The organism is Streptomyces endophytica (assembly GCF_026153355.1).
GTDB classification, from domain to species: Bacteria; Actinomycetota; Actinomycetes; order Streptomycetales; family Streptomycetaceae; genus Streptomyces; species Streptomyces endophytica.
In genome coordinates this window covers 2,359,149-2,472,888 of sequence record NZ_CP110636.1, presented here as the reverse complement: position 1 = coordinate 2,472,888, position 113,740 = coordinate 2,359,149, and the positions used below count along the sequence as shown (strand labels likewise).

The window sequence follows — 113,740 nt, the reverse complement described above, 5'->3', positions numbered from 1 at the left end:
CGGCTTCGGTGCCGGTGAGCCCGACTTCCCGACGCCCGACTACATCGTCGAGGCGGCCGTGGAGGCCTGTCGCAACCCGAAGTTCCACCGCTACACCCCGGCCGGCGGCCTCCCCGAGCTGAAGTCCGCGATCGTGGCGAAGACGCTGCGCGACTCGGGCTACGAGATCGAGGCGGCGAACGTCCTGGTGACCAACGGCGGCAAGCAGGCGATCTACGAGGCGTTCGCGGCGATCCTCGACCCGGGTGACGAGGTCATCGTGCCCGCTCCGTACTGGACCACCTACCCGGAGTCGATCCGGCTGGCGGGCGGTGTGCCGGTCGACGTGGTCGCGGACGAGACCACCGGCTACCGCGTGACCGTCGAGCAGCTGGAGGCGGCCCTGACGGAGCGCACCAAGGTGCTGCTGTTCGTCTCGCCGTCGAACCCGACCGGTGCGGTCTACTCCCGCGAGCAGATCGAGGCGGTCGGCCGGTGGGCCGCCGAGCACGGCCTGTGGGTCCTCACCGACGAGATCTACGAGCACCTGGTCTACGGCGACGCGCAGTTCGCGTCGCTGCCGGTGGTCGTGCCCGAGCTGCGCGACAAGTGCATCATCGTCAACGGCGTGGCCAAGACGTACGCGATGACCGGCTGGCGGGTGGGCTGGGCGATCGGCCCCAAGGACGTCATCAAGGCCGCGACGAACCTCCAGTCGCACGCCACCTCCAACGTCTCCAACGTCGCGCAGGCGGCGGCCATCGCGGCCGTCTCCGGCGATCTGACGGCCGTCGAGGAGATGAAGGTCGCCTTCGACCGGCGCCGCAAGACGATCGTGCGGATGCTCAACGAGATCGACGGCGTGCTGTGCCCGGAGCCCGAGGGCGCGTTCTACGCGTACCCGTCGGTGAAGGAGCTGCTCGGCAAGGAGATCCGCGGCAAGCGCCCGCAGAGCAGCGTGGAACTGGCCGAGCTGATCCTGGAGGAGGCGGAGGTCGCCGTCGTCCCGGGTGAGGCCTTCGGCACCCCCGGCTACCTGCGGCTTTCCTACGCGCTGGGCGACGAGGACCTGGTCGAGGGCGTGTCCCGGATCCAGAAGCTGCTGGCGGAGGCGAAGTAGGCGCACACCGGTTTCGGTGGGTGAAGCGGGCGGTCGGATGCATTCCGGCCGCCCGTTCGCGCGTTCTTCCGGACACCCCTTCGGGAAAGGGCCTACCGGCGTGCCGCCCCGATACGGCAAGATCCTCAGATGGAGCAGTTTTCAGCGGCACACACCCCGGACCCCCGTGCACTCCTGCCCGCGACGGTGTCGCCGCCCGGGACCTGCGCCGGCTGCCGAAGGCCCATCTGCACCTGCACTTCACCGGTTCGATGCGGTCCGCGACCCTGCTGGACCTCGCCGACAAGTACGGCGTCCATCTGCCCGAGGTCCTGCGCAGCGGTGAGCCGCCCCGGCTGCGGGCCACGGACGAGCGGGGCTGGTTCCGCTTCCAGCGGCTGTACGACATCGCGCGCTCGTGCCTGCGCGCGCCCGAGGACATCCAGCGGCTGGTGCACGAGGCCGCCGAGGAGGACGTCCGGGACGGCTCGCGCTGGCTGGAGATCCAGGTCGACCCGACCTCGTACGCGCCCCGGCTGGGCGGGCTGATCCCGGCCCTGGAGATCATCCTGGACGCGGTGCGCACCGCCTCCCGGGACACCGGCCTCGGGATCCGCGTGCTGATCGCGGCGAACCGCATGAAGCACCCGCTGGACGCCCGCACGCTGGCGCGGCTGGCGGTGCGCTACGCGGACCGGGGCGTGATCGGTTTCGGGCTCTCCAACGACGAACGCCGGGGATTCGCCCGGGACTTCGACCGGGCCTTCGCGATCGCCCGGGAGGGCGGTCTGCTGGCGGCGCCGCACGGCGGTGAGCTGTCCGGGCCGGCCAGTGTCCGGGACTGCCTGGACGATCTGCACGCCGGCCGGGTGGGGCACGGCGTACGGGCCGCGGAGGATCCCGCGCTGCTTGCCCGGCTGGCCGAGCGCCAGGTGACCTGCGAGGTGTGCCCGGCCTCCAACGTGGCGCTGGGCGTCTACGAGAAGCCCGAGGACGTACCGCTGCGGACGCTCTTCGACGCCGGGGTGCCGATGGCGCTGGGCGCGGACGACCCGCTGCTGTTCGGCTCGCGGCTGGCCGCGCAGTACGAGCTCGCCCGCACCGCGCACGGCTTCAGCGATGCGGAGCTGGCCGAGCTGGCCCGGCAGTCCGTCCGCGGCTCGTGCGCCCCCGAGGGCGAGCAGCGGCGGCTGCTGGCGGAGATCGACGCCTGGCTGGCCGCGTAGGGCGCCGGCGGGCGTCGTAGGCGCTCAGCGGGCCGCCGCAGGCCTCAGCGCGCCGCCGCAGGGCCGCAGCGGCCCGTCGCGGCGCCTGGCGGCCCGTCTAGAGGCTGACGCCGACCGTCACGGGTTCGTTGACGAGGGTGATGCCGAAGGCCGCGTGGACGCCGTCCCGGACCTCGCGGGCCAGGGCGAGGAGGTCCTCGGTGGTGGCCTCGCCGCGGTTGGTGAGCGCGAGGGTGTGCTTGGTCGAGATGCGGGCCGGGCCGCTGCCGTAGCCCTTGGTGAAGCCGGCGCGGTCGATGAGCCAGGCCGCAGAGGTCTTCACCAGGCCGTCGCCGGCCGGGAAGGCGGGCGGGGCGGTGTCGGGGCCGAGGCGGTCCCGGACGCGTTCCAGGAAGGCGGCGTGCTCGGCCTCGGTGAGGATCGGGTTGGTGAAGAACGACCCGGCCGACCAGGTGTCGTGGTCGTCGGGGTCCAGCACCATGCCCTTGCCGGCGCGCAGCGCCAGGACGGTCTTGCGGGCGATGTCCAGCGGGACCCGGTCGCCGACCTCGACGCCGAGGGCGCGGGCGGTCTCGGCGTACTTCAGGGGCGCGGAGCGGCCGCCGGCGTCCTCCAGGGCGAAGCGGACCCGCAGGACCACGAAGCGGTCGGGGTGCTGCTTGAAGCGGCTGTCGCGGTAGGCGAAGCCGCACTCCTCGTTGCTGAGGGTGACGGTCTCGCCGGAGCGGCGGTCGTAGGCGACGACCTCGGTGATCGTGGTGGCGACCTCCTGGCCGTACGCGCCGACGTTCTGCACGGGGGTGGCGCCGGCCGAGCCGGGGATGCCGGCCAGGCACTCGACGCCGGCCAGTCCGGCCTCGACGGTGCGGGCGACCGCGTCGGACCAGTTCTCGCCCGCGGCGAGGGTGAGGGCGGTGCCGTCCAGCTCGAAGCCGGTGGTGGCGATGCGCAGGGCCGTGCCGTCGAAGCCCTTGTCGCTGATGACGAGGTTGCTGCCGCCGCCGATGATCAGCAGTGGCGTGCCGGCGTCGTCGGCCGCGCGGACGGCGGCGACCACCTCGTCGTCGGTGGTGGCCGTGACGAGGCGGTTCGCCGGTCCGCCGAGCCGGAAGGTGGTCAGCGGGGCGAGCGGGGCGTTTGCTTCTCCGTGGCGTTCCTGCACGCGCACAAGGGTACGGGGGCGGTCGGACGATCCCGTCCGGCCGCCCCCGGCTCCGCTCTCCGGCCGGCTCAGGCCAGGCGGACGACCGCGCGGGACATGCCCAGCACCTTCTGGCCCGCGCTCATCGCGGTGAGGTCGACCCGGACCGTGCGGGCGTCGTCGTCGAGCTTGGCCGCGACCTTGGCGCTGACCTCGATCAGCGCGCCCTGGTCGTCGTTGGGGACGATGACGGGCTTGGTGAAGCGCACGCCGTATTCGGCGACCGCGCCGGGGTCGCCGGCCCAGTCGGTGACCACCCGGATCGCCTCGGCCATGGTGAACATGCCGTGGGCGATGACGTCGGGCAGGCCGACCTCCTTGGCGAACTTCTCGTTCCAGTGGATCGGGTTGAAGTCGCCGGAGGCGCCCGCGTAGCGGACGAGTGTGGCGCGGTTCACGGGGAAGGTCTGCGCCGGGAGTTCGGTGCCGACCTCGACGTCGTCGTAAGAGATCTTCGCGGTCATCTCAGTCCTCCTCGGTGCGCCGGGCCACCAGCTTGGTGAAGGCGGTCACGACGTGTGCGCCGGTCTCGTCGTGCACCTCGCCGCGGATGTCGATGATGTCGTTGCCCGCCATGGTCTTGATCGCCTCGATGGTGGAGGTGACGGCCAGCCGGTCGCCGCTGCGCACCGGCCGGGTGTAGGCGAACTTCTGGTCGCCGTGCACCACCCGGCTGTAATCCAGGCCGAGTTGCGGGTCCTCGATGACCAACCCCGCGGCCTTGAAAGTGATCGCGAACACAAAAGTCGGCGGTGCGATCACATCGGGATACCCGAGCGCCTTGGCGGCATCCGCGTCGGTGTAGGCGGGGTTGGGGTCCCCGATCGCCTCGGCGAATTCGCGGATCTTTTCCCGGCCGACCTCGTAGGGCTCGGTGGGCGGGTACGTGCGTCCGACAAAAGACTGGTCGAGCGCCATGGGCTCGCAACCTCCGTGTACTGATGGTGATAACGCCGTGAGGCCGCCCCCAGGAATGGGGACGGCCTCACGGACGAGCCTGTGTTATCGCGTCTCGCGGTGCGCGGTGTGCGAGTTGCAGCGCGGGCAGTGCTTCTTCATCTCAAGACGGTCCGGGTCGTTGCGCCGGTTCTTCTTGGTGATGTAATTCCGCTCCTTGCACTCCACGCAGGCCAGCGTGATCTTCGGGCGGACGTCGGTGGCAGCCACGTGAGTGCTCCTTGACGGACGGATGGACGGATGAACGCAGAAAAGAGTAGCCGATCGAAGGACCGACCCCACAATCGGCTACTGTCAGTAGCGGTGACCGGACTTGAACCGGTGACACAGCGATTATGAGCCGCTTGCTCTACCGACTGAGCTACACCGCTGCGATGCGAGGGGCGCCCGCCCGAAGGCGGGAACCTCACACATCAGAGCCCCAATACGGAATCGAACCGTAGACCTTCTCCTTACCATGGAGACGCTCTGCCGACTGAGCTATTGGGGCGAGCGATGAAGACATTACACGGCCCGCCGCCAAACGTGAAATCCGTATCCGCGCCGCGTCCCAACGGCCCCGCGCACCACACCGGTACGACTATTTCGCGCCTGCGCGAAGCTCTCCCGGCGGCGCCCTACGCTCAGGTCAACGCTGCGTGATCTTGCACGCCCGTGGCTTCGAGGAGCGCGATGTCCGACAGCAGTTCGCCGCAGCCGCAGCCGCACCCCCAGCCGGGAAAGCCCGGCGGACCCGGCCGGTACACCACATCGGACGGCGGCGCGCTGGTGCTGTGCGGCGCCCGGCTCGCCGACGGCCGCACCGTGGACGTACGGCTCGGCGGCGGACGCATCGAGGCCGTGGGCACGGCCGGCAGCCTCGCCCCCCAGGGGGCCCGCGTCGACCTCGCCGGCTATCTGCTGCTGCCCGCCCCCGCCGAGCCGCACGCGCACTGCGACACCGCCCTGACGGCGGACTCCGACGGCCCGGCCTCCGGCTCCCCGGAGGACGTCCAGCGGCGCACCACGGAGGCCGCGCTGCTCCAGCTGGGGCACGGGGCCACCGCGTCCCGGAGCCACGTCAGGATCGGCGACGTGCCGGGCCTGCGCTCGCTGGAGGCGGTGCTGCAGGCCCGGCGGTCGCTGCGCGGGCTGGCGGACCTGGCGGCGGTGGCGGTGCCGCGGGTGCTGACGGGGCTCGCCGGGGCCGACGGGCTGGCGATGCTGCGGGACGCGGTCAAGATGGGCGCCTCGGTCATCGGCGGCTGCCCGGACCTGGACCCCGATCCGGCCGGGTACGTCGAGACGGTCCTGGAGCTGGCCGGGGAGCACGGGTGCCCGGTGGACCTGCACACGGACGGTGACGACCCGGCGCGGCTGGCCCGGTTCGCGGCGATGTCCGGCGGGCTGCGGTCCGGCGTCGCGCTGGGCCCGTGCGCCGGGATGGCCCGGATGCCGCGCAGCGTGGCCTCGCGGGTCGCCGAGCAACTGGCCGCCGCCGACGTCACCGTGGTCTGTCTGCCGCAGGGCGACTGCACCGGCCTGGAGCGGTACGGCTCGCGGGTGTCGCGGCCGGCTCCGGTGCGGCTGCTGAGGGCGGCCGGGGTGCGGGTGGCGGCGGGCAGCGGGGCGCTGCGGGACGTGGCGAACCCGGTGGGGCGCGGCGACCCGTTGGAGGCCGCGTACCTGCTGGCGTCCCTCGGGGAGGCCACGCCGGAGGCGGCGTACGAGACGGTGAGTTCGGCGGCGCGGACCACGCTGGGGCTGCCCGAGGTACGGGTCGAGGCGGGCTTCCCGGCGGAGCTGCTGGCGGTGCGCGGCGAGCGGATCGCGGGGGTGCTGTCGCTGGCGTACAGCCGGATCGTGATCCACCGGGGGCGGGTGGTGGCCCGTACCAGCGCGGTGCGCGAGTACTGCGACTCGGCGGCCGAGGTGGCGCTGGAACTCCCCCGGCAGTCGCAGCGCTGACGCCGGGGGCCGGTCGCGCCCCTGGTGAGAACGCGGTGAGAAGCACCGCTCACCCGGCCGGGTCCCCCGCGCCACGGCGGCCCTTCGGCGTACGGTCGGCACCATGCGCATTGTCATCGCAGGTGGACATGGTCAGATCGCGCTGCGGCTGGAGCGGCTGCTCGCCAAGCGCGGGGACGAGGTCGCGGGCATCGTCCGCCGGCCGGAGCAGGCCGGCGATCTGCTGGCCGCGGGGGCCGAACCGGTGGTCTGCGACCTGGAGTCGGCGTCGGTCGAGGATGTCGCCCGGCACCTGGAAGGCGCCGACGCGGCGGTCTTCGCGGCCGGTGCCGGACCGGGCAGCGGCACCGAACGCAAGGACACCGTGGACCGCGCCGCGGCGGCGCTCTTCGCGGACGCGGCCGAGGCGGCGGGTGTGCGCCGGTTCCTGGTCATCTCGTCGATGGGCGCCGACCGCGAGCCCCCGGAGGGCACCGACCCGGTCTTCGCCGCGTACCTGCGGGCCAAGGGCGCCGCGGACGCCGACGTACGGTCCCGGGCCGGCCTGGACTGGACGATCCTGCGCCCGGGCCGCCTGACGGACGGGCCCGGCACCGGCCTGGTCACCCTGGCCGACGCCACCGGCCGCGGCGACATCCCCCGCGACGACGTGGCGGCCACCCTGGTGGAGCTCCTCGACGAGCCCCGCACCATCGGCCGCACCCTGGAACTGATCGGCGGCGATGTGCCGGTGGCGGACGCGGTGGGGACGGTGGCGGCGCACTGAGGGGCGGCGGGGGCGCGCGCCCGCTGAAGCTCCCCACGCACGAGAAAAACCCCCTCCACTGCTGATCGCAGTGGAGGGGGTTCCTCACTGTGGCGGCGCCAGGATTCGAACCTGGGAAGGCTGAGCCGGCAGATTTACAGTCTGCTCCCTTTGGCCGCTCGGGCACACCGCCGGGGTTTGCTGCCGGGAGAGCCGCTTTTCGGCGGTGCTCCGTGGCAACGACGTAAACCATACCCGATGGCTGGGGGTGGTTCGCCACTCGATTCGCGAGCGCTGGATCTTGGTGGGGTGGCTAGGCTTGGCAAGCGGTCCGGGGACGGTCCGCACCCCTGATGGATCTACGCACGAGGAGCCAACTCAACATGGCCGACTCCAGTTTCGACATCGTCTCGAAGGTAGAGCGGCAGGAGGTCGACAACGCCCTCAACCAGGCCGCCAAGGAGATCTCGACGCGCTACGACTTCAAGGGCGTCGACGCCTCGATCGCATGGTCGGGCGAGAAGATCGAGATGCGGGCCAACGCCGAGGAGCGGGTCAAGGCCGTGCTCGACATCTTCCAGTCCAAGCTGGTCAAGCGCGGGATCTCGCTGAAGGCGCTGGACGCCGGTGAGCCGCAGGCCTCGGGCAAGGAGTACAAGATCTTCGCCTCCCTCCAGGAGGGCATCTCGCAGGAGAACGCGAAGAAGGTCGCCAAGATCATCCGTGACGAGGGCCCGAAGGGCGTCAAGGCGCAGGTGCAGGGCGACGAGCTGCGGGTCAGCTCCAAGAGCCGGGACGACCTGCAGGCGGTGCAGCAGCTGCTGAAGGGCAAGGACCTGGACTTCGCCCTCCAGTTCGTGAACTACCGGTGAGCCGGTAGGGCAGGGCTTCGGCCTTCGGGATGGGGCGGCGCGCCACGGGCGTGCCGCCCCACCGGCTTTTCGGGCCCTTCGCCGCACGGCTTCCGGGGCCCTTACGAGTTCACTCTTGACCTCAAGTTGGGTTGAGATTGCAGGCTCCTGGCATGACTTCTCAGGAGAACGAGAACGTGCAGAGCGGCGAGAGTCCGGCCACCGGTCCCCGTGCGGGCTTCCGTACCGATGTGTTTCCGCAGGTCAGGCGGGCGGGTGCAGGGGCCGTGCTGATCAGTGAGTGGGACGCCGGGAGCCCGGAGGGGCAGCGGGCCGTCCTGGACGGCGTGGCCCGGGCGTGGGAGGGAACGCCGCTGCCGGCGGGCTTCCTGTCGCGGGTGCTGTTCGCCGGGACGGACGGGCGCAGCGTGCTCGACTACGCGCAGTGGACGAGCGAGGCGGCGCACGAGGAGTTCGTGCGCGGTGCGGACACCGGGCCGCGGGAGCGGATCGCGGGCGCGCCGGCCGCCACGGGTGAGGCCGGCGGGAGCGACACCCGTTACCGGCTCTACCGCAGCCTGCTGCCCCAGGGCGAGCCGGCGGCCCCGGGCTGCGTCGTGCGGGTCGCCTTCCGTACGACGGGGCACGACGCGGCCCGGGAGCTCGTCGACGGGCTGCTGGACCTGATCGGTGGCGTGCAGCCGGGCGAGGGCGGGATCGCCTCGCACTTCCACATCAGCGAGGACGGCACCCGGGTCGTCAACTACAGCGAGTGGACGACCGCCGAGGCCCACGAGCGGGAGCTCGCCGGGGGCCTCAGGCGCGGCGGGCCGGTGATGGCCTTCATCGCGGGCCTGGACGGTGTGGAACCGCTCGGCTTCCGGCGGTACGTCGGGCCGCGGGGGCTGGTGCGGGAGTGACCGCCGGCCCGTGGGCGGGCCCGTACGTCAGCGGGTGGCGAACGGCTGGTCCGTGGGGACGATCTCGCGGCCGAGCGGCAGCAGGGAGATCGGGATCATCTTGAAGTTGGCGATGCCGAACGGGATGCCGATGATCGTCACGCACAGGGCGAGGCCCGTGACGATGTGGCCCAGGGCCAGCCACCAGCCCGCGAAGACGATCCAGATGACGTTGCCGATGGCGGAGCCGGCGCCGGCGTCGTGCCGGACGACGGTCGTCCGGCCGAACGGCCACAGGGCGTAGCCGGCGATGCGGAAGGACGCGATGCCGAACGGGATGGTGATGATCAGGATGCAGCAGATGATGCCCGCGAGGACGTAGCCGAGGGCCAGCCAGAACCCGCTGAGGATCAGCCAGAGGACGTTGAGGATGAGCTTCATGATCGGCAGCCTTCCACGGGCACGGCGAACGGGGTAACTGCCGTGCTAGACGCACCGGGGCCGGTGGAGCGTTGCGTTCATGATGCGCCGGTCGCCGGGGGCGGCCAGCGGCGGCGTCGGGCCTCAGGGGAGGTCAGGGGCGGTGGTGGCCGGCCATCTGCTCCAGGCGGGCGATGCGTTCGTGCATCGGGGGGTGGGTGGAGAACAGCTTGGACATGCCCTCGCCGGCCCGGAACGGGTTGGCGATCATCATGTGGCCGGCGGTCTCCAGTCGCGGTTCGGGCGGCAGCGGCAGCTGCTGGGTGCCGATCTCCAGCTTGCGCAGGGCCGAGGCCAGGGCGAGCGGGTCGCCGGTGAGCTGGGCGCCCGAGGCGTCCGCCTGGTACTCGCGGGAGCGGCTGACGGCCAGCTGGATGAGCGAGGCGGCGATCGGGCCCAGGATCGCGATCAGGAGCATGCCCAGCAGCCCGGGGCCCTCGTCGTCCTCGGAGCGGCCTATGGGGATCAGCCAGGCGAAGTTGACCAGGAACATCACGACGGAGGCCAGCGCGCCGGCGACGGACGAGATAAGGATGTCGCGGTTGTAGACGTGGCTGAGCTCATGGCCGATGACGCCGCGCAGCTCGCGCTCGTCGAGGATCCGGAGGATGCCGTCGGTGCAGCAGACCGCGGCGTTGCGCGGGTTGCGGCCGGTGGCGAAGGCGTTGGGCGCCTGGGTCGGGGAGATGTACAGCCGCGGCATGGGCTGGCGGGCGGCCGTCGACAGCTCGCGGACCATGCGGTAGAGCTCCGGCGCCTCGAACTCGCTCACCGGGCGGGCCCGCATGGCGCGCAGGGCGAGTTTGTCGCTGTTCCAGTACGCGTAGGCGTTGGTCGCCAGGGCGACGAGAACGGCGACGATCAGGCCCGTACGCCCGAAGAAACTGCCGATGAGGATGATGAGTGCGGACAGTCCCCCGAGGAGTACGGCGGTTCTGAGCCCGTTGTGCCGGCGGTGCACGGTACGCCCTCCAAGCGGTGCGGCAGGGGAACCCTGTGCTGCGTTGCTCCACTCTCCAGTGGACCCTTACTCACTGGTCAACGCGAGATGAACGGGCCGGGTTCCCGCCGCCCGGGCGACCGGGTCCGGGACGCGCGCCGAGGACCCGTCCGTGGGCTGTACGGCGCCGTGCCGCCGTACGGGTGGGCCCCGGGGCCGCCGGGTCGGTCAGAGGAGCGCGCCGGAGGCGAAGCGCAGGACGAGCTGGGGCGCGCCGGAGAGGGCGAGGCCCAGGACGGTGGCCAGGGCGATGGCGGTGGCCAGCGGGGCCGGGATCCGGGGGGCGGGCGGCCGCGGCCCGGCGGGTGCGGCCGTGGGCTCTTCGGCGCCCCGGAAGAGCACCGCCGTCCACTGCAGGTAGTAGTAGAGCGCGATCACGACGTTGACGGCCATGACCACGGCGAGCCAGGCCAGCCCGGCGTCGACGGCCGCGGAGAAGACCGTGACCTTGGCGAACAGGCCGATGATGCCCGGCGGCAGACCGGCCAGGCAGAGCAGGAAGAAGCCCATGGCGAGCGCCACGAGGGGCCGGCGGGCGTACAGGCCCCGGTAGTCGGTGATGCGGTTGGCGGGGCGCGTACGGGCCACCAGGGCGGCGACGGCGAACGCGCCGAGGTTCACGGCCGCGTACATCAGGGCGTAGGCCACGGTGGCGCCGATGGCGTGCGCCGGCCGGTGGGTGTAGCCGGCGGCGGCCAGCGGCACCAGGAGGTAGCCGGCCTGGCCGACCGACGACCAGGCGAGCAGGCGGACCGCGCTGTGCTCCCGGCGCGGGTCCTGGCGGAGCGCGGCGACGTTGCCGACGGTCATGGTGAGCGCGGCGAGGACGGCCAGCGCGGGGCCCCAGACGTCGGCGTACGCGGGGAAGCCCTGGACGGTGACGAGGATCAGGCCGGAGAAGCCGACGGCCTTGCCGACCACGGAGAGGTAGCCGGCGATCGGCAGCGGCGCGCCGACGTAGGTGTCGGGCACCCAGAAGTGGAACGGGGCGGCCGCCGTCTTGAAGGCGAAGCCGACCAGGGTGAGCGCGACGCCGGCGCTCGCCAGGGTGGCGAGGCGGGCGTCGGGGAGGTCGGTGAGGGCGTGCGCCACCCGGGAGAGGTAGAGGCTGCGGGTCGCCGCGTAGACGAAGCTCACGCCGAGGAGCATCACGGCGGTGGCGGCCACCGAGGAGAGGAAGAACTTCAGCGCCGCCTCGGAGGAGAGCCGGTCGCCGCGGCGCAGGCCCACGAGGGCGAAGGCCGGCAGCGAGGCGACCTCCAGGGCGACGACGAGGGTGGCCAGGTCCCGGGAGGCGGGCAGCAGGGCGGCGCCGGCGGCCGAGGACAGCAGCAGGAACCAGTACTCGCCGGCGGGCAGGTCGTGGTCCTTGATGGTGTCGAGGGACAGCAGGGCGGTCAGCAGCGCGCCGCCGAGCACCAGGAACTGGATGACCAGCGTGAACGGGTCGGCGACGTAGCTGCACGCGTCCGGGTGCCCGGGGAGGCAGAACGTGCGGCGGTCGCCGCCCAGGAGGGGCAGCAGGGACAGCCCGGCGAGGACCAGGCCCCCGGTGGCGGCCCAGCCCAGCAGCGGCTTGCGGGCCGCCGGCACGAACAGGTCGGCGACCAGCACCACCAGGGCGACGACCGCGGTGATCGTGGGCGGGGCGACGGCGACCCAGTCGACGGACTGGATCAGAGAGGTGACCGGGCTCATCACTTACCGCCTCCGAGGAGCTGCTGGACGGCCGGGTCGGTGAGGCCGAGGAGGGCCGCCGGCCACAGTCCGGCGAGGACGGTGAGGGCGGCCAGGGGGGACCAGGCCGCGTACTCGTAGCGCGCGAGGTCGGGGACGGCCGGGGCGGGGGCGGGCGCCTCCGCGGCGGGCCGTTCCGGGTCGCCGTCGGCGCCGAGCGGGGCGGTGGGGGCGAGGTGCGGGGTGCCGCCCATGCAGACCCGGCGGACGACGAGGAGCAGGTACGCGGCGGTCAGCAGGGTGCCGAGGCCGGCCAGCACCATGAAGGTCAGGAAGGCCGGGCGGCTCAGGCCGGCGGCGGGCCGGAAGGCGCCGAACATGGCGAGCATCTCGCCCCAGAAGCCGGCGAGTCCGGGCAGGCCGAGCGAGGCGACGGCCCCGAAGGCGAGCAGGCCGCCGAAGCGGGGGGCCTTGCCGTAGAGGGCGGCGCCGGTGGTGCCGGCCAGGGCGTCGAGGTCGGTGGTGCCGTAGCGGTCCTTGAGGGCGCCGACGAGGAAGAACAGCAGGCCGGTGATCAGGCCGTGCGCGATGTTGGCGAACAGGGCGCCGTTGACGCCGGTGGGGGTCATGCTGGCGATGCCGAGCAGGACGAACCCCATGTGGCCGACGGAGCTGTAGGCGATCAGGCGCTTGAGGTCGCCCTTGGCGCCCTTGCGGACGAGGGCGAGGCAGGCGAGCGAGCCGTAGATGATGCCGACGGCGGCGAACGCGGCGAGGTAGGGCGCGTAGGTGTGCATGCCCTCGGGGGTGATGGGCAACGCGATCCGTACGAACCCGTAGGTGCCCATCTTCAGCAGGACGCCGGCCAGCAGCACCGAGCCGACGGTGGGGGCGGCGGTGTGCGCGTCGGGCAGCCAGCTGTGCAGCGGCCACATCGGGGACTTGACGACCAGTCCGATGCCGATCGCGAGCACCGCGAGGAGCTGGACGGTGTGGCTGAGCTGGGCTTTCGGGCCGTTGTCAGTGGCGAGTGCGACCATGTCGAACGTGCCGGATTTCACGCCGATGAGGAGGAGGCCGAGCAGCATCACGACGGAGCCGAGCAGCGTGTAGAGGATGAACTTCCAGGCCGCCGCCTGCTTCCCCGCACCGCCCCAGCGGGCGATGAGGAAGTACATCGGGATGAGGACCATCTCGAAGGCGAGGAAGAAGAGCATCAGGTCCAGGACGGCGAAGGTGGCGAGGGTGCCGGCCTCCAGGACGAGCAGCAGGGCCACAAATGCCTTGGGAGACGGGCCCGTTGGCATGTGGAAGTAGGAGTAGAGCGCGCAGAGGAAGGTCAGCAGCGCGGTCATGACGACGAGGGGGAGCGAGATGCCGTCGACGCCGAGGTGGATACGGATGCCGAGCGCCGGGATCCAGCTGATGTCGGTGGTGGCCTGCATACGCGCCGGCTGAGCGTGGTCGAAGCCGGCGGCCAGTGCGACGGTGGCGGCGAGCACGACGCCGGTGACGGTCACGCCGTGGCGCAGGACGGCCTGGTCGGGGTTCTTGCCCTTCAGGCCGGGCGGCGCGGGCAGCAGCGCGGCGAGCGCGCCGAGGAGGGGGAGGACGACGACGCCCACGAGGAGGAACTGCATGGCGGTGTGATTCACGGTTCAGGCCCTCCTGCGGGTTTCGGCTCCGGCGAGGCAGGCCACGTGGTCTCTCGGCTGGGGTACGGGGGTCGGCCCCCGGGGGATGTCAGCACGGTCAGGCTCCCGTGCCCGTGGCGACGAGGACAGCGGCGATGGCCAGGACGAGGGATCCGGCCAGCAGCGCGCCGAGGTAGGTCTGCACGTTCCCGGTCTGGGCGCGGCGGACGGCGGCGCCCAGCCAACGCGGGGCGGTGCCCGCACCGCGGACGTAGGTGTCGACGACCTCGCGGTCCAGGAAGCGGACGAGCGTGGCGGCGGCGCGTACGGGCCGGACGAAGAGCGCGGAGTAGAGGGCGTCCAGGTGGAAGCCGACGGCCGCGTGGCGGTGCAGCGGGCCGAGGAGGAGGCGGCCGGGTCGGCCGGGTCCGCGGCGCCGGCGTTGTCACCGTAGACCGGGGCGTGGGTGGCGATGGCCGTCTCCTCGGCGAGGCCGGGGGCCGCGTCCGCGTCGACGACGACCGCGCCGATGGGGGTGCGGGCGGCGAGCGCGGTGGTGTGGCGCCAGGTGGCGTAGGTGACCAGGCCGCCGACGACGGCGATGCCGGTGCCGAGGACGGCGGTGGTCAGGGTCGGAGCCAGCGAGCGCCCGTCGAACCACTTGGGCAGGAGGGGAGCGGTAAGGCCCAGTGCGACGGTCGGGATGAAGAGCACCCACAGGACGGCGTTCATGACGACCGGCTGCGGGCCGTGGTCGGGGACCTCGACGCCCCGGCCCTTGAAGGCGAGCAGCCACAGGCGGGCGGCGTAGGCCGCGGTGAGGAGGGCGGTGAGCAGTCCGGAGACCAGGACGGTCCAGCCGGCCGCGCCGGGGATGCCGTGGGCGGCGCCGGTCGCGGCGTGCTCGGCGGCGCCGAGGACGGCTTCCTTGGAGAAGAAGCCGGCGAACGGCGGGATCGCGGCGAGCGCGAGCAGCGCGACGGTCACGGTCCAGTAGGCGTCCGGGATGCGCCGGGAGAGGCCGCTCATCCGGGACATGGCGGCGAGCGAGTTGGTGCCCGCGGCGTGGATGATCACGCCCGCGCCGAGGAAGAGGAGGGCCTTGAACGCACCGTGCGCAAGGAGGTGGAAGACGGCGGCGCCGCGGTCGCCGACGGCGAGCGCGCCCAGCATGTAGCCGAGCTGGCCGACCGTCGAATAGGCCAGCACCCGCTTGATGTCGTCCTGGGCCAGCGCGGCGAGGCCGGAGCCGACCATGGTGATCGCGGCGATGACGGCCATCACGACCAGCGCGGCCGCGGAGGCCGCGAAGACCGGGAGGAGGCGGGCGACGACGTAGATACCGGCGGCCACCATCGTCGCGGCGTGGATCAGCGCGGAGACCGGGGTCGGGCCGGCCATCGCGTCCGGGAGCCAGGTGTGCAGCGGGAACTGCGCGGACTTGCCCGCGACGCCGGCCAGCAGCAGCAGCGCGATCAGCGTCGGGTGGTCCAGGCCGCGGTTGGCGACCGAGCCGAGGATGCCGGTGATGCGGAAGGTGCCGGTGTCGGCGGCCAGCGCGAAGATGCCGAAGAGGAAGGGGACGTCGCCGAGCTTGGTGACCAGGAACGCCTTGAGGGAGGCGGCCCGGGCGGTCTCGGTCTCCCAGTAGTGGCCGACGAGGAAGTACGAGCAGATGCCCATGACTTCCCAGCCGACCAGCAGCACCATCAGGTCGCCGGTGTAGACGACCAGCAGCATCGCGGCGGTGAAGAGCGAGACCAGGGCCGCGTAGGAGGGGTAGCGCGGGTCGTCGCGCAGATAGCCGGTGGAGTAGATCTGCACACAGGTCGCCACGACACCGACGACGACGGCGATCAGCGCGGCGAAGCCGTCGATGTGCAGCGCCAGGTCGATCGGGACCGACCCGGTCGGGGTGAGCCGGGTGGCGACGTCGGTGGCCGGGCCACCGCCCTGGCCGACGGCGACCACGATGGTCAGCCCGGCCGCGGCGAGCGTCGGCAGCACGGCCAGCGGCCGGACGAAACCGGGCGCGCGCCGCCCCAGGAGGAGGCCGGCGACGGCCCCGAGGAAGGGCAGGAGGGGAACGAGAACGGCGGTGGTCGTGAGGGTCACGCGGTGGCCTCCGCCTTGGTGTCCGGCTGCGGGGTCCCGTCGGCGTCGGTGCCGTCCGGCCGCTCGGCGAGGTCACGGAGCCGGTCGATGTCGGAGCTGCCGCGGTTGCGGTAGACGAGCAGCACGATCGCCAGGCCGATGCCGATCTCGGCGGCGGCGATGGCGATGGTGAAGAGGGTGAGCGCCTGGCCCGCGTGCAGGGTGTCGCGCAGCCAGACGTCGAAGGCGACGAGGTTGAGGTTGACGGCGTTGAGCATCAGCTCGACGGACATCAGCACCAGGATCGCGTTGCGGCGGGCGAGCACGCCGTACAGACCGGTGCAGAAGAGGAGGACGGCGAGGACGGCCGGATAGGCGAGGTGCATCAGCGCTGCTCCTCTCGTGGGGCGGTGGCGGGGGCTGCGAAGACGCGGGCCGCGCCGTCCTTCAGGGCGGCCGCCGGGGCCCTGCCCTCACCGCCCCTGCGGGACAGCACGATCGCCCCGACGAGCGCGGCGAGCAGCAGCACGGACAGCGCTTCGAAGGGCAGCACCCAGTACTGGAAGAGGCTGCGCCCCGAGGCCTCGGTGGAGCCCTGGACGGCCCCGCCGAAGTCGATCCAGGTGGCGCGGAAGGCGTCGACGACGACCCAGACCAGGGCGGCGGCCGCGGCGAGCGCGACCACGAGCGCGGCCCAGCGGTTGCCGGAATCGGCGTCCGGGGAGTGCCCGATGGGCGCCTTGGTCAGCATCAGCCCGAAGAGCAGCAGGACGACCACGGAACCGACGTAGATGAGCACCTGCACCCAGGCGATGAACTCGGCCGTGAGCAGGAGGTATTCGACCGCGACCCCGCCGAGCGCGACGACCAGCCAGAGGGCGGCGTGCACCAGCTGCCGGGTGGTGACGGTGATGACGGCCGCCCCCAGGGTGCCGATGCCGACGAGCAGGAACGCGATCTCGACGCCGGTGGGCGACAGGAAGCCGTGCCCGGCGGCCGTGGCGGCGAGCGTCACGTCCCCTCCTCCTCGGTGTTCGGGTTCTCGTTCTGGTTCTCGTGCTGCGCCGCGGCCTCGGCCGCCTGCTGGGCGGCGAGTTTGTCCGCGGCCTTACGGGCGGCGGCGATCTCCTTGGGCTCCTCGGCCGCCGGGTCGAGCGCCGGCGGCTCGGGCACCGTCCACATCCACTCGCGGAGCTTGTCGCGCTCGTGGGTGAGGTCACGGATGTCCGTCTCGGCGTACTCGAACTCCGGTGACCAGAAGAGCGCGTCGAAGGGGCAGACCTCGATGCAGATCCCGCAGTACATGCACAGCGCGAAGTCGATGGCGAAGCGGTCGAGCACGTTCCGGCTGCGCTCACGGCCCCCGGGCGCGGCCGGCGGCACGGTCTCCTTGTGGGAGTCGATGTAGATGCACCAGTCGGGGCACTCGCGGGCGCACAGCATGCAGACCGTGCAGTTCTCCTCGAACAGCCCGATGACGCCGCGGGTGCGCGGCGCGAGGTCGGGCTGGACGTCCGGGTACTGCGCGGTGACGGAACGCTTCGTCATCGTCCGCAGGGTGACGGCCAGGCCCTTGGCGAGACCGGAACCGGGGAAGCTCATGACGAGATCACCACCTTGACGACGCCGGTGACGGCGATCTGGGCGAGCGCGAGCGGGATGAGCACCGTCCAGGCGAGCTTCTGCAGCTGGTCCTCGCGCAGCCGCGGGTAGGTGACCCGCAGCCAGATGACGCCGAAGGCGAGCAGCGCGGTCTTCAGCAGCGTCCACAGCCAGCCCAGGCCGTCGGCGCCGAACGGGCCGTGCCAGCCACCCAGGAAGAGCACCGAGGTCAGCGCGCAGAGGACGACGATGCCCGCGTATTCGGCGAGCAGGAAGAGGGCGAACCGCAGGCCGGTGTACTCGGTGTACGCACCGAAGATGATCTCCGAGTCGGCGACCGGCATGTCGAACGGCGGCCGCTGCAGCTCGGCGAGGCCCGCGGTGAAGAACACCAGGCCGCCGACGATCTGCCACGGCACCCACCACCAGTGGAACGCCTCGACGATGCCGGGCAGTGAGAGCGTGCCGGCCGCCATCGCGACGGAGGCCGCGGCGAGCAGCATCGGCAGCTCGTACGCGAGCAGCTGCGCGGCCGTCCGCAGGGCGCCGAGCAGCGAGAACTTGTTCGCCGAGGCCCAGCCGGCCATCAGCGAGCCGAGCACGCCGACGCCCATGACGGCGAGGACGAAGAAGATGCCCGCGTCCAGGGCCTGCCCGACGGCGTTGTGCGGCCCTATCGGGATGGCGACCAGGACCAGGAGGTACGGCAGCAGGGCGACGGCCGGGGCGAGCTGGAAGATCCGCCGGTCGGCGCCGGCCGGCACGATGTCTTCCTTCTGCGCGAACTTCACGCCGTCGGCGACCAGCTGCGCCCAGCCGTGGAACCCGCCCGCGTACATCGGACCGAGCCGGCCCTGCATATGGGCCATGACCTTGTGCTCGGTCTGCCCGATGACCAGCGGGAACACCAGGAACACGACGAAGACGGCGATGAGGCGCAGCGCGATGTCGAGCGCGTCGCTCATGGGGTGTCGCCTCCTGCCGGGTCGTGGTTCTGCGGCTGCGTCTCGGGGGCGGGCTCGGACTCGGCCTGCGCCTCGGGGGCGGGCTCGGGCTTCTGCCGCGGCTCGGGCTCGGCCTGCGGCTCGGGCTCGGGCTTGGCCTGCGGCTCGGGCTTGGCTTCCGGCTCCGGCTCCCGCTTGGGCTCGGGCTCGGCCTGCTTCTGCGGCTCGTCGAAGGCCGGGCGGGCGTGGTGCCACGGTGCGTCGGAGGAGCGCGGGGCCGCCGGAGCCTCGGGTGCCTCGGGTGCCTCGGGTGCCTCGGGTGCCTTGGTGTTCGCCGGAGGTTCGACCTTCGCCGGACGTTGGACGTTCGCCGGAGGCTCGGTGGTCGCCGATGGTTCGGTGGTCGCCGGGGGCGCTGCCGGTTCCGCCGGCTGCTGCTGGCTGGCCGAACCCTGGCTCGCGGACCGGGTACGGCGGGCCGGCCGCTCGGCGCGCGCCGGAGCCGCCGGTGCTTCCGCTGCCTCCGGGGCCGCGGAAGCCCCGGACGGCGCGGCCTGGGCCGCCTGCTGGCTGGCCGAGCCCGCACTCACCGACCGCGTACGCCGCGCCGGACGCTCGCCCGCCGCGCCGCCGGCCGCCCGCGCACCCCGTGCCGGACGTGCCGGCGCGGGCGGCAGCTGGCCCTTCAGCGGACCCCACTCGTTCGGGTCGGGAACGCCCGGCGGCAGCATCTGCCGGCGCTTGGGCCCGCCGTGCTCCGATTCGCCCGGCTCCTTGGCCCCCGGCCACGCCTTGGCCACCCGGGCCGCCAGCACGAAGTCCTTGCGCAGCGGGTGGCCCTCGAAGCCCTCCGGGAGGAGCAGCGGGACGAGATGGGGGTGGCCGGTGAAGTCGACGCCGAACATCTCGTGCGTCTCCCGCTCGTGCCAGCCCGCGCCCGCGTACACGCCGACGGCGGTGGGCAGCGTGGCCGCGTCGTGCGGCACCGTGGTCCGCACGACCAGGCGGTGGACGGTGCCCGGGCGGGCGACGTCCGCGAGGTGCGCGCAGATACGGAAGCCGGTGCCGGGCTCGTCCACGGCGCTGAGCCAGTCGAAGTAGCGGCAGCCGAGGTCGTCCCGGGCGGCGGTCAGCGCGGTGAGCCAGCCGTCGACCGGGACGTCGACGGTCAGCAGGTCGTACGCCAGCTCCGCGGTGGCGCCGGCGCCGAAGATCTCGCTCGCGGGCCGCGGCAGCCACCCGACGACCGGCTCAACGGGTTCCACGGGTTCGGCGGAACCGGAGGAGTCGGAGGGGTCGGCCGAGCCGACGGACTCCACGGACTCGACCGGCGCGACGGCCTCGGGCTGCTGCTCGGACTGGTCAGCCGGCTGGGGCTGATCGGGCTGCTGGGCCCGGTCGGGCCGCTGAGGCTGATCGGGCCGCTGGGGCTGGTCGGGCCGCTGGGGCTGGTCGCTCATCAGGGCTCCTCCCCCGCGGGCGCCGGCGCGGGCGGCGTCACCAGGCCGCTACGCAGAGCGGCCGCCGAAGGCCGGGCCGCGCCGCCTTGTGCGTACCGCTCCCCCAGGGACTCGCGCGCGATCTTCTCCTGCAGCTTGAGGATGCCCTGGAGCAGCGCCTCCGGCCGCGGCGGGCAGCCCGGCACGTACACGTCGACCGGGATGATCTGGTCGACGCCCTTGGTGACCGAGTACGAGTCCCAGTAGGGGCCGCCGCAGTTGGAGCAGGCGCCGAAGGAGATGACGTACTTGGGCTCGGGCATCTGCTCGTAGAGGCGCTTGACGGCCGGGGCCATCTTGTCCGTCACCGTGCCGGAGACGACCATCAGGTCGGCCTGGCGCGGGCCGGGCGCGAACGGGATCACCCCGAGGCGGATGAAGTCGTGGCGCGCCATGGAGGCGGCGATGAACTCGATCGCGCAGCAGGCCAGCCCGAAGTTGAAGACCCACAGGCTGTAGCGGCGGCCCCAGTTGAGGACCACCTTCATCGGTTCGGGCGCGAGCCGGGCCAGGGTGCCCAGGCGGCGCGGCTCCGGGAGGAATTCCGGTGCGGCGCCCCCGGCCGCGGCCGCGGAGCTGTTGGCGGCGGGGGTCACGTCCATTCCAGGACGCCCTTCTTCCATGCGTAGAGCAGGCCGACGGTGAGGAAGCCGAGGAAGATGAACATCTCCACGAGCGTCGCGCCGCCGAAACCGGGGGCGGCGAAGACCGTCGCCCAGGGGAACAGGAAGATCGAGTCGACGGCGAAGATGACGTAGAGGAAGGCGTAGACGTAGTAGCGGACCTGGGTGTGCGCCCAGCCCTCGCCGACCGGGTCCACGCCGCACTCGTACGTCAGCATCTTCTCGGGCGTCGGTACGACAGGCCGCAGCAGCCGCCCGGCCCCGAAGGCGACGGCGACGAAGAGCACACCGATTACGGCGATGATCCCGACGACCGAGTAGCCCTGGAAGTAGTCCGCGGCGACGGTGGTGCGTACGGTCGCGTCCGGCACGTCCGCCCCTCGCTCCCTGACTGCGCTTGTTCAACGACTTCGACGATTTGTGATCTGTACGAACCGGAGTCTAGGCCCTGGTCGGCCTGCCCCGAGAAGCCGCGTCGTCGCGGACGGTGAGCTTGTCCGTACTTCGCCCTACCTGGGCGGCTGGCAGCGTAGACGGCGGGCCCGGTTGTCTCAGAAGCCGTCTCACGGAGCGGACGAACGGGGCGTCCACGGGGCCCACGCCTTCGGAGGGCGAAGCCGCGGGTGATGATCCCGATCAGCGGATCGGACCGCCGTCGAAGGGGCTGCGGTGGTCGGGGCCGGGGGGAGCCGCCGGAGCGGGACCCGGTGCTGCGGCCGGGGCCTGGGGTTGAGCTTGGGCCTGGGCTTGGGCTGGGGCTGGGGCTTGGGCCGGTGGCGCTGCCGGGGGTGCGTACATCGGGGGCGGTTGATGGGGCGGGGATGCTTGCTGCGGCTGAGACGGCGCCGGATGCGGGTGAGGCATCTGTTGGGCTTGAGGTGCCTGGTGGGCCTGCGGTGCGTGTTGGATCTGCGACGCCTGGTGGGTCTGCGACGCCTGGTGGGCGTGGGATGCCTGGTGGGCCTGCGGTGCCTGGTGGGCGTGGGATGCCTGGTGGGCCTGCGGTGTCTCTTGGGTGTGAGGTGCCCTTGGCGGCTGATGCGGTTGTGGCTGCTGCGGCTGCCCGTTCTGCGGCTGCGGCTGCGGCTGCTGGCCCGGCTGGTGGTCCGGGTGGCCCGGCTGGTGGGCAGGCTGCTGTGCCCGCTGGCCCGGGTGGCTCGGCTGGTGGGCGGGCTGATGGGCGGGCTGGCTGGGCTGGTGGGCCGGCTGGCTCGGCTGGTGGGCGGGCTGGCTCGGCTGGTGGGCCGGCTGCCGGGCCTGGTGCTGTCGGCGTACCGGGTCCCGGGAGACCGCGCGGTCCATCGCCTCGGCCGCGATCCGGGCCGCCGCCTCCCGGGTCCGCTCCCCGAGCAGCTCGGTGCGGATGGCGCCGCCGGCCGCCAGATGGCGGTCGTACGGCAACGGCAGCACCGCCGCGCCACCGGCTCCGAGGTGGTCGGCGGCCTTGCGCACGTCGACGCCGCTGTCGGGCGAGGAGTGCGTGAGCACGACAACCGTGGTGGGCAGCAGGCCGGGGTGCAGCCCGCCGACCCAGTTGAGTACGGAACGGGTGGCCGCGACGCCCTCCGGGGTCGCCGGGGTGACCAGTATCCGCGCCTGCGTCGTCACCAGCGCCGTCCGCGCCACCTCGGCGGGCAGCGTCTCGCAGTCCACCACCGTGGCCGCGAAGTGCCGGCGCAGGGAGGTCATCACGATGCGGTAGGTGTCGAGGTCCAGGCGGGCGCCGATGGAGCCCTGGCTGCCGGGCAGCAGCCAGCCGCCGCCCGCGAACGGCAGCAGATAGCCGGTCAGGTCGGTGATCAGCATCGACGGATCGACGATCTGTGCCAGGTCCGTCCCGGACCAGCGCACCTCGCGGGCGCCCAGGCGGTGCGGCAGCGTGCCGAGCGCCGGGTCGGCCTCCACGGCGAGCACGGGGTCGGGCCGGTAGTGGGCGTAGGTGAGCGCCAGGAGGGCGGCGACGGTGGACTTGCCGGCGCCGCCACGGATGCTCGACACGGCTATCTGCCGACCGGTCGTCACCGGCTGCTGGATGGCGTGGGCGGCCTGTGTGACGGCGGCCGTCTCGGCGGCGGGGGACGAGGCGAACACCCGGCGCAGCGCGCGGCCCGCACGCCGGGCCAGCGGGTCGCCACGGCGCGGCCGCGGCCCGCCGTCGGCCAGTTCGGGCGGCAGCAGCGGCACGGAGACCGGCGTCCGCGCCGGCAGCCCGGGCCCCGGCCGGCCGTATCGGCCAGGCGCGGGAGCGGGCGCGGGCGCGGAAGCCGGGGCCTGGTCGGTGGTGGGGGCGAAGGTGGGTGCGGGGCTTGGGACGGGGGTGGGGGTGTAGACGGGCGGCGCGGCCAGCGCCCCGGCCGCCGGCATCGGCCCCGGCACAGACGCCTGCGGGGGTGCGGTGGGTGCCTGTGAGAGTGCGCTGGGTACCTGCGGGGACGCCGGGGCTGCCGAGGGGATGACGGCGGGCTGCGCCAGGGTGACAGCGGGCTGCGCCAGGGGGACGGCGGGCTGCGCCGGCGCCGGCATCGGCCCGGCACCCGCGGCGCCCGACACCTGCCACCCGGCCGATCCCTGCCCGCCGGCCGGCCCCTGGCCACCGGCCGACTCCTGGCCACCGGCTGACTCCTGGACACGGGCCGGCTCCTGGACACGGGCCGGCTCCTGGCCACCGAACTGCATCTGCCCGCCGAACTGCATCTGTCCGTCGTTCGGCATCTGACCGCCGCTGGACGCCTGACCACCGTTCGACGCCTGTCCGCCGCTCGGCATCTGCCCAGCGTTCGGCATCTGACCGCCAGCAGTCGCCTGGCTCTGCCCCGGCCGCTGTTCCGCCATCAGCCCGGACTCAGCCACCGGCCCGGATTCAGCCGTCAGCCCGGACCCAGCCGCCGGCCCGGAACCGGCCGCCGGAAGGGCGTCGTTACCCGCCCCCGCAGCCCCGTCCCTCCTCGTCACCGCGTCCACGTCCCCTCCTGCTTCCCATCCGGTCCCGGCCCCGTACTCCCCCGCTCCCCCAGCTCCCCCGGCTCTCCGTGCCCCCGTCCCCTGATACGTGCCCGCATCCGTCCGCAAGCCCGCATCCGCTCCCGCACGCGCATCCGTCCGCGGGCGACCGTCCGCCCCCGCACCCGCATCCCCCAGCGTCCCCGTGGGCCCGCCCATAGGCCCGCCCGTAGGCGCTCCCGAAGCCGACATGCCGTCATCCCTCCGGGTCAGGACGCGCCGAAGAGGAGGCCGTAGAGCCCGAAGGCGCCCAGGGCCACCGGGATGAGTGCCGCCACGCTCACCGACTCGACCAGGTCCAGCCAGCGCCGCAGCCGGGTGCGCAGCGGCTCCGGCACCCGTATCGCCGGGACCACGGCGGGCAGCACCGCCAGCACTCCGAGGGCGGCCAGCGCGAACGCCGGGGCGCCGCCGTCGGTGGCCCAGAGCAGGATCAGCCGGACGGCTGTCGCGAGGCCGGCCGCGAGCAGCGCGACGACCTCCACCGCCAGGGGGTACGCCCGCGCCCGCGAGCACAGCACGACGCTCAGCAGCAGCGCTGCGAGCACCGTCCACAGGCCGGGGGTCTGCACCGCGAGCACCCCGCCCGCGCCCGCCGAGACGGCCGTCGCCACCGTGGCCAGGGAGAGCTCCCGGTGTGCGCCGCCGAGGGCGGCCCCCACCTGGTGGCGGCTGACCGGGGTGCCGCCGGAGCGCTGGTCGTCGAGCCGGGTCAGCCCTGCCGTCATCAGGGCGAGCCGGGGGAGGTATCCGAGGACCAGTACGGAGACGAAGGCGAGCGCAACTCCCGTACGGGCGGGGGTGGTCAGCGCCAGCCCCAGCTCCCACGCGCCGACCGCGAGCGCGACCGACGCGGCGCCCGTCAGGGCGGCGCGGCCCGCGGCCGTGCAGAGTCCGAGGAGCGCGAGCACGGCCGCGGCGGTGAGGCCGACGGCGGCGAGCCGGGCGCCGCCACCAGGGGCGGCCTGCCAGGCGGCGGTGACCCCGAGGGTGCCGCCGAGCAGCAACAGGGCGGCCGCGGGGGCGTGCTGCCCGCTCCGTACGGCACCCGGGGCGCGCTGTCCGTCCCTCCCGGCGAGCGCACCGACGGCCGCTCCGGCCCCGGCGGCCACGACGGCGGCGATACCGGCCACCAGGGCGGCACCGTCCCCGAACCAGCTGTGCGCCCAGACTCCGGCGACCGCCGCGAGCAGCACGCTCGACGTCGCCGCCGTCCACGTCCTGCTGCGGTCGCCCCAACCCCAGCCGCGGACGTCGAGGGAGGCGGCCACCGTGCCGGTGGTGTGCGGCGCCGCGTCAGCCGGCTGCCGTACGGCGGATTCCGGCGTCACTACCAGGCCGTCGTCGCCCCGCGCCATCGCCACTCGCCCCTCCCGTTGTGCATCGCCACACAATAAGGTCCCGCCGGCGCGCCGTGTCCACCGCTGTGGATAACGAGACCGGCATCAACCTGCACCAACGCCCCGTACCGGGTCGCGGATCGGGTCGCCTTCCCGCTCGCTCCCCACGTCGTGCCGATGACCTGCGGGAAGGTCCGCCGCACGAGCCGCGGGGCGACCCGTCGCCCGGCCCGCCGTCCGGCACGCGGGGTGGGGAAAACCCCACCGCCCCTGCTCCGGCCACCCCATGGCACGGCGGGCCGCGGCCGGGCAGGCTGGGCGCATGACCGTGAGTTCCCGACCCCGTGCCGCCGACGACACCTCTGACGAGGTGTCACCTCCGCCGCCGCGCGCCCCGTTCGACGCCGTGACCTGGCGGGAGATCGGCCATCTGCTGGCCAACTTGCCGTTGGGCGTCGCGGCGTTCGCGGTGCTGGTGGTGTGGCTGACGCTGGGCACCGGGCTGTCGGTGACCGTCATCGGTCTGCCGCTGCTGGCTCTCGGCCTGAAGGCGTGCCGCCGGTACGGGAGGCTGGAGCGGGCCCGGGCGCGGGCGCTGCTCGGGGTGCGGGTCGCCGAGCCGAGCCCGCTGCGTCCGCGCGACCAGGGGGTGTTCCCGTGGTTGTGGACGGGTCTGAAAGACCCGGTCGCCTGGCGGCACGCGCTGTTCGCGTTCGTCCGGCTGCCGTGGTCCGTGCTCACCTTCGCGGTCGTGCTGGTCTCGCTCTTCGTGGGCTGGCCGGTGCTGCCCTGGGTGGCGCGCGGGCTGGCGAACGTGGACCGGGCGATGGTGCGCGGACTGCTGTCGCCCTCGGACGAGCTGGAGCGGCGGATCGCCGAACTGGAGGCTGACCGGATGACGGTCACCGACACCGCGGCCGCCGATCTGCGGCGTATCGAACGGGACCTCCACGACGGTGCGCAGGCCCGGCTGGTCGCGCTCGCGATGGGTCTGGGCCTGGCGAAGGAGAAACTGCTGGAGGGGCAGGCCGACGAGACCGTGGCGGCGATGGTGGACGAGGCGCACGGCGAGGTGAAGCTGGCGCTGCAGGAGCTGCGGGACCTGGCCCGCGGCATCCACCCGGCGATCCTGACCGACCGCGGGCTGGGGCCGGCCCTGGCCTCGCTGGCCGGGCGCTGCACGGTGCCGGCGACGGTGGCGGTGGATCTGGCCGAGCGGCCCGCGCCGGCGATCGAGGGCATCGCGTACTTCACCGTCTCGGAGCTGCTGCAGAACGTCTCCAAGCACAGCACGGCCCGGCAGGCGTCCGTCGAGGTGTGGCGGTCCGCGGACCGGCTGCTGATCCAGGTCGTGGACGACGGGACGGGCGGAGCGCGGCTGGACGGCGGCAGCGGGCTGGCGGGGCTGGCCGAGCGGCTGGGGTCGGTGGACGGGCTTTTCCTGCTGAGCTCACCGGCCGGCGGCCCCACCCGGGTGACCGCGGAACTGCCCTGGCGGGCCCGGCCGGGCGCCGGCGCGGGGCCGTCTTCCGGGGCCGGGCGGGCCGCGTCCGGGACCCGCCCGGAGCCGGCACGTAAACGCCGCTGAGCGGCGGGCCGTCCGACCGCCCCCGACCCGCGGCCCGGGTAACGCCCGCCGAGCAGCGGAGCGCCCCCGACCCGCGGCCCCGGAGTAACACCACTGAGCAGCGGAGCGCCCCCGACCCGCGGCCCCGGGGTGGGGAAAACCCCCGGAACGGACTGCGAGCAGCCTCATGGTGCGGGGCGGGCGGGTCGCGGACGCTGGTCACGGCGAACGCGACGGCCCCACGGCCCATTGCCCCGTGGCCCCACGGCCCATGGCGGCACGCCCACCCGGCCACCCGGCAGAACGGCAGAACGGCCACCCGGCAGAAACGGCCACCCGGCAGAACGGACGACGAGACGATGGAATCCGCATACACCCCGCAGCCCCGCCCCCACCCCCGTCCCTCCCGGGTACCCGTGGCGCTGCGTGCCCCCGTCTCCGGGCGCACCTGGCGGGAGTTCCTGTACCTCTTCCTCAGCTATCCGATCGCCTGCCTGATGTTCGTCTACGCGATCGGGGTGATCACGGTCGGCGCCGGCCTGCTGGTCACGTTCCTCGGCATCCCGGTGCTGGCCGGCGGTCTGGCCGGCGCGCGGGGGCTGGGCGCCCTGGAGCGGGCGCGGGCCCGGGCGCTGCTGGGGCTGGAGGTGGCCACCCCGGAGCCGGTGCGTCCCGCGAAACCGGGTCTGATGGCGTGGATCGGGGCCGTCCTGAAGAGCGGGGTGTCCTGGCGGCACCTCCTCTACTGCCTGCTGCACTTCCCGTGGGCGATCTTCGCCTTCGTCTTCTCGCTGACGTTCTGGACGCTCGGCTGGACGCTGCTGACGTACCCGTTGTGGCGGTGGACCTTCTCCGCCTACCTGGGGCAGCCGGGCATCCAGCTGTGGGGCGACGGCACGGGCAACGGCGTCTACCTCGACACCCCGGCGGAGGTCGGGCTGGCCAGCGGGACCGGGCTGCTGCTCGTGCTGGCCGGGCCGTGGCTGATCCGCGGGCTGACCCAGGTGGACCGGGTCATGGTGCAGGGCCTGCTGGGGCCGTCGTCCCTCGCCACCCGGGTCTCGCAGCTGGAGTCGGACCGCGGCGTGGTGGTGGACACCGCGGCCGCCGACCTGCGGCGCATCGAGCGCGATCTGCACGACGGGGCGCAGGCCCGGCTGGTGTCGCTGGCGATGGACCTGGGCCTGGCCAAGGAGAAGCTGGCGGAGGATCCGCAGGCCGCCGCGAAGATGGTCGACGAGGCGCACGGCGAGGTGAAGATCGCCCTCCAGGAGCTGCGGGACCTGGCCCGCGGCATCCACCCGGCGATCCTCACCGACCGGGGGCTGGGCCCGGCGCTGTCGGCGCTGGCGGCGCGCTGCACGGTCCCGGTGACGGTGACCGTGGACCTCGACCACCGGCCGGCCGCGGCGATCGAGGGCATCGCGTACTTCACCGCCTCCGAGCTGCTGCAGAACGTCTCCAAGCACGCCCGGGCCGGCGCCGCCACGCTGGACGTCTGGCGCACCGGGGACCGCCTGATGGTCCTGGTGACGGACGACGGCCGGGGCGGCGCCCATACGGACGACGGGACCGGGCTGGCCGGACTCGCCGAACGCCTCACCGCCGTCGAGGGCCTGCTGATCGTCGACTCGCCGGTCGGCGGCCCGACCCACATCACCGCCGAGCTGCCCTGGCGCGGCTGACCCGGGCCCCGCGCCTCCGACAGCCCCGCCCACCTCGCCCATGCCTCCCCCACCCACCTCTCCCACGCCTCCCCCGCCCACCCGGGACGCCGCCTCCCTCCCCCGCTCCGTCCGCACCCTGGGATGCTGGGTCCCGACAGGACGGGCGCGTACGAGGCATGGGGGATCCGATCCGTGGAGAACAAGGTGCGGGTGGTCATCGCCGAGGATTCGGTGCTGCTCCGGGAGGGGCTGACCAGGCTCCTCACCGACCGGGGGCACGAGGTCGTGGCGGGCGTGGGGGACGCCGAGGCGCTGATCAAGGTGATCGGGGAGCTGGCCGACGAGGGCGCGCTGCCGGACGTGGTGGTGGCGGACGTGCGGATGCCGCCGACGCACACCGACGAGGGCGTACGGGCCGCCATCCGGCTCCGCCGGGACCACCCCGACCTGGGGGTTCTGGTGCTCTCGCAGTACGTGGAGGAGCAGTACGCCACGGAGCTGCTGGCCGGGTCGACCCGGGGCGTCGGCTATCTGCTGAAGGACCGGGTGGCCGAGGTCCGCGAGTTCGTCGACGCGGTGGTGCGGGTCGCCGGGGGCGGTACGGCCCTGGACCCGGAGGTGGTGGCGCAGTTGCTGGGCCGCAGCCGCAAGCAGGACGTGCTGGCGCATCTGACGCCGCGCGAGCGGGAGGTGCTGGGGCTGATGGCCGAGGGCCGGACGAACTCCGCCGTCGCCCGCCAGCTGGTGGTCAGTGACGGCGCGGTCGAGAAGCACGTCAGCAACATCTTCCTGAAGCTGGGCCTGGCGCAGAGTGACGGGGATCACCGCAGGGTGCTCGCCGTCCTGACCTACCTCAATTCCTGAGCGCCTGACAGGCTGTCAGACGTCCAGTTCACGGGGTGTTCACCGCCGGGCCGGGCCCCGGGACGGAGAACCGGGGGCGAAGTCCGGAGCGTCATGAAGAAGGGGTCACCGGGGCGGTGATTTCATGACAAAACGCACCAGATCGGTGTCTCATGGTGACGTCCACCATGTGATCGACCCAGGGAAGGTCACCCTTACCCACGTACGATGGTTATGGGACAACCGGTCGGTACGACACGTCCCGAGCCCTGCCTCCGGCGGGGACGCCGCACCCCTTAGAGGGAGGTCCGAAGCAGTGACCAGCCAGGTCAGTAGCCCAGCCGAGCAGGCCGACGCAGCGCTCGTCGGGGGACAGCGCTCCTCCGGCAGCGGCGGCGAGGGCAAAGAAGTCCGGCGCCTGGACCGGGTGATCATCCGGTTCGCCGGTGACTCCGGCGACGGAATGCAGCTCACCGGGGACCGGTTCACATCGGAGACGGCGTCGTTCGGTAACGACCTGTCGACGCTGCCGAACTTCCCCGCCGAGATCCGGGCCCCCGCCGGGACCCTGCCCGGCGTCTCCAGCTTCCAGCTGCACTTCGCCGACCACGACATCCTCACGCCCGGTGACGCTCCGAACGTCCTGGTCGCGATGAACCCGGCCGCGCTGAAGGCGAACCTCCCGGACGTCCCGCGGGGCGCGGAGATCATCGTCAACACCGACGAGTTCACCAAGCGCCCGATGGCGAAGGTCGGCTACGCGACCAGCCCGCTGGAGGACGGCTCGCTCTCGGCGTACAACGTCCACCCGGTGCCGCTGACGACGCTGACCATCGAGGCGCTCAAGGATTTCGGGCTCTCCCGCAAGGAGGCCGAGCGCAGCAAGAACATGTTCGCGCTGGGTCTGCTCTCGTGGATGTACCACCGTCCGACCGAGGGCACCGAGAAGTTCCTGCGGGACAAGTTCGCCAAGAAGCCGGACATCGCGGAGGCGAACGTCACCGCCTTCCGGGCCGGCTGGAACTTCGGCGAGACGACCGAGGACTTCGCGGTCTCCTACGAGGTCGCGCCGGCCACCAAGGCGTTCCCGACCGGCACCTACCGCAACATCTCCGGCAACCTCGCGCTGTCCTACGGCCTGGTCGCCGCCTCCCAGCAGGCCGATCTGCCGCTGTACCTGGGCTCGTACCCGATCACCCCGGCCTCCGACATCCTGCACGAGCTGTCCAAGCACAAGAACTTCGGTGTGCGGACGTTCCAGGCGGAGGACGAGATCGCCGGCATCGGCGCGGCGCTGGGCGCGGCGTTCGGCGGCTCGCTGGCGGTGACGACCACCTCCGGCCCGGGCGTGGCCCTGAAGTCCGAGACCATCGGGCTCGCGGTCAGCCTCGAACTGCCGCTGCTGATCGTCGACATCCAGCGCGGCGGCCCGTCGACGGGTCTGCCGACCAAGACGGAGCAGGCCGACCTGCTGCAGGCGATGTACGGGCGCAACGGCGAGGCGCCGGTGCCGATCGTGGCGCCCAGGACGCCCGCCGACTGCTTCGACGCGGCACTGGAGGCGGCCCGCATCGCGCTGACGTACCGCACCCCGGTCTTCCTGCTCTCCGACGGCTACCTGGCCAACGGCTCCGAGCCCTGGCGGATCCCCGACGTCGCCGAACTCCCCGACCTGCGCGTGCAGTTCGCCTCCGGCCCCAACCACGTCGCGGTGGACGGCACCGAGGTGTTCTGGCCCTACAAGCGCGATGAGCAGACCCTCGCGCGCCCCTGGGCCATCCCCGGCACGCCGGGCCTGGAGCACCGCATCGGCGGCATCGAGAAGCAGGACGGCACCGGCAACATCTCCTACGACCCGGCCAACCACGACTTCATGGTGCGCACCCGCCAGGCGAAGGTGGACGGCATCGAGGTCCCCGACATCGAGGTCGACGACCCCACCGACGAGGGCGGCCGCGGCGCCGGCACCCTCGTCCTGGGCTGGGGCTCGACGTACGGCCCGATCACCGCCGCGGTACGGCGCGTACGGGGCGCAGGGGAGCGCATCGCGCAGGCCCATCTGCGCCACCTCAACCCCTTCCCGCGGAATCTCGGCGAGGTGCTGGCGCGTTACGACAAGGTGATCGTGCCGGAGATGAACCTCGGACAGCTCGCCACCCTGCTGCGCGCCAAGTACCTCGTCGACGCGCGGTCGCACACCCAGGTCAGCGGAATGCCGTTCAAGGCCGAGCAGCTCGCGGAGGTCTTTAAGGAGGCCATCAATGACTGAGACGATCTCGGAGCGGGCCTCGCACCCCGAGGCGCTCTCCCTGGTGCCCAAGGCCGAGGCCAGGCAATCCATGAAGGACTTCAAGTCCGACCAGGAAGTGCGCTGGTGCCCCGGCTGCGGTGACTACGCCGTCCTCGCCGCCGTGCAGGGCTTCATGCCCGAGCTCGGCCTGGCGAAGGAGAACATCGTCTTCGTCTCCGGCATCGGCTGCTCCTCCCGCTTCCCGTACTACATGAACACCTACGGGATGCACTCCATCCACGGCCGCGCCCCGGCCATCGCCACCGGCCTGGCGTCCTCGCGGCGCGATCTGTCCGTGTGGGTGGTCACGGGTGACGGCGATGCGCTCTCCATCGGCGGCAACCACCTCATCCACGCCCTGCGGCGCAACGTCAACCTCAAGATCCTGCTGTTCAACAACCGGATCTACGGCCTGACCAAGGGCCAGTACAGCCCCACCTCCGAGGTCGGCAAGATCACCAAGTCGACCCCGATGGGCTCGCTGGACGCGCCGTTCAACCCGGTCTCGCTGGCCCTCGGCGCCGAGGCGACCTTCGTGGCCCGCACGGTCGACTCCGACCGCAAGCACCTCACCTCGGTGCTGCGCGCCGCCGCCGACCACCCCGGCACGGCCCTGGTCGAGATCTACCAGAACTGCAACATCTTCAACGACGGCGCCTTCGAGGTGCTCAAGGACAAGGAGCAGGCCCAGGAGGCCGTCATCCGCCTGGAGCACGGCCAGCCGATCCGCTTCGGCGCGCCGGCCGAGGACGGTCTCGGCGTCAAGGGCGTGGTCCGCGACCCGGCCACCGGCGACCTCAAGGTCATCGACGTCCGGGAGGAGGGCGCGGACGGCGTGCTGGTGCACGACGCCCACAGCCCCTCGCCCACCACGGCCTTCGCGCTGTCCCGGCTCGCCGACCCCGACACGCTGCACCACACCCCCATCGGTGTGCTGCGCAACGTCGACCGGCCGGTCTACGACACGCTGATGGCCGACCAGCTGGACACCGCCGTCGACCAGAAGGGCAAGGGCGACCTGTCCGCCCTGCTCAGCGGCACGGACACCTGGACGGTCGTCGGCTGAGGACCTGCCCGAGGAACTGCTGAGGGCCTGCTGAGGGCCTCTCGCCGGGTGCCCGTAGGAGAGGCGTCGTACGGCGCCCCCTGCGGGCACCCGCCGCTTCGGCCCGGCTTCCGGCGCGTCCCTTCTGCACGTCCGGTACGGGTGCCATGCTGGCGGCCTCCGAACCAGGGGGCAGAACATGGGCATCGTCGTCACCGGCGCCACCGGAGCGCTCGGCCGGCTCGTCATCGAGGAACTGCTCACCCGCACCGCCCCGGCCGGCATCGTCGGCCTCGCCCGGGACCCGGCCAGGGCCGTCGATCTGGAGGCGCGCGGCGTCGGGATCAGGACCGCGGACTACGGCCGGCCCGAGACCCTGGAGGACGTCTTCGCGGCCGGCGACCGGGTGCTGCTGGTCTCCGGGAGCGAGGCCGGGCAGCGGGTCACCCAGCACCGCACGGTGATCGACGCCGCCCGGGAGGCCGGCGTGGCGCTGCTGGCGTACACCAGCGTGCTGGGCGGGCCCACCGCGACCTTCACCCTCGCCGAGGAGCACCTCGCCACCGAACAGGCGCTGCTCGCCTCGGGTGTGCCGTACTGCCTGCTGCGCAACGGCTGGTGCCACGAGGACTACACCGGGGCGCTGGCCACCACGCTCAAGAACGGCGCGGTGTTCGGCTGTGCCGGCGAGGGCCGGGTGGCCACCGCCGCGCGCCGGGACTACGCCGAGGCGGCCGCCGTGGTGCTCACCGGCACCGGTCACGAGAACACCGTCTACGAGCTGAGCGGCGACACCGCCTGGTCGATGGCCGAGTACGCCGCCGAGGTGTCCCGGCGGACCGGCCGCCGGATCCCGTACCGCGATCTGCCGCAGAAGGAGTACGTGGCCCGGATGATCGAGTCGGGCATGCCGGCGCTGGGCGCGCGGATGGCGGCCGAGGCGGACGCCGGGATCGCGCGCGGGGAACTGGCGTCCACCCCCGGCGACCTCTCCCGGCTCATCGGCCGCCCGACCACCCCGATCACCGAGGCCCTCGCGGAGGCACTGGCGCGGCTGGAGGGTTGAACGGGCCTGCGCGGCCGCGGGGCGGGCGGCCGGGAAGCCCCGCGACGGCCCGGACCCCGGACGGCCCGCGGCCGCCCGCGCGCGTCCCGCCCCCGCGTCCGCGGCCGACCTGCGACGTCGCCTGTCATCACCGTTTTTTGCATACACACATGACACGCGGCCCGGTCCGGCGCTACCTTCAACAGGGGCGACCGTCACCGAGCCGGCGCAGCACAACCAGGAGGGCTCCTTGCAGTCTCGAAGCGATCAGCGCGCCGGCCTCGTCTTCGGCATCGCCGCCTACACCATGTGGGGCCTGCTGCCCCTCTACTGGCATCTGCTGGACGCGGCCTCGCCGTCGGAGATCCTGGCGCACCGCATGGCGTGGTCGCTGCCCGTCGCGGTCGTCATCCTGGCCGCGACGCGCCGCTGGGCCTGGATACGTCCGCTGCTGCGGCAGCCCAGGCGGCTGGGGCTGGTGCTGGTCTGCGCCGTGGTGATCTCGACGAACTGGTTCCTCTACATCTGGGCGGTCAACGCCGGTCACGTCCTGGAGGCGTCGCTCGGCTACTTCATCAACCCGCTGGTCAGCATCGCCTTCGGCGTGATCTTCCTGCGCGAGCGACTGCGGCCGCTGCAGTGGACGGCGGTGGGCGTCGGCGCCCTCGCCGTCGTCGTGATGACCGTCGCCTACGGCAAGATGCCCTGGATCGCGCTCGGCCTGGCCTTTACGTTCGCGACGTACGGGCTGGTCAAGAAGGGCATCAAGCTCGACGGCATCGAGGGCTTCAGCGCCGAGACGGCGATGCAGCTGCTGCCCGCGCTGGGCTTCCTGATCTATCTGGGGACGCGCGGCGAGTCGGCGTTCGTCAGCGGCGGGGTGGGCCAGGCGCTGCTGCTGGCCGGCTGCGGGGTCGCGACCGCGGTGCCGCTGATCTGCTTCGGCGCCTCGGCGGTCCGGCTGCCGCTGACCGTGATCGGGATGATGCAGTACCTGGCGCCGACGTTCCAGTTCGTGCTGGGCCTCACCGTCTTCCACGAGGAGATGCCGGCCGAACGCTGGGCCGGCTTCGGGCTGGTGTGGGTCGCGCTGGCCGTGCTGACCTGGGACGCGCTGCGTACGGCGCGGCGGGCCCGGGCCCAGCTGGCCGACGCCGCCGCCCGCGCGGGCGAGGCGGCCGCGGAACTGGCCCGGGCGGCCGCGGAAGAGGCCCGGGCGGCCCGGACCGCGCAGGCGGGCCCCGGTCCGGCGGACGCCACCGGTCCTACGCCGTGATGTCGCGGGTGGTGAACCGCGCCCAGGCCGCCGAGCCGAACACCGCGGCGTAGAGCGCCTGCAGTCCGAGGTTCTTCTGCAGCTGGTCCCAGTAGACCGGGTCCCGGAGCAGGTCGGCGAACGACAGCCAGTAGTGCGGGAAGAGATACGGCTGGACGGCGCTGAGCTGCGGGATGGTGTCCAGGATCTGCACGGTGATCAGCAGGCCGACCGTGGTCGCCATCGCGGCGATACCGCTGCTGGTGAGCGCCGAGATGAACAGGCCCACGGCGGCCACGCCGATCAGGGACAGCGCCACCACGACGGCGATGGCCAGCGCCCGCAGCAGCCCCTCGCCGAAGGATATGGACGTCCCGGACAGCAGGGTGACCTCGCCCAGCGGGAAGAGCAGCGCCCCGGTGATCAGCGCGGAGAGCGCCACGACCAAGGTGGCGACCAGGCAGAACGTCAGGGTGGTGGCGTATTTGACCAGCAGCAGGCGGGTCCGGCCGGCGGGCGCGACGAGGAGGTAGCGCAGGGTGCCGCCGTGGGCCTCCCCGGCCAGGGAGTCCCCGGCGATCACGCCGATGGACATCGGCAGGAAGAACGGCAGCGTCACCGCGAGCGAGGTGAACACCAGGAAGAGGCCGTTGTGGGTGACCTGGGAGATGAACGCCGGGCCGCCCTGGCCGCCCCCGCCGCCCGGACCGCCGTCCCCCGTCTCGATCTTGACGGCGATGCCGACCAGCACCGGCACGCCTGCGAGCACCGCCAGCAGCGCGAGGGTCCGCCAGCGCCGGAAGGTCATGGTGATCTCGCTGCGCAGCAGGCCCAGCGACCACAGCGGTCGGGGTCGGCGCAGCACGCCCTCAGCCTGCGACATCGAAGCCCTCCCCGGTCAGCTGCACGAAAATGTCCTCCAGCGTGGCCCGTTCGGTGCCGAAACCGCGCACCCGGACCCCGGCGTGCACCAGCGCGGCGTTGAGGTCGGCGAGCTCGGGCGGGCCGGCCCCGTCGTCGGCTTCCGGCAGCTCGCCCGTGACCCGGTCGTCGGTGATCTGCAGGCCGGTCAGACCGTGCTCCTTCAGAACCCGGACCGCGTCCGCCGGGTCCGGGGTGGTGACCGTCAGCCGGCCGGGGCCGCGCGAGCCGAGGACGGTCGTGGAGAGGTCCGCGACCGTGCCCTGGGTGATCAGCCGGCCACGGGCCATCACCGCCGCGTGGGTGCAGACCTGCTCGATCTCGTCGAGGAGGTGTGAGGAGAGGAAGACCGTGGTGCCGTCCGCGGCCAGCTCGCGGACCAGCGAACGGATCTCCCGCATGCCCTGCGGGTCCAGGCCGTTGGTCGGCTCGTCGAGCACCAGCAGCTCGCGGGGCCGCAGCAGCGCCGCGGCCAGGCCGAGCCGCTGCTTCATGCCGAGGGAGTAGGCCCGCGCCTTCTTCCCGGCCGCCGCCCCCAGGCCGACCCGCTCCAGGGCGTGGCCCACCCGCGCGTCGCGGGTGCGCGGGTCGGCGTCCGGGTCGGCGGCGTCGAAGCGCCGGAGGTTGTCCCGGCCGCTGAGGAAGCCGTAGAGCGCCGGGCCCTCGATGAGCGCTCCCACCTTGGGCAGCACCCGGCGGCCCGCGGCGGGCATCGGCTGCCCGAGCACCCTCGCGCTGCCGGCGGTCGCGTCGATCAGGCCCATCAGCATCCTGATGGTGGTGGTCTTGCCGGAGCCGTTGGGACCGAGGAACCCGAAGACGCTGCCGCGCGGCACGACCAGATCGAGCCCCTCGACCGCGAGCTGCCCCCCTCGGTACGCCTTGGTCAGCCCCCGCGTCTCGATCGCCCACTCCCCTGCGGACGGCACCCCGGGACCGGGCGCGGGCGTACCGGCCGGGCCGGAGCCGCGGGTGGGCGGGCGCGCGCCGTCGGGGCCCGTGGCGGGCTGCTTGGGCATCGGCTCCCCCATGTCGTGCGGCTGGGCCACGGGCCACCGCACCGCCCCGACGGGCGGCACGGCGGTCCCGCGCTGACGGGGCCCGTTACTTCGCGGCGTCGGCCGCGTGGATCAGGGCCTGCTTGTCGACGGCACCGACGTAGACCGTGCCGTTGTCCGTTATCAGGGCGTTGACCAGGCGGGTGCTGAACATCCGGCCGGAGCCGAACGACCCGCTGACCTTCTCGCCGAAGCTGTCCAGGAACTTCCCGGCGTCACCGGAGGCCCGGTCCTTGCCGGAGGGCAGTCCCGCGCCGGTGCCCTTGATCGTGGCGATGGACGTCCAGCCCTTGCCGAGGACGTTCAGCCCGCCGAAGTCCTTCCGCGGGTCCTTCGTGTCCTTGCGGGACCCGAAGTCCTTGAACTTCTTGCCGTGTTCGCGCTGCGCCGTCGCCCGCTGCTTGTCGCCGTCGACGACCTTGGCGCCCTTGGGCGGCGTGAAGGAGAAGAGGTCCGCGGCCGGCTTGGCGAAGTCGACGTTGGTGTAGCCGACGTCGATGGCGGCCGCGCCGCCGCTCTTCGGGGTCAGGGTGAACTTCAGCGGGACGCCGTTGTCGGCGTCCACCGCGACCCGGATCGAGCCGACCGTCGAGGCGGCCTGCTTGGGCTTGATCAGCAGCTGGTAGGCGTCCCGTCCGGCGACCCTGGCGGTGCCGTCGACGGTGACCGAGGTGGTGTCACCGGCAGCCTGGAGGACCTTCTTCGCCAGGTCCTGCGGGGTGGCGTTCTTCAGGTCGCCCGGAAGGCCCTCGGGGGACCGCTTGTGCGTGCCGTGTCGGCCGTCTTCGGGTGCGGTGCTGTGCACCGCGGTGTTGCTGCCGCTGTCGTACGCCCAGACCTCGTTGCCGTTGTGGACGAGGCTGTATTCGGCGGCCTTGTCGACGATGGACACCCGCTGCTTCTCGGGCCGTCGGCGGCGACGCGGAGCGTGTGCGCGCCGGACGCCAGCTCCATCAGCTTGCTCTGGGGCGACGCGGACGCGCCGTCGTCCTGGCCGTGCTCACCCTTCTCGCCGCCCTGGCCTCCGCCGAAGCCGCCGGCCGCGGCACCGCCCGGCAGGGCCGGCAGGCCGAGGTCCGTGCTGACCCGGACCGTGCCGGACAGCTGCTGGACGTCCGACTTGGCGATCTTGGCTATGAGGTCCTGGGCCGAGATCTTCGGCAGGTCCGGGGAACCCGAGCCGGCGAATGCCGGGACCAGTCCGATCGTCGCCGCCGCCACCCCCGCCACCGCGACCGGCACGGCGTACCGCACCGCTTTCCGACGCCTCGGGGAGTGCCCCCCGTCCGCTTCGTCGGTGACCTCTGTCGGTTCGTACCGTGGCATCTGCCTACCTCCGTCGTCTGCGGCGGCCGTCGAGCTGTCCACTCGCCCTCCCCTGGGGCTCATTGTGGCCTGACCGCCGCGCTGTGGTGTTCTCCATCTCACCAATTCGCGCGGCGCATCGCGTCAGCCCGCGGGTCCAACTCGTCCTACTGCTGAGGTATGACGCCCGGTCATCACACGACGGAACCCGTACGACCTGGGGTTGACCGAACCCTGAGGAGAGGGGGGCGAACCCTTAGGGGGTGTCAGCCCGCTCGGTGGACCACCGCGTCGCAGAGGCCTTCCAGGGCCGCCTTGGACGTGCACGCCGGGAGCGGGGCCAGCGTCGCGCGGGCTTCCTCCGCGTAGCGGACGGTGTCCCGGCGGGCCTCTTCGAGCGCCGGGTGGGCGCGCAGCCCGGCGAGCGCCTCGGCGTGCCGGACGTCGTCGGTGAGGTCGCCGGCGAGCAGTTCGCACAGCGCCCGGTCCTCGGGCGTGCCGGCGTCGCTCTCGGCGCGGGCCCGCAGCCGCAGCACCGGCAGCGTCGGGATGCCCTCGCGGAGGTCCGTACCGGGCGTCTTGCCCGATTCGTGCGAGTCGCTGGCGATGTCCAGGACGTCGTCGGCCAGCTGGAAGGCGGTGCCCAGCCGCTCGCCGTACTGGGTGAGGATGTTGGCCGTGGACTCCTGGGCGCCCGACATCATGGCGCCGAAGCGGCAGGCGACGGCCACGAGCGAGCCGGTCTTGCCCGCGAGGACGTCGAGGTAGTGGTCGATGGGGTCGCGGCCGTCGCGCGGTCCGGCGGTCTCCAGGATCTGGCCGGTCACCAGGCGCTCGAACGCCTGGGCCTGGATCCGGACGGCCTCCGGCCCGAGGTCGGCGAGGATGTGCGAGGCGCGGGCGAAGAGGAAGTCGCCGGTCAGCACCGCGACGGAGTTGCCCCAGCGGGCGTTGGCGCTGGCCACCCCGCGGCGCACTTCCGCCTCGTCCATCACGTCGTCGTGGTAGAGCGTCGCCAGGTGCGTGAGCTCCACGACGACGGCGGAGGGCACCACGCCCGGGCTGTGGGGGTCACCGAATTGGGCGGCCAGCATCACCAGCAGCGGCCGGAACCGCTTGCCGCCCGCGCGCACGAGATGCTGCGCGGCTTCGGTGATGAACGGCACGTCGCTCTTGGTGGCCTCCAGCAGGCCCTCCTCGACAGCCGCCAACCCGGCCTGGACATCGGCCTCAAGAGCCTGGTCCCGCACGCTCAGCCCGAAGGGCCCGACGACGGTCACGAGGGGTACTCCTGTCTGCTGACGATCAAACTGAATGTCGATCTGTCGCTGTCTCCACCATTGGCCAGCGTATCCGGTCGCAGTTCGATCACCATGAGCGCCCGCCCCCCGAACCGCCCGGGAAGCACAGCAACCCCCGACCCGACACCTTGTTGATCACCGTTGATCACGTTTTGGCGCGGCTTTGACATCGGAGTACCGGCCCGGCGGAGGCCGACAGAACCCCGTAAACCCCAGCAGACACAGGGGCCACCGAGGAGCCGGATATCCACCCGGACCACACGCACTTCAGCCATCTTCGCGACCCGCGCACCGCACCGGCGACGCGACGCCGCCGGCCTCCCACGGACCGTCAGCCGTATGCCCGCGCCACCGCCCTGGCCAGCCGCGGCCCGGCGAAGGCCGTCCCGCACACGAAGCGCATCACCGGGCCGAACGACGCGGCGGCCGGCAGCCCCGTGAAGTACAGCCCCGGTACCGACGAACCGAACCCGGCGTCCAGAAGAGGACCGCCGGCCCGCGCGACAACCCCGGTGCGCAGCCCCGGCCCGAGGAAGTCCAGCGCCGCCAGGTCCATCCGGTAGCCGGTCGCCGCCAGCACATGGTCCGCGGCCAGCTCACCCCCGTGCCCGTCGGCGCCCCGCAGCGCCAGTACGGGGCGGCCGTCGCGGACCGTGGCCCGTACGATCCGCCGCCCCTGCGTGACCTGTACCCGCCCGGTGAACCGGTCCCGGAGCCACCACGCGCCGAGCGGACCGAGCACCCGCCGCACCAGGGCGCGCCGCACCGGCGGCGGCAGGAACCGGAACGCCCCGGCGTGGTGCGTCAGCGCGTACAGCGACCAGGCGTTGCCGAACGGCGAGGCGGGCCGCAGCCGCGGCTGGCGGTCCGGCGGCGCCCCGAAGCCCACCGCGGCGGGCCCGCGCGCCACGACCCGCACGGACGCCGCGCCCGCCTCGGCGAGCAGGACCGCGCTCTCCAGCGCCGACTGACCGGCACCGACCACGACCACCTCCCGGCCGGCCAGCGCCGCCAGGTCGTGGTGCTGGGAGCTGTGCGAGACCGGGCCAGTGGCGGACGGCCCGTCCGGGACCGCGGCGGCCAGCCGGCGGGGCAGATGCGCCAGCCCGCTCAGCCCGGTGGCGACGACCACGGCCCGGGCGCCCACCTGTTCACCGCTGTCCAGCTTGAGCTCGAAACCGTCCGCCCGCCTGTCCACCGACACCACCCGGACCTGCTCCACATCGGGCAGCAGCCGCCGCTGCACCCACCGCCCGTAACGGACGAACGTCCCGACGGGCAGCAGGTCCCAGTCCGACTCGTACCGCGGCTCGCCCGCCGCGGCGCAGTAGTCGGCGAGGGTGTGGCCCTCCAGGGGGACGTCGATGCCGGACGCCGCGGGCGTCGATTTCAGCAGCATGCCCGCGGGCATCTGCTCCTGCCAGCTGGCCATCGGGCGGCCGAAGACCCGCACCGGCACGCCCTGCGCCCGCAGATGGGTCGCCGCCGACAGACCGTAGGGACCGGCCCCGATGACCGCTACCGGAGTGCTCACTGCGGTTCCTCCCCTTGCCTCGGTGGTGCCTCGCGCCCAGGTGGTGCCTCGTGCTTCGGGGGTGGCTGGTGCTTCGGTGATGGCGCCTCGCGCCCCAGGGGCGGGGTGGCCGCCCGGCGGGCCGCCCGGTGCAGCTGCCACAGATGCCGGGCGCCCGGCACGGCGGACCGCGCCAGCATGGTGAGGAACGGCAGCGGATCGTCGGCGGCGAACCACGCCGTCTCGGTCCCGCGCCGGCGCGCCGGTACGTGCGGCCCACGGCCACCGCCGCGCCCGTAGGCGAAACGGGCCGGCAGATCGACGTTCTCGACGACGAAGCGGCGCCCCGCCCGCTGGACGCCCCGGGAACGACGCGCCCCGTGAGGTGCAGATGCTGGGCGCGGACGACATCGACGCCCGCCGTGGTTTCGAACAGCCGGAACTGCGCGCCCATACGGGGGTTGAAGTCCAGCAGCTTGTACCGGCCGTCGCGCCGGTCGAACCGCCAGTCCAGGTCGGCGGTCCCGGAGAACCCGATCCGGCGGGCGAACCGCGCGGCCTGCCGCGCCAGTTCGGGATTGTCGACCACCCACGCGCAGGCCGTCATGCCCGCGTGCGGCGGCCACGAGCGCACCTTGACCCCGGTGAACAGTGCCAGCGGCGCGCCGTCCGCCGCGAAGCAGGCGTGCACGATCCAGTCCTCGGCCTGCTCCCGCGGCAGGTACTCCTGCAGGACCACGGCGGGCCGCGGGCCCCAGTCCCGGGCCAGATCCAGCAGGTGCTCCGGCCCCGCGATCCGGGTGGTGCCGGCGACCGCGGGCCGGCTGCGCCGGACGAACGCCTCCCGGTTCTTCGCCACCACGGGGAACCGCGCCCGCCCGGCGTACGCTTCGACGTCCGCGTACGACGCGGGGAAGACGGCGGCCGGTGACGGGACGCCGTGCGCGGCGCACAGTTCGTGCAGCCCCTGTTTGCTGGCCAGCCGCCGCGGCAGGCCAGGTGCCGGACGGGGGAACAGAAACGATCCGGCGAGCGCTTCGGCATGCTCGGCGATCAGCACCGCTGCCTCGTCGTCGGTGGGCAGCAGCACCGCCGGCCGGCCGATCCGGCGCCCGATCCGCAGCAGCCCGGCGACCAGCCGCTCCGGCTCCTCGCGGCCCGTGGTCGGCCAGACGAAGCGGCCGCACAGATAGCGGGAGGCCGCGGCCGGCGTGAAACGGTCCTCCGTCACCGCGTACATGGGGACGCCCAGCCGCCCCAGACTGCGGATGGCACCCACACCGCCGTGATGCAGGGGGTACGCCCCGATCTTCACGATCAGGCCCGGAACGCTCCGGTCGACCGCGAGCCGTGCGCCACTGCGAGCCACGTGTCCCCCCTCGGAACGGTCCCGCCCCGGCCCGTGCCAGCACAGGAAGTTAGGCCCGAATTGCGCAGTGCGGCAAGGCTTTTCAGGACATTGCCAGGACTTGGGGCGTGCGGCATCGAGTGCCCGCCCGCCGCCCCGCCCCGCCCCGCGCCGTTCACTCCCCCACCGGCCCGACGCGCCGTGCCGCCCCGCCTTGTCCCCCTCCCCTCCGACTCGGGCCGGTCCCGCGCCCCCGCCGTCGCCCTCCCCGCGCCGTCCGCCACCCCGGCATGCCCACGGGGCCGTCCGAGGGGCCTTCCCGAGCCGTACGCGGGCCGTTCCCGTCCCGCCGTTCACCGCGCCGACCACGCCTTTCGGAAGTTATCCACAGGCTCCTTCGCCGCGACGCCCCCAGCCGTACTCTGATCACCGAGCCACCGGCCCGGGGCCCCTCGCCCCGGCCGGCCCGGCCGCTCACCGGCGACGACGAACGCGAGGAGCTGTCCATGCCCGAGCAGAGCCCGTTCGACCTGGCGGAAGGCGACCCCTTCGGCCCGCACAACCTCCCCTACGGCGTCTTCAGCACCACCGACGCACCCGGACAACACCGGATCGGCGTCCGCTACGGCAGTCACGTCCTCGACCTGAGCGCACTGCCCAGCGCCCTGCCCGCCGCCATCCACCCGCACGCCGAGCTGCTCACCGCACCCACCCTCAACCCGCTGCTGGCGGCCGGCCGGCCCGTATGGCAGCAGATCCGCGCGGCCGTCCACAGCGCGGTCACCGACCCCGCGCACCGCGACGAGGTCGCCCCGCTGCTCCACCCGCTCGCCGAGGTCACCCTGCACCTCCCCTTCGAGGTCGCCGACTACGTCGACTTCTACTCCAGCGAGCACCACGCCACGAACGTCGGCCGGATCTTCCGCCCCAACGGCGCGGCCCTGCCGCCCAACTGGAAGCATCTGCCGATCGGTTACCACGGCCGCGCGGGCACCGTCGTCGCCACCGGCACCCCGGTCGTCCGGCCCAACGGGCAGCACAAGACCGCCACGGACGACGCCCCCGTCTTCGGCCCGTCCACCCGCCTCGACATCGAGGCCGAGATCGGCTTCGTCGTCGGCACCCCCTCGGCCCTCCACGAGCCCGTCGGCCTCGACACCTTCCGCGACCACGTCTTCGGCGTCTGCCTCGTCAACGACTGGTCCGCCCGCGACATCCAGGCCTGGGAGTACATGCCGCTCGGCCCGTTCCTGGGCAAGTCCTTCGCCACCTCCGTCTCCGCCTGGATCACCCCGCTCGACGCCCTCGACCACGCCCGTACGCCCCCGCCCACCCGCGACCACCCGCTGCTGCCCTACCTCGACGACGCAGGCGTGGAACCGGGCGGCATCGACATCCGTATCGAGGTGCGGATCAATGACGAGACGATCTCCCGCCCGCCCTTCTCCGCCATGTACTGGACCGCCGCCCAGCAGCTGGCCCATATGACCGTCAACGGCGCCTCGCTGCGCACCGGTGATCTGTTCGCCTCCGGCACGGTCTCCGGCCCGGAACCCGACCAGCTCGGCTGCCTGCTCGAACTCACCCAGGGCAAGGGCCCGTACCTCCAGGACGGCGACGAGGTCACCCTCACCGCCTGGGCGCCCGGCCCGGACGGCGCCCGGATCGGTCTGGGCGAGGTCACCGGCCGCATCCTGCCCGCGCCCACGGTCCCGGCCCGCGACGCGACATGACCGGCACCCCGCTCAGCCTCCCCGAGGAACTGCTCCTCCTCGGCCTCGACCCGGTGCGCGGCCGCCCCCTGACCAACCCGAAGTACCTGCACTACGGGCTGGCCGGCGCGGCGCTGGCGGACCTGGAGGCGGCCGGGCGGATCACCGTGGAGCGCGGCGACCGGATCACGGTGATCAATCCGCTGCCGCTCGGCAACGCGATAGGGGACGGCACGCTGGCGGCACTGCCCGCCCCGGCCAAGGGCGGCAAGGGCGTCAAGGCGCACCGCTGGGTACACGGCGCCGGCCGGCCCCTGCAGGAGCTGTGCCTGCGCGTGCTGGAGAAGCGCGGCGCGCTGCGCAGGGAGACCCACCGGGCGCTGGGCCTGTTCCCGTACGAACGGTTCCCCGTGGGGCCGGTGGACCTCACCGGTCCGGCCCGGGCCCGCTTCACGGCAGCCGTCGAGGCCGGGCTGCCCGGGTGGCGTGACCGGCTGCTGGCCGCGCAGGTGGCGGCCTGCGACCTGGACGCCAGGCTCCTGCCCGGCGCAGCCGGACGCCCGCACCGGCGTGCCCTGCGCGGCCTGGTCAAGGAGTGCTGGACGTCCCGCGCCGTCCACCACGCCGTACAGCAGGACAAGAGCGCGGCGGGGGGTTAGGGGGGGGGTGGGGCGGGGGGGGAGGGGGAGCCCCCCCGAGGAAGAGAGAAGCCGCCCCGCCCCCACCCACCACCCCCCACTGCCCACCCCGCCTCCACCCCACCCCCGCCCTACGTCACAGCCCCACACCAACTGCGTACCGACGTTGATGCAAGAGCGATGACGGGGCGGACGGTGGGGCGGGGGCGCTGTTAGCCTCACGGTCCCTGACCCACAACGGAGGAGACGTACGTGCGCAAGGCAGCACAGATCGCCGGGGCGGCAGCCATCGCCGCGATGCTGCTCAGCGGTTGCGGAAGCAGCGGCGACAACGGCAGCGACAGCAAGCCGAGCAAGACGCCGGAGGCTCCGACGTCGACTCCGGGTGGCGCGGACAAGCCCGCGAGCCCCAAGGCGGTCGAGGGTGCCTGGAAGGCCGGTACGGACAGCAGCCCGCTGATCCTGGTGATCACCAAGGGCACGGTCGCGTTCAGCAACGGCCACAAGTCCGCGTGTCTGGGCAAGGTCCAGGAGATGGCCGGGATGACCATGGCCGCCCTCAAGTGCACCGACGGGGACACCACCCGCACCATGGGCACGCTCAAGGCTGGTTCGGACGGCAAGACCCTGACCGTCGACTGGAAGAACGGCCCCACCGAGAAGTACACCAAGACCAGCGACGGCAGCGTGAAGATCCCCGACATGCCCGAGCTGCCGAGCGGGATGCCCAAGAGCTGACCGCCGGGCCCGCCGGACCGACCACTGGACGGTCGGCCGGGCCTTGCACGGCGAACGGCCGCCGTCCGGAACCCCCCGAGGGTTCCGGACGGCGGCCGTTGCCGCACGCGGCGATGCGATGCGCCACGCACCCATCCGCGGCACCGGTCGCGGCACCGGTCCCGGTCGCGGCACCGGTCCCGGTCGCGGCACCGGTCCCGGTCGGCCGGGCCGAGGCCGGCCTCCCGCCGTTCAGCGCACGAAGACTCCCGTTCAGCGCACGAAGACTCCCGCATGCCCTGCCAGGTCCAGGAAGTACTGCGGCGCCAGGCCCAGAACCAGGGTGGCGGTGACGCCAATGGCGATGGCCGTGGAGGTCAGCGGGCTGGGCACCGCCACGGTCGGGCCTTCGGCCTTGGGCTCGTTGAAGAACATCAGGACGATGACGCGGATGTAGAAGAACGCGGCGATGGCGGAGGAGATCACACCGACGACCACCAGCCAGCCCGCGCCGCTCTGCGCGGCCGCCTTGAAGACCGCGAACTTCCCGGCGAAACCGGAGGTCAGCGGGATGCCGGCGAAGGCCAGCAGGAACACCGCGAAGACCGCGGCGACCAGCGGCGAACGCCGGCCGAGGCCGGCCCACTTGGACAGCTGGGTGGCCTCACCGCCCGCGTCCCGCACCAGCGTGACGACGGCGAACGCGCCGAGCGTCACGAAGGAGTAGGCACCCAGGTAGAACAGCACCGAGGAGACGCCGTCCTTACTGGTGGCGATGACACCGGCGAGGATGAACCCGGCGTGCGCGATGGAGGAGTACGCCAGCAGCCGCTTGATGTCGGTCTGGGTGATGGCGACGATCGCGCCACCCAGCATCGTGATGATCGCGACGCCCCACATCACCGGCCGCCAGTCCCAGCGCATGCCGGGCAGGACGACGTACAGCACCCGCAGCAGCGCACCGAACGCGGCGACCTTGGTGGCGGCCGCCATGAAGCCGGTGACCGGTGTCGGGGCGCCTTGGTAGACGTCCGGGGTCCACATGTGGAACGGGACCGCGCCGACCTTGAACAGCAGGCCCATCAGCACCAGCGCACCGCCGATCAGCAGCAGTGCGTCGTTGCTCATCGTGCCGGCCAGGGCGGGGTCGATCTGCTTGGCGCCGTCCGAGACGACCTCGGCGATCCCGGCGTACGTCACCGTGCCCGCGTAGCCGTAGAGCAGGGCGACGCCGAACAGGAGGAAGGCGGAGGAGAACGCGCCGAGGAGGAAGTACTTGAGCGCGGATTCCTGCGACAGCAGCCGCTGGCGGCGGGCCAGTGCGCACAGGATGTACAGCGGGAGGGAGAAGACCTCCAGCGCGACGAAGAGCGTCAGCAGGTCGTTGGCCGCCGGGAAGATCAGCATGCCGCCGACCGCGAAGAGCAGGATCGGGAAGACCTCGGTGGTGGTGAACCCGGCCTTGACGGCGGCCTGTTCGGCGGCGCCGCCGGGGACGGCCGCGGGCTGGGCGGCGAAGGAGTCGACGTGTTTGCCGTGTGCCGCCGGGTCGAGCCGGCGCTCGGCGAAGGTGAAGACGGCGATCAGGGAGACCAGCAGAATCGTGCCCTGGAGGAACAGCGCGGGGCCGTCGACGGCGACGGCGCCCATCGCGGCGACATGGGCCTTGGACGAGCCGAATCCGGCGGCCGCCAGGCCGATCACCGCGGCGAACGCGGCGGCCAGCGCCACCAGGGACAGCAGCAGCTGGGAGTAGTAGCGGCTGCGGCGTGGGACGAAGGCCTCGATCATGATGCCGAGCACCGCGGCACCGAGGACGATCAGGGTGGGCGAGAGCTGGGCGTACTCGATGTGCGGCCCCGGGATCTTGCCCGGTGCTCCGGCCGCCGCTGTCCACAGGCTGTGGACACTTGCCACGGAACTCATTTCGCGGCCTCCACATCTTGATCACTCGCGGCGTGACCGGCCCGGCCGCTGCCGGGCACGGCGTTCACCTGCACAGTGGGCTTGGGGTCCTTCTTGTCCACGACGGACAGGGTGTGCTCGACCGCCGGGTTGACGAGGTCGGTGAGCGGTTTGGGGTACACGCCGAGGAAGAGCAGCAGCGCGATCAGCGGCGCGACCACCACCAGTTCCCGGACCCGCAGATCGGGCATGGCGCTGACCTCGCTCTTCACCGGCCCGGTCATCGTCCGCTGGTAGAGGACGAGGACGTAGAGCGCGGCGAGGACGATGCCGAGGGTGGCGATGACGCCGATGACCGGGTAGCGGCTGAACGTGCCGACCAGGACGAGGAATTCGCTGACGAACGGGGCCAGGCCGGGCAGGGAGAGGGTGGCCAGGCCGCCGATCAGGAAGGTGCCGGCGAGCACCGGGGCGACCTTCTGGACGCCGCCGTAATCCGCGATGAGCCGGGAGCCGCGGCGGCTGATGAGGAAGCCGGCGACCAGCATCAGGGCGGCGGTCGAGATGCCGTGGTTGACCATGTACAGGGTGGCGCCGCCCTGGCCCTGGGACGTCATGGCGAAGATGCCCAGGATGATGAAGCCGAAGTGGGAGATCGAGGCGTAGGCGATCAGCCGCTTGATGTCCCGCTGGGCGACCGCGAGCAGGGCGCCGTAGACGATGCTGATCAGGGCGAGGACCAGGATGACCGGGGTCGCCCAGCTGCTGGCCTCCGGGAAGAGCTGGAGGCAGAAGCGGAGCATGGCGAAGGTGCCGACCTTGTCGACCACGGCGGTGATCAGGACGGCGACGGGGGCGGTCGATTCGCCCATGGCGCCGGGCAGCCAGGTGTGCAGCGGCCAGAGCGGGGCCTTGACGGCGAAGGCGAAGAAGAAGCCGAGGAACAGCAGGCGTTCGGTGGTGGTGCCGATGTCCAGCTGCCCGGCCGCGCGGGCCTCGACGATCTGTGTCAGGGAGAAGGTGCCGGTGCCGAGCTGGTCGGCGGTGACGGCGTACAGCCCGATGACCGCGGCCAGCATGATCAGTCCGCCGGCGAGGTTGTAGAGCAGGAACTTCACCGCGGCCTGCGACCTGCGGTCCGCGGAGCGCTCCTCGCCGTCGGCGCCGGCGCGGTCCCCGAAGCCTCCGATGAGGAAGTACATCGGGATCAGCATGGCTTCGAAGAAGATGTAGAAGAGGAAGACGTCGGTGGCCTCGAAGGAGATCACCACCATCGCCTCGACGGCGAGGATCAGGGCGAAGAAGCCCTGGGTGGGCCGCCAGCGCCGGTTGGGGGTGGCTTCCTCCAGGGGGTCGGCGTCATGCCAGCCGGCCAGGATGACGAACGGGATGAGCAGGGCGGTGAGCGCGATCAGGGCGACCGCGATGCCGTCCACGCCGAGTTCGTAGCGGACGCCGAAGTCGCTGATCCAGGCGTGCGATTCGGTGAGCTGGAAGGGGCCCTTGGCGGTGGGGTCGAAGCGGAACGCGACGACGAGGGCCAGCGCGAAGGTGAGCAGGGAGAAGAGCAGCGCGAGCCATTTGGCCACGGTGCGCTTGGCGGCGGGCAGCGCGGCGGTGGCGATCGCGCCGATCGCCGGTACCACGGCCGTCGCCGTCAGCAGGGGAAACGACATGGCTCAGACACCCCTCATCAGCAGGGTCGCGGCGACGAGTACGGCGGCCCCGCCCAGCATCTGGACCGCGTAGGAGCGGACGAAGCCGCTCTGCAACTGGCGGAGCAGGCCGGAGAGTCCGCCCATGGAGGCGGCCGTGCCGTTGACCGCGCCGTCCACCAGGGTGTGGTCGAGCTGGACGAGGGTGGTGGTCAGGTGGCCGCCGCCGCGGACGAAGACGATGTGGTTGAAGTCGTCCTGGAGGAGGTCGCGGCGGGCGGCGCGGGTGAGCAGCGAGCCGCGGGGGGCGAGCGACGGGACCGGCCGGCGGCCGTACATCAGCCAGGCGACGCCGACCCCGAGGAGGAGGACGGCGATGGTGGCGGCGGTGACGGTCGTGGCGCTGACCGGGGAGTGGCCGTGTGCGAAGGACGTGACGGGCTCCAGCCACTTCACGAAGGCCTCGTTGAGGCTGAACAGACCGCCGGCGAAGACCGATCCGATGGCCAGCACGACCATGGGGAGGGTCATGACCTTCGGCGACTCGTGCGGATGCGGCGGGGTGTACTCGCCGCCTGTTTCGGCGGCGGGTTCGACGGAGGGCCGGTCCGGTGAGGGGGTGGGGGCGTTGCGCCAGCGCTCCTCGCCGAAGAACGTCATCAGCATCACGCGGGTCATGTAGAACGCGGTGATCGCGGCGCCCAGGAGGGCCGCGCCGCCGAGGATCCAGCCTTCGGTGCCACCCTTGGCGAACGCCGCCTCGATGATCTTGTCCTTGGAGAAGAAGCCGGACAGGCCGGGGAAGCCGATGATCGCGAGATAGCCGAGGCCGAAGGTGATGAAGGTGACCGGCATGTACTTCCGCAGGCCGCCGTAACGGCGCATGTCGACCTCGTCGTTCATGCCGTGCATCACCGAGCCGGCGCCGAGGAAGAGGCCCGCCTTGAAGAAGCCGTGGGTGACCAGGTGCATGATCGCGAAGGCGTAGCCGATCGGGCCCAGGCCGGCGGCCAGGATCATGTAGCCGATCTGCGACATCGTCGAGCCGGCCAGGGCCTTCTTGATGTCGTCCTTGGCGCAACCGACGATCGCACCGAAGAGGAGGGTGACCGCGCCGACCGCGACGACGGCGGTCTGGGCGTCCGGTGCGGCGTTGAAGATCGCACCGGAGCGGGTGATCAGATACACGCCGGCGGTGACCATCGTGGCGGCGTGGATCAGGGCGGAGACCGGGGTGGGGCCCTCCATGGCGTCCCCGAGCCAGGACTGCAGCGGTACCTGGGCCGACTTGCCGCAGGCGGCCAGCAGCAGCATCAGCCCGATGGCGGTGAGCTTGCCCTCGGAGGTGGCGCCGGTGGACGCGAGCACCGGGCCGAACGCGAACGTCCCGAACGTCGTGAACATCAGCATGATCGCGATGGACAGGCCCATGTCGCCGACGCGGTTGACCAGGAACGCCTTCTTGGCGGCGGTGGCCGCACTCGGCTTGTGCTGCCAGAACCCGATGAGGAGGTACGAGGCGAGGCCGACGCCCTCCCAGCCGACGTACAGCAGGAGGTAGTTGTCGGCGAGGACGAGCAGCAGCATCGCCGCGAGGAAGAGGTTGAGGTAGCCGAAGAAGCGGCGGCGCCGTTCGTCGTGCTCCATGTAGCCGATCGAGTAGACGTGGATCAGTGAGCCGACGCCGGTGATCAGCAGGACGAAGGTCATGGACAGCTGGTCGAGCTGGAAGGCGACGTCGGCGCGGAAGCCGCCGACCGGGATCCAGCTGAACAGGTGCTGGTGCAGCGCCCGGTGGTCGGCGCTCCTGCCGAGCATGTCGGCGAAGAGCGCCACCCCGACGGCGAAGGACGCCGCCGCGAAGAGGGTGCCGATCCAGTGGCCGGTGCGGTCGAGCCGTTTTCCGCCGCACAGCAGCAGGGCCGCACCGACCAGCGGTGCCGCGACGAGCAGCGCGATCAAGTTCTCCACTTTGGGCGACCCCTTACAGCTTCATCAGGCTGGCGTCGTCGACCGAGGCCGTATGACGGGTGCGGAAGATCGTCACGATGATCGCCAGGCCGACCACGACCTCGGCCGCGGCGACGACCATCGTGAAGAAGGCGATGATCTGGCCGTCCAGATTCCCGTGCAGGCGGGAGAAGGTGACGAAGGCGAGGTTGCAGGCGTTGAGCATCAGCTCGATGCACATGAACACCACGATGGCGTTCCGCCTGATCAGCACCCCGGCCGCGCCGATGGTGAACAGCAGGGCGGCGAGATAGAGGTAGTAGACCGGGTTCATTTCTTGGCGCCCTCCTTGTGCTCCTTCGGCGATGCGCCACCGGACGGCGGGGCTTCGGGCTCCTCGCCGGAGCCGCGGCCCAGCCAGTCCTCGGAGCGCCGTTCCAGCGCCTTCAGGTCGGCGAGCGACTCGCGGGAGACGTCCCGGATCTGGCCGCGGGCGCGCAGCGTCGGGTTGACGGTCAGCTCGGACGGGGTGCCGTCGGGCAGCAGGCCGGGGATGTCCACGGCGTTGTGCCGGGCGTAGACGCCGGGGGCGGGCAGCGGCGGCACCTGCTTGCCCTCGCGGACCCGGGCCTCGGACTGCTCGCGCTGGGTCCTGGCGCGCTCGGTGCGCTCCCGGTGGGTGAGCACCATCGCGCCGACGGCCGCGGTGATCAGCAGGGCGCCGGTGATCTCGAAGGCGAAGACGTACTTGGTGAAGATGAGCGCGGCCAGGCCCTGGACGTTGCCGCCGGCGTTGGCCTCGCCGAGGCCGTTGAACTCCTTGAGGGAGGCGTTGCCGATGCCGGCGATCAGCAGGATGCCGAAGCCGAGGCCCAGTCCGGCGGCGAGCCAGCGCTGGCCCTTGAGCGTCTCCTTGAGGGAGTCCGCGGCGGTGACGCCGACCAGCATGACGACGAACAGGAACAGCATCATGATCGCGCCGGTGTAGACGACGATCTGCACGACGCCGAGGAAGTACGCGCCGTTGGCGAGGTAGAAGACCGCCAGGACGATCATGGTGCCGGCGAGCGACAGGGCGCTGTGCACGGCCCGCTTCATCAGGATCGTGCAGAGGGCGCCGACGACGGCGACGGTGCCCAGGAGCCAGAACTGCACGGCCTCGCCGGTGGAGGCCGCGGCGGCGAGGGAGATCATCGCTCGGTCACCTCCCGCGCGGCGGGCTCCTGCGGGCCGGTCGTGGCGGCGGCCTCCTGGGGCTGCTCGCCCTTGGACACCGCGACCTGCCGGACCGTCCCCGGGGCGGCCTCGGTCACCAGGCCGTTGTAGTAGTCCTTCTCCGTCATGCCGGGGTGGATGGCATGCGGCGTGTCGACCATCGTGTCCTCCAGGCCGGCGAGCAGCTCCTCCTTGGTGTAGATGAGCGAGGCGCGGGACCGGTCGGCGAGTTCGTACTCATTGGTCATGGTCAGTGCGCGGGTGGGGCAGGCCTCCACGCACAGGCCGCACAGGATGCAGCGCAGGTAGTTGATCTGGTAGACGCGGCCGTAGCGCTCGCCCGGGGAGTAGCGCTCCTCGTCGGTGTTGTCCGCGCCCTCGACGTAGATCGCGTCGGCCGGGCAGGCCCAGGCGCACAGCTCGCAGCCGATGCACTTCTCCAGCCCGTCGGGGTGCCGGTTGAGCTGATGGCGGCCGTGGAAGCGCGGCGCCGTCGGCTTCTTCTCCTCCGGGTACTGCTCGGTCAGCCGCTTCTTGAACATGGCCTTGAAGGTCACGCCGAAGCCGGCCACGGGGTTCTGGAACTCAGGCACCGTCGCCCCCCTTTCCGTCGGTTTCGTTTCCGTCACTGACAGTGTCCACCCGACCACTGACAATCAACTCGCGCTGATGGCGCGGGCGTCGGCGCGGCACCGGCGGCAGGCTCTGCCCGGGCAGCGGCGGCACCGGGAACCCGCCGGCCATCGGATCGAACGCCCCCTCGCCGTCCGGCTCCTCCTCCTTCTCGCCGCGCCGGAAGAAGTCCACGAGCAGCGAGATCAGCAGCAGCGCGACCGCGCCGCCGGCGACGTAGAGCACGATCTGGGAGAAGTTGTAGCCCTCGTTCTTCAGCGCGCGGACGCTGGCGACGAGCAGCAGCCAGACCAGCGAGACCGGGATGAGGACCTTCCAGCCCAGCTTCATCAGCTGGTCGTAGCGCACCCGGGGGAGCGTGCCGCGCAGCCAGATGAAGAAGAACAGCAGCAGCTGCACCTTGATCGTGAACCACAGCATCGGCCACCAGCCGTGGTTGGCGCCCTCCCAGAACGCCGAGATCGGGTACGGGGCCCGCCAGCCGCCGAGGAAGAGGGTGGTCGCGACCGCCGAGACCGTCACCATGTTGACGTACTCGGCGAGCATGAACATCGCGAACTTGATGGACGAGTACTCGGTATTGAAGCCGCCGACGAGGTCGCCCTCGGACTCCGGCATGTCGAACGGCGCCCGGTTGGTCTCCCCCACCATCGTCGCGATGTAGATGAGGAACGACACCGGCAGCAGCAGGATGTACCACCTGTTCTGCTGCGACTCCACGATGGTCGACGTCGACATCGACCCGGAGTACAGGAAGACCGAGGCGAAAGCGGCGCCCATCGCGATCTCGTACGAGATCATCTGCGCGCACGAGCGGAGACCGCCCAGCAGCGGGTACGTCGAGCCGGAGGACCAGCCCGCCAGCACGATGCCGTAGATGCCCACCGAGGCGGTGGCCAGGATGTAGAGGATGCCGATCGGCAGGTCGGTCAGCTGCATCGGGGTGCGGTGGCCGAAGATCGAGATCTCGTTGTCGGCCGGGCCGAACGGGACCACCGCGATCGCCATGAACGCCGGGATGGCCGCCACGATCGGCGCGAGGACGTAGACCAGCTTGTCGGCCCGCCGGACGACCAGGTCCTCCTTCAGCATCAGCTTGATGCCGTCGGCGAGCGACTGGAGCATGCCCCAGGGCCCGTGCCGGTTGGGGCCGATGCGCAACTGCATCCAGGCGACGACCTTGCGCTCCCACACGATGGAGAACAGCACCGTCAGCATCAGGAACGCGAAGCAGAAGACCGCCTTGATGACGACCAGCCACCACGGGTCGCGGCCGAACATCGACAGGTCCTCCTGGGCCAGCGCGGTCTGCGCGGCGGCCAGTTGACCGAGCTGCATCATGCGTCCACCTCCTTGGCCGGCTCCGGCGTGCCCGGGGCGGCGGAGATCCTCACCAGTTCGCCGGGGCGCGCACCGGTGTCGGCGGCGACGCCCCCGCCCGTGGAGTTGAGCGGCAGCCACACCACCCGGTCGGGCATCGGCGTGACCTGCAGCGGCAGCCGCACCGAGCCGGCCGGCCCGCTGACCGCCAGCACGTCGCCGTCCTTGACGCCGGTCTCGGCGGCGGTGGTCTCCGACAGCCGGGCGACGGCGGCGTGCCGGGTGCCGGCCAGCGCCTCGTCGCCTTCCTGGAGGACGCCCTGGTCCAGCAGCAGCCGGTGCCCGGCGAGCACCGCCTCGCCGGTGCCGGGCCGGGGCAGCGGCCGCCCGGTCTCCAGCGGGTCGCCCGCGTACGGGCCGTCCCAGTTGCCGAGCCGGGTCAGTTCGCGGCGTACGGAGGCGACGTCCGGCAGCGCCAGGTGGACGTCGAGGGCATCGGCGAGCATGTGCAGCACCCGGGAGTCCGGCAGCAGATGGCGGCGGGTCATCTGGTCGGGCTTGAGCGCGGCCTCGAACAGCCGGGCCCGGCCCTCCCAGTTGAGGAACGTTCCGGCCTTCTCCACCACGGCCGCCACCGGGAGGACCACATCGGCCCGCTCGGTGACCTGGGAGGGCCGCAGCTCCAGGCTGACCAGGAACCCGACCTCGTCCAGGGCGGTCAGCGCCCGGGCCGGGTCCGGCAGGTCGGCGACCTCGACGCCGGCCACCAGCAGCGCGCTCAGCTCACCGGTCGCCGCGGCCTCGATGATCTGGCCGGTGTCCCGGCCGTGCCGGTGCGGCAGCGCGGCCACGCCCCAGGCGGCGGCGACCTCGTCGCGGGCCCGCGGGTCGGTGGCCGGCCGGCCGCCGGGCAGCAGACCGGGCAGCGCGCCCGCCTCCACCGCGCCGCGTTCGCCCGCCCGCCGCGGGATCCACACCAGTTGCGCGCCGGTCGCGGCGGCGGCGCGCACCGCGGCGGTCAGCGCACCCGGCACCGCCGCCAGCCGCTCACCGACGACGATCACCGCGCCGTCCGTGCGCAGCGCCTCGGCCGCGGCGTGCCCCTCGCCGTCCAGGCCCGCCCGTCGCCCGCCCTCGCCCTCCGCGGGAAGGCTCTCCGCGCCCGCTGCCTCGTTGCCGGCCAGCGCGTCCAGCCATTCCGTTTCGGTGCCGGGCGCGGCCGGCAGCAGCGTCCCGCCGGCCTTGATCAGCCCTCGGGAGGCGTAGGCGGCGAGGCCGAAGGTGCGCTGCCCGTATGTGCGGTGGGCCTTGCGCAGCCGCAGGAAGACGCCGGGCGCCTCCTCCTCCGCCTCGATGCCCGCCAGCAGCACGGCCGGCGCCTTCTCCAGGGCGGCGTACGTGACCCCGCCGCCCCCGAGGTCACGGCCGCGGCCGGCGACCCGGGCGGCCAGGAAGTCCGCCTCCTCGGCGCTGTGCGCCCGGGCCCGGAAGTCGATGTCGTTGGTGTGCAGCGCGATCCGGGCGAACTTGGCGTACGCGTAGGCGTCCTCGACGGTGAGCCGGCCGCCGGTCAGCACACCGGTGCGGCCCTTCGCCGCGGCCAGCCCGCGGGCCGCCGCCTCGAGGGCCATCGGCCAGCTCGCCGGCTCCAGTTCCCCGGACTCCGCATTGCGCACCAACGGGTGCTCCAGCCGGTCACGCTGCTGCGCGTACCGGAAGGCGAAGCGCCCCTTGTCGCAGATCCACTCCTCGTTGACCTCCGGGTCGTTCGCCGCCAGCCGCCGCATGACCTTGCCGCGCCGGTGGTCGGTGCGGGTCGCGCAGCCGCCCGCGCAGTGCTCGCACACCGACGGCGACGACACCAGGTCGAAGGGGCGGGAGCGGAAGCGGTAGGCGGCCGAGGTGAGCGCGCCGACCGGGCAGATCTGGATGGTGTTGCCGGAGAAGTACGACTGGAAGGGCTCGCCCTCCCCGGTGCCGACCTGCTGGAGCGCGCCGCGCTCAACCAGCTCGATCATCGGGTCGCCGGCGATCTGGTTGCTGAAGCGGGTGCAGCGCGCGCACAGCACGCACCGCTCGCGGTCCAGCAGCACCTGGGTGGAGATCGGCACCGGCTTGGCGAACGTGCGCTTCTTCCCCTCGAAGCGCGAGTCCGGGTCACCGACCTGCATGGCCTGGTTCTGCAGCGGGCACTCGCCGCCCTTGTCGCAGACCGGGCAGTCCAGCGGGTGGTTGATCAGCAGCAGCTCCATCACGCCGCGCTGCGCCTTCTCGGCCACCGGGGACGTCAGCTGCGACTTGACGACCATGCCGTCGGTGCAGGTGATCGTGCAGGACGCCATCGGCTTGCGCTGGCCCTCGACCTCCACGATGCACTGCCGGCAGGCGCCCGCGGGGTCCAGCAGCGGGTGGTCGCAGAAGCGCGGGATCTCGATGCCGAGGAGTTCGGCGGCGCGGATGACCAGCGTCCCCTTGGGGACGGAGATCTCGATGCCGTCGATCGTCAGGGTGACGAGGTCCTCCGGGGGGACCGCGGCGGAGCCGCTGCTCGACCCCGTAGTGGTGACGGTCATGCATTCACCCCCAGGTGAGCGTCGTTGTCGGCCCACAGGGTCGACTTGGCGGGGTCGAACGGGCAGCCCTTGCCGGTGATGTGCTGCTCGTACTCCTCGCGGAAGTACTGGAGCGAGGAGAAGATCGGCGAGGCGGCGCCGTCGCCGAGCGCGCAGAACGACTTGCCGTTGATGTTGTCGGCGATGTCGGCGATCTTGTCGAGGTCGGCCATCCGGGCACGGCCCGCCTCGATGTCGCGCAGCAACTGCACCAGCCAGTACGTCCCTTCACGGCAGGGCGTGCACTTGCCGCAGGACTCGTGCGCGTAGAACTCGGTCCAGCGGGTGACCGCCCGCACCACGCAGGTGGTCTCGTCGAAGCACTGCAGCGCCTTGGTGCCGAGCATCGAGCCGGCCGCGCCGACGCCCTCGTAGTCGAGGGGGACGTCGAGGTGCTCGTCGGTGAACATCGGCGTGGAGGAACCGCCGGGCGTCCAGAACTTCAGCCGGTGGCCGCGGCGCATCCCGCCGCTCATGTCGAGCAGCTGGCGCAGCGTGATGCCCAACGGGGCTTCGTACTGGCCCGGGTTGGCGACGTGGCCGCTGAGCGAGTAGAGCGTGAAGCCCGGGGACTTCTCGCTACCCATCGACCTGAACCAGTCCTTTCCTCTGGTGAGGATCGCGGGAACAGAGGCGATGGATTCGACGTTGTTGACGACAGTGGGGCAGGCGTAGAGGCCGGCCACCGCAGGGAAGGGAGGACGCAGCCGGGGCTGTCCGCGACGGCCCTCCAGGGAATCCAGCAGCGCGGTTTCCTCACCGCAGATGTACGCGCCGGCGCCCGCGTGCACGATCACGTCCAGGTCGAGTCCCGACCCCAGGATGTTCTTTCCGAGGAAGCCCGCCGCGTAGGCCTCGCGCACGGCTTCGTGCAGCCGGCGCAGCACGGGTACGACCTCACCGCGCAGATAGATGAAGGCGTGGTGCGCACGGATCGCGTGACAGGCGATCACGATCCCTTCGATGAGGGCATGCGGGTTCGCGAAGAGGAGGGGGATGTCCTTGCAGGTCCCCGGCTCCGATTCGTCGGCGTTGACAACGAGATAGTGCGGTTTGCCGTCGCCCTGCGGAATGAACTGCCATTTCATTCCGGTGGGGAAGCCCGCGCCGCCGCGGCCGCGCAGACCGGAGTCCTTGACGTAGGCGATGACGTCGTCGGGGGACATCGCGAGCGCCTTGCGCAGGCCCTCGTAGCCCTCGTGCCGGCGGTAGGTCTCCAGCGTCCAGGACTCGGGCTGGTCCCAGAAGGCGGACAGGACGGGCACGAGGAGCTTCTCGGGGCTGGCCTCTCCCCCGGCCGGTGGCCGGGAGGAGCCCCCGTGTTCGGCTGCCACGGTCATCACTCCCCTCCTTAGCGGTGGGCCCGGACGTATCGTCGCTGCGGGGCGGAGCCCCTCCGTCCGGGGAGGTGGCGGGAGACGGGTGGGCCTGGTCGGAGGCCGAGGTTTCCTGCGGGGCGTCGTGGGAGCTGGGGTGTCCCGCGGGTGCCTGCTCGCCGGGGTGGCCGCCGGGGGGTTCGCCGGCGGTGCCCTCCTCAGGGTGCCCGCCCTCGCCGGCGCGGGGCGACACGACGTGATCGGCGCCGGCGCCGCGGCCGGGCGCGGCCTCGCCCTTGGCCAGGCGGAGCCCGATCAGCGAGGCGGGTCCGGCGCTCCCGGTGGCGGCGGTGGCGCCCGGCCGCTCGTCGGGGAATCCGGCGAGGATGCGGGCGGTCTCCCGGAAGGTGCACAGCGGTGCGCCGCGGGTGGGTTCGACGGTCCGGCCGGCCCGCAGGTCGTCGACGAGCTGCCGGGCGGACTCCGGCGTCTGGTTGTCGAAGAACTCCCAGTTGACCATCACGACGGGCGCGAAGTCGCAGGCGGCGTTGCACTCGATGTGTTCGAGGGTGACGGCGCCGTCCTCGGTGGTCTCGCCGTTGCCGACGCCGAGGTGCTCCTGGAGCTCCTCGAAGATGGCGTCGCCGCCCATCACCGCGCAGAGCGTGTTGGTGCAGACCCCGACCTGGTAGTCGCCGCCGGCCTTGCGCCGGTACATGGAGTAGAAGGTCGCCACGGCGGTGACCTCGGCGGTGGTGAGGTCCAGCAGCTCCGCGCAGAAGCGGATGCCGGTGCGGGTGACGTGCCCGTCCTCGGCCTGGACGAGGTGCAGCAGCGGCAGCAGCGCCGAGCGCGGGCCGGGGTAGCGGGCGATCACCTCCTTGGCGTCCGCCGCCAGCCGGGCCCGGACGTCGGCCGGGTAGTCGGGGGCGGGGAGCGCGGGCATCCCCAGGCTGGTGGGGCTTGCGGGGGCTCCCTGCGGAGAAGACGCAGTGGTCACCGGTCGACGCCTCCCATCACGGGGTCGATGGACGCGACGGCGACGATGACGTCGGCGACCTGGCCGCCTTCGCACATCGCCGCCATGGCCTGCAGGTTGGTGAAGGACGGGTCGCGGAAGTGCACCCGGTAGGGGCGGGTGCCGCCGTCGCTGACCGCGTGCACGCCCAGCTCGCCCTTGGGTGACTCGACGGCCGCGTAGGCCTGCCCGGGCGGGACCCGGAAGCCCTCGGTCACGAGCTTGAAGTGGTGGATCAGGGCCTCCATCGAGGTGCCCATGATCTTCTTGATGTGGTCGAGGGAGTTGCCCAGGCCGTCCGGGCCGAGCGCCAGCTGGGCGGGCCAGGCGATCTTCTTGTCCGCGACCATCACCGGCCCGGGTTCGAGCCGGTCCAGGCACTGCTCGATGATCCGCAGCGACTGCCGCATCTCCTCCAGCCGGATCAGGAACCGCCCGTAGGCGTCGCAGGTGTCGGCGGTCGGGATGTCGAACTCGTAGTCCTCGTAACCGCAGTACGGCTGTGTCTTGCGCAGGTCGTGCGGCAGGCCGGCGGAGCGGACGATGGGTCCGGTGGCGCCGGTGGCCATGCAGCCGGCCAGGTCGAGGTAGCCGATGCCCTCCATGCGGCCCTTGAAGACCGGGTTGCCGGTGGCGAGCTTGTCGTACTCGGGGAGGTTCTTGCGCATCTTCTTGACGAAGGCGCGCACCTGGTCGACGGCGCCCGGGGGCAGGTCCTGGGCCAGGCCGCCGGGCCGGATGTAGGCGTGGTTCATCCGCAGGCCGGTGATCAGCTCGTAGATGTCGAGGATCAGCTCGCGGTCCCGGAAGCCGTAGATCATGATCGTGGTGGCGCCCAGCTCCATGCCGCCGGTGGCGATGCACACCAGGTGGGAGGAGAGCCGGTTGAGTTCCATCAGCATCACGCGGACGACCGAGGCCCGGTCGGGGATGTCGTCGGTGATGCCGAGCAGCTTCTCCACGGCCAGGCAGTAGGCCGTCTCGTTGAAGAAGGGGTGAGGTAATCCATCCTCGTGACGAAGGTGGTGCCCTGCGTCCAGGTCCGGTATTCGAGGTTCTTCTCGATGCCGGTGTGGAGGTAGCCGATGCCGCAGCGGGCCTCGGTGACGGTCTCCCCGTCGATCTCCAGGATCAGCCGGAGCACGCCGTGCGTGGACGGGTGCTGCGGTCCCATGTTGACGATGATCCGCTCGTCGTCGGACTTCGCCGCGGACGCCGCGATCTCGTCCCAGTCGCCGCCGGTGACGTTGTAGACGGTGCCCTCGGTGGTCTCCCGGGCGAGCGACTCGGTCGTGTCGAAGTCGCTGGACGTGCGGTGCCCGTTCGGGAGTGGGAGTGCGGTGCAGTAGTCATCAGCTGTACGACCTCCGCTGGTCGGGAGCCGGGATCTGGGCGCCCTTGTACTCGACGGGGATGCCGCCGAGCGGGTAGTCCTTGCGTTGCGGGAAGCCCTGCCAGTCGTCCGGCATCATGATCCGGGTCAGCGCGGGATGGCCGTCGAAGACCAGGCCGAAGAAGTCGTAGGTCTCGCGCTCGTGCCAGTCGTTGGTCGGGTAGACCGCGACGAGCGAGGGGATGTGCGGGTCCGCGTCCGGCGCGGAGACCTCCAGCCGGATCAGCCGGTTGTGGGTGATCGAGCGCAGGTGGTAGACGGCGTGCAGCTCGCGGCCCTTGTCGCCGGGGAAGTGGACGCCGCTGACGCCGGTACACAGCTCGAAGCGGAGCGCCGGGTCGTCGCGCAGGATCCGGGCGACCGCCGGGAGGTACTCCCGCTCGATGTGGAAGGTCAGCTCGCCGCGGTCGACGACGGTCTTCGGGATGACGTTCTCGGGGACCAGCCCCTGTTCGTCGAGGGCGCCCTCCAGTTCGTCGGCGATCTCGTCGAAGTCGCCGTACGCGCCCTGGGCGCCGGGCCGCCGTACGGCCGGGAGGTCGCGCCGGGCAGCCGGACGGTGCGGACCAGGCCGCCGTAGCCGCTGGTGTCGCCGCCGTTGTCGGCGCCGAACATCCCGCGGCGGGTGGCGATCACCTCGCCGGTGTCGTCGCGCTGCGCCGGGACGGCCTCGTCGTGGGCGTCGTTGCCGCGCGGCTCGTCGTCCGGACGCTCGGGGTTCTTCTGCTCACTCACCGCAGCAGCCCCTTCATCTCGATCAGCGGGAGCGCCTTGAGCGCCGCTTCCTCGGCCTCGCGGGCGGCCTGCTGCTGATTGACCCCGAGCTTGGTGTGCTGGATCTTTTCGTGGAGCTTGAGGATGGCGTCCATCAGCATTTCGGGGCGGCGCGGGCAGCCCGGGAGATAGATGTCGACGGGCACGATGTGGTCGACGCCCTGCACGATCGCGTAGTTGTTGAACATGCCGCCCGAGGAGGCGCAAACCCCCATGGAGATCACCCACTTCGGGTTCGGCATCTGGTCGTAGACCTGCCGCAGCACGGGGGCCATCTTCTGGCTGACCCGGCCGGCCACGATCATCAGGTCCGCCTGCCGCGGGGAGCCGCGGAAGACCTCCATGCCGAAGCGGGCCAGGTCGTAGCGGCCGGCGCCGGTCGTCATCATCTCGATGGCGCAGCAGGCCAGCCCGAAGGTCGCCGGGAAGACCGATGACTTGCGTACCCAGCCCGCGGCCTGTTCGACGGTGGTCAGCAGAAAGCCGCTGGGCAGCTTCTCTTCAAGTCCCATGGGTGGCCCCTAGTCCCATTCCAGGCCGCCACGACGCCAGACATAGGCGTAGGCGACGAAGACGGTGAGCGCGAAGAGGAGCATCTCGACGAGCCCGAACAGTCCCAGGGCATCGAAGGTGACGGCCCAGGGATAGAGGAAGACGATCTCGATGTCGAAGACGATGAAGAGCATCGCCGTCAGGTAGTACTTGATCGGGAAGCGACCGCCACCGGACGGTTGTGGCGTCGGCTCGATCCGCATTCGTACGCCTCGAGCTTGGCCCGGTTGTAGCGCCTGGGCCCGATGAGCGCGGCCATGACGACGGAGAAGATCGCAAAGCCTGCCCCGAGGGCTCCTAGTACGAGGATGGGCGCGTAAGCGTTCACCGTCCCCGCTCCTTCAGTCGACGATGACTGGGGCGGTCCGCCCGGGCCCTTCGCCGCCCCTCGGAGATCGTGCACATGTGAGGCAGTTCACAAGCCCGAACCGCCTGCATCTTATGCCTGCTGGTCTGTGATCTGCGACACGGGGGTGAACAACGCCTTGTGATCTTCACCACCGGGCGAAGGATCATGAAGCCGGATGAGCGGTGATCTTCATACGTGAAGCGCGCGAGTGATCACGAGAGGTGACATTCACACGGGTTACCGCTGGTCAGCCCCGGTTGGCCAATATCAAGTGGTGCCCGCCCAAGGCAAATTGGCATCGGCCCGCCTCAACTGATATAAGCGCGCCGCCTCGTGGCCGTGACCCGCCCGTGACTTCACCGTGATCGTCGGCGCGTGCCCGCATTCACGAAGTCGGACCGCCATCGGGTCACGGGGGCATAACGGGCCGGATCACGGGAACATAACGGACACTCAAGAGTGACCTATCCCACGCTATTTCGCGCAGTAAGTCCTTGACGCCTGGGAAGCCTTGGCGTGGCGCGTGGGAAGTGGTAAGCCGCCTCCGCGCCCCTACGGACCCTCAAATGCCGTGCGTAGGAACATGATCGCGAAATTCGGACATCGCGCCGGCGGAACGCCGGGCGGCAATAAGTCCCTTTTTATTCGTCGCGTACACGTCAAGTGTGGCGGACTGCACTCTTGTTGGCAGCAACCAGCGGCTCCTGATAGCCGTTGGGCCATGTCCCCGAACGCACTCATACCCAGCCACCGGAAGCCCCGCCGCCTTTCCGCGTCCTCCGGGCGCTGCGCGCGGGTGTGACCGGTGGCTTCCTCACCCTCGCGGTGACCGGCGCGACCGTGCCGGCCAACGCCGCGGGAAAAGCCCGTCTCCGAGACCCAGGAGATGCCGACGATCACGACGGCGCTGGCAACCAGCGCCGCCCAGAGCGCCGACACCGCCGAGCAGGTCGCGTTCAACTACGAGCGCCAGGCGCTCCAGGACAGTGCCTTCTCCAAGGCCGCCAAGGCAGCGGAGAAGCACAAGGCCGAGGCCGTGAAGAAGGCCAAGGCCGAGGCGAAGAAGAAGGCCGAGGAAGCCCGCAAGGCCAAGGAGGCCGCCCAGGCCGGGCCTCGCGCTCCGCCGAGCGGACCACCCTGTCCGCGCCGTCCACCGGCACCGGCTCCACCGCCACCCTCGTCTCCTTCCTCAAGGCCAGCTGGGCAAGGCGTACGTCCTGGGAGCCAGCGGCCCCTCCTCGTACGACTGCTCCGGCCTCACCCAGGCCGCCTTCAGCCAGATCGGCATCGACCTGCCGCGCGTGTCGCAGGACCAGTCGACGCAGGGCACCCAGGTCGGCCTCGACAACCTCCAGGTCGGCGACATCCTCTACTGGGGCAGCGCCGGCAGCGCCTACCACGTCGCCGTCTACGTCGGCGACGGCAAGTTCATCGGCGCCCAGAACCCGCACCGGCATCGTCGAGCGCCCGCTCAGCTACGACATGCCGACCGGCGCGGTGCGCGTCCTGTAGGACCCCCGCCGGATCTTCGGCCCCCGCAGGGGCCGGCACGCACGAGGACCGCCTCTCCTTCGGGAGGGGCGGTCTTTTGCCCTGCAAGAGGGGCCGGTTGTCCGCAATTCGGGCCCGTCGTCCGTATCGCGCCGTCACCGCGGGGCGGTGTGCACCGTTGCATCTCTCGCCATGTCCGTACCCCGCACCGGGGCACGAGAGAGGGATCCCGCGCACCGATGACCACGCGCCTGACCACCGTACGACACACCGCCCGACCCTCCGTACGACCGTCCCGCGGACCGCCCGCCACCCCCGGCCACCGCCTCGTCGGCCGGGCCGCCACCGCCGCCGCGCTCGCCGGCGCCCTCGGCCTGGGCGCCGTCCCCGCCGCGACCGCCGCGACCGCCGCCGGAACGGACCACGGCGGCGGCTGGCACCAGGACGGCCTGTCGCTGAACGCCGCCGAGAACAAGAAGGTGGACGCCTTCGTGGCCCGCGCCCGCCGCGCCGAGCGCTCCATCAGCCCCGAGGTCCGCGCCGCCGCCAAGATCAGCCACGCCGAACTCGTCGGCTTCGACCACCGGCTGAAGTCACCGGACTCGCTGAAGCGGAAGGTCGCCACCGCGATGCGACAGACCCCGGGACGGACCGTCGACCAGTCGCTCGGCAAGATCAACGACGCGGTCCGGTTCACGCTCCAGTGGCCGGACGCGACGTACAGCCAGGGCGGCACCGCCTCCGCGCTGCTGTCCGCCTGGGGAACGACTCCACCCGCTGGTCCAACACTGGGGCCGTACCGACGGCTACAAGGCGATCAACTCCGCCTGGCGCGCCCCCCGCTCCCACCAGCTCTTCGAGGTCCAGTTCCACACCCGCGGAGCAAGGCCGCCCAGCTGGAGACGCACAAGCTGTACGAGGAGCAGCGCCTGCCCCACCCCGCCCGAGCGGGTCCGCGAGCTCCAGGAGAAGCAGAACGCGCTCTTCGCGGCGGTGCCGGTCCCGCCCGGCGCGGAACGGCTGACCGCCCCGTCCCGCCACCTCTCCCCCGACCCGGCCCGCCGTCTGCCGGACCCGGCCCGGAACCCCGAGCCGAGCCGGAAGCCTGAACCGGGTCGGAACCCCGAGCCGAGCCGGGCCCCTGAACCGAGCCGGGACGCCAAGCCGGACCCGAACCCGAGCCTGGATCCCGTGAACTCGCATTAAAACCCGCCCTTGGGGACAAACGGGACACAGTTCGCTGACGGAACGAGCCGTCCGGGGCCCGTGCCCGGGCCGGCTCACGTACTACGCGTACCTCCGCATCACCCCGCGCGGACCTCACCCCGTCCCGGAGCTCACCCCTTCACGAAGGCCAGCACATCCGCGTTGAGCTGCTCGTGGTGGCTGGCGTAGATGCCGTGCCGGCCGTCGGGTACTCCTCGTACACCGCACCCGGGATCAGCCGGGCGGTCCGCCGGCCGGTGAGCTCCACCGGCGCGGACATGTCGGCCGCACCGTGGATGACCAGCACCGGGACGTCGATCTCCGGCAGCGTGGCCCGCTGATCGTTGTACAGCGACTCCCGCTGCGCCTGCAGCGTCGCCCACGGCGAGGCCGACAGGCACTGCGCCAGGGTGTGGTCCACCAGAGCCGGGGAGACGTCGTTGCCCAGGTGGGTGGCGAAGAACGCCTGCGCCTGACGGGTCAGCCACTTGGGCCGGTCCTTCCGCAGCTGCGCCATCGTCGCCGCCACCGCCTCCTCCGGCACACCGTCCGGGTTGTCGTCGGCAGCTGCCAGGAACGGCAGCATCGCCGCGATCAGCACCGCCCGGCTGACCCGCTCCGAACCGTGCCGCGTCAGATAGCGCGCGATCTCCGCGCCGCCCAGGGAGTGCCCGATAAGAGTGACGTTCCGCAGGTCGAGGTGGTCGAGCAGGGCGGCCAGGTCGTCAGCGGTGGAGTCGATGTCGTACCCGCCGGCGGGCCGGTCCGAGCGGCCGTGACCACGCCGGTCGAACGCCACACAGCGGAAGCCCAGCTCCGCGAAGAACGGCAGCTGGTACTCCCACATCTCGGTGTTCAGCATCGAGCTCGCCACGAACACCAGCGTCTCGCCCGTCCCGTACTCCTCGTACCACAGCTGCGTACCGTCGTGCGTCTCGAAGAACATGCCGCTTCCTCCCCGCTGCGAGCGGCTCCTGCCGCCCGGTGTCCTTGACGCACACAAGCTTCGCGGCAGAGCCCCGACGGCTCAATTACCCATGAGGTCATGTGCCGGCTACCGGCTGCCGGGAGAAGGCGAGGGGGCGGCCGGAAGAAGTTCCGGCCGCCCCTCGCGGGTCGTGGGCGCTCTGCGCCTTCCCACTACGCCTTCGGCGCGACCTTGCTCAGCCCGTTGATGATCCGGTCCATCGCGTCGCCCCCGTCGGGTCGGTGAGGTTGGCCAGCATCTTCAGCGTGAAGCGCATCAGCAGCGGATGGGTCAGCCCGCGCTGGGTCGCGATCTGCATGACCTTCGGGTTGCCGATCAGCTTCACGAAGGCCCGGCCGAGCGAGTAGTAACCGCCGTAGGTGTCCTTGAGGACCTTCGGGTACCGCTGCAGCGCCAGCTCCCGCTGCGCGTACGTGGCACGCGCCTGCGCCTGCACGATCACCTCCGCCGCGATCGCCCCCGACTCCATGGCGTACGCGATGCCCTCACCGTTGAACGGGTTGACCAGACCGCCCGCGTCACCGACGAGCAGCAGCCCCTTGGTGTAGTGCGGCTGGCGGTTGAAGGCCATCGGCAGCGCCGCGCCGCGGATCGGGCCGGTCATGTTCTCCGGCGTGTACCCCCACTCCTCCGGCATCGACGCGCACCACGCCTTGAGGATCTCCCGCCAGTCCAGCTCCCGGAACGCCGCGGAGGTGTTCAGCACGCCCAGCCCGACGTTGCTCGTCCCGTCGCCCATCCCGAAGATCCAGCCGTAGCCGGGCAGCAGCCGGTCCTGCGCGCCGCGCCGGTCCCACAGCTCCAGCCAGGACTCCAGGTAGTCGTCGTCGTGCCGCGGCGACGTGAAGTACGTACGGACCGCGACGCCCATCGGGCGGTCCTCGCGGCGGTGCAGGCCCATCGCCAGCGAGAGCCGGGTGGAGTTGCCGTCGGCGGCCACCACGAGCGGGGCGTGGAAGGTGACCGGGGTCTTCTCCTCACCGAGCTTGGCGTGCACACCGGTGATGTGGCCGGTCAGCTCGTTCACGATCGGCGCGCCCACGTTGCAGCGCTCGTACAGCCGCGCGCCGGCCTTCTGCGCCTGCCGCGCCAGCTGCTCGTCGAAGTCGTCACGCTTGCGGACGAGCCCGTAGTCCGGAAGGAGGCGAGTTCCGGCCAGTCCAGCTGGAGCCGGGAGCCGCCGCCGATGATCCGCAGGCCCTTGTTGCGCAGCCAGCCCGCTTCCTCCGAGATGTCGATGCCCATCGCCACCAGCTGCTTGGTCGCGCGCGGCGTCAGCCCGTCACCGCAGACCTTCTCCCGCGGGAACGCGGTCTTCTCCAGCAGCAGCACGTCCAGACCGGACTTGGCGAGGTGGTACGCGGTGGCCGAACCGGCCGGCCCGGCACCGACGACGATCACATCCGCGGTGTTCTCCGAGAGGACGGTGCTCTCCGAGGGAGCGGTGGTCTCCGAGAGGGCGGTGTTCACGGAATCGGTCGCGGGCTCGGTCGCGGAATCGGTCGCGGACTCGGGCGCGGGCTCGGACGCGGACTCGGTCACGGCGGTGTCTCCCGAAAGTCGATATCTGGATATCTGGGTGCCGACCGGCACCGGGCATGTGCAGTCTATGGGGGCCCCGGTGATCAGCACCTGAAGGGTTGTCCCATGAAGCCGAAGGGTTGTGCCATGAAGCCGAAGGGTTCGTCCCAGACCCCGCCGACCCGCCCCAGCACCCGTCGACCACCTCCCGGACCCCCTCGGCCGTGCCCGGACCTCGCCCGGACCGGCCGCTGCCCGCCGTCGAACTCCGCGTGCCCACCGACGAGGACGCGCTGTACTGGCACCGGGCCTTCAACGATCCGGAGGTCATGGAATTCCACGGCGGCGCCCCCGCCGAACTCTCCGTCTACGAAGAACTCACCGCCCGCCAGCGCCGCCACCACGCCGAACTCGGCTTCTGCCTCTACACCCTGCTCGACCCGGCCGACGGTGCCGTCATGGGCTTCACCGGCGCCCAGCCCTGGCCCGGGGACTGGGGCCCGGTGGGCGAGATCGAGATCGGCTGGCGCCTCGGCCGCGCGTACTGGGGCAAGGGCTACGCCACCGCCGCGGCCACCGCGGCCCTGGAAGCCGTACGAGCAGCGGGCGTACGGGACGTCGTCGCCATGGTCGACGCCCGCAACGCCCGCTCGATCGCGGTCACCCGCCGCCTGGGCATGCACCACGCCGAAACGCTGCTGAAGCCGCTGGACGGACGGACGGCGCACTGCTACCGGTTGGGGGTGTGAACCGCGCACCGCTACCGGTTGGGGGCGTGAGGGGAACCGGAGGTGTGTGGGGGCAGCGGGGGCAGGGTGAGTGTGCCGGGCCCTGCCCCCACAGTGCTGTGCCGCTCCCACAGCGCTGTGCCGCTAGTCCACGTCGACGTCAGTCCACGTCCACATCGCTGACGGACCAGGTGCTGAGCGCCGTGCTGAAGACCTTGTCGTTCTCGGGGTCGTACAACACGTCCAGGCACTCGTAGTAGACGCTGTACTCGGTCCCGTCCTCGGCCACGTACGCCTGGTCGACGGCGTGCACGGTGTTCCCGGTGTCGTTGACGTACGTGAACTCCCAGCGGGCGCCCGGGCGATGGGCGAAGGTGTTCTTCTTCAGCTCCACCCGCTGGTAGTTCGTCCGCTTCTTGGCGCCCTTCTCCAGATTCTCGAAGTTCCCGTACGAGGACGTAGGGGCGTGCGCGATGACCCCGATACGCAGGTACTGCTTGCCGACCGGGGCCGTGTAGTCGACCTGGGTGCCCTTCACCGAACGCGTCCAGTCACTCTTCACCGCGAGGGAGAACCCGTACGGGTCGTACTTCTGGACGAAACCGTCGGGGAGGCCGGCGGTCGCCCCCGGGGTGGGGCCTCCCGCGGGGTCACCGGTGGTCGTGGGGGCGGGGGACGGCGACGGGGACGCCGAGGCCGAGGGCCCACCGGCCTTGTCGGCGGAGTCCGACTTGGGGTTGTCGGCGTCCTTGGGATCGCCGGTGTTGCCGCGGCCGCCGGCTTCCTTGTGGTTGCCGGTGTCATGGCTGCCGGAGTCCCGATGGGCCAGGAAATACAGCCCTCCCGCGGTCGCACCCCCACCGACCAGGAACGCGGCGAGCGCCAGCGCCACCCACGTCACGGCCCGGGGCCGCGACCGCGCCTCGGCCGGGGCGGCGGCCGAGGCGTCGGTCGGTGGGGCAGCGGCCGGTGGGGCGGAGGTGAGCGGGGCGTCGGTCGGTGGGACGGAGGTTGGCGGGACGGAGGTTGGCGGGACGGAGGGCGGAGCCTGGTCGCCACCCGCCGCCGGGGACTGGACGGGCGCCCCGCCCTCCGCCGGGGACGGGACAGGAGCAGGCCCCGCCGTCGGGGCCGGAGCGAACGCCGCAGCCCCAGGTGCCACATCCAGCACAGGCGCCACATCCGGCCCAGGCACCATCGGAGGCGTCGAAGGCGTCGAAGGCGTCGAAGGCGTCGGAGGCGTCGGAGGCGTCGGCGCCATCGGAGGCGTCGGAGGCATCAGGGGCATCTGCGGCGCCCCCGCCGCCCCCGTCATCCGCCGCAGATACGAAACGACCAGCACCGCCCCGAACACCCACAACAGCGCGAACAGCAGCGTCTCCGCACCGCCCACGGCGATCTCGCCATGAGCGCCCAGGGACTCGCCGCCGCCGTACCCGCTGCCGTAACCGCCGTAGCCCTCGCCATAGCCACCGCCGTAGCCGTAGCCACCGCCCGCCCGGAACGCCGCGCTCGCGCTCGCCCCCGCGACCAGCACCAGCGCCATCAGAGAAACCACGAAGAGGCCCGCGGACAGCAGCTGTTCACGGCGGTCGGCGCTGCGCCGTACGACCAGGAAACCGACGAGCAGCGCACAGACCAGCCCGCCGACGATGACCCCGAACAGCCAACCGCCGCCCTGATCCCCGAGCTCGCCGTAGCCGATCGACTGACGGCCGGAGGGGTCGAGGAACGGGATGTCCGGAAGGGTCCATTCCGCATTCAGCGGCGCGCCCCACGCCATCGCGAGGGCCAGCGCACCGATGTTGGGCAGCAGCACCAGCATCGCCACTACGGCGCCGCCACTGATGTCCTGCTTCGCCGTGGCGAGCATCGTCACGACCGTGACGATCCCGGCCAGGGTGACCACCGTCAGCAGCGCGAACAGCGCGGTACGCAGCGCGCCGACGGCAAGTTGCCACGCGGGCCGCGCGGCGAGCCACGCCCCCGCTTCGGCCCGGGCCATCGCCACCCCGCCCACCACGGCCGCCAGCAGGAACGACCACAACAACGAGAGGAACGGCGCCGACGACAACTCCACACCGTCGTACGAAGGCTGCGCCAGCAACCCCAGCACGAAACTCCCCGCCCCACACAGCACCGCAACCCGCAGCACCGCTTCCACCACACCGGGCCCACTGCCTGCACCGGACCCACTGACCGCACCAGTCCTACTGGCCACACCGGCCGTGCCACCCATTCCGGGGGCAGTACCGGAGGGCATCGGGACAGTGCCGGAGGAGAGGGCGGCCGGCCGCAAAACCCTCCGAGCGGCGAACACCAACACCCCCGCCCAGGCCGCCGTCACCACCAGCGGCACCAGCGACAGCGTCGCCTCACCCGCGAGCCGCCCGCCGAACGGCCCGAACGATTCAGACATGTTGCCCGATATCGCGACGCCACCACCCACACTCTGCAGCAGCAACGCCAGCGCGATCCGCATCCGTACGCCCCACCCGAGCCCGCCCGAGTGCGCATCGTCCGCGAAGAACATCGCCGCCACACCGGCGAGCACCAGCAACAACGCCGTCGGCCACACGGCAACCTTCGCCGCCGCCAGCCAGTCCCCCTTGCCCACCCGAACCAGCAGCCCCCCAAGACCCGAGGCGGAAGGAACCCCACCCACCACAGGCGGCGCCCCAGGCACAGGCGGCGCCCCTGGAACAGGCGGCGCAGCAGAAACGGGCGGCGCACCAGAAGGCGCAGGTGGTGCAGAAGGCACAGCCGGGACAGCCGGGGCACCCGGGACAGCCCCTTCAGACAACACCCCAGGCGATGGCGACGAAGACGAAGAGGGAGACGGCGACGGCGACGGCGACGGAGCCGAAGAGGAAGACGGCGATGGCGACGACGACGCGGCCCCCCGCCGCTCCCGCCCACAACCCATACAAAAACGGGCCTCCGGCGGCGAGGCGGAACCACAATCCGGACAGAACGACGACAAGACGGACTCCGGGAAGGTCAAGGAACATCGCCCGCGCCTACCGCGAGCGACCGTAACCTACAGACACCACCCCGCCACCCCCGGTTCCCCGAACCACTCCCGCCCCAGGCCAACGCCAACCCAGGCCAACGCCGCCCCCAGGCGAACGCCACCGCCAGGCCAACGCCAATCCCAGACCAACGCCGATCCAGGTCAACGCCGATCCAGGCCAACGCCAATCCCAGGCCAACGCCCACCTCACGCCGAAGCGATCGCCGCCCCGTACCCGCCGCCATCGCGTCTCAGCATCAGCGCACCAAGGCATCAAGGCATCAAGGCTCGCCCCTCAGCGAGCGCCCATGTGCCCGGGCCGGCCCGACACCTACGCCGGCTTGGTCCCCCGGTGCAGCGCCACGATCCCGCCGGTCAGGTTCCGCCACGCCACCTTCGACCACCCGGCACCCTGCAGCCGCGCCGCGAGCTCGGGCTGGTTGGGCCAGGTACGGATGGACTCGGCCAGGTAGACGTACGCGTCCGGGTTGCTGCTGACCGCCCGCGCCACCGGGGGCAGCGCCCGCATCAGGTACTCGGTGTACACCGTCCGGAACGGCGCCCAGGTCGGCTCGCTGAACTCACAGATGACGACCCGTCCGCCGGGCTTGGTGACCCGGTACAGCTCCGCCAGCGCCGCGTCGGTGTCCTGGATGTTGCGCAGCCCGAAGGAGATGGTGACCGCGTCGAACACCCCGTCCGCGAACGGCAGTCGAGTGCCGTCCCCCGCGGTGAACGGCAACCACGGGTGTCGCTTCTTGCCCTCGGTCAGCATGCCCACGGAGAAGTCGCACGGCACGACGAACGCACCGGTCCGGGCGAACGGCAGCGAGGAGGTGCCGGTCCCGGCCGCGAGGTCGAGCACCCGCTCGGCCGGCCGCGCGGCCACCGCGCGTTCCACTTCCTTGCGCCACAGCCGCGCCTGCCCCAGGGAGAGCACGTCGTTGGTGAGGTCGTACCGCGCCGCCACGTCGTCGAACATCGCGGCGACTTCGTGCGGCTGCTTGTCCAGGGATGCTCGGGTCACCCGGCCATTCTCCACCGTGCCTCGCCCGCGCCCCGCCCGGGGCACGCCCCGGTGGGGGCCGGGATGCCTGGGGGCCTTGCCGCCTGCTTCCTTCCTTGTTCAGGCAACGATTACGGAGAGTTATTTGTTCCCCGTATCATTACATAGAGTGAGGAATGTTGGCTAGTGGCGGCGGTGGAGTAGGCGGCCGGCGAGGACGGTGGCCAGGGGGGTGCCGTCGGGCGCGAAGACGGCGAAGTTCGCGGGGCCGCCGACCTGGAGGCTTCGGGGGCGGGGGGCCGGGAGTTCTTCGAGGCCGGAGCGTTGGACGGCGGTGCGGACCGCGGGGCGGGTGAAGGGGCCGGTCAGGGCCGTGGTGCCGGTGGCGAGGAGGCGTTGCAGGCCGCGGCGGGCGCTGGCGCCCCAGCGGGTTTCGGTCATGTCGAGGGCCGCGAGGGCCTCGCCCGTGAGGGGTTCGGTGCCGAGTTCGTCGGCCTCGCGCGGGTCCGGGTGGTAGGCCGCCTCCAGCAGTGCGGCGCCGTGGGGTTCGTGGCGGCCGGGGGTGAGGGTGCCGTCCCACTCTCGGAGGCGGGCGCGGTCGCCGTAGGTCGTGGCGAGTTCGTCGTACGGGCCGATGGCGGCGATGCGCGATCCGTCGACGACCACGCCGCTGTCACCGATCAGCACATCGCTCGGACTGTCACCGATGAGCGCATCGCTCGGACTGTCACCGATCAGCTCATCACTCCGATCGTCACCGATGAGCGCATCACTCCGACTGCCCGCCATGAGCTCATCACTCCGGCTGTCACCGATGAGCACGTCACTGTGACCGGTGGTCAGGCCGCTCGGATCGGCGATCGTGCCGGTGGTGCCGGTGGTGCCGGTGGTGTCGGTGGTGTCGGTGGTGTCGGTGGTGCCGGTGGTGCCGGTGGTGTCGGTGGTGTCGGTGGTGTCGGTGAGGTGGACACCTCGCCGGGCTCGGTGAAGTGTCAGCACGGGAGGCCTACTTGGCTTCGATGAGCTTCAGCTCGGGGTGGGCGGTGCCGCCCTCGATGGCCGTCGAGGAGAGGTGGGAGACGACGCGCTCGTCGACCGGGTCGTTGGCGGGATCGTCGTGGACGACCAGGTGCTCGTAGGTCGTCGCGCGCTGCGCCGGGACCCGGCCCGCCTTGCGGATCAGGTCGATGATCTCCATGCGGTTGGAGCGGTGCTTGGCGCCGGCCGACGAGACGACGTTCTCCTCCAGCATGATGGAGCCCAGGTCGTCCGCGCCGTAATGGAGCGAGAGCTGGCCGATCTCCTTGCCGGTGGTGAGCCACGAGCCCTGGATGTGGGCGACGTTGTCGAGGAAGACCCGGGCGAGCGCGATCATCCGCAGGTACTCGAAGATCGTGGCCTGCGTCTGGCCCTTCAGGTGGTTGTTCTCGGGCTGGTAGGTGTACGGGATGAAGGCGCGGAAGCCGCCCGTACGGTCCTGGACGTCGCGGATCATCCAGAGGTGCTCGATCCGCTCGGCGTTGGTCTCGCCCGTGCCCATGAGCATCGTGGAGGTCGATTCGACGCCCAGATTGTGGGCCGCCTCCATGATTTCCAGCCAGCGCTCGCCGGACTCCTTCAGCGGCGCGATCGCCTTCCGGGGACGGGCGGGGAGCAGTTCGGCACCGGCGCCGGCGAAGGAGTCGAGACCGGCGGCGTGGATCCGCTGGATCGCCTCTTCGATCGACACTCCGGAGATGCGGGCCATGTGCTCGACCTCGGAGGCGCCGAGGGAGTGGATGACCAGCTCGGGGAATTCCTTCTTGATGGCCGAGAAGTGCTTCTCGTAGTACTCGACGCCGTAGTCGGGGTGGTGGCCGCCCTGGAACATGATCTGGGTGCCGCCGAGCTCCACGGTCTCCGCGCAGCGCCGCAGGATGTCGTCCAGGTCCCGCGTCCACCCCTTGGCGGTGTCCTTGGGCGCGGCGTAGAAGGCGCAGAACTTGCAGGCCGTCACGCACACGTTGGTGTAGTTGATGTTGCGTTCGATGATGTACGTCGCGATGTGCTCGGTGCCGGCGTAGCGGCGGCGGCGTACGGCGTCGGCGGCCCGGCCCAGCGCGTGCAGCGGCGCGGAGCGGTACAGGTCGAGCGCTTCCTCCGGCGTGATGCGGCCGCCCTGCGCGGCGCGGTCGAGTACGGACTGGAGGTCGGCGTTCTCGGTCACCGGGGCGTCCCTTTCGCAGGCGGGCATCACAACGGACCCAGCGTACGTCAGCCCACTGACAGCCCCTTGGCAGCCCCTGACCACTGACCTGATCGGTGAACTGACCGGTGAACTGAACCACTGACCTGATCGGTGAACTGACCGGTGAACTGAACCACTGACCTGATCGGTGAACTGACCGGTGAACTGAACCACTGACCGGCCACTGCCCGACCGCCGGCCTGACCACCGACCCGACCCGACCCGACCGCGACGGCGAGCCCCTCACTTCTTCGTCAGTGTCGCCTTCGGTGTGCCGCCCGCCGGGTCGTTCGAGGTGAACGCGATCGTGGTGCCGTCCTTGGCGAGCGTGTACGTCACCCGGGACTTGTTGCCGGTGCAGCCGGGCCCCTGTTTGCCGTCGGGGCGCTCCAGGAGGACCAGGCGCTGGTCGGTCGCGGATTCCAGTTTCGCCTTGGCCTCGCAGCGCACCAGGATCGCGTCGTAGGTGGTGTGGATGACGTAGTCGCCCTTGCCGCCGGGGGTGATGGTGCTGGTCATGGTGCCGTTGGGGATGCCGTGCGAGGTGGTGATGCTGCCCGTCCAGGTGCCGAGGAACGGTTTGGCGACGGCGAGCGGGCCGTCGTGGCCACCGGGGTCGGTCGGGCGGCCGGACGGAGTGTGGCCGGTCGCCGGCGGCTTGGCGCCGGCGGCGTCACCGCCCGTCTTGGGCAGCAGGGTGAAGACGAAGCCCGCGGTGGTCGCGGCGGCCACCGCACCGGCCACCGAGAGGACGAGCGTGCAGCTCACCCGGCGCGGACGGTCCGGGTCCTTGCCGCTGACCGCCCCGGTGAGCGCGACCCTCCGCTCCTTCCCGGGCGCGGGCCGCCCCTCCGGGACGGGCCCTCCCGCGCCGCCGCCCGTTCCACCGCTCGTGCCGCGCCCCGCGCCGGGGCCCATGCCGTGGCCCGCGCCGGAGCCCAGGTCGTTGCCCGCGCCGAGTCCCATGCCGTGGCCCGTGCCCGGGCCCGTCCCGTGTCCCACCCCGCCGCCCGTGCCGGTCGGCAGGCCCGCGAGGTCGGGGGCGGTCGGGAGGTGGGGCCCACCGGGGTAGCCGGCCCCCGGAACCTGCGCCGGCGCGTCGAACGGCACCAGCCCGGACGCGGGAACCCCCGACCCGCGCGCCCCGGATACCGCCGCCCCCGACCCGGGCACCCCGGACGCCCCCACCCCGGACCCGGGCACCTCAGACCCAGCCACCCCGGACACAGCCACCCCACCCCCGGTCGCCCCCGCGCCACCGTCCCCCGCGTCGGGGTTCAGGTCGAGGTTCAGCAGTTCCACGGCCTGGCGGCTGACCCGTTCGATCAGGGGGCCGGGCAGCCAGCCGGCCCGTACGAGGTTCGCCGTGCCGCCGCCGCCCTCCCCCGCGAGGCGCGCCACGAGGCGTGCCGCGAGGTCGGCCGGGGCGGGGCGGTCCGCCGGATTCTTGGCGAGGCAGCGGGCCACCAACTCCCGTAGCTCCCCCTCCAGTTGGGGTCCGAGCTCGGGTTCCTCGTGGACGACCTTGTAGAGCAGGGAGGCCGAGGAGTCGCCCGGGAACGGGCTGGCGCCGGTCGCCGCGTAGGCGAGCACCGCGCCCAGCGAGAAGACGTCGGCGGCGCCCGCCGCGCCCTTCCCCAGGATCTGTTCCGGTGCCATGTAGCCGGGCGATCCCACCGAGACCCCGGTGGTGGTGAGGGAGGCGGTGCCCTCCGTGGCGCGCGCGATGCCGAAGTCGATCAGCACCGGGCCGTCCAGGGTCAGCAACACGTTGGAGGGTTTGACGTCGCGGTGGACGAGCCCGAGCGCATGGACGGCGGCCAGCGCCTCGGCGAGTCCGGCGCCCAGCACCCGTACGGAGCGTTCGGCCAGCGGCCCGTACTCGGTGACGGCCTGGGTGAGGGACGGCCCGGCGACGTAGCCGGTGGCGACCCAGGGGACGGCGGCGTCCGGGTCGGCGTCCAGTACGGGCGCGGTCCAGGCGCCGCCGACCCGCCGCGCCGACTCGATCTCCCGCCGGAAGCGGGCCCGGAACTGGTCGTCGACCGCGAAGTGGGCGTGCACGGCCTTCACGGCGACGGTGCGCCCGCCGGCGCTGCGCCCCAGGTACACGCGGCCCATGCCGCCCGCGCCGAGCCGGCCGAGCAGCCGGTACCCGCCCAGGACCCGCGGATCGTCCCCTGACAGCGGCTCCATGGCCCCGCCTCCCCCTCGATACGGCGGCCCCAGCTTAGGGGCGTCGCCCCCTGGGGTCCCGGCCCGGGCACGTGGTGGGCCATGAGGCGGCGAGCAGGGGGACGGCCCCGGCCCCGCCCCCCTCCGTGACGCCTCTCGTGACGCCTCTCGTGACGCCTCTCGTGACGCCTCTCGTGACGCCTCTCGTGACGCCTCTCGTGACGCCTCTCGTGACGCCTTCCGTGGCCACCCGTCGCAGCGGATCCCCGATGCAGCGGATACCCGCTCAGCGGTTACCCGCCGCCCCCAGCAGTTCCACCTTCACGTCCGCCGGGAACCCGGTCGTCGGGCCGACCCGCCGGGCGAATTCCGTGACGCCGCGCAGCTGGTCGGGGCCGAAGCGGAAGTCCAGGGTGGTGAAGTAGCGCTCCAGTACGGGCTCGTCGAAGGTCTCCCAGCGGGCGGCCTGCTCGGCGACCTTGCCGACCTCCTCCAGGGAGAGGTCGCGGGAGGCGAGGAACGCCTCGTGGACCTTCTGCACCACGTCCGGTTCGCGCTCCAGGTAGGCGCGCCGCGCCGCCCATACGGCGAAGACGAACGGCAGGCCCGTCCAGTCCTTCCACATCTGGCCGAGGTCGTGGACCTCCAGGCCGAGCCGCGGGCCGTCGTGCAGGTTGGCGCGCAGTGCGGCGTCGCCGATCAGCACGGCGGCGTCCGCCTCCTGCATCATCAGGCCGAGGTCCGGCGGGCAGGTGTAGTAGTCGGGCCGTACGCCGATCTTCTCGGCGAGCAGCAGCTGCGCGAGGCGTACGGACGTCCGCGAGGTGGAGCCGAGGGCGACCCGGCCGCCGTCGAGCTGCTCCAGCGGCTTCTGCGAGACGATCACGCAGGACATCACCGGGCCGTCGCAGCCGACCGCGAGGTCGGGGAAGGCGACGAGGTCGTCGGCGGCGCGGAGGAATTCGACGAGGGTGACGGGGGCGATGTCGAGTTCGCCGCGGATCAGCTGCTCGCTGAGCTTCTCCGGCGTGTCCTTGCTGAGGTCCAGATCGAGGAGCGTGCCGGTGCGGGCGAGGCCCCAGTAGAGGGGCAGGCAGTTCAGGAACTGGATGTGGCCCACCCGCGGCCGGCTGCGACGGTGGTCGGCGTCGGCTCCTGCGGGTGCGTCTTCGAAGGTTGAATTGTCCACATGCGGAGGCTAGACCCGGCAGCTTCGGACCAGGGCGCCGGGGGCGCCGTATGGACGTTAGTGCGGACGGTTAAACGTGATCTTTGGCTCTTCCGCCTCACGAGGTCACCATGCTACGCTCAGCGCAAGTTGCAGTTTGGTTTCCCTTGCAGTACAGAGCCTGCGGAGCATGTAACCCGCAGGCTTTTGTAGTTTTCAGACTTGTTTGCAGGTTCTGGAGCAGGGCAACCCTTTGGCCCAAGGAGGGCTTATGGCTACCGGAACCGTCAAGTGGTTCAACGCTGAAAAGGGCTTCGGCTTCATCGCCCAGGACGGCGGCGGCCCGGATGTCTTCGTCCACTACTCGGCGATCAACGCCTCTGGTTTCCGCTCCCTGGAGGAGAACCAGCAGGTGAACTTCGACGTCACGCAGGGCCCGAAGGGTCCGCAGGCGGAGAACGTCACGCCGGTCTAAGTTGCCCGGCCCGGAATTCTTCCTGGTCGCATCTCAGTAGTACCCAAGGAGCCCTGCTCCGCCACTTCGGTGGCGAGCAGGGCTCCTGCCTTTTGTCCCGCCTTTTCCCGCACGTTGTGCGCGGCGCGCTCATGTCGCATGCATGTCATGCCTGCATGTCACGCGCGCATGCCACCCCGGAATGTGACCGCGCCCCGGAATGCGGCCTCGCCTCGGAATGTGGCTGCACGCGACGCCTTTACCACAGTCTCCCCATGACGTGTTAAGGAATTTTTCCCGGCGCGGGCATTTCGCCTGGGCGGGCAGGACGCCCGGCGCGCCCGGCGTGCCGGGTGGCGCGTACGTCGGCGCCGACGCCGACACGCCGCTCTGACCGCCGCTGAGATCCAACAAACAAATGTGCGATAAATGCGCGCCAAAGTGATCACGGAAAGTGGTCACATGACAACATGACGCGCCCTACCGTGGGCAGAATGAGCGAGCAGTTGCCTCCGCAGAAGCCCTGCCCCGACTGCTGCGGCAGAGGAACCGTGGATTGGGAAACACCGGCCGGCGACAAGGTCACCACGCAGTGCTCCGGGTGCGGCGGCACCGGCACCGTCCTGGCGTAGAGGAGGCGAAGGCGACGTCATGGCAGCAGCAGCGGCCTTCGGTAGGAACGGCAAGCCGGTCGGGCTGGAAGCGGAGTACGTCGGCAGGCTGCCGTGCTGCCACTGCGGCATACGGTCGATGAAGCTGCCCGGGCGCCAGGGCGGGGTGTGCATCCCGTGCTACGCCGACGAGTGCGCCGCGGCCGGCCGGCGGGCGGCGACGGCCGGGGGCTGGGTCACCGCGAGCTTCGTGGGTGATCCGTGTCTGGCGTGCGGTTCGCGGGCCGTGGACGCGAACGGCTGGGCGTTCTGGTGCAACTCCTGCGAGATGCAGACGGCGGTGGCACTGCCGCCGCAGTGATCCGCGGCGAGCGCTCTTACGCGCCTCTACGCCCCGTTACGCGCCGCTCGGCGCCCCGCCCCGTGCCCCCTTGGTTGCCCTGTCTACCACCCACTCCGCGGGTAGCGTTGGTCATGAGGCATGAGCCTGACACACACGCACGAGCCGTTGGCCGCCGCCATGTTCAACAGCCGAGCAGAATCCGAACGCAGCCTCACCGCGCCGCTGCCCGCACCGCGGTACATGGCCTGGTGGTGGTGGAGCGGCCTCGGCTTCGCCGGGCTGACGGTCGCCCTGTGGCAGGCCGGGGACGGCCGGCCGGCGTGGCAGGGCCACGGCCTCGTCGGCGCGGTGGGCCAGGTCTTCGGCGGCGTCGGCGCCGTCTTCAAACCGACGAAACCCGGCGGCGCCTCGATCGGCTCGCGGCTGGCGTTCCTGCTGATCCTGCTGGTGCTGCTGTATTTCCTGTGGCGGGCGACGCGCGCGTGGCTCGCGTACAAGCCCGGCGCGGTGGACGTCCAGCAGCTGGAGGACGCCACCCCGTTGGGCACGCCGAAACCGAGCAATGTGGACCTCACCGCCAGGCTGCGCCGCCGCCTCTCCGACAGCAGCATGTACCCACCGGCCACGCTCCCCGCGCAGGCCCCCGCCGAGTCCTTCCTGGAGCTGCTCGGCGACGTCGAGATCGACCCGGACAAGCTGGGGACCGCGCTGCCGAAGCTGCTCGGCCGGCTGCGCCCCAAGCTGGCCTACCGGGTCAGCGGCATCCTCCAGTACCGGGACGGCGTGCCGGACCCGTACGGCATGACGGTCACCGTCACCGCGTTCCTGTTCGGCGGCTCGCGGGCCAAGGACGTCTGGGGCAGCGACTGGGACGACGTGATCCGCAAGGCGGGCAGCTGGACGGTCAGCACCCTGCTGCCGGTGACCCGTGCGGGCCGGCTGCCGCCCTGGCGCCGCTGGTGGGGCCAGGAGCTCAAACCCGAGCTGTACGAGGCGTACCAGGAGGCGAACGCGCTGAGCCGCGAGGGGCGCCACCACGAGGCGCTGGAGCAGTACTTCACCGCCGTACGCCTGGATCCCGTCAATCCCTATCTGCGGGCCGAACTGGCGGAGACGCAGGAGAAGATGGGGCTGCACATCGATGCGCTGGACACCTGCCAGCGGGCACTCACCCTCGACGGGCAGAGTGCGCGCGGATATCGCAAACGGCTGTGGCTCAGCCACTGGAATCCGCACCCGCGGCGGCTGCGCTATTTCCGGCACCCGCGCCGCTACCGGGAACTGATCGGGCTCCGGTACCGCAATTCGATCATTCTGGGCACGGCCGAGACGACCGCCGAGCAATGGGTCACGGGAGCCGGCACCAATGACCCGCAAACCTGCGAGAACCTCATTCCGCTGCTCGTGGACCGCTACTGGCCGGCGGCCCTCGGGCTCGACGGCCGGCGCATCCCGCTGCGCCGGAAAGAGCGGAAACGGCGGAAGGAAGCGGGCCGGAATTCGCTGCGGCAGACATTGCGCAGCGGGAACCCCGCCGCAATCCGTCTGGTGATGCAGCGCGCCGCCGTGCAGGAAACGGCGCGCCTCGCCGCCGATGACGCCTGGGCCCGCCTCTGGCTGTACTGGCCCGCGCGGCTGTGGAGTTGGATCCGGATCTGCTGGCCCGCCTCCTATTACCAGAGCGTGCGCGGGACGAACTCGCCCGTCACCCGCGGCGCGTTCCACATCAACCGGAGGGTCTGGGCACCGCTCCGCCTGACCTGGGCGACCAGCGCGTACGACGCCGACCGGCACCCGCACACGCAGACGCACCCGTACAAGTGGCGGTGGCCGTACACCTGGCGGCTCCCGGTCAGCCGGCTCTCCTGGAAGAAGCTGGAGATCCGGTCGCTCCGTTGGCGGCTCCGCCTGGCGGCGCTCCTCTGGACGCGTCGCGACTGGCACACGCACTACAACGCCGCGTGCGTGTACGCCGTGGCCATGTACGCACACCGTTGGGACCGGAGCACCCAGCGGCAGCTCGCCGCGCGCGCCATCGCCCACCTCGCCCAGGCGATACTGGCCACGCGGAGCACGGCCGCCACGGTCGAACGGTCCTGGCTGGTCGAGGAGGACCCCGACCTGGCGCTCCTGCGGCACAAGGGCACGCTGCCCAATACGCACTTCAACAACTTCGTGCGGACGGTCTACCCGAGCGCCGAGGTCTTCGAGCAGAGCCCGCCGAGCACCCGGACCGACGCGCAACTACGGGAGTACGACCACCGGCTCCTGGTGGAGATCGCCAAGGTGATGCAGGAGGTCTGGAACCAGCGGTGCGAGCAGGGTGCGGCCGATATCCAGTGCGCGACGGAATGGCTCCGCGTCGAGCGCAGTATGTGGAAGTCCGTATGGGAGATCGCCGACCCGGGCAGCCGGCGCAGATGGCAGGACCGGGTGAGTTTCATCCGCTATCTGCAGGCGAACTGCCAGCCGGTGGCGACATCCGCGCTGGGCTTCCCGCCCCCGCTGGTCCCGGAGGAAAAGGCCGGGCAGAACGGTCACCCGGATTCCGGTGCGATCGAGAAGACGCTGACCGCTCTCCAGCACGACCTGGAAGGGCGGCGGGGCCTCGCCCGCGCGAACGGCTCTCTCGGCCGGCCCTTCACGAACTGCCAGCAGGGCCAGCAGGTGCTCAGGGCGGCCGCGACGGACGGGGTGACGCAACTGAGCGCGAAGCGGGTCCAGCGGCTCTCCACGGGTTACGCGGCGGCCTGGCAGACCCTCGACGACTGGCTGGAGGGCGAGGCCGACCACGAGGCGTTCCGCCAGGCGCTGATCGACGTGCCCCAACTGACGCGTCGCCGCGTCACCGCGCTCCGCGAGGCGAGAACGTTGCGGATTTGACCGCGGTCACGAACGCGTCCCACGCGTGCGCGGGGATGACGAGGGCGGGGCCTTGGGGGTTCTTGGAGTCGCGGACGGGGACGATGCCGCCGGGTACGTTGTCGGCGACTTCGAGGCAGTCGCCACCGGATACGTTGCTGTAGCTGGCCTTACGCCAGCGGGCAGCACCGGGGAAACCCTCGGCGACCTCGATGCATTCGCCGCCATCGCCGTTGCTGTGGCTCGACTTACGCCACTTCGCAGCGCCCCTGAACCCCTCCGCTATTTCGATGCAGTCTCCGCCGCTGCCGTTGCTGTGGCTGGACTTACGCCAGTGGGCAGCACCGACGAAGCCGTCCGCTACCTCGATACAGTTTCCACCGTCGCCATTGCTGTAGCTGCTCTTGCGCCAACGGGCGGCTCCCACGAACTCTTCCGCCACTTCAATGCAGTTTCCCCCAGAACCGTTGCTGTAGCTGCTCTTCCTCCAGCGGGCGTTGCGCAAGTCAGGCTCGTTGATGGCCATTTCGGAGATCCCCAGCCGCATCCTCGATAAGGGCGAGGGACGCCTCAGGCGGCAGTGCGGCGGCCCTGAGCCGATCGTACGACCTGCGGTAGTCCTTCACGAGAGCCGGATCGTCGATGGTGTCACCGGTGTGGAGCGACTCCGTGTAGACCAGCGGCGGGGCGTCGGAGAACGCCATGATCATGGCGGTACCGAGCATGAACGGGTGGGCTCCGCAGTTCCACGGGAGCACCTGTGGAGTGATACGGCACCGACGCGCCAACGCCGTGATGTGGTCGAACTGTTCGGCCATCGCGTCCGCCGGGAGGATCGGCAGCCGGAGCAGCGATTCGTGCAGGATCACCCAGTACTCGGGCCTGACCGGGTCGTCGAAGAGCTCGGCTCGCGCCAGCCTCGCGGTGACCTTGGCGTCAGTGTCCTCGGGCGGCTCCACGGGATGCGTGGCCCGGACGACCGCCCGCGCGTACGCCCCCGTCTGCAGCAGACCCGGGATGAGGCTGGGGCACCACTCCTCGATGAGGTCCGCGTGCTTCTCGGCCTCCAGGACCTTCTCGAAGTACTCCGCATGCCCGCTCCGCCGCGCCTTCCGCACGTCCTCGCACCGCCGCTCGAAGAAGCCGTCCGTCTCCAGCACCCGGTCCACATGCCGGGCGAGGTCCAGCGGCATGCGTCGCGTCCCCCGCTCGATCTCGCTCAGGTAGCTCGCCGCGTAGAAGCTGCCGTCGACCGTTTCCTGGAGCGTGCGGCCCATCTCTTCGCGCTTCCAGCGCAGCTCGGCGCCGTAGAAGGCGGGGACGCTCGCCGATCCGTCAACGTCTTTGCGTGCGGGCATGGTTCACCGTTCCACGGTTCGCGCAGTGGGGTCCGAACCCCTTCAACGTTACGCCGCGTGACGGCACTCTGTGAGGTGTTCGTCACCATCCGCACACGGCCTCCAGGGCCTGAACAGGAAGGCGTACCGCCCATGCCCAGCCACCTCCACGACGAGGTCCACGACTGCACCGAGCTGCTGCGGAGCGCGCTGCGGGACAACGACATCACGTTGCCGTCGCTCGGCGTCGATCTGCCGGGGTTCGCGGGCAGTTACGCGCTGCCGCTCGTGGCGCTCGGTAACTGCAACACGGAGACCGCCCGCCGGCTGGCCGAGGCGCTGCGGAAGGCGGCCGCGCGGTGAGAGCGGCGGGCGGGCCGCTCACCCTGGACCTGCTCGCCGTGCCGAAGGAGGTGCCCGGGCTGCGGCGGGCGGTGCGCGCGCATCTGGGCGGGCCGTGTGCGGACGTGCAGCTGTGCGTGAGCGAGATAGTCGGCAATGTGATCCGGCACCTCGGGGAGGGCACGCCGGTGACCGTGCACATCAGGGGCGCGGCCGGGGGCCGTACCCGCGTCGAGGTGACCGATCCCGATCCGCGGGCGCTGCCGGTGCTGGTGCGGGCGGCGGCGGACGACGAGGCGGGGCGGGGGCTGGCGCTGCTGGACGCGGTCGCGGTGCGATGGGGCGTACGGCAGGGGGCGGACCGGAAGACCGTCTGGTGCGAGGTCGGCGGATTCGGCGCCTAGCCGTGCCCGGGCAGCGCAAAGGCCCCGTGCCACCTCCCCCACAGAGGTGACACGGGGTTCCAGTTTGACGCGCGGACGGCCCTGGCTCCAGAGGGGGGTCACGTCCTTTCGTAAAGGGCTTCTATGTCTTTGGCGAAATCTCGCGCCACGGCGGAGCGCCGCAGCTTCAGGGAGGGGGTGAGATGTCCGGTCTGTGCGCTGAATTCCGCCGGGAGCACCGCGAAGCGGCGGATGGACTCGGCGCGGGAGACGAGCGCGTTGGCGTCGTCCACGGCGCGCTGGAGGTCGGCGCGGAGTGATTCGTCGTGGATCAGGTCCGCGAGCGGGACGTCCGTCTTCTTGTGCATCTGGCGCCAGTGGGCGAGGCCGTCCGGTTCGAGGGTGAGCAGGGCGGTGATGTAGGGGCGGTTGTCGCCGATGACCATGCACTGCCCTACGAGGGGGTGGCTGCGGAGGCGGTCCTCCAGGGGGGCGGGGGCGACGTTCTTGCCGCCCGTGGTCACGATGATCTCCTTCTTGCGTCCGGTGATGGTGAGGTAGCCGTCCGCGTCGAGGGCGCCCAGGTCGCCGGTGGGCAGCCAGCCGTCGGGGTCGGTGGCGGGGCGGGCGGCGCCGAGGTCGGCGTCCCAGTAGCCGGCGAAGACATGGCCGCCGTGGAGGAGGATCTCGCCGTCGTCGGCGATCCGGACTGCGGTGCCGGGGAGTGGCCAGCCGACGGTGCCGATGCGGGGGCGCAGGGGCGGGGTGACGGTGGCGGCGGCGGTGGTCTCCGTCAGGCCGTAGCCCTCGAAGATCTCGATGCCGGCGCCGGAGTAGAAGGCGGCGAGGCGGTGGCCGAGGGGGAGCCGCCGCAGATCACGTGGCGGACCTTGCCGCCGAGGGCGGCGCGGATGCGGCGGTAGACGAGGGGGTCGTAGAGCTTGCGGGCGGCTTTGAGGGCGACGCCCGGGCCGGGGCCCTTGCCGTGCTCCTTCGCCTCGACGGCCTCTCCGTAGGCGCGGGCGATGCGGGCGGCGCGGTCGAAGGAGGCGGCGCGGCCCATCTTCTCGGCGGTGGCGCGGCCGGTGTTGAAGACCTTCTCCAGGACGTAGGGGATGGCGAGGAGGAAGGTCGGGCGGAAGCCGGCGAGGTCGGCGAGGAGGTCGTCGGTCTGGATGCTGGGGGCGTGGCCGAGGCGGACCCGGGCGCGGAGGCAGCCGACCGCGACCATCCGGCCGAAGACGTGGGAGAGGGGGAGGAAGAGGAGGGTGGACGCGGGTTCCTCGCTGACGGACCGGAAGACCGGGTGGAGGAGTTCGACGGCGTTGTCGACCTCGGCGAAGAAGTTGCCGTGGGTGAGGGCGCAGCCCTTGGGGCGGCCGGTGGTGCCGGAGGTGTAGATGAGGGTGGCGAGGGCGTGCGGGCCGGTGGCGGCGCGGCGTGCGTCGACGGCCTCGTCGGGGAGGTCGCGGCCGGCGGAGACGAGCTGGGCGACGGCGCCGGTGTTGAACTGCCAGAGGTGGTCGAGGGCGGGCAGCCGGCCGCGGATGCCGCTGATCAGGCGGGTGTCGTCGACGTCCTCGACGACGCAGGCGCGGGCGCCGGAGTCGGTCAGGATCCATTCCGCCTGGTGGGCGGAGGAGGTCGGGTAGAGGGGGACGGTGACCAGGCCGGCGGCCCAGGCGGCGAAGTCGAGGAGGGTCCATTCGTAGGTGGTGCGGGCCATGATGGCGAGCCGGTCACCGGGGTTCAGGCCGTGGGCGATCAGGCCCTTGGCGACGGCGCGGACCTCGGCGGCGAATTCGGCGGCGGTGATGTCGCGCCAGGCGCCGCTGGGCTGTTTGCGGGCCAGGACGACGTCGGCGGGGGCCTCGGCGGCGTTGGTGAAGGGCAGGTCGCCGAGTGAGCCGTGGGTCATGGGCGGGACGAGCGGGGGGACGAAGACCTCGCGGACGGTGCCGTCGGGCAGGGTCGCCTTGTGGGGCTCGACGGGGGTGGGGGGCTCCTGGATGGTTCCGGGGGCTGTAGGGGCGGGTGCACTTTCCTGGTGGGACACGAGCGGCTCCTCGTTTCTCCTGTGGAGTGCATTCCTCCTGTGGAGTGCGGACTCTCCGGTGGAGTGCTGCAGCACGGTCGGGACCGCGTCGGCCGCCTGGTCTCGCGCCCGCTCGGTCCAACTGCCGTGTGTCATCGCGGAGTTGGGCCCCGTGCGCCATCCCCTGACCCGGCAGTAACCTTACTGCGAGGTAAATTTACGCGAGGAGATCCGGCCGGCCAATGCTCAGTCGGCCAGGACTTCGACCCGTGCGGGGCGGGCGGAGCGGCCGTAGGGCCAGGGGTACGGAGCGCTCAGCCGTGGGCGCCGGGTGGATCCGCCGGGCCCGTGGGGCCGTCCGGCGCCCAGCGCTCCCCCGTCGTCATCCGGCCCAGGCCGGCCCAGGCGAAGTTCATCATCGTGGCCGCGGCGTCCTTCGCCGTCGGATGCACGCGTTCCCCCGAAGGGCCTTCGTCGGTACGGACGTTGACCCATTCCGCGAGCGACTCGGCCGCGCCGACCAGGGCGTGCGCGAGCCCGGCCACCTCGCGTTCGGCCAGTTCACCGGCGCAGCCCGCCTCCTTCGCGGCGACGCCGATCAGATCCGTGACGAAGGAGACGATCTCCGCGCGCATGGCGGCGACCTCGCGCGTGAACGGCTCGCCGTGCGTCCGGGCCTGCTGGTGCAGCACGGCCCAGCCGTCCGGATGCTCGGCGGTGTGCGCGAAGAAGCCGCGCAGGCCGCTCCACAGTTGGCGGTCGGCCGCCGCCCGGGGCTCCACGGCCGCGGTCACGGCGGTCACCAGCGCCGCCGCCTCGCGCCGGATCACCGCGCTGAACAGCTCTTCCTTCGAGTTCAGATAGAGGTAGACCAGCGGTTTCGAGACCCCGGCCACCTCGGCGATCTCGTCCATCGACGCCGCTCGGTAGCCGCGCCGGGCGAAGGTCCGCACCGCGGCATCGAGCATTTGCTGTTCCCGGACGGCCCTCGGCACCCGCTTGCTCTTCACAGCTCCCACCCTGAATATCCCTCCGCCCCGCCCCTTTACCGCAAAGTAAGTTTACGATCTTCGCCTTCCGGACCTGGTTCCCCGACGGCTTCCCGCCATCCGCTGAGCAGCACTGACAGCACTCGCTTCCCCTTGCCTTGACAGCTCCAGGACCGTAGCGAGACGATACGTCTCGTTCTGTTGTTGGAGGTGAAGGGCCACCCCTTCACACCGCTTTTTTGGAGGGCACCACCGTGCAGCAGTTCCTCGACGTCGCCCCCGGCATCCGCCTGTGGACCGAGCAGCGCGGCGCCGCCGACGCGCCCCCGCTGCTGCTCGTCATGGGGGCCCAGGCGACCGGAGTCGGCTGGCCGGACGAACTGGTCGACGCGCTGGCCGAGCACCACCGGGTGATCCGCTACGACCACCGCGACACCGGCCGCTCCACCTGGTCGTACGACGACCGGCCGTACCGGATCGCCGATCTCGCGGACGACGTGATCGCCGTCCTGGACGGTCTGGGCATCGAGCGTGCGCATCTCGTCGGCATGTCATTGGGCGGCATGCTGGCCCAGATGGTGCTCGCCGACCACCCCGACCGATGGATCGGCGCCACTCTCATCGGCACCATGGCTCTCAGCACCACCCCCTACACCGCGCCGGACGGCACCGTCGTCCCGGTCGGTGAACTCCCCGGTATCGCGCCCGAGGTCCTGGAGATGTGGGCCCGCCCGGTCGAGGACCACGGCCCGGAGGCGGAGGTGGCGCGACGGCTCGAACACTGGCGGGTACTCGCCGGTGGTCAACTCCCGTTCGACGCCGACCACTACGCCGCCCTGGAGCGGCGGGTCATCGCGCACACCGGACACCACCGGGTGGGCACCGCACACGGGCGGGCGGACGACAGCGGGATGCTGCGCACGGCGGAGCTGGCCCGGAACGAGGTGCCCACGCTGGTGATCGCGGCGCCCGCCGAGCCGGTGTTCCCGCCGCCGCATCCGCAGCACCTCGCGCAGTGCATCGGCGGCGCGCACGTCGTCGAGATCCCGGGGATGGGGCACGCCCTGCCGCCGGCCGTCCAGGGACCGCTGGCCGAGGCGATCCTGGCGCACACGGGGGCGGGTGCGGGGGCGGGGAGCTGACCGGCGTACCCGGGGGAAGCGTTGCCTCCTAGGAGCCTTCGGCGATGTCCAGTGCCGTGCCGTAGAGGCGGGACACCTTGAGGCGGAGGACGACGCGCCGTTCGGCGACGGCCTCCGCGAGGAACGCGTCCTCGTCCGGCGGCGCCCCGCCCGCGGCCGCCATGGCGAGCAGTTCGCGGCCTACCGCGTCGCCGGGGACGGTGGTGGGGGGCGACACCTCCACCTCTCCCTCGGCGACCGCGTAGGCCCACACATCGCGGCTGACGTGCAGGGCGGCGTGCGGATCGGCACGCAGGTGGCGGGGCTTGAGGCGGTCCCGCGTGCTGGAGATCCGCACGGTCCGCTCCGCCGGGTCCCAGCGGTACAGGACGGTGGCGAGGTGCGGGTGGCCGGTCTTGCGGACGCTGGCGAGCACGCCGAACTGCTGCTCCCGAAGGATGCCGTCGAGTTCGGTCTCGGTGAGGACGCGCGGGGCGGGGCCGGGCATGGGGTGCTCCCTTTCGGTGGGTGGGGGTTTGTAGTGGTTCGTCCTGTGCCGGTTCAGGCCGCCGCCACCACGTCCGGCACCGCGGTCACGTCCGGCACGTCCGGTACGGTCGGCCGCCGCAGCAGGATCGTGGCGGCCAGCAGCGCCAGGACGAGGAGTCCGGCGCCGGTGGCGAAGGCGACGTGATAGCCGGCGGTGAGGGCTTCCGGGCGGGGGCTGCCCTGCCGGACGAGGGCGTCGGTGCGGCCGGCCGCCAGGGTGGACAGCACCGCGACGCCGAGCGCCGAGCCGAGCTGCTGGGTGGTGTTGAACAGGCCCGAGGCCAGCCCGGTGTCCTGGCTGTCGACGCCGGACATGCCGAGGCCGGTGAGCGCGGGCAGCGCCAGGCCGAAGCCGGCCACGAGCAGCATCACGGGCAGCAGGTCGGTGACGTAGGAGGCGTGCACGGGAAGCCGGGCGAGCAGGGCGAGGGCGCCGATCAGCGGGACGAGGGCGCCACGCAGCACGGCGCGCTCCCCGTAGCGGGCGATCAGCCGGGCCGAGACGCCCAGCGAGACGGCACCGATGGCCAGGGCGGCGGGGAGCATCGCCAGTCCGGTACGGGCGGCGTCGTAGCCGCGTACGCCCTGCAGATAGAGCGCCACCAGAACCTGGAAGGCGAACAGGGCGGCGACCATGAGCATCTGGACGAGATTCGCGGTGACCACGGCGCGTGAGCGCAGCAGCCGCGGCGGCAGCAGCGGGGTGCGGGCCCGGGCCTGGCGCAGGAAGAATCCGGCGACCAGCGCCGCACCGGCGGACGCCGGGACCGCCGCGCGCGCCGAAGTCCAGCCGTACGTGGCGGTGTTGACGATGCCGTAGAGCGCCGCCATGAGGCCTGCGGTGATCAGGAGCGCGCCCCAGGCGTCGGCCCCGGCCCGCAGACCGGACCCTCGGCCCGCGGGCAGGGCGGGCCGGGCCACGGCGAGGACGGCGGCCCCGATGGGCAGGTTGATCAGGAAGACCCAGTGCCAGTCCAGCACGTCGGTCAGCAGGCCGCCGAGCACCTGGCCGATCGAGGCGCCGGCGGCACCGGTGAAGCTGAACACCGCGATGGCGCGGGCCCGTTCGCGTCCCTCGGGGTAGAGGGCGGCGAGGATGCCGAGGCCGACGGCCGCCGTCATGGCGCTGCCGACGCCCTGCAGGAAGCGGGCGGCGAGCAGCACGGCGGGGGCGGAGGCGAGACCCGCCAGGAGCGAGGAGGCGGTGAAGACGCCGGTGCCGGCGACGAACATCCGCTTGCGGCCGAGCAGGTCACCGAGCCGCCCGGCGAGCAGCAGCAGGCTGCCGAAGGCGACGAGGTAGGCGTTGACGACCCAGCTCAGGCCCTCGGGGCTGAACCCGAGGTCGTGCTGGATGGCCGGCATGGCCACGGTGACGATGGAGCCGTCCAGCACGATCATCAGCGTGCCGGCGGCGATCACTCCGAGGGCCAGGCCGCGGCGCGGTGAACGCGGGGGCACGGAGCGGGACATGGGCACGGCGGAACGGGACATGGGCACGGTGGCCCTCCTGTCGCAGTACGTACGGGAGGTGCGCCGGGTGGCGCGACAGAGGGACCGTAACAGATAGTTCCGTTGCAGACTATATTTCTCGGATCAATCGTGGATTACGCTGGATCCATGACCGCCATGTCACCGCCCCCCACCCGCACCCAGCCGGACCTCTCCTACCTGCTGGACCACACCGGCCATGTGCTGCGCACCCGGATGGCGGCGGCGCTCGCCGAGATCGGACTCACCGCCCGCATGCACTGCGTCCTGGTGCACGCGCTGGAGGAGGAACGCACCCAGATCCAGCTCGCCGAGATCGGCGACATGGACAAGACCACGATGGTGGTGACCGTCGACGCCCTGGAGAAGGCCGGGCTCGCCGAGCGCCGCCCCTCCAGCACCGACCGCCGGGCCCGGATCATCGCCGTCACGGAGGAGGGCGCACGCACCGCCGAGCGCAGCCAGCAGATCGTCGACGCGGTGCACGAACGGGCCCTCGCGGACCTTCCGGACGAGGACCGGGAGACGTTCCTGCGCCTGCTGACCCACCTGGCCACCGGCCCTCTGGGCACCCCGCCCCGGGCCCGGGCCCCACCGCCCGCCGGGTCCGCCAGCGCAGCTAGGCGCTCACCCATGTCCGAGGCGGACACGCCTGCGCCCCGACCTCCACGAGATCGGGGCGCAGGCGGAAAGCAACCAACTCAGGCTATGCGGCAGCCGGCACGGCGGCCTTCTGCTCCGTGTCGGTGACAGTGGCCGCGGTCGGGCTGATGCTCTTCGCGCTGTTGTAGGCCTCGCGGTCCAGGATCTTCTCCTTGGCGGAGACCAGGATCGGGATGACCGATTGGCCGGCGACGTTCGTGGCCGTCCGCATCATGTCCAGGATCGGGTCGATGGCCATCAGCAGACCGACGCCCTCCAGGGGCAGGCCCAGGGTGGAGAGGGTCAGGGTGAGCATGACCGTGGCGCCGGTGAGGCCGGCGGTGGCGGCCGAGCCGATGACGGAGACGAACGCGATCAGGACGTAGTCGCCGACGGCGAGGTGGACGTCGAAGATCTGGGCGATGAAGATCGCGGCGATCGCCGGGTAGATCGAGGCGCAGCCGTCCATCTTGGTCGTCGAGCCGAACGGCACCGCGAAGGAGGCGTACTCGCGCGGCACGCCGAGGCGCTCGGTGACCTGCTGGGTGACCGGCATGGTGCCGACCGAGGAGCGGGAGACGAAGGCCAGCTGGATGGCGGGCCAGGCGCCGCGGAAGAACTGCAGCGGGTTGGCCTTGGCGACGGTCGCCAGCAGCAGCGGGTAGACGCCGAAGAGGACGATCGCGCAGCCGACGTAGATGTCGACGGTGAAGGTCGCGTACTTGCCGATCAGGTTCCAGCCGTACGTCGCGATGGCGTTGCCGATGAGGCCGACGGTGCCGATCGGGGCGAGGCGGATGACCCACCACAGGGCCTTCTGCAGCAGTTCGAGGACCGAGCGGCTGAGCTTCAGGACCGGCTCGGCCTTCTCGCCGAGCTGGAGCGCCGCGATACCGGCGACGGCCGCCATGAAGACGATCTGCAGGACGTTCAGCTCGGTGAACGGGGTGATGACGTCCGTCGGGACGATGCCGGTCAGGAAGTCGATCCAGGAGCCGGCGTGCTCGGGGAGCTTACCGTCCTTGGGGGTGAGGCCGGTGCCCGCGCCGGGGTGGGTGAGCAGGCCGATGGCCAGGCCGATCGCCACCGCGATCAGCGAGGTGGCCATGAACCACAGCAGGGTGCGGGTGGCGAGCCGGGCGGCGTTGTTGACCTGCCGCAGGTTGGTGATCGACACCAGGATCGCGAAGAACACCAGCGGGGCGACGGCCAGCTTCAGCAGCTGGACGAAGAGGTCGCCGATGTGCTGGAGCGTCGAGGTGAGCCAGCCGAGGTCATTGCTCTTGGCTATCCAGCCGAGCAGCACACCCAGGGCGAGACCCGCCAGGATCTGGGCCCAGAACGGGACTTTGGGTATGCGGGAGGACTTCGGCGTCTTCGTGGACGGCACGGACGACGTGGACAACGGACACACTCCGGGGACAGATAAGGCGTCGGGAAACGGCGTGAAAGAGCGCCAGGAGGTCCGTACGGAAGAGGCAGGATCTCCGGCCGCTGGATGAGGTCGGTCAGCGGCGACGACAGGCCGCGGACATACAGCGGCAAAGATCGACGTGCAGGCGCGCCACGAGCGGAACGCTCATGGGGGGCAAAGGCGCGGCTGCTGTCTTCATGACAAGTACGTTAACACTCGAACTTTGAGGAACCCAAAGAAAATCTTTGGGTTCCATGGGGGTTCCCCGGGGAGCCGGCAGCGGAACGGGCGTCAACAACGCGACAGGCGCCGGTCCATGGAGGGGAGCTCCACGGACCGGCGCCTGCCGGACGGATGAGGGGGCGTGAGGTGTCTCACGGCCAGGGGGCCTCACGGCCACGGGTGTCGCACGGCCACGGGTGCCGCACGGCCACGGGTGCCACCGGGGGTGGACGCCGGGCGGCGGCGTCAGACGAGGTCGTCCTCCTGGCCCGCGCTGGCCGCGATGCGCTCGCGCTGGCGGTCGACCTTGGCGACGAGCTGCTCGGACATCGCGTCCCGCTGCTTGCGCAGCAGCACGAAGCTGAGCGGCGCGGAGATCACGATGGAGAGCAGCAGCAACCAGACGGTGTTCGCCGCGCCCACCGCGAGCGGGATGATCTGGAAGTAGGCCAGCACCCACACCACCGCGAAGCAGGCGACGAACAGGCCGAGGCGAAGGGCGGTGTAGCGGAGCGTGGCGAACTTGTGGCTACTCACGGACGGGACCTTCTTCTCAACGGCAACCGAAAGGGTCGCCTCCAGTCAAGCACAACGGCAGGGGCGATCTTCCGTGCCCCTGCCGCACGGCTTTGCATCTGGCTTTGCGCCTGGCTTGCAGCCTCGTCCTGGGCCTCCGGGGCCCCAAGAGGGGCCCGGAGGCGCGCAGACGTCCTCAGACGCGCATCGGCTGGGGCGACTCGCGGCGGTCCGGGTCCGGGCCCGGGTACTCGCGAATCGCCTCGTAGCGGGTGTTGCGCTCGACGGGCCGGAATCCGGCGTCGCGGATCAGCTCCAGCAGGTCCTCGCGGGTCAGCTTGTTCGGCGTGCCGTAGTTGTCCGCGTCGTGCGTGATCTTGTACTCGACGACCGAGCCGTCCATGTCGTCCGCACCGTGCTGCAGCGCGAGCTGGGTGGTCTGCAGACCGTGCATCACCCAGAAGCACTTGACGTGCGGGACGTTGTCGAAGAGGAGGCGGGAGACCGCGAAGACCTTCAGCGCCTCGGCGCCGGTGGCCATGGTCGTGCGCGCCTGGAGCCGGTTGCGGACCTTGCCGTCCTGCATGTCGACGAAGTCGTGCTGGTAGCGCAGCGGGATGAAGACCTGGAAACCGCCGGTCTCGTCCTGGAGTTCACGCAGCCGCAGCACGTGGTCGACGCGGTGCCGGGGCTCCTCGATGTGCCCGTAGAGCATCGTCGAGGGGGTCTTGAGGCCCTTCTCGTGCGCCAGGCGGTGGATCCGCGACCAGTCCTCCCAGTGGGTGCGGTGGTCGACGATGTGCTGCCGGACCTCCCAGTCGAAGATCTCGGCGCCGCCGCCGGTGAGCGACTCCAGGCCGGCGTCGATCAGCTCGTCGAGGATCTCCGAGGCGGACAGCCCCGAGATGGTCTCGAAGTGGTGGATCTCCGTCGCCGTGAACGCCTTCAGGGAGACGTTCGGCAGCGCCTTCTTCAACTCGCGCAGCGAGCGCGGGTAGTAGCGCCACGGCAGGGTCGGGTGCAGGCCGTTGACGATGTGCAGCTCGGTGAGGTTCTCGTTCTCCATCGCCTTGGCGAGGCGGACGGCCTCCTCGATGCGCATCGTGTACGCGTCCTTCTCGCCCGGCTTGCGCTGGAAGGAGCAGTACGCGCAGGAGGCGGTGCACACGTTCGTCATGTTGAGGTGACGGTTGACGTTGAAGTGGACGACGTCACCGTTCTTGCGGGTGCGCACCTCGTGGGCGAGACCGCCCAGCCAGGCCAGGTCGTCGCACTCGTAGAGGGCGATACCGTCCTCGCGGGTCAGCCGCTCCCCGGCGTGGACCTTCGCCTCCAGCTCACGCTTGAGGCCCACATCCATCGACGCAGCCATCCGGTCGCCTCCCAGTCTCTGCCGTATCTGTGCCGACCCGCGGCACGGTCTCGGTGCCGGAAACGGGCTTCGTCGAGCGTACTCCCCCGTAATCGGCGCGGACGGGGCGCCCTTGGCCCACCCGCCCGCGGGCGGCGTGTCCACGGGTGGCGTGTCCGCGGGTGGCCGCCGACCGGGGCCGGGGGCGGGGCAGGGCCGGGGCCGAGGGCAGCCCCGGGGGCTCACTCGCTCCCGTCGCCCCCCGTCGCCTCCCCCGTCGTCCGCCCGTCGTCCTACTCGGCCTCTTCGGGCAGTTCCCCGACGCGGTTCTCCCACTTGGTGGACAGCACGATCGTGGTGCGCGTACGGGAGACGCCCTTGGTGCCGGACAGCCGCCGGATGGTGCGCTCCAGCCCGTCCACGTCGCCCACCCGGACCTTGAGCATGTACGAGTCGTCGCCGGCGATGAACCAGCAGTCCTCGATCTCTTCGAGGTCGCGCAGCCGGCGGGCCACGTCCTCGTGGTCGGCCGCGTCCGACAGCGAGATGCCGACCAGGGCGGTGACGCCGAGGCCGAGCGAGGCGGCGTCGACCGTCGCGCGGTAACCGGTGATCACTCCGGCCGCTTCGAGGCGGTTGATCCGGTCGGTGACGCTGGGCCCGGAGAGGCCGACGAGCCGGCCGAGCTCCGCATACGAGGCCCGGCCGTTCTCACGCAGCGCCTGGATGAGCTGCCTATCCACCGCGTCCATGCCCTCAAGCCTTCCAATCTTTACGCATTTTCGAGTTCTGCATGTAGAATCTAAGGCACACAGGGCCTAGTCCCTGCGATTTTCAAGCGATCAAAGACGATCTCACAGGAGTTGTCACCGTGTACTCGATCGAGATGGCCTACGCCCGCATGCGCGAGCTGCAGGACCAGGCCAATCGTTCACGTGCCCACAAGCTCGCCGAACCGCGGGCCCGGCGCCTCTTCGGGCGCGCCGCCGCGGCGAAGAAGCGCTAAGGAGCGTCCGGGGCCTCCTCCTGATCCTTGGAGCCACCCCGAAGCTCCCCCTCCCAGCGCCGGTACAACCCGTGCGGCACCTCCGCCGCATCGAGCACCCGGCCCGCGACGAAATCCACCAGATCCTGGATGTGCGTCGCCCCCGCGTAGAACGCCGGCGAGGCGGGCAGCACGATCGCGCCCGCCTCGTCCAGCGTCACCAGATGCTTCAGCGTCGGACCGTTCAGCGGAGTCTCCCGCACCGCGACCACCAGCCGGCGCCGCTCCTTGAGCGTCACGCTCGCCACCCGCTGCAGCAGGTCCTTCGACAGCCCCAGCGCCACCCCGGCCACGCACGCCGTACTGGCGGGGACGATCAGCATCCCCTTCACCGGGTACGAACCCGACGACGGGCCCGCCGCCAGATCCCCGGCCGCCCAGTAGCGCACCCGTGCCAGCTCCGCGTCGGTCACCGGAAACGTCCCCGGCTTCCCGTCCGCCCCGCGCGCCAGCCATTCCCGCAGGTCGGCACGCCAATGCGCGTCCCGGAACGCGATCCCGGTCTCATCCAGCAGCGTCAACCGCGACGCCCGGCTCACGACCAGGTCCACCGCTTCACCGGCAGCGAGCAGCCCCCGCAACACGGACGCCGCATACGGCGTCCCGGACGCCCCGGAAATCCCGACCACCCAGGGCCGACGACGCTCGGCGCCCGGCCGGCCGGCGTCGGGTCGGCCATCCAGGCCGGCGTCGGGCCGGTCATCCATGGGGGCGTCATGAGGGGCGTCCTGACGGACGTGGCGACTCGTGTCGTGACTGGTGTTGTTGTGCGGCGGCTCCACGCATCGAGCCTATCCGGCGGAACCAGGAACCCGGTCATGGCCGTTCTTAGCTGTGAGGTGGGGGCCGGGCGGGAGCAGAACGGGCAACCGCGACGGCTACCGGACGAATGACCGGATGACGGGGACGGGGCGTGATGACGGGGAACGGGACGCTATGACGGGACGCGATGAGGGGTGGAGAGGGATGACGGGGCGGGACGCGATGACGGGCGGACAGGGATGACGGCGACGGGGCGCACCGGGACGCGACAAGGACGGGCCAAGCTGGCGACGTGCCTGGTGCTGATGCTGGGCTGGGTCGCGCTGCTCTGGCTGCTGGAAGGCGTCGACGTCATCACCGGCGGCGCCCTGGACACCTTCGGCATAGAGCCGCGCGAGCCCTCCGAGCTCGTCGACGTCGTACCGGCCGCCTTCCTGCACTTCGGCTTCGGCCACCTGGCGGCCAACACCCTGCCGTTGCTCGTGCTCGGCTTCCTCGCCGCGCTGCGCAGCGGCATCCGCCGCTTCCTGGCCGTCGTCCTGCTGATCATCCTCGCCAGCGGCCTCGGCGTCTGGCTCACCGCCGCACCCGGCAGCAACACCGCGGGCGCCTCCGGCGTCATCTTCGGCCTCTTCGGCTACCTCCTGGTGCGCGGCTTCATCGAGCGCTCCCCCCTCGACATCGTCATCGGCCTCGCCGTCGGCGCGGTCTACGGCTCGATCCTCTGGGGCGCGCTCCCGATGACCGCGGGCCAGGTCAGCTGGCAGGCCCACCTCTTCGGCCTCCTGGGCGGCATCACCGCGGCCTTCACCCTGCGCACCCGCCCCCACGCCGCCCTGCCGGGCCCCTCACTCCCCACACACCACTAGCCCCCACCACCAGGGCCTTTCCGACCCTGACCCCTCGGTCAGGCCCTGGCCCCCACTCACGGCGAAGACTCAGGGTCAGACCGACAACCCCCGCACCACCAGGTCCAGCAGCGCGCACACGAACAGTGCGATGCCGATGAAGCCGTTGACCTGGAAGAAGGCCCGGTTGAGGCGGGTGAGGTCGTGCGGCCGGACGATGGTGTGCTCGTAGAGGAAGGCCGCCGCCACGATCAGCAGGCCGAGCCAGAAGAAGGGGCCGGCGCCGGTGGCCAGTGCGTACCAGGCGAAGAGCGCCGTGGTGGCGAGGTGGCAGCCGCGGGCGCCCCAGATCGCGGCGGGGATGCCGAAGCGGGCCGGGACGGACCGGACGCCGATCTCGCGGTCGGTGTCGACGTCCTGGCAGGCGTAGATCAGGTCGAAGCCGCCGATCCAGATGCCGACCGCGAGGCCGAGGACCACGGCGTCCCAGGACCAGGTGCCGGTGATGGCGATCCAGGCGCCGATCGGGCCCATGGCCTGGGCGACGCCGAGGATGGCCTGGGGGAAGTTGGTGAAGCGCTTGCCGTACGGATAGACCACCATCGGCACGACGGCGACCGGGGCGAGGGCCAGGCACAGGGGGTTGAGCAGGGCCGCCGCGCCGAGGAAGACGACGAGGGCGATCAGGGCGCCGGTCCAGGCGGACTTCACGGAGACCGCGCCGGTGACGAGTTCGCGGTGGGCGGTGCGGGGGTTACGGGCGTCGATCTCGCGGTCGATGATCCGGTTGGCGGCCATCGCGAAGGTGCGCAGGCCGACCATGCAGATGGTGACGAGGAGCAGCAGGAGCCAGTCGATCCGCTTGTCGCGCTGGTACATCGCGGTCAGGGAGGCGATGTAGGCGAAGGGGAGCGCGAAGACCGAGTGCTCGATCATGACGAGGCGCAGGAAGGCCTTGGTGCGGCCGGGCTGCGGGAGGGCGGCGGAGGCGCTGGTCATCAGAGGCCGTACTCCTTCCAGCGGCGGTCGACGAGGGCCGCCGTGCGGGGGTCGGACTCGACCATGTCGGGCCAGCCGCCGTCGCGGGTGTAGCCCTCCTCGGGCCACTTCTTCGTCGCGTCGATGCCCGCCTTGCCGCCCCAGAACTGCTGGTAGGAGGCGTGGTCGAGGTGGTCGACGGGGCCTTCGACGACGGTCAGGTCGCGGGCGTAGTCGGTGTTGCCGAGGGCGCGCCAGGAGACCTCGTGGAGGTCGTGGACGTCGCAGTCGGCGTCGACGACGACGATGAGTTTGGTGAGGGACATCATGTGCGCGCCCCAGATGGCGTGCATCACCTTCTGGGCGTGTTTGGGGTACTTCTTGTCGATCGAGACGATCGCGCAGTTGTGGAAGCCGCCGGACTCGGGGAGGTGGTAGTCCACGATGTCCGGGACGATGATCTTGAGGAGGGGCAGGAAGAAGCGTTCCGTCGCCCGGCCGAGGGGGCCGTCCTCGGTCGGCGGGCGGCCGACGACGATGGACTGGAGCAGCGGGCGCTTGCGCATCGTCACGCAGTCGATGGTCAGCGCGGGGAACGGCTCCTGCGGCGTGTAGAAGCCGGTGTGGTCGCCGAAGGGGCCCTCCGGGAGCATCTCGCCGGGCTCCAGCCAGCCCTCGATGACGACCTCGGCGTGTGCCGGGACCTGGAGCGGGACGGTCTTGCAGTCGACCATCTCGATCCGCTTGCCCTGGAGGAAGCCGGCGAAGAGGTATTCGTCGATGTCGCCGGGGAGCGGGGCGGTGGAGGCGTAGGTGACGGCCGGCGGGCAGCCGAAGGCGATGGCGACCGGCAGCTTCTCGCCGCGCTTGGCGGCCACCTGGTAGTGGTTGCGGCTGTCCTTGTGGATCTGCCAGTGCATCCCGATGGTGCGCTTGTCGTGGCGCTGGAGGCGGTAGAGGCCGAGGTTGCGGACGCCGGTTTCGGGGTGCTTGGTGTGCGTGAGGCCGAGGTTGAAGAACGAGCCGCCGTCCTTGGGCCAGGTGAAGAGGGCGGGGAGCTTGTCCAGGTCGACGTCGTCGCCGGTGAGCACGACCTCCTGGACGGGGGCGCTCTCGCCCTTGACCTTCTTGGGCGGGACGTGCGTCATGCCGGCGAGCTTGCCGAACGCCTCGCGGACCCCACGAACCCGTGCGGGAGTTCGGGCTTGAGCAGGCCGCCGATCTTGGCGCTGATGTCCTCGTACGCCTTGAGGCCGAGGGCCTTGAGGAGGCGGCGGTCGGTGCCGTAGACGTTCATGGCGAGGGGCATCGCCGAGCCCTTGACGTTCTCGAAGAGCAGCGCGGGGCCGCCGGCCTTCTGCACCCGGTCCACGATCTCGCCGACTTCGAGATACGGGTCGACCTCGGCCTTGATGCGCTTGAGGTCACCTTCCCGCTCAAGAGCGCGCAGGAACGAGCGGAGATCGTCGTAAGCCATGCGTTCCAGTATCGGGTACGCACTACCCTGAGCGGGTCACCGGGCCCTGCCGAGGGGCCGCCGTCGTCTGCAGGGGGCCCGTTCCGCAATGCTCAGGTATCTGCCGTTCCTTCTGGTGCTGGCACTGTGGATCTACGCGTTCATCGACTGCCTCAACACCCCCGAGTCGCAGGTGCGCGGGCTGCCGAAGGTGGTCTGGGTGATCGTCATCCTGCTCTTCGGCGAGGTGCTGATCGGTCCGATCGCGTGGCTGGTGGCGGGTAAGCACCGGCACGCGGTCGCGGGCGGAGGCGGCAGTACGCCGGCGGAGTGGCACCGCAACCACAGCACGGCGAAGTGGGTGGCGCCGGACGACAATCCGGAGTTCCTGCGTTCCCTCAAGGAGGAGAACAAGAAGGACGAGGCGCTGCTGAAGGACTGGGAGGCGGATCTGCGGCGCCGCGAGGAGGAGCTGCGGCGCAGGAGCCGTGAGGCGTCGGAGGGCAACGAGGACACGCCGCCGTCGGCCAAGGACTAGCGCTCGGCCGGGCATCGACGGCCGGCCGGTGGCCGGCACCTCCCGCGGTCCGCGGTGCGGCGGTCCCGCCGGTCCGCAATTCGGTGGCCCCGCCCGATCACCCTCCGCCAGGATGGCCGCTCATGAGCACCGTCCCGCCCGGCACCGGGCCCGTCAGCGGCGAGCCCGTCATCAGCGACCTCACCGGCACCACCTCCCCCACGGGCGCCGAGCCTGTCCGTCGTATCCGCGCCCGTCACACCGAACGGACCGTCACGGTCTATCAGGCGTACGCGCCCGAGCTGGGGCTTCCGGCGGCGCGGGACGGGCGGTTCCCGGTGGCGTGGAAGCGGGAGCGGATGACGTGGATCAAGCCGTCGTTCCTCTGGATGATGTACCGCTGCGGCTGGGCGTCCAAGGCCGGTCAGGAGAAGGTGCTGGCGGTGGAGATCGACCGGGCGGGTTTCGACTGGGCGCTGCGGCACGCGTGTCTGTCGCACTACGACCGGGGCGAGCACGCGGACCGGGATGCCTGGCGGCGGCAGTTGAGGGAGGCGCCGGCGCGGGTGCAGTGGGATCCGGAGCGGGATCTGTGGTTGCGGGCGCTGCCGTACCGTTCGCTGCAGCTGGGCCTGGCCGGGGAGGCGTCGCGGCGGTACGCGGACGAGTGGACGGTGGGGATCACGGACGTGACCGGGCTGGCGCGTGAGGTGCGGTCGCGGGTGGCGGCGGGGGACGTGGCGGGGGCGGCCGGATTGCTGCCCGAGGAGCGTCCGTACCCGGCACCCGAGGGAACTCCGGGGCTCGGCCGCGTGTCCTGACGCAGGTCGGTAAACGCGTAATTCCGGCCACCGCGCGGTCCGTGGGGGACTGCTTCGCGTGGCGTACGAGACGTAGCGCGGTCTGGCCAACTCACGGTAATTCATGGCCAATTGACGCAGCGTTCAGATGCCTCCCCCTGCCCCGGGAACTCCCCCGCCGCCACAGTCATGTCGGCCCACTGAGGGCTCACGCGACTCAGGGAGAGTGGCACATATGCCCGACATGACCCGACGCAGACTCCTCGGCTCCGCGGCCGGCGCGATCGGTGGCGCCGCCGCGCTGACTCTGCTGCCGCCCAGCGTTCAAAAGGCCGTCGCCGCCGGACCCGCACGTCACGGTTCGCTGCACGACGTCGAGCACGTCGTCATGCTCATGCAGGAAAACCGGTCGTTCGACCACTACTTCGGCACGCTGCGCGGCGTCCGCGGCTTCGCCGACCCGGACGCGCTGACGCTCCCGGACGGCCGTGACGTCTTCCACCAGCCGGACGCGGAGAATCCGGACGGCTATCTGCTGCCGTTCCGGCTCAACACCCACACGTCCAGCGCCCAGGCCATTCCCTCCACGAGTCATGCCTGGTCGGTGCAGCACGAGGCGTGGAACGGCGGCAAGATGGACCGCTGGCTGCCGGCGCACCGCAAGGCGGACGGGGTCAACGGCCCGTATGTGATGGGCTATCACACGCGGGAGGACATCCCGTTCCAGTTCGCGCTGGCCGAGGCGTTCACGCTGTGCGACAACTACTTCTGCTCGGTCTTCGGGCCGACCTGGCCGAACCGGCTGTACTGGATGACCGGCACCCTGGACCCGGGCGGCACGCTGGGCGGGCCGGTGCTGAACAACACCGCGCCGAAGCCGTACCGCTGGACGACGTACGCGGAGCGGCTTCAGGCCGCGGGGATCAGCTGGAAGGTGTACCAGGAGGAGGACGACTACGGCTGCAACCTGCTGGAGCAGTTCCAGACGTTCCGGGACTCCCAGCCGGGCGATCCCCTGTACGAGCGGGGGGTGCGGCCGCAGCCGGCCGGCACGTTCGAGGACGACGCGCGCAATGACCGGCTGCCGGCGGTGTCGTGGCTGATCCCGACGAGTCACCAGTCGGAGCACCCGGACTATCTGCCGGCGGCGGGCGCGGACTACGTGGCGCAGAAGCTGGAGGCGATCGCGTCGAATCCGCGGGTGTGGGCCAAGACGGTCTTCATCCTCAACTACGACGAGAACGACGGGCTCTTCGATCATGTGCCGCCGCCGGTGCCGCCGCCGGGGACCAAGGACGAGTTCGTTCGGGGGCTGCCGATCGGCGGTGGCTTCCGGGTGCCGTGCCTGATCGTGTCGCCGTGGACGGTGGGCGGCTGGGCGGCCGGTGATCCGTTCGACCACACGTCGGTGCTGCAGTTCCTGGAGCGCTGGACGGGTGTGGCGGAGCCGAACATCAGTGACTGGCGGCGGGCGGCGTTCGGCGATCTGACGTCGGCGTTCGGCTTCCGGCACGCGGCGCGCCGGCCGCCGCGGCTGCCGGACGACACGGCGGAGCAGCTGGCGGAGGCGCAGTGGGAGGTGGCGCATCTGCCGAAGCCGACGCTGCCGGGGGCGGGGCAGGAGCCGCCGCGGCAGGAGCGGGGGCGGCGCCGGCGGCGGTGAGGTCGCGGCCGGCGGCGCGAGCGGGCCGGGGCCGGGGTCCGGTGGGATTCCGGCCGTGGAACGACGACGGTGCCGTACGGGTGCGCCCGAGGGCGTTCCGTACGGCACCGCGGTGGTGCGGGCGGGTCAGACGCCGGCGTAGGAGTGCAGGCCGGTGACGAAGATGTTCACGCCGTAGTAGTTGAAGAGGTAGCAGGCGAAGGCGATCAGGCCGAGCCAGGCGGCCTTGCGGCCCTTCCAGCCGGCGGTGGCGCGGGCGTGCAGGTAACCGGCGTAGGCGACCCAGGTGATGAAGGACCAGACCTCCTTGGGGTCCCAGCCCCAGTAGCGGCCCCAGGCGGCCTCGGCCCAGATGGCGCCCGCGATGATCGTGAACGTCCACAGGGGGAAGACGGTGGCGTTGACGCGGTAGGCGAACTTGTCCAGGGAGGCGGCGGAGGGCAGCCGCTCCAGGACGGAGGAGGCGAAGGCGCCGGGCTGCTTGCCGGCGGGGTCGGCGAGCTTGGCCTCGTGGCGGTCGCGGAAGAGGAACAGCAGGGTGGCGACGGCGCCGAGGTAGAGGACGGCGCCGGAGAGGATCGCGCAGCTGACGTGGATCCACAGCCAGTAGGAGTGCAGCGCGGGGACGAGCTGGTCGCTGGCGGTGTAGAGCACCGACACGGCGAGGCCGAGGTCGAGCAGGACGGTGGTGATCAGGGGCAGGCCGATCCACCGGACGTTCTTCTTCAGGACGAGCAGCAGCAGGTAGATGCCGGTGGCGACGGCGGCGAAGGTGGTGGAGAACTCGTACATGTTGCCCCAGGGGGCACGCTGTACGGACAGGGCACGGGTGATGACGCCGCCGACGTGGAGCGCCCAGGCGAGGACGGTCAGCGAGATGGCGATGCGGCCGTAGAGGTCGCCCTTCTCGGTGCCGCCGGCGGCACCGGGGCCGTCGGGGACGTCGCGGCTGCCGGCCGCGGACTTGGTGATGACCTTGGGCCGTTCCAGTACGGCGGTGCCGCCGCCCTGGCGTTCGGCGGTGACGGTGGCGGGCGCCGCCGCGGTGGCGTTCGGGGTGAGGGCGGCGGCGGTGCGGGCGACCTTGCTGCGGCTGCCGAACACCCACTCGGCCATGTGCGCGACGAAGGCGAGGGTGTAGATCGCCATGGCCGAATAGACCAGGACATTGCTGTTGTGCGCCAGTGTCTCGTTGGCTGCGGCGGCGAGGTTCACGCGCGCGCTCCTTCGGAGGGGTCAGCAGGACCGTCGGAGTCGGTGGGCTCCGCGGGGTCTTCCAAGGGGGTGGCGGGGGTGGGTCCGGCGTCCGGGGCGGGGTCGGGGTGCGCGGCGAGGGGGGCGTCGGGCTCCAGGGCCGCGGCGAGGTCGCCGAGTTCCTCGGGGAGGCGGGCGGATTCGCTGCGGCCGAGTCCGGCCATCTCGACGACGGTGACGCCGTCCTCCTCGCCGCGTTCGGCGCGTACCCAGACGCGGCGCCGCTGGATGAAGAGGGAGCCGGCCAGGCCGAGGAGGGCGGCGACCGCGCCGGTGAGGGCGAGACCGTTGCCGGGCTGGTGGCTGATCTTGAAGCTGGCCCAGGTCTTGACGCCGTTGAAGGTGATGCTGCCGTCACCGCCGGGGAGCTTCATGGTCTCGCCGGGCTTCATCATCTGGGCGACCGCGCGGCCGTCGACCTGGTACTGCTTCAGGTCTTTCTTGTTCAGCTGGTAGACGTTCTGCGGCAGGCCGGAGGCGACGCCCAGGTCGCCGTGGTAGGCGGTGAGGACCAGGCGCGGGTTGTCGAGGGCCGGGAAGGTGGAGAACATCGAGCCGGAGCCCTTGCCGCCGAAGGTGGGGACGAAGAAGCCCTGGAAGCCGAGCTGGTTGGGCTTGTCGTCCTTGGTGCGGGCGCCGGGGACCTTGACGACACCGGTGGAGGTGAAGTTCTTCGGGTCCTGGGGGAGGAAGGGCACGGCGCCGTTGTAGACGGTCTTGCCGCGGCCGTCCTTGACGGTGACGTCGGGCGAGTAGCCGTGGGAGAGCAGGTAGACCTTGGAGCCGGCGATGTCGAGGGGGGTGTTCACCTCGACGGTGGTCTTGTGTTCCTTGCCGTCGGCGCCGGAGAAGTACCGGATGTGGGCGCGGAAGATCCGCGGGGTGCCCTTCTGCGGTCCGGAGCGTTCGTAGGTCGCGTCGAACTTGTCGAGGGTGAAGCCGAACGGCTCCATGGTGTCGGTGTCGAAGAACGCGCCGGATTTGAAGTCGTCGTACTGGGTGAGGCTGTTGGCGAAGCCGTCGCCCTCGGTGATCAGCTTGCCGCCTTCGGACTTCCACAGGCTGCCGACGGCGAACGCGACGAGCATCACGATCAGCGCGAGGTGGAAGACGAGGTTGCCGACCTCGCGCAGGTAGCCCTTCTCGGCGGCGACCGCGGTGCCGGCGCGGTGGGCGCGGAAGCGGCGCTTCTTCAGCATCCGCTCGGCGGCGGCGAGCACGTCGTCGGGGGCGGCGTCGGTGCGCCAGGTGGTGTAGGCGGGCAGCCGGGTAAGCCGGCGGGGGGCGGCCGGCGGGCGGCCGCGGAGCTGGCCGACGAACTGCCAGCTGCGCGGGATGATGCAGCCGATCAGGGAGATGAACAGCAGCAGGTAGATGGCGGAGAACCACACCGAGCTGTAGACGTGGAACATCCCCAGCTTGTCGTAGACGTCGCCGAGGGTGGGGTGGTCGGCCTTGAACTGGTCGACCTTGACGGGGTCGATGCTGGTCTGCGGGATCAGCGAGCCGGGGATGGCGCCGATCGACAGCAGGAACAGCAGCAGCAGCGCGACCCGCATGGAGGTCAGCTGCCGCCAGAACCAGCGGGCCCAGCCGACCGGGCCGAGCGAGGGCAGGGTGACGTCTTCCTGGGGCGCGGTGGAGAGCTGGGAGCCGGCCGCGCCGAGGTCGCTGCCCGTGTCGTCGGTGCCGGGGGTGCCGGTGCCGGGGTCGCGGGGGGTGTCGGTCTTGGTGGACATCGATCAGATCCCAACGGTGGAGCTTTGTGCCCAGCTCTGGAGCTCGGACATCAGGCTGTCCCAGATGCCGGTGACGAGGAGGACGCCGAGGACGACCATCATGCCGCCGCCGATCCGCATCACCCACTGGTAGTGCCGCTTGACCCAGCCGAAGGCGCCGAGGACGCGGCGGAAGGCCAGGGCGACGGCGATGAACGGCACGCCGAGGCCGAAGCAGTAGGCGACGGTGAGCAGGGCGCCGCGGCCGGCGCTGGCGTCGTAGAAGGAGAGGGTCTGGACGGCGGCGAAGGTGGGGCCGAGGCAGGGGGTCCAGCCGACGCCGAAGAGGACGCCGAGGAACGGCGCGCCGGCCAGGCCCATGGCGGGCTTCTTGTGGAAGCGGAATTCGCGCTGCCCGAAGCGTTGCAGGATGCCGGCGAAGGCCAGTCCGAAGAGGATCAGCAGGGCGCCGAGGACGCGGGAGATGACGTCCTTGTAGTCCAGCAGGGTCTTGCCGAAGAAGCCGAAGAGGGCGCCGCCGGAGACGAAGACGGCGGTGAAGCCGAGGATGAAGAGGCCGGCGCCGGCGAGCATCCGGCCGCGGCGGGCCTCGCCGAGGTCGGTGCCGGTGACGCCGGTCACGTACGACATGTAGCCGGGGACCAGCGGCAGGACGCAGGGGGAGAAGAAGGAGACGAGTCCGGCGAGGAGCGCGATGGGGACGGCGGCGAAGAGGGTGCCGGTGGAGACGGTGGGGTCGGCGACAACGGCGAGCTGGGTGAGTTCCATCTCTGGCGGGATCACTTCTCGGCGATCAGCGGCTTGACCATGCTGCGCAGTTCGTCCTCGGTGAGCGGCCCGATCGAGCGGGCGGCGATCTTGCCGTGCCGGTCGATGGCGATCGTGGAGGGGATGGACTGCGGGTTGAGGCTGCCCTTGGGGAAGCGCAGCATGAGCCGGCCGGTGGGGTCGAACAGGCTCGGGTAGGGCACCTTGTGCTCTTCCTCGAAGCTGGTGGCCTGGGACTTCTCGGAGTCGCGGGTGTTGATCCCGATGAACTGGACGCCCTTGCCGCTGGTCTCCTTGGCGACCTTGGCGAAGTTCGGCGCCTCGGCGATGCAGGGGCCGCACCAGGAGCCCCAGACGTTGAGGATGACGATCTTGCCCTTGTAGTCGGCGACGTCGAGCTTCTTGCCGGTGGTGGTCTCGCCGGACAGGTCGGGGGCGGGCTGCCGGTCGGCCTTCTTGACGGTGTCGACGCCGTCCTTGCCCTGGACGAAACGGGTCTGGGCCGAGCCTCCGGAGGCGCCGTCTCCGCAGGCGCTCAGCGACAGCGAGGCGGCCGCGGCCCCTGCGGCGAGCAGGATGATCCGGCGGCGGCGCGTGCGGCGGCGTGGGGCGTCAGCACTCATGTGAAAAGTTTCGCATGGGCCATTTGCGGATCTTCCGCGCCCCCCTCGCCCGGCCTGTCCCCGACCTGCCCCGGGTCCGCCTCCGCTCTGCCTCCAGCCTGTCGCGCGGTGGCTCGGTTACATGGTCACGGGGCCACGCCGCTACGCGACCGACAGGTACTCCTTCCAGCCCTCGGCGGGCCGCCGGCCGACCGGGACCTCCTGGAGCCGGCGCACCACCTCGGGGTCCTGGGCGTCGAGCCAGTCGGTGAACTGCCGGAACGACACCAGATGGACATCGCGGTTCTGCTCGTTGGCGATGTGCTTGAGGGCGTCCTCGACGGCGTCCATGTAGATGCCGCCGTTCCACTCCTCGAAGTGGTTGCCGATGAAGAGGGGGCGCGGTTGGTTTCGTAGGCGCGGCGGAATCCGGAGATGTACGCGTCGGTGGCCTGCTGCCGCCAGCCGGGATAATTGGCCGGCGGGGCCTTGGTGGAGTTCCTGGACTGGTTGGCGAGGATGTTGTAGTCCATCGAGAGCACCTCGAAAGAGTGCCCCGGGAACGGAATCTGCTGGAGTGGGAAGTCCCAGACGCCGAATTTCTTCTTCGGCCACATCTGGAGGCCGCCGGGCGAACTGGCGTCATAGCGCCAGCCGAGTTCCCGGGCGGCGGGCAGCAGATTCCTCTGGCCGAGCAGACAGGGCGTGCGGCCGCCGACCAATTCCTGCCGGTAATCGAACGGCAGCGGGTCGACCTCGGCGAAGCCGGTGTTGGTCCGCCATTTGGTGACGAAGTCCATCGCCTGGTCGATCTCGGAGTACCACTGGCGGGGGCTCCAGTGTTTGACCGAGGTCGGGGCGTCGCCGCAGAAGTGGCCGTTGAAATGGGTGCCGATCTCGTGGCCGTCCAGCCAGGCCTGGCGCACGTACCTCAGCGTCTCCCTGATGTGGTAGTCGGCGAGGTAGCCGATGGCGGAGGCGCCGGGCGGGTTGTTCGGCGGCTCGTAGAGGTGTTTTTGGGATTCCGGCAGGAGATAGAGGCCGGAGAGGAAGAAGGTCATGGCCGCGCCGTGGTCCTTGGCGAGCTGGAGAAAGCGGGGGAAGAGGCCGTTGCCGACCTCTCCCGCGCCGTCCCAGGAGAAGACCACGAACTGCGGCGGGGTCTGTCCGGGCTCCATCCGTTCAGGTGCTTTCGGCTGGTTCGGCTGCGCACCGTAATTCGCTGTCGAGCCGTCACCGATGAGCTTGGGGCGGGCCTGGACGGAGCTCGTGACCTTCCGCTTGTCGACGCTCACCTGCGGGCCGGACGTGGAGCAGCCGGCGACGCCCAGCGCCGCGGCCGCTCCGACTCCCAGGCCCAGCAGGTTTCGCCGACTGATCGCGCGCATACCCTCGTCCCCATCCGTGCTCGCCGGAACTCGATATCCATATAAACGGACAATCGAGAGGAGGGCATGTTGAGCACCGGGACACCGGGTTAATCGGCCGGATATTCCATTTTTGCTTGCCTGTGACGTTCCGCCACCTGATGCAGTGTCAGGCCCCGTAGGCCTTGCTCTTCCCCTTCACCGGTTTGGCGCCGGCCAGGAGGTGGGAGGGAACCAGGTCGCGCGCCGGTTCGCTGTACCCCACCGAAATGATCTTGTCGCCGTGGAACGTGAACGACGTCAGCGAGGCCAGCGTGCACTGCCGCTTCCGCGGGTCGTGCCACAGCCGCCGCCGCTCCGCGAAGCTGCGCACGATCCAGATCGGCAGCTGGTGGCTGACCGCCACCGCCTCGTGCCCGCGCGCCGCGTCCCGCGCCGCGCCGAGCGCCGCCATCATCCGTACGACCTGTTCGAGGTACGGCTCGCCCCACGAGGGCCGGAACGGATTCGTCAGGTACTTCCAGTTGCCGGGCTTCTTGAGCGCCCCGTCACCGACCCCGAAGGTCTTGCCCTCGAAGACGTTGGCCGCCTCGATCAGCCGCTCGTCGGTGGCCAGGTCGAGGCCGTGCGCCGCGGCGATCGGCGTCGCGGTCTCCTGGGCCCGCTCCAGCGGCGAGGCGACGACATGGGTGACGTCCCGGTCCGCGAGGTGCTCGGCGACCCGGTCGGCCATCTTCCGCCCCAGCTCGGAGAGGTGGTAGCCGGGCCGGCGCCCGTACAGCACGCCCTCCGGGTTGTGCACCTCACCGTGCCGCATGAGGTGGACGACGGTGATGTCGTCACCGTTGTTGCCGGCGGAGACGTCGTTGCTGCTCTGGTTCATTTCCCCCTCATTCCGTCGCTTCGGCGGCGGCCCGGGCGGCGGCCGGCAGGGCGGCCGCGATCCGCTCGACGGCCGCGGTGTCGTGCGCGGTCGAGACGAACCACGACTCGAACGCGGACGGCGGGAGGTAGACGCCCTGGGACAGCATCGAGTGGAAGAAGGCGGTGAAGCGGAAGGACTCCTGCGCCTTGGCCTCGTCGTAGTTGGTGACGTCCCGCTCGGTGAAGAAGACGGAGAACATGTTCCCCGCCACCTGCAGCCGGTGCGCCACGCCCTCCTTGGCCAGCGCCCCGCTGACCAGCGAACGCAGCTCGGCGGAGACCGCGTCGACCTTCTCGTACGCGGCGTCGTCCAGCAGCCGCAGCTGCGCGACACCGGCGGCGGTGGCGATCGGGTTCCCGGACAGGGTGCCCGCCTGGTAGACCGGGCCGGCCGGCGCGAGGTGCGCCATGACGTCGGCGCGGCCGCCGAACGCCGCGGCCGGGAAACCGCCGCCCATGACCTTGCCGAAGGTCATCAGGTCCGGGCGAACCCCGTCGATCCCGTACCAACCGGCCTTGCTGACGCGGAAGCCGGTCATCACCTCGTCGGAGATGTACAGCGCGCCGTCCTCGGCACACAGGTCGGCAAGGCCCTGGTTGAAGCCGGGCAGCGGCGGCACCACGCCCATGTTGCCGGGCGACGCCTCGGTGATCACGCAGGCGATCTCGCCCGGGTGCGCGGCGAACGCGGCCCGCACCGCCTCCAGGTCGTTGTAGGGCAGCACGATCGTGTCGCCGGCCTGCGCGCCGGTCACACCGGGCGTGTCGGGCAGCCCGAAGGTCGCCACGCCCGAGCCGGCCGCGGCCAGCAGCGCGTCCACGTGCCCGTGGTAGCAGCCGGCGAACTTGACCACCTTGGGGCGGCCGGTGAACCCGCGCGCCAGACGGATCGCCGACATCGTCGCCTCGGTACCGGACGACACCAGGCGCACCTGCTCGACCGGCTCGATCCGGGCCACGATCTCCTCGGCCAGCTCGACCTCGCCCGCGCCGGGCGTACCGAAGGACGTGCCGCGCGCGACCGCCTCCTGGACCGCCGCGATCACCTCGGGGTGCGAGTGCCCGAGGATCATCGGCCCCCAGGAGCACACGAGGTCGACGTACTCACGGCCGTCGGCGTCGGTGAGGTACGGACCGGTACCGGACACCATGAACCGGGGCGTACCGCCGACGGCGCGGAACGCCCGCACCGGTGAATTGACGCCGCCGGGCGTCACCACGGAGGCGCGCTCGAACAGCGACTGCGAAACAGGGGCTTCATACGGAAAAGACACTGTGATCCTGACCTGCATAAACGGGGAGGGCAGCGGCGCACGGGCACCGCCCCGGCTGACAACGGCATGGGAATCCCCGCTTGGACCACCTAAGGCGCCGCGCGGTTCCCACTCGATCCTTTTTTGATTCCTCTCGCTTTCGACCGGGCGTCAGCCCCCGCTTGTCTGCGAAACTGGGGCGACGGACGAGTGAGTCACGCAAGCAATGGTCTCAGAGGCGCACGGGGGCGTGCGGCCGGGCGTTTCGCGCGCCGGTGACGGGGGAGGTCTCTGAGACGATGATCGGGTTGCGCGGCTGGGGCTGCGAGTGGTCGGGTGGAGATATGCATCGCGGTGGCGAACTGGGCGAAGGAACCGATGACCGGGGTTCCGGGCGCGCCCAGCGCGGCCGTCACCGGCGCGAGACCGAAGGCATCAAGGGTGGGGACATCAGGGGCGGCCGCATGGGGGTGACCTACAAATACTTCGGCGCGCCCAACGGCGCGACAGCTGCCCGGGTCCCGATCTCCATGCGCCCCGAGGAACTCGGCGGTGACGAGCTCGGCATGGGCGGGATGTTCACCAAGATCAAGCCGGAGACCATGGCCGCCATGGTCCTCACCGGCATAGAGGGCATACCCCTCCATAAGGTTCCGCCGCTCGAACTCGTCGTCCTCCACCCCGACTACGCCGTCGTCAAGCTCCCCATGACCGTGGTCGACCCGCTGCGCGGCATCGGCGAGGAATCGGTCGGCGCGGCCGCCTTCATCTGGTCCACGGTCCCCGACCGCGGCGGCCCCCGCGACGCCTTCGCCGTCTACCAGCTCCTCCACGAATGGCAGGACTTCAGCCACCGCCTCCACGAGGCGGGGCACCAGGCGTATTGCCTGGTGTGGCCGTAACGGTTCGTCGGGGCTGGGCTGGGGTTTTGGCCGGCTTGGGCGGCTGGAACGGGCCGGGGTGGGCTGTGGAGGGCTGGGGCGGGCTGGGGTGTTGGCGGTGGGCCTCGGTTCGTGGCGTGGTGGGCCTCGGTTCGTGGCGTGGTGGGCTTCGTTTCGTAGCCCGATGGGCCTTGTCCCGTAGCGCGGTGGACCTCGTCGCTCAGCGCGGTGGGCCTCGCCTCGTAGGCCGATGGGCCTCGTCGCTTAGTGCGGTGGGCCTCGCCTCGTAGGCCGATGGGCCTCGTCGCTTGGTGCGGTGGGCCTCGTCTCATAGCACGGTGAAAGTACTGCGCCTCCGGGCGGAGGAGTCACCGCGCAGGACGGGGCCCGGGGCCTCCCTACGGTGTGGGCCCCCCTACGGTGTGGGCCTCACCACGTAGGGCGGGCCGAGACCCCGCCGTCCACCACGAGGTCCTGTCCGGTGATCCAGGACGCCATCGGCGAGGCGAGGAACACACAGGCGTCGCCCACGTCCTCCGGCCGCCCCAACCGCCCGGTGGGCGCCGCCGCGTGCCAGCGCCGTACTCCGTCGGGCCAGTCCTCGGCCAGCCCGGGCCGGTCGATCAGGCCCGGCGAGACGCTGTTGACGCGGATGCCGTACCGGCCGTACTCCAGCGCGGCTGCGCGGGCGTGCATGACCACCGCCGCCTTGGAGGCGCAGTAGTGGGCGTGCTGCGGCGCCGGACGGTCCGCCTCGATCGAGGCGATGTGGGTCACCGACCCGCCGCCGCCCTCCCGCATCACGGCCGCCGCGGCCTGGGTGCAGGCGAACACCGAGTGCACGTTGAGGTCGGCCACCGCCCGCCAGTCGGCGAGCGACATCCCCGCCAGCTCCTGCGTCGGCTGCACCGCGGCGTTGTTCACCAGCGCGGTGAGCCGCCCGCGCCAGCCGGCCGCCTCGGTCACCAGCCGGTGGCACTCCTCCTCGACGGCCAGGTCGGCCGCCAGCGCCAGCGCACTCCCGCCGCCGTCCTCGATCCGACCCACCAGCGCCCGCGCCGCCTCGGCCCCGGTCCGGTAGTGCACCACCACCGCCGCCCCGGCCTGCGCGAACCGCCCCGCAATGCCTTGCCCCACCCCACCCGCGGCCCCGGTAACGAGCACCACCTGCCCGGAGAGGTCGGGGAGGTGGGGGTGGAGCTGGGGCTGGGGGTGAGAGCGGAGGTGATGGCCAGGAGAGGGGTGGTCGGTGTGAGGGGGGCGGCGGACGGTGCCTCGCTGATCGGCAGCCATGCCCAACTGGCGCGCCGCCTGGTCGGCCTGGCCGCCCGAACCACGCGGACCGGCCGGACCATCCGGACCGGCCGGATCACGCGGACCATCCGGACCGGCCGAGCGCTCCGAGCGCTCCGAGCGCTCCGAGCTCTCCGAGCCCTCCGAGCCCCCAGGACCGGTCGGGCCACTTGGGTCGTCTGCTCCTCCCCGACTGCCTGGGCCGCCCAGGCCGCCAGGGCCACCCGGACTGCCTGGTCCGCCCGGACTGCCCGGCCTGTCTGGGCCGCCTGCGCCGCCTGCGCCGTCCGCGGCGGCCTGGCCGGATACGACCGGTACAAGGCGGTCACCGGGAGTAATCGCCGCCCCGCCACCGTTCAGGCCGAAAGGGGCTCGCTCCCCTGTCATGGCCGGCTCAGCGCGGCGATCCGCGCTGCCTCCCGCGGAAACCGCGCGGCCAGTTCGGCGCCGTCCCCGTGTTCGTAGTCCTCGAAGGTGAAACCGGGCGCCATCGTGCAGCCGAACAGCGTCCACGATCCGCCCTCGGCGACCTCGGCGGCCATCCACGTCCCGGCCGGCACGGTGAACTGGACGTGCTGCCCGCCCAGGACATCCGGCCCGAGGACGACCGTACGGGCCGCGCGGCCATCCGGAGTGCTCACCCCGCGCCCCTCGGCCCCCTGGGGCTGCCCGTCTTCCTCGGGCCCTTCGGTCAGCAGGAAGAGGGTGAGGGGATCGCCCCGGTAGAAGTGCCAGATCTCGTCGGTCGGCAGCCGGTGCAGGGCGGAGTAGTCGCCCGGCTCAGCGGTCAGCAGCATCACGATCGCCGTACCCTCGGGCCGCCCGTCGGCCCGGGGCGGGCCCGACCACGTAGGCCGGAACCGTCCGCCCTCACGCGGCAGCGGCACCAGGCCGTAGAAGTCGACCAGCGCCTCGGGGAGCGGATCGCGGGACGTGCGGTGCTCGGCCATCTGCGGCGTGCCCCTTCCCACCAGTCAGCAGCAATACGGGGTTCGTGTGCGGCAGTTCGTACACGGCGCTGCGTATACGACGTTTCACCTGTGGCGGTTCACATACCGTGCTTCACATACGGCGGTTGATCCACCCTAGGCACGTACGCCGCCGGAGACGGGCACAATCGGGCCATGTCCGATACGCCTCCGCCCGTCGACGCCTCGTCCGTGCCTGTGGCCGACGCCCTGTCAGCCGTCTGGGAAACCGTCGACCAGCTGGTGCGCTGGCTCGACGGCGCGAGCGCGCTGCCAGCGGAGCAGGAGCGGCTGCTGCGCATCCTGAAGCTCTCCGAGGAGGCGGGCGAGGTCGCGCAGGCCGTGATCGGCGCCACGGGCCAGAACCCGCGCAAGGGGCACAGTCACACCTGGGACGACGTGCACAGCGAGCTGTGCGATGTGATCCTCACGGCGATGGTGGCGCTCCGGACGCTGACTCCGGAGGCGCGGCAGGTCTTCGAAGGGCATATGGGACGGGTGGCCGGACGGGTGCCGCGGCCATTGTCAGGGGACTGAACGGCGACCGGCCGCCCTACGGCTGCTCCGCCGTCAGACCGCCCGCCTTACGGCTGCTCCGCCGTCAGATAGCGCTGGATCGTGGGTGCCAGCCAGGCGATGACCTCGTCATGGCTGAGCGCGACGGCCGGCGGGAGGTGCAGGATGTAACGGCACAGCGCCATGCCGAGTATTTGGGAGGCGATC

The 113,740-nt window shown here is 71.6% G+C and carries 89 protein-coding genes, 3 tRNA genes and 16 pseudogenes (2 of these 108 only partly in view); 34 read left to right on the top strand and 74 right to left on the bottom strand.

Features of this window, described 5'->3' with window-relative positions; all coding sequences use genetic code 11:
• Both OJ254_RS11155 and OJ254_RS11150 read left to right on the top strand, forming a co-directional pair.
• Window positions 1–1,099, top strand: partial view of a pyridoxal phosphate-dependent aminotransferase gene (locus tag OJ254_RS11155; protein ID WP_261957039.1) — the 3' portion only. Its footprint begins 137 nt before the window's first position; the window shows 1,099 of its 1,236 coding nt (coding positions 138–1,236); its start codon lies off the left edge, out of view; its stop codon occupies window positions 1,097–1,099.
• 197 nt (window positions 1,100–1,296) lie between these two features.
• A pseudogene (locus OJ254_RS11150) lies at window positions 1,297–2,304 on the top strand (adenosine deaminase); the annotation flags it as partial.
• Window positions 2,305–2,401: 97 nt separating this feature from the next.
• Here OJ254_RS11150 and OJ254_RS11145 read toward each other — a convergent pair.
• The 6 genes from OJ254_RS11145 to OJ254_RS11120 form a co-directional block, all read right to left on the bottom strand.
• The gene (locus OJ254_RS11145; protein WP_265362209.1) at window positions 2,402–3,466 is read right to left on the bottom strand and encodes a UDP-N-acetylmuramate dehydrogenase; all 1,065 of its coding nucleotides are present in this window, start codon (window positions 3,464–3,466) and stop codon (window positions 2,402–2,404) included.
• A 68-nt stretch (window positions 3,467–3,534) separates the two neighbouring features.
• Window positions 3,535–3,969, bottom strand: a complete 435-nt coding sequence (locus tag OJ254_RS11140; RefSeq protein ID WP_030803088.1) for a MaoC family dehydratase — start codon at window positions 3,967–3,969, stop codon at window positions 3,535–3,537.
• A gap of 1 nt (window position 3,970) precedes the next feature.
• Entirely contained in the window at window positions 3,971–4,423 is a 453-nt protein-coding gene (locus OJ254_RS11135; protein ID WP_265362208.1) for a MaoC family dehydratase N-terminal domain-containing protein, read from the bottom strand.
• An 84-nt stretch (window positions 4,424–4,507) separates the two neighbouring features.
• The gene (gene rpmG / locus OJ254_RS11130) at window positions 4,508–4,672 is read right to left on the bottom strand and encodes a 50S ribosomal protein L33 (protein ID WP_006604855.1); all 165 of its coding nucleotides are present in this window, start codon (window positions 4,670–4,672) and stop codon (window positions 4,508–4,510) included.
• A gap of 88 nt (window positions 4,673–4,760) precedes the next feature.
• Window positions 4,761–4,833, bottom strand: a tRNA-Met gene (locus OJ254_RS11125).
• 46 nt (window positions 4,834–4,879) lie between these two features.
• Window positions 4,880–4,952, bottom strand: a tRNA-Thr gene (locus tag OJ254_RS11120).
• A 182-nt stretch (window positions 4,953–5,134) separates the two neighbouring features.
• Here OJ254_RS11120 and OJ254_RS11115 point away from each other — a divergent pair.
• Window positions 5,135–6,409 carry an amidohydrolase family protein gene (locus OJ254_RS11115; protein WP_265362207.1) on the top strand — a complete coding sequence of 425 codons (1,275 nt, stop codon included), beginning with the start codon at window positions 5,135–5,137 and terminating at the stop codon, window positions 6,407–6,409.
• A 103-nt stretch (window positions 6,410–6,512) separates the two neighbouring features.
• Window positions 6,513–7,175: an NAD(P)H-binding protein gene (locus tag OJ254_RS11110; RefSeq protein WP_265362206.1), complete on the top strand. Its 663-nt coding sequence runs from the start codon at window positions 6,513–6,515 to the stop codon at window positions 7,173–7,175.
• Window positions 7,176–7,265: 90 nt separating this feature from the next.
• On the opposite strand, the gene OJ254_RS11105 is transcribed toward OJ254_RS11110, so the two are convergent.
• Window positions 7,266–7,347: transfer RNA gene (locus OJ254_RS11105), tRNA-Tyr, on the bottom strand.
• Between the two features lie 190 nt (window positions 7,348–7,537).
• On the opposite strand from OJ254_RS11105, the gene OJ254_RS11100 reads away from it, so the two are divergent.
• Window positions 7,538–8,026: a YajQ family cyclic di-GMP-binding protein gene (locus OJ254_RS11100; protein ID WP_261957033.1), complete on the top strand. Its 489-nt coding sequence runs from the start codon at window positions 7,538–7,540 to the stop codon at window positions 8,024–8,026.
• 152 nt (window positions 8,027–8,178) lie between these two features.
• Window positions 8,179–8,925, top strand: a complete 747-nt coding sequence (locus OJ254_RS11095) for an antibiotic biosynthesis monooxygenase (RefSeq protein WP_265362205.1) — start codon at window positions 8,179–8,181, stop codon at window positions 8,923–8,925.
• Between the two features lie 27 nt (window positions 8,926–8,952).
• Here the strand turns inward: OJ254_RS11095 and OJ254_RS11090 are convergent, their stop codons facing one another.
• The 14 genes and pseudogenes from OJ254_RS11090 to OJ254_RS11025 form a co-directional block, all read right to left on the bottom strand.
• Entirely contained in the window at window positions 8,953–9,345 is a 393-nt protein-coding gene (locus tag OJ254_RS11090) for a YccF domain-containing protein (protein WP_265362204.1), read from the bottom strand.
• 133 nt (window positions 9,346–9,478) lie between these two features.
• A complete protein-coding gene (gene htpX / locus OJ254_RS11085; protein WP_265362203.1) occupies window positions 9,479–10,345 on the bottom strand; it encodes a zinc metalloprotease HtpX in 867 nt (288 codons plus the stop codon).
• A gap of 207 nt (window positions 10,346–10,552) precedes the next feature.
• Window positions 10,553–12,082, bottom strand: a complete 1,530-nt coding sequence (locus OJ254_RS11080) for an NADH-quinone oxidoreductase subunit N (protein WP_265362202.1) — start codon at window positions 12,080–12,082, stop codon at window positions 10,553–10,555.
• Window positions 12,082–13,701 (bottom strand): complex I subunit 4 family protein, encoded by a 1,620-nt coding sequence (locus OJ254_RS11075; RefSeq protein ID WP_265365121.1) that lies wholly within the window; start codon window positions 13,699–13,701, stop codon window positions 12,082–12,084. The genes OJ254_RS11080 and OJ254_RS11075 overlap by 1 nt, the downstream gene beginning before the upstream one ends.
• A gap of 112 nt (window positions 13,702–13,813) precedes the next feature.
• A pseudogene (locus OJ254_RS11070) lies at window positions 13,814–15,810 on the bottom strand (NADH-quinone oxidoreductase subunit 5 family protein).
• Window positions 15,807–16,175, bottom strand: a complete 369-nt coding sequence (nuoK, locus tag OJ254_RS11065; protein ID WP_261957027.1) for an NADH-quinone oxidoreductase subunit NuoK — start codon at window positions 16,173–16,175, stop codon at window positions 15,807–15,809. The pseudogene OJ254_RS11070 and the gene nuoK (OJ254_RS11065) overlap by 4 nt, the downstream one beginning before the upstream one ends.
• Complete coding sequence (locus OJ254_RS11060; protein ID WP_265362201.1) at window positions 16,175–16,804, bottom strand: NADH-quinone oxidoreductase subunit J family protein; 630 nt, start codon at window positions 16,802–16,804, stop codon at window positions 16,175–16,177. The genes nuoK (OJ254_RS11065) and OJ254_RS11060 overlap by 1 nt, the downstream gene beginning before the upstream one ends.
• Entirely contained in the window at window positions 16,801–17,391 is a 591-nt protein-coding gene (locus tag OJ254_RS11055; RefSeq protein WP_265362200.1) for a NuoI/complex I 23 kDa subunit family protein, read from the bottom strand. Before OJ254_RS11055 ends, OJ254_RS11060 begins: the two co-directional genes overlap by 4 nt.
• Window positions 17,388–18,356 (bottom strand): complex I subunit 1/NuoH family protein, encoded by a 969-nt coding sequence (locus tag OJ254_RS11050; RefSeq protein ID WP_265362199.1) that lies wholly within the window; start codon window positions 18,354–18,356, stop codon window positions 17,388–17,390. The genes OJ254_RS11055 and OJ254_RS11050 overlap by 4 nt, the downstream gene beginning before the upstream one ends.
• The gene (locus OJ254_RS11045; protein ID WP_265362198.1) at window positions 18,353–19,795 is read right to left on the bottom strand and encodes an NADH-quinone oxidoreductase subunit C; all 1,443 of its coding nucleotides are present in this window, start codon (window positions 19,793–19,795) and stop codon (window positions 18,353–18,355) included. The genes OJ254_RS11050 and OJ254_RS11045 overlap by 4 nt, the downstream gene beginning before the upstream one ends.
• Entirely contained in the window at window positions 19,795–20,436 is a 642-nt protein-coding gene (locus OJ254_RS11040; protein WP_265362197.1) for an NADH-quinone oxidoreductase subunit B, read from the bottom strand. The genes OJ254_RS11045 and OJ254_RS11040 overlap by 1 nt, the downstream gene beginning before the upstream one ends.
• Entirely contained in the window at window positions 20,427–20,828 is a 402-nt protein-coding gene (locus tag OJ254_RS11035; protein WP_265362196.1) for an NADH-quinone oxidoreductase subunit A, read from the bottom strand. The genes OJ254_RS11040 and OJ254_RS11035 overlap by 10 nt, the downstream gene beginning before the upstream one ends.
• A gap of 265 nt (window positions 20,829–21,093) precedes the next feature.
• On the bottom strand, window positions 21,094–23,169 hold the full coding sequence (locus OJ254_RS11030; protein ID WP_265362195.1) for a hypothetical protein: 2,076 nt from the start codon (window positions 23,167–23,169) through the stop codon (window positions 21,094–21,096).
• 497 nt (window positions 23,170–23,666) lie between these two features.
• Window positions 23,667–24,815 carry a secretion protein snm4 gene (locus tag OJ254_RS11025; protein ID WP_265365120.1) on the bottom strand — a complete coding sequence of 383 codons (1,149 nt, stop codon included), beginning with the start codon at window positions 24,813–24,815 and terminating at the stop codon, window positions 23,667–23,669.
• A 304-nt stretch (window positions 24,816–25,119) separates the two neighbouring features.
• On the opposite strand from OJ254_RS11025, the gene OJ254_RS11020 reads away from it, so the two are divergent.
• The 7 genes from OJ254_RS11020 (at window position 25,120) to rarD (ending at window position 34,530) form a co-directional block, all read left to right on the top strand.
• Complete coding sequence (locus tag OJ254_RS11020) at window positions 25,120–26,385, top strand: sensor histidine kinase (RefSeq protein WP_265362194.1); 1,266 nt, start codon at window positions 25,120–25,122, stop codon at window positions 26,383–26,385.
• Between the two features lie 338 nt (window positions 26,386–26,723).
• Complete coding sequence (locus OJ254_RS11015; protein ID WP_265362193.1) at window positions 26,724–28,049, top strand: sensor histidine kinase; 1,326 nt, start codon at window positions 26,724–26,726, stop codon at window positions 28,047–28,049.
• Between the two features lie 186 nt (window positions 28,050–28,235).
• A complete protein-coding gene (locus OJ254_RS11010) occupies window positions 28,236–28,895 on the top strand; it encodes a response regulator transcription factor (protein ID WP_265365119.1) in 660 nt (219 codons plus the stop codon).
• 295 nt (window positions 28,896–29,190) lie between these two features.
• Window positions 29,191–31,143, top strand: coding sequence for a 2-oxoacid:acceptor oxidoreductase subunit alpha (locus tag OJ254_RS11005; RefSeq protein WP_265362192.1), 1,953 nt, complete (start codon window positions 29,191–29,193; stop codon window positions 31,141–31,143).
• Window positions 31,136–32,230: a 2-oxoacid:ferredoxin oxidoreductase subunit beta gene (locus tag OJ254_RS11000; RefSeq protein ID WP_265362191.1), complete on the top strand. Its 1,095-nt coding sequence runs from the start codon at window positions 31,136–31,138 to the stop codon at window positions 32,228–32,230. Before OJ254_RS11005 ends, OJ254_RS11000 begins: the two co-directional genes overlap by 8 nt.
• 178 nt (window positions 32,231–32,408) lie before the next feature.
• Window positions 32,409–33,275, top strand: a complete 867-nt coding sequence (locus tag OJ254_RS10995; protein WP_265362190.1) for an SDR family oxidoreductase — start codon at window positions 32,409–32,411, stop codon at window positions 33,273–33,275.
• Between the two features lie 229 nt (window positions 33,276–33,504).
• Window positions 33,505–34,530: an EamA family transporter RarD gene (rarD, locus tag OJ254_RS10990; protein ID WP_265362189.1), complete on the top strand. Its 1,026-nt coding sequence runs from the start codon at window positions 33,505–33,507 to the stop codon at window positions 34,528–34,530.
• Here rarD and OJ254_RS10985 read toward each other — a convergent pair.
• From OJ254_RS10985 to OJ254_RS10960, 6 genes and pseudogenes are all read right to left on the bottom strand, one after another.
• Entirely contained in the window at window positions 34,520–35,392 is an 873-nt protein-coding gene (locus OJ254_RS10985) for an ABC transporter permease (RefSeq protein WP_265362188.1), read from the bottom strand. The two genes, rarD and OJ254_RS10985, sit on opposite strands and share 11 nt — an antisense overlap.
• The gene (locus tag OJ254_RS10980) at window positions 35,379–36,449 is read right to left on the bottom strand and encodes an ABC transporter ATP-binding protein (protein WP_265365118.1); all 1,071 of its coding nucleotides are present in this window, start codon (window positions 36,447–36,449) and stop codon (window positions 35,379–35,381) included. Before OJ254_RS10980 ends, OJ254_RS10985 begins: the two co-directional genes overlap by 14 nt.
• Before the next feature lie 85 nt (window positions 36,450–36,534).
• Window positions 36,535–37,814, bottom strand: a pseudogene (locus tag OJ254_RS10975) (LolA family protein).
• 245 nt (window positions 37,815–38,059) lie between these two features.
• Window positions 38,060–39,073 carry a polyprenyl synthetase family protein gene (locus OJ254_RS10970; protein ID WP_265362187.1) on the bottom strand — a complete coding sequence of 338 codons (1,014 nt, stop codon included), beginning with the start codon at window positions 39,071–39,073 and terminating at the stop codon, window positions 38,060–38,062.
• A 352-nt stretch (window positions 39,074–39,425) separates the two neighbouring features.
• Entirely contained in the window at window positions 39,426–40,628 is a 1,203-nt protein-coding gene (locus OJ254_RS10965; RefSeq protein ID WP_265362186.1) for an FAD-dependent oxidoreductase, read from the bottom strand.
• A pseudogene (locus OJ254_RS10960) lies at window positions 40,625–41,976 on the bottom strand (carboxylate--amine ligase). Before OJ254_RS10960 ends, OJ254_RS10965 begins: the two are co-directional and overlap by 4 nt.
• A gap of 485 nt (window positions 41,977–42,461) precedes the next feature.
• On the opposite strand from OJ254_RS10960, the gene fahA reads away from it, so the two are divergent.
• From fahA to OJ254_RS10945, 3 genes are all read left to right on the top strand, one after another.
• Window positions 42,462–43,688 carry a fumarylacetoacetase gene (fahA, locus tag OJ254_RS10955; protein ID WP_265362185.1) on the top strand — a complete coding sequence of 409 codons (1,227 nt, stop codon included), beginning with the start codon at window positions 42,462–42,464 and terminating at the stop codon, window positions 43,686–43,688.
• Window positions 43,685–44,326 carry a GOLPH3/VPS74 family protein gene (locus OJ254_RS10950; RefSeq protein ID WP_265362184.1) on the top strand — a complete coding sequence of 214 codons (642 nt, stop codon included), beginning with the start codon at window positions 43,685–43,687 and terminating at the stop codon, window positions 44,324–44,326. Before fahA ends, OJ254_RS10950 begins: the two co-directional genes overlap by 4 nt.
• A gap of 231 nt (window positions 44,327–44,557) precedes the next feature.
• Window positions 44,558–45,043, top strand: coding sequence for a hypothetical protein (locus tag OJ254_RS10945; RefSeq protein WP_265362183.1), 486 nt, complete (start codon window positions 44,558–44,560; stop codon window positions 45,041–45,043).
• A gap of 252 nt (window positions 45,044–45,295) precedes the next feature.
• Here the strand turns inward: OJ254_RS10945 and nuoN are convergent, their stop codons facing one another.
• From nuoN to OJ254_RS10875, 14 genes and pseudogenes are all read right to left on the bottom strand, one after another.
• Window positions 45,296–46,948 (bottom strand): NADH-quinone oxidoreductase subunit NuoN, encoded by a 1,653-nt coding sequence (gene nuoN / locus OJ254_RS10940; protein WP_261957006.1) that lies wholly within the window; start codon window positions 46,946–46,948, stop codon window positions 45,296–45,298.
• Entirely contained in the window at window positions 46,945–48,603 is a 1,659-nt protein-coding gene (locus tag OJ254_RS10935) for an NADH-quinone oxidoreductase subunit M (protein WP_265362182.1), read from the bottom strand. Before OJ254_RS10935 ends, nuoN begins: the two co-directional genes overlap by 4 nt.
• A 3-nt stretch (window positions 48,604–48,606) precedes the next feature.
• Window positions 48,607–50,553: an NADH-quinone oxidoreductase subunit L gene (nuoL, locus tag OJ254_RS10930; protein ID WP_265362181.1), complete on the bottom strand. Its 1,947-nt coding sequence runs from the start codon at window positions 50,551–50,553 to the stop codon at window positions 48,607–48,609.
• A 13-nt stretch (window positions 50,554–50,566) separates the two neighbouring features.
• A complete protein-coding gene (nuoK, locus tag OJ254_RS10925; RefSeq protein ID WP_030283548.1) occupies window positions 50,567–50,866 on the bottom strand; it encodes an NADH-quinone oxidoreductase subunit NuoK in 300 nt (99 codons plus the stop codon).
• Window positions 50,863–51,726, bottom strand: a complete 864-nt coding sequence (locus OJ254_RS10920; RefSeq protein ID WP_265362180.1) for an NADH-quinone oxidoreductase subunit J — start codon at window positions 51,724–51,726, stop codon at window positions 50,863–50,865. The genes nuoK (OJ254_RS10925) and OJ254_RS10920 overlap by 4 nt, the downstream gene beginning before the upstream one ends.
• The gene (nuoI, locus tag OJ254_RS10915) at window positions 51,723–52,340 is read right to left on the bottom strand and encodes an NADH-quinone oxidoreductase subunit NuoI (protein ID WP_265362179.1); all 618 of its coding nucleotides are present in this window, start codon (window positions 52,338–52,340) and stop codon (window positions 51,723–51,725) included. Before nuoI ends, OJ254_RS10920 begins: the two co-directional genes overlap by 4 nt.
• Window positions 52,333–53,721 (bottom strand): NADH-quinone oxidoreductase subunit NuoH, encoded by a 1,389-nt coding sequence (nuoH, locus tag OJ254_RS10910; RefSeq protein ID WP_265362178.1) that lies wholly within the window; start codon window positions 53,719–53,721, stop codon window positions 52,333–52,335. The genes nuoI and nuoH overlap by 8 nt, the downstream gene beginning before the upstream one ends.
• Window positions 53,718–56,273 carry an NADH-quinone oxidoreductase subunit G gene (locus OJ254_RS10905; RefSeq protein WP_265362177.1) on the bottom strand — a complete coding sequence of 852 codons (2,556 nt, stop codon included), beginning with the start codon at window positions 56,271–56,273 and terminating at the stop codon, window positions 53,718–53,720. The genes nuoH and OJ254_RS10905 overlap by 4 nt, the downstream gene beginning before the upstream one ends.
• Window positions 56,270–57,652, bottom strand: a complete 1,383-nt coding sequence (gene nuoF / locus OJ254_RS10900; RefSeq protein ID WP_265362176.1) for an NADH-quinone oxidoreductase subunit NuoF — start codon at window positions 57,650–57,652, stop codon at window positions 56,270–56,272. Before nuoF ends, OJ254_RS10905 begins: the two co-directional genes overlap by 4 nt.
• A gap of 4 nt (window positions 57,653–57,656) precedes the next feature.
• Window positions 57,657–58,574, bottom strand: a pseudogene (nuoE, locus tag OJ254_RS10895) (NADH-quinone oxidoreductase subunit NuoE); the annotation flags it as partial.
• 50 nt (window positions 58,575–58,624) lie between these two features.
• A pseudogene (locus tag OJ254_RS10890) lies at window positions 58,625–59,925 on the bottom strand (NADH-quinone oxidoreductase subunit D); the annotation flags it as partial.
• 73 nt (window positions 59,926–59,998) lie between these two features.
• Window positions 59,999–60,774 (bottom strand): annotated as a pseudogene (locus OJ254_RS10885) (NADH-quinone oxidoreductase subunit C).
• The gene (locus OJ254_RS10880; protein ID WP_265362175.1) at window positions 60,771–61,325 is read right to left on the bottom strand and encodes a NuoB/complex I 20 kDa subunit family protein; all 555 of its coding nucleotides are present in this window, start codon (window positions 61,323–61,325) and stop codon (window positions 60,771–60,773) included. Before OJ254_RS10880 ends, OJ254_RS10885 begins: the two are co-directional and overlap by 4 nt.
• A 9-nt stretch (window positions 61,326–61,334) precedes the next feature.
• Window positions 61,335–61,693, bottom strand: a pseudogene (locus OJ254_RS10875) (NADH-quinone oxidoreductase subunit A).
• 742 nt (window positions 61,694–62,435) lie between these two features.
• Here OJ254_RS10875 and OJ254_RS10870 point away from each other — a divergent pair.
• Together OJ254_RS10870 and OJ254_RS10865 are read left to right on the top strand one after the other, a co-directional pair.
• Window positions 62,436–63,226, top strand: a pseudogene (locus OJ254_RS10870) (C40 family peptidase).
• Window positions 63,227–63,579: 353 nt separating this feature from the next.
• Window positions 63,580–64,264, top strand: a pseudogene (locus OJ254_RS10865) (ATP nucleotide 3'-pyrophosphokinase); the annotation flags it as partial.
• A gap of 286 nt (window positions 64,265–64,550) precedes the next feature.
• Here the strand turns inward: OJ254_RS10865 and OJ254_RS10860 are convergent.
• Together OJ254_RS10860 and OJ254_RS10855 are read right to left on the bottom strand one after the other, a co-directional pair.
• Entirely contained in the window at window positions 64,551–65,357 is an 807-nt protein-coding gene (locus OJ254_RS10860) for an alpha/beta fold hydrolase (protein WP_265362174.1), read from the bottom strand.
• 194 nt (window positions 65,358–65,551) lie between these two features.
• Window positions 65,552–66,869 (bottom strand): annotated as a pseudogene (locus OJ254_RS10855) (geranylgeranyl reductase family protein).
• Between the two features lie 275 nt (window positions 66,870–67,144).
• On the opposite strand from OJ254_RS10855, the gene OJ254_RS10850 reads away from it, so the two are divergent.
• Window positions 67,145–67,669, top strand: coding sequence for a GNAT family N-acetyltransferase (locus tag OJ254_RS10850; protein WP_265362173.1), 525 nt, complete (start codon window positions 67,145–67,147; stop codon window positions 67,667–67,669).
• A gap of 139 nt (window positions 67,670–67,808) precedes the next feature.
• Here the strand turns inward: OJ254_RS10850 and OJ254_RS10845 are convergent, their stop codons facing one another.
• The 7 genes from OJ254_RS10845 to OJ254_RS10815 all read right to left on the bottom strand — a co-directional run bounded on the left by OJ254_RS10845 (window position 67,809) and on the right by OJ254_RS10815 (window position 77,258).
• Window positions 67,809–70,265 (bottom strand): hypothetical protein, encoded by a 2,457-nt coding sequence (locus OJ254_RS10845; RefSeq protein ID WP_265362172.1) that lies wholly within the window; start codon window positions 70,263–70,265, stop codon window positions 67,809–67,811.
• 178 nt (window positions 70,266–70,443) lie between these two features.
• Window positions 70,444–70,578, bottom strand: a complete 135-nt coding sequence (locus OJ254_RS10840) for a hypothetical protein (RefSeq protein ID WP_265362171.1) — start codon at window positions 70,576–70,578, stop codon at window positions 70,444–70,446.
• A 414-nt stretch (window positions 70,579–70,992) separates the two neighbouring features.
• Window positions 70,993–71,688, bottom strand: coding sequence for a demethylmenaquinone methyltransferase (locus OJ254_RS10835; RefSeq protein WP_261956990.1), 696 nt, complete (start codon window positions 71,686–71,688; stop codon window positions 70,993–70,995).
• Window positions 71,689–71,850: 162 nt separating this feature from the next.
• Entirely contained in the window at window positions 71,851–72,375 is a 525-nt protein-coding gene (locus OJ254_RS10830) for an imidazolonepropionase-like domain-containing protein (protein WP_265365117.1), read from the bottom strand.
• A 298-nt stretch (window positions 72,376–72,673) separates the two neighbouring features.
• Window positions 72,674–73,873, bottom strand: coding sequence for a cyclic dehypoxanthinyl futalosine synthase (gene mqnC / locus OJ254_RS10825; protein WP_265362170.1), 1,200 nt, complete (start codon window positions 73,871–73,873; stop codon window positions 72,674–72,676).
• Between the two features lie 264 nt (window positions 73,874–74,137).
• Window positions 74,138–76,090 (bottom strand): serine/threonine-protein kinase, encoded by a 1,953-nt coding sequence (locus tag OJ254_RS10820; RefSeq protein WP_265362169.1) that lies wholly within the window; start codon window positions 76,088–76,090, stop codon window positions 74,138–74,140.
• Between the two features lie 265 nt (window positions 76,091–76,355).
• Window positions 76,356–77,258, bottom strand: coding sequence for a menaquinone biosynthetic enzyme MqnA/MqnD family protein (locus tag OJ254_RS10815; protein WP_265362168.1), 903 nt, complete (start codon window positions 77,256–77,258; stop codon window positions 76,356–76,358).
• Between the two features lie 250 nt (window positions 77,259–77,508).
• Here OJ254_RS10815 and OJ254_RS10810 point away from each other — a divergent pair, with 250 nt between their 5' ends.
• The 4 genes from OJ254_RS10810 to OJ254_RS10795 all read left to right on the top strand — a co-directional run bounded on the left by OJ254_RS10810 (window position 77,509) and on the right by OJ254_RS10795 (window position 81,528).
• On the top strand, window positions 77,509–77,712 hold the full coding sequence (locus OJ254_RS10810; protein ID WP_003984261.1) for a cold-shock protein: 204 nt from the start codon (window positions 77,509–77,511) through the stop codon (window positions 77,710–77,712).
• A gap of 473 nt (window positions 77,713–78,185) precedes the next feature.
• A complete protein-coding gene (locus OJ254_RS10805; RefSeq protein ID WP_158745259.1) occupies window positions 78,186–78,323 on the top strand; it encodes a hypothetical protein in 138 nt (45 codons plus the stop codon).
• Window positions 78,324–78,342: 19 nt separating this feature from the next.
• A complete protein-coding gene (locus OJ254_RS10800) occupies window positions 78,343–78,663 on the top strand; it encodes a hypothetical protein (protein ID WP_265362167.1) in 321 nt (106 codons plus the stop codon).
• 120 nt (window positions 78,664–78,783) lie between these two features.
• Entirely contained in the window at window positions 78,784–81,528 is a 2,745-nt protein-coding gene (locus tag OJ254_RS10795) for a tetratricopeptide repeat protein (protein WP_265362166.1), read from the top strand.
• On the opposite strand, the gene OJ254_RS10790 is transcribed toward OJ254_RS10795, so the two are convergent.
• The 3 genes and pseudogenes from OJ254_RS10790 to OJ254_RS10775 form a co-directional block, all read right to left on the bottom strand.
• A complete protein-coding gene (locus tag OJ254_RS10790) occupies window positions 81,491–81,793 on the bottom strand; it encodes a DUF397 domain-containing protein (RefSeq protein ID WP_265365116.1) in 303 nt (100 codons plus the stop codon). The two genes, OJ254_RS10795 and OJ254_RS10790, sit on opposite strands and share 38 nt — an antisense overlap.
• Window positions 81,788–82,033, bottom strand: a pseudogene (locus OJ254_RS10780) (DUF397 domain-containing protein); the annotation flags it as partial. The pseudogene OJ254_RS10780 and the gene OJ254_RS10790, both read right to left, overlap by 6 nt.
• Entirely contained in the window at window positions 82,014–82,865 is an 852-nt protein-coding gene (locus OJ254_RS10775) for a helix-turn-helix domain-containing protein (RefSeq protein ID WP_265362165.1), read from the bottom strand. The gene OJ254_RS10775 and the pseudogene OJ254_RS10780, both read right to left, overlap by 20 nt.
• A 132-nt stretch (window positions 82,866–82,997) precedes the next feature.
• Here OJ254_RS10775 and OJ254_RS10770 point away from each other — a divergent pair, with 132 nt between their 5' ends.
• Both OJ254_RS10770 and OJ254_RS10765 read left to right on the top strand, forming a co-directional pair.
• Window positions 82,998–83,207: a hypothetical protein gene (locus tag OJ254_RS10770; RefSeq protein WP_030803876.1), complete on the top strand. Its 210-nt coding sequence runs from the start codon at window positions 82,998–83,000 to the stop codon at window positions 83,205–83,207.
• The gene (locus OJ254_RS10765) at window positions 83,204–83,590 is read left to right on the top strand and encodes an ATP-binding protein (protein ID WP_265362164.1); all 387 of its coding nucleotides are present in this window, start codon (window positions 83,204–83,206) and stop codon (window positions 83,588–83,590) included. Before OJ254_RS10770 ends, OJ254_RS10765 begins: the two co-directional genes overlap by 4 nt.
• Window positions 83,591–83,688: 98 nt before the next feature.
• Here OJ254_RS10765 and OJ254_RS10760 read toward each other — a convergent pair.
• Together OJ254_RS10760 and OJ254_RS10755 are read right to left on the bottom strand one after the other, a co-directional pair.
• A pseudogene (locus OJ254_RS10760) lies at window positions 83,689–85,487 on the bottom strand (AMP-dependent synthetase/ligase).
• Window positions 85,488–85,918: 431 nt separating this feature from the next.
• Window positions 85,919–86,572 carry a TetR/AcrR family transcriptional regulator gene (locus OJ254_RS10755; protein WP_265362163.1) on the bottom strand — a complete coding sequence of 218 codons (654 nt, stop codon included), beginning with the start codon at window positions 86,570–86,572 and terminating at the stop codon, window positions 85,919–85,921.
• Window positions 86,573–86,847: 275 nt separating this feature from the next.
• Here OJ254_RS10755 and OJ254_RS10750 point away from each other — a divergent pair, with 275 nt between their 5' ends.
• Window positions 86,848–87,735, top strand: coding sequence for an alpha/beta fold hydrolase (locus tag OJ254_RS10750; protein ID WP_265365115.1), 888 nt, complete (start codon window positions 86,848–86,850; stop codon window positions 87,733–87,735).
• Between the two features lie 28 nt (window positions 87,736–87,763).
• On the opposite strand, the gene OJ254_RS10745 is transcribed toward OJ254_RS10750, so the two are convergent.
• Window positions 87,764–88,222, bottom strand: coding sequence for a TIGR03618 family F420-dependent PPOX class oxidoreductase (locus OJ254_RS10745; RefSeq protein ID WP_265362162.1), 459 nt, complete (start codon window positions 88,220–88,222; stop codon window positions 87,764–87,766).
• Window positions 88,223–88,275: 53 nt separating this feature from the next.
• Window positions 88,276–89,757, bottom strand: coding sequence for an MFS transporter (locus OJ254_RS10740; protein ID WP_265362161.1), 1,482 nt, complete (start codon window positions 89,755–89,757; stop codon window positions 88,276–88,278).
• A gap of 126 nt (window positions 89,758–89,883) precedes the next feature.
• On the opposite strand from OJ254_RS10740, the pseudogene OJ254_RS10735 reads away from it, so the two are divergent.
• Window positions 89,884–90,366: pseudogene (locus tag OJ254_RS10735) on the top strand (MarR family winged helix-turn-helix transcriptional regulator); the annotation flags it as partial.
• Window positions 90,367–90,460: 94 nt separating this feature from the next.
• On the opposite strand, the gene OJ254_RS10730 reads toward OJ254_RS10735, so the two are convergent.
• The 4 genes from OJ254_RS10730 to OJ254_RS10715 form a co-directional block, all read right to left on the bottom strand.
• Entirely contained in the window at window positions 90,461–91,801 is a 1,341-nt protein-coding gene (locus OJ254_RS10730; protein WP_423835877.1) for a dicarboxylate/amino acid:cation symporter, read from the bottom strand.
• A gap of 477 nt (window positions 91,802–92,278) precedes the next feature.
• On the bottom strand, window positions 92,279–92,569 hold the full coding sequence (locus tag OJ254_RS10725; protein WP_265362159.1) for a DUF4229 domain-containing protein: 291 nt from the start codon (window positions 92,567–92,569) through the stop codon (window positions 92,279–92,281).
• A gap of 175 nt (window positions 92,570–92,744) precedes the next feature.
• Window positions 92,745–93,908, bottom strand: coding sequence for an aminofutalosine synthase MqnE (gene mqnE, locus OJ254_RS10720; RefSeq protein WP_261957556.1), 1,164 nt, complete (start codon window positions 93,906–93,908; stop codon window positions 92,745–92,747).
• Window positions 93,909–94,192: 284 nt separating this feature from the next.
• A complete protein-coding gene (locus tag OJ254_RS10715) occupies window positions 94,193–94,651 on the bottom strand; it encodes an Lrp/AsnC family transcriptional regulator (RefSeq protein WP_261956973.1) in 459 nt (152 codons plus the stop codon).
• 119 nt (window positions 94,652–94,770) lie between these two features.
• Between OJ254_RS10715 and OJ254_RS10710 the strand changes: the two genes are divergently transcribed.
• A complete protein-coding gene (locus tag OJ254_RS10710; RefSeq protein ID WP_261956972.1) occupies window positions 94,771–94,905 on the top strand; it encodes a hypothetical protein in 135 nt (44 codons plus the stop codon).
• On the opposite strand, the gene OJ254_RS10705 is transcribed toward OJ254_RS10710, so the two are convergent.
• Window positions 94,902–95,651, bottom strand: coding sequence for a UbiX family flavin prenyltransferase (locus OJ254_RS10705; protein ID WP_265365114.1), 750 nt, complete (start codon window positions 95,649–95,651; stop codon window positions 94,902–94,904). The two genes, OJ254_RS10710 and OJ254_RS10705, sit on opposite strands and share 4 nt — an antisense overlap.
• Window positions 95,652–95,945: 294 nt before the next feature.
• Here OJ254_RS10705 and OJ254_RS10700 point away from each other — a divergent pair, with 294 nt between their 5' ends.
• Window positions 95,946–96,575, top strand: coding sequence for a rhomboid family intramembrane serine protease (locus tag OJ254_RS10700; protein WP_265362158.1), 630 nt, complete (start codon window positions 95,946–95,948; stop codon window positions 96,573–96,575).
• A 75-nt stretch (window positions 96,576–96,650) separates the two neighbouring features.
• Here the strand turns inward: OJ254_RS10700 and mqnP are convergent, their stop codons facing one another.
• Both mqnP and OJ254_RS10690 read right to left on the bottom strand, forming a co-directional pair.
• A complete protein-coding gene (gene mqnP / locus OJ254_RS10695; protein WP_265362157.1) occupies window positions 96,651–97,553 on the bottom strand; it encodes a menaquinone biosynthesis prenyltransferase MqnP in 903 nt (300 codons plus the stop codon).
• A pseudogene (locus OJ254_RS10690) lies at window positions 97,553–99,009 on the bottom strand (menaquinone biosynthesis decarboxylase). Before OJ254_RS10690 ends, mqnP begins: the two are co-directional and overlap by 1 nt.
• 88 nt (window positions 99,010–99,097) lie before the next feature.
• Between OJ254_RS10690 and OJ254_RS10685 the strand changes: the two are divergent.
• The 3 genes from OJ254_RS10685 (at window position 99,098) to OJ254_RS10675 (ending at window position 101,968) form a co-directional block, all read left to right on the top strand.
• Window positions 99,098–99,526, top strand: coding sequence for a PLD nuclease N-terminal domain-containing protein (locus OJ254_RS10685; RefSeq protein WP_261956969.1), 429 nt, complete (start codon window positions 99,098–99,100; stop codon window positions 99,524–99,526).
• Window positions 99,527–99,648: 122 nt separating this feature from the next.
• On the top strand, window positions 99,649–100,326 hold the full coding sequence (locus OJ254_RS10680) for a DUF4291 domain-containing protein (protein WP_265362156.1): 678 nt from the start codon (window positions 99,649–99,651) through the stop codon (window positions 100,324–100,326).
• 214 nt (window positions 100,327–100,540) lie between these two features.
• The gene (locus tag OJ254_RS10675) at window positions 100,541–101,968 is read left to right on the top strand and encodes an alkaline phosphatase family protein (RefSeq protein ID WP_265362155.1); all 1,428 of its coding nucleotides are present in this window, start codon (window positions 100,541–100,543) and stop codon (window positions 101,966–101,968) included.
• A 126-nt stretch (window positions 101,969–102,094) separates the two neighbouring features.
• Here OJ254_RS10675 and ccsB read toward each other — a convergent pair whose 3' ends face one another.
• The 7 genes and pseudogenes from ccsB to hemL form a co-directional block, all read right to left on the bottom strand.
• Window positions 102,095–103,183 carry a c-type cytochrome biogenesis protein CcsB gene (gene ccsB, locus OJ254_RS10670; RefSeq protein WP_265362154.1) on the bottom strand — a complete coding sequence of 363 codons (1,089 nt, stop codon included), beginning with the start codon at window positions 103,181–103,183 and terminating at the stop codon, window positions 102,095–102,097.
• Window positions 103,180–104,961 carry a cytochrome c biogenesis protein ResB gene (gene resB / locus OJ254_RS10665; RefSeq protein WP_265362153.1) on the bottom strand — a complete coding sequence of 594 codons (1,782 nt, stop codon included), beginning with the start codon at window positions 104,959–104,961 and terminating at the stop codon, window positions 103,180–103,182. The genes ccsB and resB overlap by 4 nt, the downstream gene beginning before the upstream one ends.
• Before the next feature lie 3 nt (window positions 104,962–104,964).
• Complete coding sequence (locus OJ254_RS10660; RefSeq protein ID WP_265362152.1) at window positions 104,965–105,729, bottom strand: cytochrome c biogenesis CcdA family protein; 765 nt, start codon at window positions 105,727–105,729, stop codon at window positions 104,965–104,967.
• 11 nt (window positions 105,730–105,740) lie between these two features.
• Window positions 105,741–106,352, bottom strand: coding sequence for a TlpA family protein disulfide reductase (locus OJ254_RS10655; RefSeq protein ID WP_265362151.1), 612 nt, complete (start codon window positions 106,350–106,352; stop codon window positions 105,741–105,743).
• Window positions 106,353–106,493: 141 nt separating this feature from the next.
• Window positions 106,494–107,719: pseudogene (locus OJ254_RS10650) on the bottom strand (polysaccharide deacetylase family protein).
• 148 nt (window positions 107,720–107,867) lie between these two features.
• Window positions 107,868–108,581 (bottom strand): histidine phosphatase family protein, encoded by a 714-nt coding sequence (locus OJ254_RS10645; protein ID WP_265362150.1) that lies wholly within the window; start codon window positions 108,579–108,581, stop codon window positions 107,868–107,870.
• A 7-nt stretch (window positions 108,582–108,588) separates the two neighbouring features.
• Window positions 108,589–109,896 carry a glutamate-1-semialdehyde 2,1-aminomutase gene (hemL, locus tag OJ254_RS10640; protein WP_265362149.1) on the bottom strand — a complete coding sequence of 436 codons (1,308 nt, stop codon included), beginning with the start codon at window positions 109,894–109,896 and terminating at the stop codon, window positions 108,589–108,591.
• A 323-nt stretch (window positions 109,897–110,219) separates the two neighbouring features.
• Here hemL and OJ254_RS10635 point away from each other — a divergent pair, with 323 nt between their 5' ends.
• A complete protein-coding gene (locus OJ254_RS10635) occupies window positions 110,220–110,777 on the top strand; it encodes a hypothetical protein (protein ID WP_078866473.1) in 558 nt (185 codons plus the stop codon).
• Window positions 110,778–111,185: 408 nt separating this feature from the next.
• Here the strand turns inward: OJ254_RS10635 and OJ254_RS10630 are convergent, their stop codons facing one another.
• Both OJ254_RS10630 and OJ254_RS10625 read right to left on the bottom strand, forming a co-directional pair.
• Window positions 111,186–111,923 carry an SDR family NAD(P)-dependent oxidoreductase gene (locus OJ254_RS10630; protein WP_265362148.1) on the bottom strand — a complete coding sequence of 246 codons (738 nt, stop codon included), beginning with the start codon at window positions 111,921–111,923 and terminating at the stop codon, window positions 111,186–111,188.
• Between the two features lie 509 nt (window positions 111,924–112,432).
• Entirely contained in the window at window positions 112,433–112,999 is a 567-nt protein-coding gene (locus OJ254_RS10625; protein ID WP_265362147.1) for a cupin domain-containing protein, read from the bottom strand.
• A gap of 174 nt (window positions 113,000–113,173) precedes the next feature.
• Between OJ254_RS10625 and OJ254_RS10620 the strand changes: the two genes are divergently transcribed.
• A complete protein-coding gene (locus OJ254_RS10620; RefSeq protein WP_265362146.1) occupies window positions 113,174–113,554 on the top strand; it encodes a MazG-like family protein in 381 nt (126 codons plus the stop codon).
• A gap of 47 nt (window positions 113,555–113,601) precedes the next feature.
• Here the strand turns inward: OJ254_RS10620 and OJ254_RS10615 are convergent, their stop codons facing one another.
• A protein-coding gene (locus tag OJ254_RS10615) for a TetR/AcrR family transcriptional regulator (RefSeq protein WP_265365113.1) crosses the window boundary here: on the bottom strand, window positions 113,602–113,740 show its 3' portion. The gene runs 383 nt beyond the window's last position; the window shows 139 of its 522 coding nt (coding positions 384–522); its start codon lies off the right edge, out of view; it ends in the stop codon at window positions 113,602–113,604.

Excerpts from the sequence above, each read along its gene's own strand:
- OJ254_RS10700 (WP_265362158.1), top strand. The coding sequence starts at position 95,946 with ATGACGGCGACGGGGCGCACCGGGACGCGACAAGGACGGGCCAAGCTG.
- OJ254_RS10715 (WP_261956973.1), bottom strand. The coding sequence starts at position 94,651 with ATGGACGCGGTGGATAGGCAGCTCATCCAGGCGCTGCGTGAGAACGGC.
- OJ254_RS10980 (WP_265365118.1), bottom strand. The coding sequence starts at position 36,449 with ATGCCCAAGCAGCCCGCCACGGGCCCCGACGGCGCGCGCCCGCCCACC.
- OJ254_RS10795 (WP_265362166.1), top strand. The coding sequence starts at position 78,784 with ATGAGCCTGACACACACGCACGAGCCGTTGGCCGCCGCCATGTTCAAC.
- OJ254_RS11040 (WP_265362197.1), bottom strand. The coding sequence starts at position 20,436 with ATGGACGTGACCCCCGCCGCCAACAGCTCCGCGGCCGCGGCCGGGGGC.
- OJ254_RS10675 (WP_265362155.1), top strand. The coding sequence starts at position 100,541 with ATGCCCGACATGACCCGACGCAGACTCCTCGGCTCCGCGGCCGGCGCG.
- nuoH (WP_265362178.1), bottom strand. The coding sequence starts at position 53,721 with ATGATGCAGCTCGGTCAACTGGCCGCCGCGCAGACCGCGCTGGCCCAG.
- OJ254_RS11015 (WP_265362193.1), top strand. The coding sequence starts at position 26,724 with ATGGAATCCGCATACACCCCGCAGCCCCGCCCCCACCCCCGTCCCTCC.
- OJ254_RS10920 (WP_265362180.1), bottom strand. The coding sequence starts at position 51,726 with ATGATCTCCCTCGCCGCCGCGGCCTCCACCGGCGAGGCCGTGCAGTTC.
- OJ254_RS10755 (WP_265362163.1), bottom strand. The coding sequence starts at position 86,572 with ATGCTCGATGCCGCGGTGCGGACCTTCGCCCGGCGCGGCTACCGAGCG.
- nuoF (WP_265362176.1), bottom strand. The coding sequence starts at position 57,652 with ATGACCGTGGCAGCCGAACACGGGGGCTCCTCCCGGCCACCGGCCGGG.
- resB (WP_265362153.1), bottom strand. The coding sequence starts at position 104,961 with ATGTCCACCAAGACCGACACCCCCCGCGACCCCGGCACCGGCACCCCC.
- OJ254_RS11090 (WP_265362204.1), bottom strand. The coding sequence starts at position 9,345 with ATGAAGCTCATCCTCAACGTCCTCTGGCTGATCCTCAGCGGGTTCTGG.
- OJ254_RS11140 (WP_030803088.1), bottom strand. The coding sequence starts at position 3,969 with ATGACCGCGAAGATCTCTTACGACGACGTCGAGGTCGGCACCGAACTC.
- OJ254_RS11110 (WP_265362206.1), top strand. The coding sequence starts at position 6,513 with ATGCGCATTGTCATCGCAGGTGGACATGGTCAGATCGCGCTGCGGCTG.
- OJ254_RS11115 (WP_265362207.1), top strand. The coding sequence starts at position 5,135 with ATGTCCGACAGCAGTTCGCCGCAGCCGCAGCCGCACCCCCAGCCGGGA.
- OJ254_RS10645 (WP_265362150.1), bottom strand. The coding sequence starts at position 108,581 with ATGAACCAGAGCAGCAACGACGTCTCCGCCGGCAACAACGGTGACGAC.
- OJ254_RS10705 (WP_265365114.1), bottom strand. The coding sequence starts at position 95,651 with ATGGATGACCGGCCCGACGCCGGCCTGGATGGCCGACCCGACGCCGGC.
- OJ254_RS10905 (WP_265362177.1), bottom strand. The coding sequence starts at position 56,273 with ATGACCGTCACCACTACGGGGTCGAGCAGCGGCTCCGCCGCGGTCCCC.
- OJ254_RS10635 (WP_078866473.1), top strand. The coding sequence starts at position 110,220 with ATGCATCGCGGTGGCGAACTGGGCGAAGGAACCGATGACCGGGGTTCC.
- OJ254_RS11050 (WP_265362199.1), bottom strand. The coding sequence starts at position 18,356 with ATGAGCGACGCGCTCGACATCGCGCTGCGCCTCATCGCCGTCTTCGTC.
- OJ254_RS10680 (WP_265362156.1), top strand. The coding sequence starts at position 99,649 with ATGAGCACCGTCCCGCCCGGCACCGGGCCCGTCAGCGGCGAGCCCGTC.
- OJ254_RS11045 (WP_265362198.1), bottom strand. The coding sequence starts at position 19,795 with ATGAGCGACCAGCCCCAGCGGCCCGACCAGCCCCAGCGGCCCGATCAG.
- OJ254_RS10820 (WP_265362169.1), bottom strand. The coding sequence starts at position 76,090 with ATGGAGCCGCTGTCAGGGGACGATCCGCGGGTCCTGGGCGGGTACCGG.
- mqnE (WP_261957556.1), bottom strand. The coding sequence starts at position 93,908 with ATGGATGTGGGCCTCAAGCGTGAGCTGGAGGCGAAGGTCCACGCCGGG.
- nuoK (WP_030283548.1), bottom strand. The coding sequence starts at position 50,866 with ATGAACCCGGTCTACTACCTCTATCTCGCCGCCCTGCTGTTCACCATC.
- OJ254_RS10620 (WP_265362146.1), top strand. The coding sequence starts at position 113,174 with ATGTCCGATACGCCTCCGCCCGTCGACGCCTCGTCCGTGCCTGTGGCC.
- OJ254_RS11135 (WP_265362208.1), bottom strand. The coding sequence starts at position 4,423 with ATGGCGCTCGACCAGTCTTTTGTCGGACGCACGTACCCGCCCACCGAG.
- OJ254_RS11095 (WP_265362205.1), top strand. The coding sequence starts at position 8,179 with ATGACTTCTCAGGAGAACGAGAACGTGCAGAGCGGCGAGAGTCCGGCC.
- mqnP (WP_265362157.1), bottom strand. The coding sequence starts at position 97,553 with ATGACCAGCGCCTCCGCCGCCCTCCCGCAGCCCGGCCGCACCAAGGCC.
- OJ254_RS11080 (WP_265362202.1), bottom strand. The coding sequence starts at position 12,082 with ATGAGCCCGGTCACCTCTCTGATCCAGTCCGTCGACTGGGTCGCCGTC.
- OJ254_RS10685 (WP_261956969.1), top strand. The coding sequence starts at position 99,098 with ATGCTCAGGTATCTGCCGTTCCTTCTGGTGCTGGCACTGTGGATCTAC.
- OJ254_RS11100 (WP_261957033.1), top strand. The coding sequence starts at position 7,538 with ATGGCCGACTCCAGTTTCGACATCGTCTCGAAGGTAGAGCGGCAGGAG.
- OJ254_RS10880 (WP_265362175.1), bottom strand. The coding sequence starts at position 61,325 with ATGGGACTTGAAGAGAAGCTGCCCAGCGGCTTTCTGCTGACCACCGTC.
- fahA (WP_265362185.1), top strand. The coding sequence starts at position 42,462 with ATGCCCGAGCAGAGCCCGTTCGACCTGGCGGAAGGCGACCCCTTCGGC.
- OJ254_RS10775 (WP_265362165.1), bottom strand. The coding sequence starts at position 82,865 with ATGCCCGCACGCAAAGACGTTGACGGATCGGCGAGCGTCCCCGCCTTC.
- OJ254_RS10860 (WP_265362174.1), bottom strand. The coding sequence starts at position 65,357 with ATGTTCTTCGAGACGCACGACGGTACGCAGCTGTGGTACGAGGAGTAC.
- OJ254_RS11075 (WP_265365121.1), bottom strand. The coding sequence starts at position 13,701 with ATGCAGTTCCTCCTCGTGGGCGTCGTCGTCCTCCCCCTCCTCGGCGCG.
- OJ254_RS10625 (WP_265362147.1), bottom strand. The coding sequence starts at position 112,999 with ATGGCCGAGCACCGCACGTCCCGCGATCCGCTCCCCGAGGCGCTGGTC.
- OJ254_RS10660 (WP_265362152.1), bottom strand. The coding sequence starts at position 105,729 with ATGGAACTCACCCAGCTCGCCGTTGTCGCCGACCCCACCGTCTCCACC.
- OJ254_RS10770 (WP_030803876.1), top strand. The coding sequence starts at position 82,998 with ATGCCCAGCCACCTCCACGACGAGGTCCACGACTGCACCGAGCTGCTG.
- OJ254_RS10805 (WP_158745259.1), top strand. The coding sequence starts at position 78,186 with ATGAGCGAGCAGTTGCCTCCGCAGAAGCCCTGCCCCGACTGCTGCGGC.
- OJ254_RS10810 (WP_003984261.1), top strand. The coding sequence starts at position 77,509 with ATGGCTACCGGAACCGTCAAGTGGTTCAACGCTGAAAAGGGCTTCGGC.
- OJ254_RS10985 (WP_265362188.1), bottom strand. The coding sequence starts at position 35,392 with ATGTCGCAGGCTGAGGGCGTGCTGCGCCGACCCCGACCGCTGTGGTCG.
- OJ254_RS10935 (WP_265362182.1), bottom strand. The coding sequence starts at position 48,603 with ATGTCGTTTCCCCTGCTGACGGCGACGGCCGTGGTACCGGCGATCGGC.
- nuoN (WP_261957006.1), bottom strand. The coding sequence starts at position 46,948 with ATGAGTTCCGTGGCAAGTGTCCACAGCCTGTGGACAGCGGCGGCCGGA.
- OJ254_RS11025 (WP_265365120.1), bottom strand. The coding sequence starts at position 24,815 with ATGGCGCGGGGCGACGACGGCCTGGTAGTGACGCCGGAATCCGCCGTA.
- OJ254_RS10950 (WP_265362184.1), top strand. The coding sequence starts at position 43,685 with ATGACCGGCACCCCGCTCAGCCTCCCCGAGGAACTGCTCCTCCTCGGC.
- OJ254_RS11000 (WP_265362191.1), top strand. The coding sequence starts at position 31,136 with ATGACTGAGACGATCTCGGAGCGGGCCTCGCACCCCGAGGCGCTCTCC.
- OJ254_RS11030 (WP_265362195.1), bottom strand. The coding sequence starts at position 23,169 with ATGCCGAACGACGGACAGATGCAGTTCGGCGGGCAGATGCAGTTCGGT.
- OJ254_RS11055 (WP_265362200.1), bottom strand. The coding sequence starts at position 17,391 with ATGAGCTTCCCCGGTTCCGGTCTCGCCAAGGGCCTGGCCGTCACCCTG.
- OJ254_RS10800 (WP_265362167.1), top strand. The coding sequence starts at position 78,343 with ATGGCAGCAGCAGCGGCCTTCGGTAGGAACGGCAAGCCGGTCGGGCTG.
- nuoK (WP_261957027.1), bottom strand. The coding sequence starts at position 16,175 with ATGCACCTCGCCTATCCGGCCGTCCTCGCCGTCCTCCTCTTCTGCACC.
- OJ254_RS10655 (WP_265362151.1), bottom strand. The coding sequence starts at position 106,352 with ATGAGTGCTGACGCCCCACGCCGCCGCACGCGCCGCCGCCGGATCATC.
- OJ254_RS10740 (WP_265362161.1), bottom strand. The coding sequence starts at position 89,757 with ATGTCCCGTTCCGCCGTGCCCATGTCCCGCTCCGTGCCCCCGCGTTCA.
- OJ254_RS11020 (WP_265362194.1), top strand. The coding sequence starts at position 25,120 with ATGACCGTGAGTTCCCGACCCCGTGCCGCCGACGACACCTCTGACGAG.
- OJ254_RS10995 (WP_265362190.1), top strand. The coding sequence starts at position 32,409 with ATGGGCATCGTCGTCACCGGCGCCACCGGAGCGCTCGGCCGGCTCGTC.
- OJ254_RS10745 (WP_265362162.1), bottom strand. The coding sequence starts at position 88,222 with ATGCCCGGCCCCGCCCCGCGCGTCCTCACCGAGACCGAACTCGACGGC.